Source organism: Nonomuraea candida, from assembly GCF_000725485.1.
Classification (GTDB): domain Bacteria; phylum Actinomycetota; class Actinomycetes; order Streptosporangiales; family Streptosporangiaceae; genus Nonomuraea; species Nonomuraea candida.
Window position 1 is genome coordinate 284,884 of sequence record NZ_JOAG01000003.1, and the last position, 102,134, is coordinate 387,017.

Sequence of the window (102,134 nt, forward strand, 5' to 3'; positions counted from 1 at the left end):
GATCGCTATCGCTACGCGACTGTGCCCTCCGGGTAGCGATCCTAGTGGACACCGCAACAACAGCGAACCCACCAGCGCGGGCTGATGACCACATTTGCTTTCGGGTATGTAGTTGTGCTTACATGAGCGTAGAAACTTTTCTACCGGTGCCTAGGGGTAACCCGAACACCACATCCTAAGGCCGCCTATGGGCGGCCTTAGCGCTATCTTGACCTAGTGCAGCTCTGCTACCTCGACGAGTCTGGTGGCTGCGAGTCCCCCGACATGAGCCTGACGGCCACCCCAGTCATGGTACTCCTGGGGTTGATCGTCAACAGTGCCTCGGTTCCCTCGCTGACCAGAGACTTCCTTGCCCTCAAGCGCAATCATTTCCCCGCAAGGTTCGCCTGCGGACATGCCCTTGATCACATCCTTGAAGAGATCAAGGGTAGTGAGATCCTACAGATGACCCGGAAGTCTTCGCGCAACCAGCGGCGCAAGGCGCATCGGTTCCGCCAAGACCTATTGGATCTTGTAGAAGCACACGATTGCCGGGTTGTAGGTCGAGTATGGATCAAGGAAGCTGGCAAGGGACTCAATCCATCGGCCAGCTACAGCTATGCCGTTCAAGACATAGCTCGCCACTTCAGTCAGTACCTCACATCTCGGGGCACCTTGGGTGTGTTGATCGCCGACGGTAGGGATCATGACACCAACCGTGGCGTTGCACATTCGATCTTCACCCAGAAGTGGCGAACGGGTGGTGACCCCTACACGCCTCTCAGCGAAGTGCCGCTGTTTTCGGCAAGCGACAATCACGCCGGACTCCAGATCGCCGATCTACTGGCAACTACCCTGGTATTCCCTATGGCAGCATGGGCATATTGCCCTCGGCGTCCTGGGAATCCTCATTCATCCGGGCTCTACGCCGACGTACAAGCAGACTTCGGTGCCCGACTCCGGAGTCTGCAGTATCGCTATCGCAACGAGACCGGGAAGTGGTGCGGAGGTCTCGTCGTCAGCGATCCTGTGTCCAAGAAGCCCGGCTCCCGACTTTTCGGATCTAAATAGCGCCGGCGGTGCTGGCCCGGACCGGCCCCCAGGCCGCAGCCGGGCCAGCAGACCGCCAACACGCTGCGAACCGCCGAAGGCGGATCGCCTTGATGCAGTAAAGAAACTCTGAGCCAGTTCCAGACACGCTCTCCGGCCGCCTAGATCACGAGGTCGATGCCGTTGTCGCTCAGTTCCTGCGGTGTCAGGTCCGCTTCGGGGTCGTCGGCGAGTTCGTGGTGGTAGCCGACCTCGTAGCGGTTGGCGGGGGCTTTGACCTCGGTGACCTCGATGGGGTGGCCGTTGGGGTGGGCCATGGTGCGGCGGATGATGAGGACGGCTTCGGCGTAGTCCATGCCGAGTGCGGTGCGTTCGTCTTCGTAGGCGATGCGGGCTGTGGTGAGGGTCATCCAGCGGACCGGACCGTGCTCGCGGATGAGGGACTGGTAGAAGAGGCCGGGGCGCTTGCGGTACTGGGCGTGGCGCTTGGCGTCGTCCCAGTCGGGGAGCGTGTCGGCGTTGGTGTAGGAGTTGATCTCCAGGCGGGCCGATGCGCCGTGGATGGCGGCGGTGTGGCCTCGATGCCACATGCTGCGGCGGTGGATGATCGGGTGGCCGGGCCGGACGCTGAGCGTGATCGCGATGTCGCGGCTGGCGGTGATCTTCTCACCGGTGAAAAGCGGGGCCTCTTGGTCGCGTTGTGCCAGGTTCCAGCCGAAGGCTTGCACGTCGGGGTGGTTGCTGGGGGCGGCGAAGTCGGGGCGGTCTCGGTCGGTGATGAGGATGGTGCGGCGTTCGGGCATGGGGCGGACGAAGGAGCCGCGTCCGCGCATGACGTAGGCCAGCCCTTCGGAGACGAGGGTGTCGATGGCCTTGCGGACGGTGGGGCGGGAGACGTCGTACTTGCGGACGAGTTCGGGTTCGCTGGGCAGCGCGCCGCCGGGGGGATAGCGGCCGTCCAGGATGGCGGCTCGTAGGTCGGTGGCGATGACGCGCCAGCGGGCGTCCTTGTCGTCGGTGGTGGTCTCCATGGTGTGCCTTCCTCGGTAAAGCTTTCAGGATTACTTGTACTACAGGTTGACCATCGTCCACCATGTCTGTCAACCTGTAGTACAAGTAGTCGAGCAAAGGAGGTGGTGCCCTATGAGCAAGGAGGAACAGCACGACGACCAGCAATCCGGCGCTGCATGGATGTCCGATCTCGTCCGCCTGGTCAACACACCCGGCTATGAGCGGTGGCGTTCCATGGTCGCAGCGACGGGCGGATGCGCCCATCCGGTGCACCTGGCCGGACAGTCCATGATCGTGGACGCGAGCACGGGCGAGGTCCTGCACGCCTACAGCACTGACCCAGAGCCCTCGGGACATCTCCTGGTCGCCTGCGGCAACCGCCGGGCCTCGGTGTGCCCGGCCTGCTCGCAGACCTACCAGGCCGACACCTTCCACCTGATCCGGGCAGGCCTGTCCGGCGGCAAAGGCGTACCCGAGACCGTCAGCGCGCACCCTCGGGCGTTCCTCACCCTGACCGCCCCTTCCTTCGGCCCTGTCCACTCCCACCGCGACGGCCGCGCCTGCCGCCCCCGCAAGCGCGACACCCGATGCGAGCACGGGCTACCGGCCGGCTGCCACGTCCGGCACCAACCCCACGACGAACGGCTCGGCCAACCCGTCTGCCCCGACTGCTACGACTATGTCGGCGCGGTGCTGTGGCAGGCTCACGCGGGCGCGCTGTGGCACCGGTTCACCCTGGCCATCCGCCAAGAGCTGGCCGCCCAGACCGGCATGAGCCGCCGCGCCTTCGCCCGGCACGTCAAGGTGTCCTTCGCCAAGGTCGCCGAGTACCAGCGACGCGGCCTGATCCACTTCCACGCCATCATCCGCCTCGACGGCCCCGCCGGACCGCAACAGCCACCACCCGACTGGGCCGATCACCACCTGCTCACCCAGGCCATCCCACCCGCCGTGCAGCAGGCCACCGTCACCACACCACCGAGCGATCTCGGCCGGTGGACGCTGACCTGGGGCGCGCAGCTCGACATCCGCCCGATTCTGGTCGATGCCAGCGCCGACGGGCTCAGCGAGCGAGCCGTCGCCTCCTACATCGCCAAGTACGCCACCAAGGGCGCCGAAGCCTCTGGCACCATCGATCACCGCCTGTCCTGCCGAGCCTGCGCCGGACGGGGACGGCTGAGCCTGATGGCCTCCTGCGGGCACTGCCACGGCACGGGCCTCAAACCGGGCCTGAGCCTGGATGCCTTGCCCGTCACCGACCACGCCCGGCGCATGATCCGCACGTGCTGGGACCCCGGCGCACGCCCTGAGTTCCGGGCGCTGCGGCTTCGCCCGTGGGCGCACATGCTCGGCTTCCGCGGCCACTTCTCCAGCAAGAGCCGCGCCTACTCGCTCAACCTCACCGACCTGCGCAACGCCCGCGCCGCCCACCGCGCGGCCGAAGCCCGCGAACGCCACGGCCTGCCCGCCCTCGACGACGCCACCACGCTCGTCCTGGGCCACTGGCGCTTCGCCGGAATCGGCTACACCCCAGGCGAAGCGATCATGGCCGAACACATCCGCCAGCGCGTCCAGACCGCCCGCAAGATCGCGGGAGAACGGGCGGCTGAATGACCCCACCCCTCCGCGCCCACGACCGGCGGCTCTACCGCGTCTGCGAGGCCATGCATCTGCTCAGCCTCAGCCGGAGCGTGATCTACGAACTTATTCGCTCGGGTCGGCTCCGCTCCGTCACTCAGGGGCGTACGCGCCTCATCCCCGCCTCAGCCATTGAGGACTACATCGCTCTACTCGAAAAGGAGGCTTCATGACCGAACGGCGCAGCCGGGGCGACGGCGGCCTGCACTGGGACGAGCAGCGGCAACGCTGGATCGCCTCGGTCACGGTCGGCTACACCCCGGCCGGCAAGCGCATCGTGAAGAAGGCCAGCGGCAAGACCAAGACCGAAGCCAAGGCCAAGCTCAAGGACATCATCCGCGACCACGAGGACGGCCTGGCCATCGCACCGACCAACTACACGGTGGCCGACGCCGTGCGTTACTGGCTGGAGCACGGCCTCGGCGCGAGGTCAGCCGCCACGGTGAAGATGTACAACACCTACGCCGACAAGCACGTCATTCCTGCCCTCGGGGCTCGCAAGCTGCGAGATCTCTCAGTGGAGGACGTCGACAAGTGGCTCGCGGGCAAGACCGGCGAGCTGGGCACGCGGTCGCTCAAGCTGATCCACGGCATCCTCAACCGGTCTGTCAAGAGCGCGATGCGTCGTGACAAGGTCAAGCGGAACGTCGTGGATCTCTGCGACATCCCGGAGGGGCGCGCCGGTCGTCCCTCCAAAGCTCTGATGCTGCCTCAGGCTCTCGCCGTACTCACGCAGGCGGAGAAGAGCGGCGAGCGCATGAGGGCCTACATCGTCCTCTCGCTGCTGATCGGCGCTCGTACGGAGGAACTGAGGGCGCTGCTCTGGTCTCACGTCGTTGCCTACGACGAGGCTCGGGCCGCATGGCTACCGGTAAGCCAGGTGGGCTGGGAGCACGACGAGTTCGCGATCTACGTCTGGCGATCCGTCCGTCAGAAGGGCGACACCAAGACGGTCAAGTCCCGCCGTTCGCTCAAGCTCCCCCGGCGTTGCGTGGACGCGCTGCGCCTCCTCAAGGAAGCCCAGGATGTCGCACAGGAGAAGGCGGGAGACCGATGGCAGGACACAGACCTCGTGTTCTGCACACGGACAGGAACGCCCGTCACGGCCCACAACGTACGACGCGACTTCCGCAAGGTCGTCGAGGCGGCCGGGCTCACCGGACGGGAGTGGTCACCTCGCGAACTACGGCACAGCTTTGTGTCCGTGCTGTCAGACTCCGGCGTCCCCATCGAGGACATCTCGCGCCTGGTCGGGCACTCCAACACGGTGGTCACCGAGACGGTCTACCGGCACCAGATCCGGCCCGTGATCATGCAAGGAGCTGCGGCGATGGACAAGATCTTCGGGAGTTAGTCCCTCACTTAGTCACTCAGACGCCGTTTCCAAGATCGAAAATCAGGTGTTTTCCCAGGTGGGCGGTACTGGGTTCGAACCAGTGACCCCTCGCTTGTAAGGCGAGTGCTCTACCGCTGAGCTAACCGCCCCTGATCGGCACTACACCTTACGACACCAACGGCCCCGATCGCACATCCATGGCCCAGCCGGGCCCCAGCTCAGGTCGGCCCGCCGCGCGCCAGCCCAGGAGGGCCGCGCCGAACATGCCGGCGTCCACCCCGAGCGCGGCCGGGACCAGCGGGGGTGCGTCGCGGAAGGCGAGGCGCTTGATCAGGCGCGTGCGGACCGGGTCGAAGAGCGCGGGGCCGGCTTCGGCCAGGCCGCCGCCCAGGACGATGACGGACGGGTCCAGCAGCAGCGTGTACGTCGCCAGCGCCAGCGACAGCGCCTCCACGGCCTCGTCCCAGACCTCGATGGCGATCGGGTCGTCCGAGGAGACGACCTGCTCCGCCTTGACGCCCTCCACGCCGGCGCGCTGGCTGTAGCGGCGCCCGACGGAGGCCGCCGACGCGTACGTCTCCAGGCAGCCGAACTGGCCGCAGGCGCACTGCTCGCCGTCGGGGAAGACCGGGGTGTGGCCGATCTCGCCGGCCCAGCCCGAGGAGCCGCCGTACGGTTCGCCGCGGATGATCGAGGCGCCGGCGATGCCCGTCCCGATGGGGAGGAAGAGGAAGTCCGAAACGCCACGGCCCGCCCCGAGGACGCTCTCCGCCAGGCCGCCCGTGCGTACGTCGTGCCCGAGGAGCACCGGGATGTCCAGGGTGGTGAAGCTCGTGGCGGGGACGTCGCGCCAGCCCAGGTTCGCCGCGTACACGGCCGAGGTCTCGGTCACCAGGCCCGGCACGGCCAGGCCGACGCCGGCCGGGGTGCCGTCGCCGACGGCGGCCAGGTGGCTGATGAAGTCGGAGATGGCCGTCACGACCGCCTCCGGGCCCTCCGCCCGGGGGGTCGGGCGCCGCTCGCTCAGCAGCACCGCGCCGGACTCGCTGACGAGGCCGCCCTTCATGGACGTGCCACCGACGTCGAGCGCGACAACGAACGAACTCATAGCGGACACGGAAGGAGACGATAGCGCAGCTCAGCGATCGCCCGGAAAGGGCCGTCCCGTCCCGGTCCCTTCGCTCCTGTTCCTTTTGCGAGAGTCTCCCTCTCGGCGAAGGCCCGTACGCGGCATAAGGCCCGTAGGCGGCATGAGCCCGCGAACGCCCGCACGGCCCCTCACAGCCCCCCGAAGCCCCCGTGAGGCCGCAGGGCGCCACGGACGTCACCCCCGCCCCCGATCGCCTCCCAGAGGCGTCTCAGGCGCGTCCCAGCACCCGGTTGAGCGCCGCCTCCACCTCGGCCGACAGGCCGGGCGGCGGGGCGACAGGGGCCGGGCCGAGGGTCTCGGGGGAGCGCGCCGCCATCCACACGGCTCCGCAGGAGCGGCACTCCACTTCCCCCAGCCGGCAGATGAGCGCCGTGGAGCCACAGGTCGAGCAGGAGTCGAGGTCGAGGTCGTGCAGCCGTTGACAGTCCGGGCAGATCAGCACCTGGGACTCGTTGCGCACGCCGCGCCGCCACGGGCTGGCGCCGCGCACCGGGTCCGTCTGCCTGGCCCCGCACCGGTAGCAGGGCATCCTTTCCTCCGTAAGTCACGAAGTCCGCGAAGTCACGAAATATCGGCGAGAGCCTTGACGTAGTCGGCGACGTCGCGAGCGGAGGAGATCGGATTGACCACCGACCACCGGATCACGCCCTCACCGTCGATGATGAAGGTCCCCCGCCGCGCCAGCCCCTTCGTCTCATCGAACACACCGTACGCCTGCGCGACCTGTCCGTGTGGCCAGAAATCGGAGAGCAGGCGAAACGTGTAACCCTCACGATCCGCCCACGCACGCTGCGTGAACACGGAATCTACGGAGACGGCGAGCAGCTGCGCCCCCTCGATCGGCCGATCGCGCAGGGCGGACAGCTCTCCTTGACAGATCCCGCTGAACGCCAGCGGGTAGAAGACCAGCACGACCTTCTCGCCCCGGAACCGAGACAGTCTCACCGGGGCGCCGTGCTGGTCCTGCAGCTCGAAATCCGGAGCCAGGGCGCCGACCTCGGCAGGATGCGCGTTCACAGTCATCATCCTGCCGCACGGCAGGCGCCGCCGGCTCTTACCGGCGGCCCTTCGGCGGAACGAGCCGGGTGCCGGACCAGTCGGGTGCGGCGGAGATGCTGCTGGTCTGCGAGAGACCGGCCGTGGTGGCATCCTCCCCGATGTCACTCGGCTCCACGTGGCCGTCGCGCCCTGCCTTGGGTGTCAGCAGCCAGATCTGGCCGCCGGCGGCGAGTGATCGCATGGCGCTGGTCAGAGCGTCGAAGAGATCCCCGTCGCCGTCGCGCCACCACAGCAGCACGACGTCGACGACGTCGTAACTGTCCTCGTCCAGCAGTTCGTTGCCGGTCAGGTCCTCGATGGACTCGCGAAGCTCGTCGTCGACGTCCTCGTCCCAACCGATCTCCTGCACCACCTGACCCGGCTTGAGGCCGAGTCGTTCGGCCAGGCCGCGCTCGCCCTGCGCCTGACCCGCGGTCGCGCTCACGTTTATCCCTCCTGCTTGAGTGGCCCCGCTTATGCGGTTTATCGCTTCGGCACAGTCCACACGCTGTGACCCTCAGTCGTCAACGGTCGCCACGGGTACGGCCGTAGTCGGCCAGAATCAATCAGACAAAAACGACAGGCGAACCTGGCGTTGCCGGTTGTCGACGTTCAGGTCCACGAGTGCCACCGACTGCCACGTGCCCAGCGCCATTCGCCCGCCCAGCACGGGGATCGTGGCGTACGGCGGGATCAGCGCGGGCATCACGTGCGACCTGCCGTGCCCCCGCGAACCGTGGGCATGACGCCAGCGGTCGTCGGCCGGCAGCAGGTCGCGCAGGGCGGCCAGCAGGTCGTCGTCGCTGCCCGAGCCCAGCTCCAGCAGCGCGACGCCGGCCGTCGCATGCGGCACGAAGATGTGCAGCAGCCCGTCTTCACCCTGAGCACGGACGAATTCGGCGCATTCGGCCGTGATGTCATGCACCGTCTCTCGTGAACCGGTGGTCACAGAGATGATTTCAGATCTCACGGGTAAATCCTACTGATGCACCACGACGGCGTCGGGGCCGGGAAAGACCAGCCCAGTGTGCCCGTCGTCGAACCGCACCACGTACGGAGGCCCGCCGTCCGCGCCCTGGACCTCCGTGATTACTCCGCTCCGGTCCCTTTCGCCAACGGTATTCCCGTGCACCAGGAGCCGGTCGCCAACCGTCGCATTCATACCTCTCACATTGGTACGCGGAAAGCCGAACGAAAAGAGTGATTCGCAATTTTTGCTCCCCCTAGAGGGGGAGGAAGATTGATGACCGAATCGTTACGCTCCGTGGGATGTGGCGTTTCGGTCTCCGGGGCAGGATGGCGGCCTCGTACGTGCTCGTCACCGCCACGGCGGTGCTCCTGGTCGAGGCCGTGATCGCGGCGTTCTACCTGGTCCCCAGGGCCGGCGCGGCCGACCTGGCGGCCGTGCTGCGCGAGCAGGCGGGCGACGACACCAAGATCCTGAGCCTGGAGGTGGCCAGGATCTCGGCCGACCGGCCCGCGCTCCCGCCCGGCGAGCTGCTGGCGGCCGTGGCGCGCGAGGCCGGGGCGCGGACGGTCGCGGGCGGCGCCAGGCCGCGCCAGGAGCCGGGCTTCGCCATGCTGGCGGTCCTGGTGGACGCAGGGGGCACGATCGTGGCCAGTTCGGCCCCCTCGATCTATCCGGTGGGCGGCACGCTCGACGTCCCGCTGCCGGCGGCACGACGGGCGCCCGTCCCCGAACCGGCGCCCCGCCCGCCGGACGCCCAAGAGCCGGACGCCCAAGAGCCGGACGCGCAGGAGCCGGACCCGCCGGAGCCGGACCCGCTGGAGCCGGGCCGGACGTTCGGGTCGGGCCGGACCAGGACGGGCCCGGCGACCTGGGCCTTCAGCCCGGTGCTGATCAAGGCGCCGGGCGGCGCGACGGGCTTCGCCACCCTCGGCCACGTCTACGTGCAGGCCCCCTCCGGCGCCGCTCCCCCGGCGCTCGCGGCCGCCGAGCTGCTGCCCTTCGTCGTGGCGGGCGGGCTGGCGCTGGGACTGGTGGTGCCGGTCGGGCTGGTGTTCGGGATGCTGAGCACGCGGGGGCTGACCGGCCGCGTACGCCGCCTGGCGGGCGTGACGACGGCGGTCGCGGCCGGTGACTTCCGGCCCCGGGTCGCCGTGCGCGGCTCCGACGAGGTGAGCACGCTGGAGCGCTCGGTCAACCTCATGGCCGACCGGCTCGGCGCGGCGGTGGCGGCGGCCCGGGCGAGCGCGCATGCCGAGGCCAGGCAGGCCGAGCGCGGCAGGATCGCCAGGGAGCTGCACGACTCCATCTCACAGGACCTGTTCTCGCTGAGCCTGCTGGCCGCGGGCATGCGCAGGGCCGCGCCCGGGAGCCTGCGCGAGCAGGCGGAGGCCATGGAGCGCACCGCCGCCCGCGCGATGCGCGAGATGCAGGCGCTGCTGCTGGAGCTGCGCCCGGTCGCGCTGGAGGACGCGGGCCTGCTGCCCGCGCTGCGCGAGCTCTGCCATGCCTACGAGGAGCGGCTCGGCATCGAGGTGCGCGCCGACCTGGACGAGACGGCGGCGCTGCCGCCGCCCGCCGAGCACGCGGTGCTGCGCCTGGTGCAGGAGGCCCTCGGGAACGCGGTCAAGCACGCCGATCCCGGCCGCGTCGAGGTACGCCTGAGCGGGCGCGACGGCACGGTCACCGTCTCGGTGACGGACGACGGCAAGGGTTTCGATCCGGCGCGGCCGGTGGGCCGGCACGGCATGGGGCTGAGGCTGATGCGCGAGCGGGTCACGGAGCTTGGCGGAAGCCTGGAGGTGCACAGCGATGCGAACGGGACCACGGTGACGGCGACAGTGACGGCGACAGTGACGGCGGCCGCGACAACGACGGGCGGGGCGGCGATGACGGCGGCGGCGCCGGGCGCGGACATCGGGGCGGCCGGGTCATGACGGTACGGGTGCTCATCGTGGACGACCACGAGGTCGTCAGGCAGGGCCTGCGCTTCGTCCTGGACCAGGAGGAGGGCGTGGAGGTCGTGGGCGAGAGCGGCGACGGCGAGGGCGCGCTGCGCGCCGTGCGGCGGCTGGCCCCCGACGTGATGCTGCTGGACCTGGTGATGCCCGGCCTGGACGGCCTGGGCGTGCTGGAGCGGCTGCCGCGGGGCGCGGGGCGGCCGGCGGTGATCGTGCTGAGCTCGTTCCAGGAGGACGACCGGGTGGTGGCGGCGATGCGGCTGGGCGCGTTGTCGTACCTGTCCAAGACCTCGGGCGTGGATCGGGTCGTCGGGGCGGTGCGGGCGGCGGCGCGCGGCGGCGGCGTGCTGGAGCCGGGGGTCGCCGCGCTGCTGCTGGGCCAGGTGCGCAGGGGCGGCAGGCCGCGCCCGCTCGACACGCTCACGCCGCGCGAGCGCGAGGTGCTGGGCGCGCTGGCGCGCGGGAGGTCGAACGCCGAGATCGCCAGGGGCCTGCGGATGGGCAGGGAGACGGTCAAGTCGCACGTCTCCAGCGTCCTGGCCAAGCTGGGCGTGGCCGACCGCACCCAGGCGGCCATCTACGCCCTCCAGCAGGGCCTGGTCCCGCTCGACGAGGCTCTCTGAGCGTACGGGCACGACGAGCCGCACCGCGGCCGGGGCGGGGCATCCGGGCACGCGGGCGCGGGCGCGCGCGGGCCCGCCTGCATGGGGCGGCGGGCGTGGCGGCTAGACTCGCCCGCCGCAAGTGAGAAGCCTCCCCGACGGGGGAGGTACGAGCTACGGAGGAGGCACCGCGGGAGGCGCAGGCATTCGAGCGAAATTTCGTTAGTTTTCCTGTCTTGTTAAATTGCTCCCGCGATGTAACCTTTGGTGGCGATTCGTCCTACCATCGGTGGTCTAGGCCAGCGCAGATGGCCCTGCCAGCAGGGACACTCTGGTTACTGGCTAGTAGAGATGCGTTTTCTACGGCTAGCGACCAGGATGGAAGGCGACCCAGACCAGACATCAGTCCATCTCGGAAGGCGAGACCCAGTGGCTTCCGGACGCCAGCGATTCTCGATCATCAGCGACGGCCTACCCAGCCAGCTGCCTGATGTCGACCCCAGCGAGACCAACGAGTGGCTCGAGTCTCTCGACAACGTCGTCAAGACCGAAGGCCGCACCAGAGCCCGCTACCTCATGCTGCGCATGCTGGAACGCGCACGCGAGCACCAGGTCGGCGTGCCGGGCCTGCGCAGCACCGACTACATCAACACGATCCCGCCGGAGCGCGAGCCCTGGTTCCCCGGTGACGAGCACGTCGAGCGCCGCATCCGCGCCTACATCCGCTGGAACGCGGCCATCATGGTGTCCCGGGCCAACGCCCGCACCAACGTGGGCGGCCACATCGCCACCTACGCCTCGGCCGCCTCGCTCTACGAGGTGGGCTTCAACCACTTCTTCCGGGGCAAGGACCACGGCGAGTCGGGCGACCAGGTCTTCTTCCAGGGCCACGCGGCCCCGGGCATCTACGCCCGCGCCTTCCTCGAAGGCCGGCTCAACGAGGCCCAGCTCGACGCCTTCCGCCAGGAGCTGTCGCACGGCTTCCACGGCCTGCCCTCCTACCCCCACCCGCGGCTCATGCCCGACTTCTGGGAGTTCCCGACGGTCTCCATGGGCCTGGGCCCGATCGGCGCGATCTACCAGGCGCGCTTCAACCGCTACCTGCTCAACCGCCAGATCAAGGACACCAGCCGCAGCCACGTGTGGGCCTTCCTCGGCGACGGCGAGATGGACGAGCCCGAGTCGCTCGGCGCGATCGGCGTGGCCGCCCGCGAGGAGCTCGACAACCTCACGTTCGTGATCAACTGCAACCTGCAGCGGCTCGACGGCCCGGTGCGCGGCAACGGCAAGATCATCCAGGAGCTGGAGTCCTACTTCCGCGGCGCCGGCTGGAACGTGATCAAGGTCGTCTGGGGCCGCGACTGGGACCCGCTGCTGGCGGCCGACGTCGACGGCGTGCTCGTCAACCAGATGAACACCACGCCCGACGGCCAGTTCCAGACCTACTCGGTCGAGTCCGGCGCCTACATCCGCGACAACTTCTTCGGCTCAGACCCGCGCCTGCGCAAGATGGTCGAGCACCTGACCGACGACGACATCCGCAAGCTGTCGCGCGGCGGCCACGACTACCGCAAGGTCTACGCGGCGTTCAAGGCGGCCCGCGAGCACGTCGGCCAGCCGACGGTGATCCTCGCCCAGACCATCAAGGGCTGGACCCTGGGCAAGGACTTCGAGGCGCGCAACGCCACCCACCAGATGAAGAAGCTCACCAAGGCCGAGCTGAAGGAGTTCCGCGACCGGCTCTACCTGCCGATCCCGGACTCGGCGCTGGAGGGCGACCTGCCCCCGTACTTCCACCCGGGCGAGAACGACCCCGAGATCCAGTACATGAAGGAGCGCCGCGCGGCGCTCGGCGGCGTGCTGCCCAAGCGCGTCGTGCGCGCCAAGCCGGTCAAGCTGCCCGGCGACGAGGTCTACAGCACCTTCCAGAAGGGCTCGGGCAAGCAGCAGGTGGCCACCACCATGGCCTTCGTCCGGCTGCTGAAGGACCTCATGCGCGACAAGGAGATCGGCCACCGGTTCGTGCCGATCATCCCCGACGAGGCCCGGACCTTCGGCCTGGACGCCATGTTCCCGACGGCCAAGATCTACTCGCCGCACGGGCAGACCTACGAGGCCGTGGACCGCGAGCTGCTGCTGTCGTACAAGGAGGCCGTGCAGGGGCAGATCCTGCACGAGGGCATCAGCGAGGCGGGCTCGATGGCCTCGACCATCGCCGCCGGCACCTCCTACGCCACGCACGGCGAGCACATGATCCCGATCTACATCTTCTACTCGATGTTCGGGTGGCAGCGCACCGGCGACCAGATGTGGCAGCTCGGCGACCAGATGGGCCGCGGCTTCCTGCTGGGCGCCACCGCGGGCCGCACCACGCTCAACGGCGAGGGCCTGCAGCACGAAGACGGCCACACGCCGCTGATCGCCTCGACCAACCCGGCCGCCGTCTCCTACGACCCGTCCTGGGCGTTCGAGGTGGCCCACATCGTCAAGGACGGCCTCAGGCGGATGTACGGCGACCAGCCGGAAGACGTCTTCTACTACCTGACCGTCTACAACGAGCCCTACCTGCAGCCGGCCCAGCCCGCGGACATCGACGTGCAGGGCCTGCTCAAGGGCCTGTACAAGTTCTCCGACGGGCCGCAGACGCAGGGCCCGAAGGCCAACATCCTGGCCTCCGGCGTGGCGGGCCCGTGGGCGGTCGAGGCGCAGCGGCTGCTGGCCGAGGACTGGGGCGTGTCGGCGGCCGTGTGGTCGGCGACGTCGTGGTCGGAGCTGCGGCGCGACGCGCTGGCGTGCGACGAGCACAACCTGCTCAACCCCGACGCCGAGCGCCGCGTCCCCTACGTGACCCAGGTGCTCTCCCAGGCACAGGGCCCGTTCGTGGGCGTCAGCGACTACATGAAGGCCGTCCAGGACCAGATCGCGCAGTGGGTGCCGGGTGACTGGTCCTCGCTGGGCACCGACGGGTTCGGCCTGTCCGACACCCGCTCGGCGCTGCGCCGCCACTTCCACGTCGACGCCGCCTCGATCACGCTGGCCGTGCTGACCAGCCTGGTCAAGCGGGGTGAGCTCGACGCCGAGGTGCTGCGCGAGGCCATCGCCCGCTACCACCTCAAGAACGGCGTCACCGAGGCTGGCGGAGCGGAGAGCAACGACACCCAATCCATGGGAGTCTGAGTCATCCAGCGGTCGGCGCTCCCGCGAAAGCTCTTTCGCGGGAGCGCCGTCATATCCGGCCGTCCGCACCGTTGGCCATGTGAGGCGGCACGTCAGGGAGGGGTGCGTGCCGCCTCACCCCCACGTGGTGCGGGGTCACGTATTGTGGGCACTACTTCCCCCTGAAGAGAAGTGAGGGGAAGTTTCGTCATGCGTCGCCTTATAGCCGCCACCCTGCTCCTGGCGGCCGCCGGATGCTCGGCAGCGCCCGCCGAGCCCGCCGCGCAGTCCACCGCCGACCCCGGCAAGATCGACTGGGGGCCCTGCACCGACCTCAAGCGCCCCGACGGCGCGCCACCGGCCCGCTCGGACGCCTCGGTGCGCTGCGGCAAGCTCGCGGTGCCCCTCGACTACACCAAGCCCGGCGGGGAGCAGATCGACCTGGCGCTGATCAAGCTGCCCGCCACCGGCGGCAAGGGCAAGCGGCTGGGCTCGGTGGTGTTCAACTTCGGCGGGCCGGGCGCCTCCGGCGTCGACACGCTCGACCAGGCCGCCAAGGCGCTCACCAAGCTGCGCGAGCGCTACGACCTGATCAGCTTCGACCCGCGCGGCGTCGAGCGCAGCTCGGGGGTGCGCTGCGGCGACGGCGCCGAGATGGACCGGTTCACCTCCCTCGACACGCTGCCGCCCGGCGACGAGACCGACCGGGAGGTGACGGCGGCCAACAAGCGCTTCGCCGCCCTCTGCCAGGAGAACTCCGGCAAGATCCTGCCCCACGTCGGCACCGCCAACGCCGCCCGCGACATGGACCGCATCCGCGAGGCCGTCGGCGACGCCAAGCTCAACTACGTCGGCATGTCCTACGGCACCCAGCTCGGCGGCGTCTATGCCACCCAGTTCCCCAAGAAGGTGGGCCGCATGGTGCTCGACGCGCCGCTGGACCCCACGGTCACGTTCGAGCAGCGCACGCTGGCGCAGACGCGCGGCTTCCAGAAGGCGTACGAGAGCTTCCTGCGCGCCTGCGTCAAGGAGGGCTGCGAGCTGGGCAAGGACCAGGGCAGCGCCAACCAGGCCGTCGAGACGCTGCTGAACCAGCTCGCCGCGCAGCCGCTCAACGTCGGCGGCCGCGAGCTGACCCAGGGCCTGGCCTCCACGGGCATGGCCGCGGCGCTCTACTCCGAGCTGACCTGGCCGTTCCTGGAGCAGGCGCTGAGCGAGGCGATCAAGGGCAAGGGCGAGGCGCTGCTCTACCTGGCCGACTCCTACACCGGGCGCAGCCCCGACGGCACCTACTCGACCCAGATGACCAGCTTCCCGGCCATCACCTGCGTGGACACCGCCGAGCGGCCCGACGAGGCCGCGCTGCGGCGCACCGAGGCGGCCGCGATGAAGATCTCGCCGCTGTTCGGCAGCGAGGGCTCGGGCGGGCTGTGCCGGGTCTGGCCGGTCAAGGGCAGCGACGAGGCCCGGCGGGTGAACGCCTCCGGCTCCGCGCCGATCCTGGTGGTGGGCGGCAAGGGCGACCCCGCCACGCCGTACGAGTGGGCGCCCAAGCTGACGGCCCAGCTCAAGACCGCGACGCTGGTGACGTACGAGGGCGAGGGGCACGGCGCCTACCTGTCGGGCAGCAAGTGCATCCAGGGGCTGGTGGACTCCTACCTCATCGACGGCAAGGTGCCGCAGAAGGGCACGAGCTGCCCGGCGGCCTAGGCTGGGCGGGGTGAGACACTACGACTCCCAGATCCACGACGAGACCCGGCGGCTGGCCGGCCTGTCCGGCGACCTGTCCGTCCCGGTGCCCACCTGCCCGGGATGGACGCTCGCCGAGCTGATCACCCACGTCGGGCAGACCCACCGGTGGGCGGTGCACGTGCTGCGCAACCGGGTGCAGGAGCCCATCTGGTCGCGGCAGGTGCCCAGCGGGCTGGCCGAGGGCGCCAGTGGCGACGCGGCCTGGCTGACGGCCGGGGCCGCCGAGCTGCTGGAGACCCTGCGCGTCACCGACCCGGACCTGCCGGTGTGGACGTGGGGCCCCGGCGGGCGGGCCGCCTGGTGGCCGCGCCGGATGCTCTTCGAGCTGGTGATCCACCGGGCCGACGCCGAGCTCGCGCTCGGCATCGACCCGGAGGTCCCGGCGGGGACCGCGATCGACGGGGTCGAGGAGTTTCTCGACAACCTGCCGTACGCCGCCTGGGTCACCCGCCGCCTGGCCGCTCTCGGCGCGGAGGGGGCCACGATCCACCTCCACGCGAGCGACGCCGACGGCGAGTGGACCATCACGCAGGGTCCCGCCGGGAAGATCGAGTGGGCGCGCGGTCACGCCAAGGGGGACGCCGCGGTGCGGGGGCCGGTGCGCGACCTGCTGCTCCTGCTCTACGGCCGCCGCTCCCCCGACGCGCTCACCGTGCACGGCGACCGCGCGCTCCTCGACCGCTGGCTGCCCGCCGCCGCCTTCTGACACCGCGCGGAGCGGCCCCGGACGCGCCGCCGCTCGGCGATCGGCGGCGTGTCCGGGGCCCCATGGGTGAGCCGCTCCCGGGACCAGCCCTCGGACGCGGCCCGCCCGCCTGCCGGGGTGTTGGCGGGGAAGGCGCAGCCCCCGGCTCGCGGACGGATCATCACCTGAGATCGTCATCTCCTCGTTCTCGAACAAGGCAACGATCTAACCCTTTGGCGACAACCCTATGTCGGTGTTTTCGATTGACTTTTCGAGCACTCAATCGAGCAGCGTGCCGTGCACGACCATCTCGGGCACGTCGGCGGCGAAGCCTTCGAGCGGCCGGTCAGGGCAGCGCTCGGCGGTGACCGTGGCCGAGGCGATGCGGTCGAGGCGGAAGACGCGCACGTCGTCGCGGAGCCGGCACCAGGCCACGAGATACCAGAAGCCGCCCCGCCCGCCCAGGAACACCCCCGGCTCCACGTCGCGCGAGGTCAGCGCGCCCTTGGCGTCGGCGTAGTCGAGCCTGAGCACCTTGCGGCGCAGCAGCGCCTCCTCGATGGCCCGCGAGATGCCCGCGCCGCCCAGCGGCTGGATCTCGCCGGCCGTGGGCTCCGGCGGGGGGACGAGCTGCACGCGCCGGGCCAGCTCTCTGGCCAGCTCGCCCTCGGGCCCCGGCATCGCGGCCACCACCTTGCGTAAGGCGCTGCGCGCCTGCCGCCCGAACGGCTGGTCGCCGGCCCGGCTGAGCGCCAGCGCGATGGCCACGGCCTCGGCCGGGGTGAAGTTGAGCGGGGGCAGCGACATCTTCTTGTCGATGGCGTAACCGCCCTTGCGGCCCGGCTCGGCGTAGATCGGCACACCCGACTCCTGCAGCGCCGTGATGTCACGCTCGATCGTGCGCACGCTCACCTCGAACCGCTCGGCGAGCTCGCGGGCGGAACGGCAGCGGGGCGCGATGGCGCGCAGGTCTTCGACGAGCGCGTAGAGCCGGTCGGTACGGTTCACAGCCGGAACGCTACGCCGCGCCACCGACAATCGCGGGCCGCGCGGCAGCCTCGCGACACTCACATAACCGCGCGGCCACAGGGGTCTCACGCCAGGGCCAGTGCCCCAGGCCACTCTCCCCGCCCCTTCCGGGGAGCGTACGCCGGCCCCGCGTTTCCCACCACGCGAACGACGGCCCCTTTTTCACCCGGCCCCTTTTCACCCGGCCCCTTTTCATCCGGCCCTTTCACCGCGCCTCGCCGCGCCCGGCCCTTTCACCGCGCCTCGCCGCGCCCGGCCCTTTCACCGCGCCTCCCCGCGCCCGGGCCCTCCCGGCCGGTCGGCACGGGCCGTCAGCCGGGCGAGCGGGTCCAGTCCAGCAGGCGCTCCAGCGGCCAGGTGTTGACCACGCGATCGGCCTCGATCCCGCACCGGGCCGCGCGCTCGCACCCGTACCGCTGCCAGTCGAGCTGTCCCGGCGCGTGCGCGTCGGAGTCGATCGAGAACACGCACCCCATCTCGTACGCCAGCCGCATCAGCCGCTTGGGCGGGTCGAGCCGGTCGGGCCGGGAGTTGATCTCGACCGCGACCCCGAACCGCCGGCACGCCTCGAAGACCAGCTCCGCCTCGAACTCCGACTCGGGCCGTTTGACCCCGCGCTTGCCGCCCGCCTGCACCACCCGCCCCGTGCAGTGGCCCAGCACGTCCACCAGGGGGTTGGCGATGGCGGTGACCATGCGGCGGGTCATGTCCTCGCTGCCCATGCGCAGCTTGGAGTGCACGCTGGCCACCACCACGTCCAGCCGCTCCAGCAGCTCGGGCTCCTGGTCGAGCGAGCCGTCGAGGTTGACGTCCACCTCGATGCCGGTCAGGATCCGGAACGGCGCCAGCCGCTCGTTCAGCTCGGCCACCACGCCGAGCTGCCGTTCCAGCCGCTCGGCCGACAGCCCCTTGGCCACCGTCAGGCGCGGCGAGTGGTCGGTCAGCGCCCAGTACTCATGCCCGAGCGCGATCGCCGCCTGAGCCATCTCCTCGATGGGCGAGCCGCCGTCGGACCAGTCGGAGTGGCTGTGCAGGTCGCCCTTGAGCGCGGCGCGCAGCTCGGCCGTCTCGGCGTCGAGCTCGACTCCGGCGGTTGCCCGCATTCTCCGCAAATACGTCGGAACCTGCCCAGCAAGGCTTTCGTTTATCACGAGTGCGGTGACCTTCCCGATTCCGGGAAGGCCACCGAGTGCGCCGCTGTCGGCCAGGTGAGCGAGCTCGCCGGGGGTCAGCTCGTCCACCACCGCGGCGGCGCGACGGAAGGCACGCACGCGGTACGTGGGCTCGCCCGCGCGCTCCAGCAGAAAGGCGATCTCGCGCAGGGCCTCGACCGGATCCATGTGTCCAGTCATACCCAAGCGACCCACAAGCATCGGGCACTACACATTGAACGGGGACAAGGGCCGCCGATAGGCTGATCGGCCCAGGAAAGCAGGAGTTTGATGGCAAATCCGTCGCAGGCGCCCACAGATCCGCCGCGCAAATCGTCCAAGGTCATCCCGTTGGTGGTCATCGGGGTCCTGTCCGTGATGGTCGTGGGTTACTGCGCCGCCGTGAGCGACGACGAAGAGGTCACCGCCGACTGTGTGCTGCTGGAGGACGAGGCCCAGCCCGGCTACGGCGACTTCACGCCGACGCCCGGCGCCTCCCCCACGCCCGGCACCACCACCTCGGCCCCTCCGGCGGACTCCTACCAGGTGGTGGACGACGACTACTGCGACGACGGCGACGGCAGCGGCTCGTCGAACCACTACTACTACGGCGGTTCGCGGGGGGCGTACGTCTGGTACTACGGCGGGCATCGGGTCGGCGACCGGGTCCGGGGCGGCACCACGCTGAAACCCTCCGACGTGCGCATCTCCAGCAGGGGCGGCAAGGAGATCCAGCGGGGCGGCTTCGGCCGGAGCTGGAGCGGCGGGAGCTGACGGATGCGCCGCGAGCACGCCACGCCCAGGGACGGCTGGGAGAAGACGATCGAGAGCCAGGGCCTGGCCTACCACCGTGCCGCCCACCCGGCCGGGCTGGAACGCCCGTACTGGGACGAGTCCGTCCACTACGTCTTCAGCCTCGACGAGGTCGAGGAGCTGGAGCGGCAGGTCGAGGAGCTGCACGAGATGTGCCTGGGGGCCGTCGAGCACGTGGTCTCCGCCGGGCGCTTCGCCGACTTCGCCATCCCCGAGTGGGCGTGGGAGGAGGTGGCGCGCTCGTGGGAGCGCCGCGACGGCCACCTGTACGCCCGCTTCGACCTGCGCTACGACGGCACGGGGCCGGCCAAGCTGCTGGAGTACAACGCCGACACGCCCACGTCGCTGCTGGAGACCTCGGTGGTGCAGTGGTTCTGGCTGCAGGACGTCTTCCCCGGCGACGACCAGTGGAACTCCGTGCACGAGCGGCTCATCGACCGCTGGCGCGAGCTGCGCCTGCCGCCCGGCCCCACCCACTTCTCCTTCACCAACGCCGACGAGACGGGCGAGGAGGCCATGACGGTGGCCTACCTCCAGGAGACCGCCGAGCAGGCGGGCCTGCAGACCGTGGCCATCGCCATGGAGGACATCGGCTGGGACGCGCTCAACCGGCGGTTCGTGGACGTCGAGGGGCACGTGATGCGCTCGGTGTTCAAGCTGTACCCGTGGGAGTGGATGCTGTCCGACGAGTTCGGCCGCCACGCCGTACGGCACGCCACGTGGATCGAGCCGCTGTGGAAGACTCTGCTGTCGAACAAGGCGCTGCTGGCCGTGTTGTGGGAGCTCAACCCGGGCCATCCCAACCTGCTGCCCGCCTACCTCGACGGCCCCCGCGACCTGACTTCCTACATCGCCAAGCCGCTGCTCGGCAGGGAGGGCGCCTCGATGCGCATCGTCACCCCCGAGGGCACGCAGGAGACGTCCGGCGGGTACGGCCGGGAGGGCTACGTCTTCCAGGGCTTCGAGGCCCTGCCCGTGTTCGAGGGGCAGCGGCCGGTGCTCGGCGCGTGGGTGGTCGCCGACGAGGCGGCCGGGCTGGGCATCAGGGAGACGACCGGCTACATCACCGACGACACCTCCTCCTTCGTCCCCCACCGCATCGGGAGCTGACCCGATGACCACCAGCCCTGATCTCGATGACCACCACCCCCGATCCCGGTGAGTCCTTCACCGGGATCGGCAACTACCACGACCTTTCGCAGAACGGACCCGAAGTGACCCTTCTCGAGACCCTCGCCCGTGGCGCGGGTGCCATCGCCGCCTACGCCGCCGTCGGCCTGATCCTGATGATCGTCGGCTTCTACGTGATCGACTGGGCCACTCCCGGCAAGCTGAGCGAGGTCATCCGCAGCGAGCGGAACCCGAACGCCACCCTGCTGGCCACCTCCGCCCTGGCCGCCGTCGGCCTGATCGTGGCCGCCTCCATCTGGGCCTCCGGCGGCCGGCTGGCGGAGGGCCTGGCGGGCACGGCGGTGTTCGGCCTGGTGGGCATCGTGGTGCAGACGGTGGCGATGCTGCTGTTCGACAAGATCGTCGGCATCTCCGTCCGCGATCTGGTCAAGGAGCGGGAGCTGCAGCCGGGCGCGCGGCTGCTGGCCGTCACCCACCTGGCGATCGGCCTGATCACGGCGGTCGCCGTCATCTAGCGCGCCGGCGTACGGTACAGGCGCGACATTCGGCGCGCGGGCGAACGGCACAGGCGCGAACCGCCGTTCCGGTCATCCGAAGGGACCTGGCACTCTAGGAGGCGTGACAGACCGGACCCGGGAGGACACCACCCGCAGGCTGGAGCGGGCCATGGGCGCGCTCGGCACGGCGGCCATGGCGCGCATGGACGAGCAGCTGCCGTGGTTCCGCGCGCTCAGCGCCGAGGACCGCTCGTGGGTGGGGCTCGTGGCCCAGGCCGGGATCGCCGCGTTCGTGGAGTGGTTCCAGCAGGCGGGCAGAGACACCCCCAGCATCGAGTTCTTCGGCACGGCGCCGCGCGAGCTCAAGCGCTCGATCTCGCTGCAGCAGACGGTCGACATCGTCAGGGTCGTGGTCGAGGTGGTCGAGGCCCAGGCCCACGAGCTGGCCGCGCCCGGCGGCGAGGACCAGCTCCAGCAGGCCATGCTGCGTTACACGCGCGACGTGGCCTTCGCCGCCGCCCACGTCTACGCCCGCGAGGCCGAGGCCAGGGGCTCGTGGGACGCCAGGCTGGAGGCCCTGATCGTCGACGCGCTCGTGCGCGGCGAGGTCGACGACGGCCTGCACTCCTGGGCCGCGGCGCTCGGCTGGACCTCCTCGCCCGTGGTCGTCATCGCCGGCCACGCCCCCGACGACGACCCGCGCGCGGTCATCGACGGGCTGCGGGAGAAGGGCCGCCGCATCGGCATGGACCTGCTGGCCGGCGTGCAGGCCGACCGGCTGATCGTGATCGTGGGCGGCGCGGGCAGCGTCAACGACGCCGCCAGGCAGGTCGTGGCGCGCTTCGGCGTGGGCCCGATCGTCATCGGCCCCGAGGTGCCCGACCTGCACGCCGCCGCCAGGTCGGCCAGGGCCGCGCTGGCCGGGCTGAAGGCCTCCTGCGGCTGGCCCGACGCGCCCAGGCCGGTGCACGCCGAGGACCTGCTGGCCGAGCGGGCGCTCGACGGCGACGCCGACGCCAGGGAACAGCTCATCGAGAACGTCTACCTCCCGCTCGCGGGCACGCCGCTGCTCGACACGCTGGCGACATACCTGGAGCAGGGCACCTCCCTGGAGGCGACGGCGCGGCTGCTGTTCGTGCATCCCAACACCGTGCGCTACCGGCTCAAGAAGATCACCGAACTGACCGGCTACCAGCCGACCGAGGGCAGGTCCGCCTTCACCCTCCAGGTGGGGCTGATCCTCGGCAGGCTCTCGGAGAGCGCCGAAACATGGCGGGCCCTAACGTAATGCCGGCGAAATCCCCACTGTAGGGTTCCTACAAATCACCCCGGACAAAGTTCGTACGGATCTCCATCCGCGTGTCGAAGTTCTACAGGGCAAGGTGGGTTTTGTGCTTGTACTCGTCGCTCCGGGCCAAGGTGCCCAAACTCCAGGCTTCCTGACTCCCTGGCTCGAACTGCCCGGGCTGGCCGACAGGCTGGGCGCGTGGTCGGAGATCGCCGGGATCGACCTGGTCGCCTACGGCACCACGGCCGGCGCCGACGAGATCCGCGACACCGCCGTCGCGCAGCCGCTGCTCGTGGCGGCCTCGCTGGCCGCCGCCGAGGCGCTCGGCGTCACCCCCGACGTGCTGGCGGGCCACAGCGTCGGCGAGTTCGCCGCCGCCGCGCTGGCCGGGGTGCTCACCCACGAGCAGGCCCTGCACCTGGTGCGCCACCGCGCCCAGGCGATGGCCAAGGCCGCCGCCGTCACCGAGACCGGCATGACCGCCGTGCTCGGCGGCGTCGAGGAGGACGTCCTGGCCGCCATCCAGAAGCACGGGCTGACCCCCGCCAACATCAACGGCGCCGGGCAGATCGTGGCGGGCGGCACGACGGAGCAGCTGGCCGCGTTCAAGGACGACGCGCCGGCCCGCGCCCGCCTCATCCCGCTCTCCGTGGCCGGGGCCTTCCACACGCACCACATGGCCCCCGCCGTCGAGAGCCTGCGCGAGGCCGCCCAGGCCATCACGCCCGGCGACCCGGCGATCACGCTGCTGTCCAACTCCGACGGCCAGGCGGTCACCACCGGCGCCGAGTTCCTCCGCCGGCTGGTCGACCAGGTCAGCAACCCCGTCAGGTGGGACGCCTGCATGGAGACCATGGCCGGCCTCGGCGTCACCAAGATGATCGAGCTGCTGCCCGGCGGCACGCTGACCGGCCTGGCCAGGCGGGGCCTGCGGGGCGTGCGGACCGTGGCGCTCAAGACACCCGACGACCTCGACGCGGCCAGGGAGCTGATCAAGTGAGGATCCCCGACATCGCCCCCGGTGCCAGGGTGCTGGCCCTCGGCCACTACCAGCCGGCCAACATCGTCACCAACGACGACCTGGCCAAGACCATGGACACCAACGACGAGTGGATCCAGTCCAGGGTCGGCATCAAGGAGCGCCGGGTGGCCTCGGCCGAGGAGTCGGTCGAGGACATGGCCGCCATCGCCGGCGGCAAGGCGCTGGCCGCCAGCGGCCTGTCCCCCGACGACGTCGACCTGGTCATCGTGGCCACCTGCACGCTGGAGACCCAGATCCCCAACGCCTCCGCCGTGGTGGCGCACCGGCTGGGCATCACGTCGCCCGGCGCGTTCGACGTCAACGCCGCCTGCGCCGGGTTCTGCTACGCGCTCGGCACCGCCAGCGCCGCCGTACGCGGCGGGTCGGCCAGGAACGTGCTGGTCATCGGCGCGGAGAAGCTGTCGCAGTGGGTGGACTGGACCGACAGGTCCACCGCCGTGATCTTCGCCGACGGCGCCGGCGCCGCGGTCGTCGGCCCGTCCGAGACGCCCGGCATCGGCCCCGTGGTGTGGGGCAGCGCCGGCGACAAGGCCGAGGCGATCTCCATCAAGGACCGCACCGACCACCTCTACCAGGAGGGCCAGACGGTCTTCCGCTGGGCCACCACCGCGCTGCACCCGGTGGCGCTCGAAGCCTGCTCCCGCGCCGGCGTCGACCCGTCCGAGCTGGCGGCGTTCGTGCCCCACCAGGCCAACCTGCGCATCATCGAGGCGATCGCCCGTAAGCTGGGTGCCGACAAGGCCGTGATCGCCCGTGACATCGTCAACGCGGGCAACACCTCGGCCGCCTCGATCCCGCTGGCGCTCTCGCGCATGCTGGAGCGCGGCGAGGTCCGTTCCGGCGGGCTCGCGCTGGTGCTCGGCTTCGGCGCGGGCCTGACCTACGCGGGCCAAGTGATCGAGATCCCCTGAGCGCACCGTCGCGACGCGGCTCCCCCTGCGGGGACCGGCCGCAGGATCGCGGTCGCTCGTCCAAGCTTGTGCGGCACCGTCCGCGCAGAACCCAGAAAACCAAAGGAGAACTAGCGACATGGCTGCCACCGAGCAGGACATCCTCGAGGGCCTCGGCAAGATCATCAACGAGATCACCGGCATTCCGGCCTCCGAGGTGACCCCCGAGAAGAGCTTCGTGGACGACCTCGACATCGACTCCCTGTCCATGGTCGAGATCGCCGTGGCCGCCCAGGACGAGTTCGGCGTCGAGATCCCCGACGACCAGCTCAAGAACCTGAAGACGGTCAAGGACGTCCTCACCTTCATCCAGAACTGATCCGCAACACCCCTCTTGACCAGTAAGGAGCGCGAAACGTGAGTGCGAACCGGGTACGTGTCGTCGTCACCGGGCTTGGCGCGACGACGCCCGTCGGTGGAGACGTCACCTCGACCTGGACGGCGCTCCTCGCCGGTCAGTCGGGCGTCAATACGCTGACCACGGACTGGATCGACTCCGTCCCCGTGAAGTTCGCGGGGACGGCCGCGGTCGATCCCGCCGAGGTGCTGCCGCGGCCCGAGGCCCGCCGCCTCGACCGCAGTGAGCAGTTCGCCCTGGTGGCCGCCAGGGAGGCCTGGAAGGACGCCGGCACCCCCGAGGTGGCGCCCGAGCGGCTCGGCGTCGTGGTCTCCAGCGGCATCGGCGGCATCTCGACCACCCTCAGCGCCTACGACACGTGGAAGGAGCGCGGCTGGAACCGGCTGTCGCCCTTCACCGTGCCGATGCTCATGCCCAACGGCCCGGCCGCCTGGATCGGGCTCGACCTGGGCGCCCAGGCGGGCGTGCACGCCACGGTGTCGGCCTGCGCGTCCGGCGCCGAGGCCATCGGCTACGCGATGGACATGATCAGGGCCGGCCGCGCCGACGTGGTCGTCGCCGGCGGCACCGAGGCCGCCATCCACGGACTCAACATCGCCGCCTTCGCCGCGGCGCGGGCGATGTCGCAGCGCAACGACGACCCTCAGGCCGCCTCCCGCCCGTGGGACCGCGACCGTGACGGGTTCGTGCTCGGCGAGGGCGCCGGCATCGTCGTGCTGGAGTCCGAGGAGCACGCCAGGGCGCGGGGCGCGCGCGTCTACGCCTACTGCGCGGGCATCGGCTACTCCGCCGACGCGCACCACATCACGCAGCCCGAGCCCGAGGGCCGGGGCCAGATCATGGCGATGACGCAGGCGCTCACCGACGCCGACATCACCGGGCTCGACGTCAAGCACGTCAACGCGCACGCCACGTCCACCCCTTCCGGCGACGTGGGCGAGGTGCAGGCGGTGGCCAAGGCCATCGGCACCCACCCGCTGGTGACCTCGACCAAGTCCATGACCGGGCACCTGCTCGGCGGCGCGGGCGGCATCGAGTCCGTCTTCACGATCAAGGCGCTGCAGGAGCGGATCGTCCCCCGGACCATCAACCTCGACAACATCGACGACGGCATCGAGGTGGACCTCGTCTACGGCGAGAACCGCGCCCTGCCGGAAGGCGACATCGCCGCGGTCAACAACTCGTTCGGATTCGGTGGCCACAACGTGACCGTCGTGTTTAAGGGGGCTTAAATGACGGTGATCGACAATCGGGTGGTGAGTGCCGGCTCCGATCAGGAGCCCGCCGATCCCCGCGACCCAGTCGTCCGCATGACCGCGCTGCTCGACGAGGGCTCGCTGCGGCTGATCACCTCTCAGGACAACAGCGGCGTCCTGGCCGCGATGGGGCGCGTCGAGGGCGTGCCCGTCGTCACCTTCTGCAGCGACGGCCGCTCCCAGGGCGGCGCGATGGGCAGCGAGGGCTGCGAGCACATCGTGCACGCCTACGACGTGGCCGTCCGTGAGCGGGTGCCGATCATCGGCATCTGGCACTCCGGCGGCGCGCGCATCCCCGAGGGCGTGGAGTCCCTGCACGGCGTGGGCCGCGTCTTCGCCGCCATGACCAAGGCGTCGGGCGTCGTGCCGCAGATCTCCGTGGTCGTCGGCCCCGCCGCGGGCGGCGCCGCCTACGGTCCCGCGCTCACCGACCTCGTCATCCTGGCCGACTCCGGCCGCATCTTCGTCACCGGTCCCGACGTCGTCCGCAGCGTCACCGGCGAAGACGTCGACAGCGCGACCCTGGGCGGCACCGAGGCGCACAGCAAGCGCAGCGGCGTCGCGCACATCGTGACGAAGACCGAGACCGACGCGTTCGTCAAGGCGCGCCAGCTCGCCACGCTCCTCGGCCACCAGGGCCGGGTGCGCACGGGCGACCTCGAAGAGGTCGACTTCTCCACGCTGCTGCCCGACTCCCCGCGCCGCGCCTACGACGTCAAGCCGCTGGTCAACGGCGTGCTCGACGAGCCGGGTCTCGAACTGCACCCCAAGTGGGCGCCCAACATCGTCACCTCGCTCGGCCGCGTGGGCGGCCGGACGGTCGGCGTGATCGCCAACAATCCGATGCGGCTCGGCGGCTGCCTCGATGCCACGTCCGCCGAGAAGGCCGCCCGGTTCGTCCGCATGTGCGATGCCTTCGGCGTGCCGCTGGTCGTCCTCGTGGACGTGCCCGGCTACCTGCCGGGCGTCGGGCAGGAGCACGACGGCGTGGTCCGGCGCGGCGCCAAGCTGCTGCACGCCTTCGCCGAGGCGTCGGTGCCGCGCATCACGCTGGTCACCCGCAAGGCGATCGGCGGCGCGTACATCGCGATGAACTCCCGCGCGCTCGGCGCCACCAAGGTGTTCGCCTGGCCGACCGCCGAGGTGGCGGTCATGGGCTCGGTGGCCGCGGTGCGCATCCTCAAGCGGCGCGACCTGGCCGCGGCCCCCGAGGAGGAGCGGGCCGACCTGGAGCGGCGGCTGGCCGACGAGCACGAGAAGCTCGTCGGCGGGCTGACCAGGGCGCAGGAGCTGGGGGTCATCGACGAAGTGATCAAGCCCGGCGAGACCCGTGGCGCGATCGCCAAGGTCCTGTCGCAGGCCACCCCCGCCCGGGGCGCCCACGGCAACATCCCGCTGTAACCACCGCTCGACGCGCGAGGCCCCGTACCGGTTTCTTCCGGTACGGGGCCTTTCGCGTACGAACGGGAGGGCGGCGAGCCGCGGGTGGCGGACGGCGGCCGGCCACACCGCCGGCAGGCCGCGGGGCGCACCGCCGGGAGGCGTGCGGCGGGCTGCCGGGAGGCGTGCGGCGGGAGGCGGGCGGCGGGCTGGGGGCGGGCGGCCGTGCGGGCGCGGCGCCGCCGCGCCACCGGGCTCCGTGCGGTTCGTCCGGCGGGGCGGCGTCAGACGGCCGCGTGCAGCCACCTCACCGGCGCGCCGTCGCCGGCGTACCTGAACGGCTCCAGCTCCTCGTCCCACGGCCGGCCGAGCAGCTTGTCCAGCTCGTCCTCCAGCACGCACCGCCCCTGGGCGGCCATCATCATCACCGCGCGCAGCCGGTCTTCGGGGATCATGATGTCGCCGTTGGCGCCGATGACCGCCGTGAAGGCGCCGAGCGTCGGCGTGTAGGCATGCCGGGAACCGTCCACGCCCGGTGAGGCGTCCTCGGTGATCTCGAATCTCAGGCGCTGCCAGCCCATCAGCGAAGAGGCGATGGCCGCCGCGATGCCCGCGCGGCCCTCCCACTCCGCCTGCGCGCGCACGACGTTGGGCGCCGCGGGTTGCGGAGTCCACGTCAGGTCTACGGGCACGCCAAGGACACCCGCGACTGCCCATTCAATGTGTGGGCACAGCGCGGGCTGAGCCGAGTGGACGTAAAGGACGCCACGAGCAGACACCGGACCTCCCGTTTCGGTACGAGGTGCGCCTTCCCCAACGGCCTCGCCACGGGATGATCACAAGTGACTAGGGAGAGACTACCGTCGGTCGCAATCCGACACCAGAGGGGGGCCATACCAAGTTGGTGCGGGAGTGGCGGGTGACAGTTCCTGCAACGCGGAAACATACCCGCGCATGGACATCCAATCAGTCGGTGAGGCGTTCATCCGCCCAGGTCAGGTGCTGACCGACCGCACCGCGCTGGCCGCCGCGTCGCGCTGGACGCAAGCGGTCTCCGAGGCCGACGGCGTCTGCGTCATCCACCTGTCCCCCGGCGCCGACCCCTGCGAGGTCACCGCGCGACTGCGCGACCAGGGCCTGCGGGCCTCGCCGAACCACCTGCTGCGCGGCCAGCCGCTGTTCTTCGGCGGCCCCGCGTCCAGGCCCTTCCCCGTCCCGCGGATCGCCCACAAGCCCGCCCGGTCCCGCTCCGGCGTGGTCGTGGGCCTGCTCGACACCGGCGTGGCCAAGCATCCGTGGTGGTCGGGCAGCGACTGGTACTCCCGGCTCGGCCCCGGGGAGGCCGACGCCGCCGAGGGCTCGCAGGCGGGCCACGGGACGTTCATCGCGGGTCTGCTGGCGCGGCGCGCCCCGGGCGTGTCGCTGCGCGTGCGCCGGGTGCTCGACGGCGACGGCATCGGCGACGAGGCGGCCGTCGTACGCGCCCTCTACCGCCTGCGCGACAACCCCCCGCAGGTGCTCAACCTCTCCTTCGGCTGCCACACCTTCGACGACCGGCCGCCGCCCCTGCTGTCCGACGCCATCGCGGCGCTGAGCGAGACGGTCACGGTGGCGGCGGCCGGCAACACCGCCTCCGACCGGCCGTTCTGGCCCGCCGCGCTGCCCTGCGTGGTCGGCGTCGCGGCGGTGGACGCGAGCCAGCAGCGCAGGGCGGCCTACTCCGGCCACGGCACCTGGGTCGACGCGTGCGCCAGAGGCGACTGGCTGGCCAGCAGCTATCTCGACACCGGCGAGTTCGGCGGATACGCCGTGTGGAGCGGCACGTCGTTCGCCACCGCGCTGGTGGCCGGGGCCATCGCCGACGCGGCCAGGCACGAGCCCGCCACAGAGTGGATCAAGCGGCTCCTTGACTCCGAGGAGACCCCGCAAATTCCCGATCTGGGGGTTCTCTTCCCGGCGAGTCTGTAGAGTTTACGCTCAGTCCCCGGACAATCACGAGGAGACATGATCGCTCCTCGTGCCGCACGGAAGGAGGCCGTCCATGCGTGACCCAGCGGAGCTGCTCACCGCCGCCGCCGACGGCGACCGGTCGGCCTGGGACGAGCTCGAGTCGAGGTTCGGGCCGCGCATGTGGGCCGTGGCCCGCGCGTGCGGCCTGAGCACCGCGGACGCCGCCGACGCCGTCCAGGGCGCCTGGCTGCGCCTGCTGCAGCACTTCGGCAGCATCAGAGACCCGTCCGCGGTGGGAGGCTGGCTCGTGACCACCGTGCGCCGCGAGGCCCTGCTGATCCACCGCAAGGAGTCGGCGGGCCTCTCCCTGGCGCAGGTCCCGGAAGAGCCCGACCCGGCGGCCGCCGTCCTGGAGGCCGACGGCCGGCGCCGGCTCTGGGAGACGGTCTCCGGCCTGCACGAGCCCTGCCGCACGCTCATCCGGCTGATCGCCAGCGATCTCGGCAACCAGCAGATGGCCGCGCGGCTCGGCATGCCCTCGGGCAGCATCGGCCCGACCAAGGCGCGCTGCCTGGAAAAACTGCGCACTCTGATCTCACTACAGGAGACGGCGCAATGATCAACGACGAATACTTCCTGGCGGCCCTCCGGCTGGCCTCCGGGAACGACCCGATCCCGATACAGGTGTCCGCCTCCGCGCGTGACGCCTACCGGCTCCGCATCCCGCAGGCGGTGACCGCCGCCCGCACGGAGTCGGCCGCGATCCGGAGCGTGCGCGAAGACGACAGCTCGCACCTGGTGCGCTTCGTCGCGGCCGGCCTCACCTTCGACCTGGAGGTGACGGAGGGCGACGGCCTCATCGACGTCGCCGGCCACATCTCCCCCTATCCGGGAGAGGGCGCCCTCGTCGATGTGAGATCCCCGCACATGACCCTTACCCGGCGCATCGCCCACACCGGTCATTTCGTCGCCACCGGCCTGCCTCCGGGCTGGCTGAGCGTGGTGTGCCACCGTCCCGGCCACGCACCCATCCAGACCACCTGGGTGCGCATCCGCCCTTGAGCGGCCCATGACCCGGCCGGGAGCGCGCGCCCTTCTCCCGGCCGACCTCCGAGCGGGGCGGCGATGAGCGCGACATTCTTTCGAGTGGGGCGGCCATGAGTGCGGCATCGGGCGGGCGGCGTCCGACCGGCGACCCGCGGCAGCTCGTCCGGGCGGCCGAGGCCGCGCTGGCGCGTGCCCTGGTCGCCCCCGACGACGCGATCCGGGTCGGCCGCGCCATCCTCGACGCGGCCCGCCGCGCCGGCTGCTTCGAGGCGGAGGCGATGGCGCTCAGGGCGCTGGGGCTGGCCGCCCGGGAGCTGGGCGACCTCGACAGCGCCGAGGAGCACCTCCGCGCGGCCATCGCCGTACGCCAGGCGCCCGCCGAGCGCATCGCCCAGGCGCGTCTGTCCCTCGTCACCGTGCGCACCGAGCGCGGCCACCCCCTGCAGGCGCTGCGGGTGGCCGCCCTGGCCTGGGCCTACCTCTCCCCGCTCGACCGCGCCAAGCTCGACACCCAGCGCGCGGTCGCGCTGGCCCGCCTCGGCCGCCACCAGGAGGCCGTCGCCTCCTCCGACCGGGCGCTGCGCACCCTCGTGACCGCTCCCGGCACGCTCGACAACCGCAGGTTCCTGGCCGGCGGGCTGCTCAACCGCGGCCTCGTTCACTCCTACCGGGGCGACTGGGACGCCGCCATGCGCGACCTCACCGCCTGCCTGGAGATCTCCCGGTGCTCCGGGCTCTGGCACCTGGCCTGCCTGTCCGCCGCCAACCTGCCCTTCCTCGCGGTACGCCGGGGCGACATCGCCGGCGCGTTCCGCCACTACCACGAGGCCGAGGACACCCTGTTCGGCTATCCCGAGCGGCTGGCGACCATGCGGGCCGACTTCGCCGGGGCGCTGCTGGACGCGCACCTGCCGGGCGAGGCCAGGGCCATGCTGAGCCTGGCCGTGCCGGAGCTGGAGACGTCCGAGGCGAACGGCGCGCTGGCCGAGGCCCGGCTGAAGCTGGCCCAGGTGGAGCTGCTGACCGGCGACCCGTACGAGGCCATGCGGGTGGCGGAGCGGGCCTCGTACGAGCTGGGGGCGCAGGAGCGGCGCTCGTGGCTGCCGCTGGCCAGGGAGGTCGTGCTGCGCTCGCGGCTGGCGATCGGCCCCGTCACGCCCGAGCTGGTCGCCGAGCTGGTCGAGTGCGCCGACGAGCTGGAGGACGGGTTCACCGAGGCGGCGGGGGCGGCGGCGCTGCGGCTGACGGCGGCCGAGGCGGCGCTCGCCGTCGACGACCACCTGACCGCCTCGGCGCAGCTGGCCCGGCTCACCCGGCACGCCGAGCGGCGCGAGCGATGGATGCCCGCGGGCACCCGGCTGACCTCGCTGTCCTCCGAGCCGCAGGCCAGGCAGTTCGCGCAGGCGTCGCAGATCCCGCCGCCGGTGCGCCAGCACGCGCTGGCCCTGCGGGCGGCGCTGCAGGAGGACGTCGCGGGGGCGTTCCGCGCGGTGCGCGACGGGCTGGCGGAGGTGAGCGGCCGGGTCGACGTGTTCGAGGACCCGGCGCTGCGCGCCCACGCGGCCAGGTCAGGTGAGCGGCTGGCGGCGTTCGGGCTGGAGCTGGCCGTCCGCGACGGGCGCCCGGGAGAAGTGTTCGAGTGGGCGGAGCGGTGGCGCGCCGTGGCGGCCCCCGCGCACGCCTGCTCCCTGGTGGAGGCCGACCGGGTACGCGCCGAGCTGGGCGGCCGGGCCCTGATCGAATACGTCGCCGACCGGGACTGCCTGCTGGCCGTGCTGCTCAGCGAGGAGCGGCTGGTGCTGCGGCGGCTGGGCGGCCTGCGGCAGGTCAAGGAGGCGATCGTCCGCCTGCGGTACGCGCTGCGCCGCCGCGGCCGCCAGAGCGAGATCGACGAGGCCGCCGCGGAGCTCGACCGGCTGGTCCTGCTGCCCCTGGCCGCCGACCTGGGCGACCGGCCCCTGGTCGCCGTGCCCGTGGGCGCGCTGCACACGCTGCCGTGGGGAGCGCTGCCGCGCCTGCGCGAGCGGCCGGTCAGCGTGGCGGCCAGCGCGGCCGGGTGGCTGCGGGCCCGCAAGGCGCGCCGCCCGCGCTCCGGCGGCGGCCGGCCCTCGGTGGTGGCGGTGGCCGGGCCCGGGCTGTCGCACGCGCACGCGGAGGTGGCGCACGTGGTGGCCTGCCATCCCGGCGGGCGGCAGGTGCCGGGGCGCGTCGCGGCCGTGCTGGAGGCGCTCGGCCAGTCGGACGTCGTCCACGTGGCCGCGCACGGGACGTTCCACGCGCGCAGCCCGCTGGTGTCGGGGATCACGCTGGAGGACGGCTCCCTGATGGCCTACGACCTGCTGGAGGTGCCCCGGTCGGCCGGGCTGGTGGTGTTGTCGGCGTGCAACTCGGGGATGTCGCGCACCCCGATGGAGGGCGCGCCGCTGGGGTTGCCGGGGACGTTCCTGGCCAAGGGGTCGGCCTGCGTGATCGCCGGGATGGTGCCGGTGGAGGACGACGCGGCCAAGGCGGTGATGAGCGCCTTCCACGAGCTCGTCGTGGCCGGCCGGCCGCCGGACGCGGCGCTGGCGTGCGCGGCGGCCAAGACCGGCGAGCTCGGGTTCACCTGCTTCGGCGCGGGCGAGGAGCCTCTGTACTGAGCCCCTCGGACGAGGAACCTCCGGGCCGGGCTCGCGCTCTTGCCACCGCGCCGGGCTCGCGCTCTTGCCCGCCGCGGCGGAGGTCAGGGATCGTGGAGGGTGATCGGCCCTTGGTCCGGCGTGGCCGGTCAGCCGGTGGCGACGGGGCGGGCGGGGTCGGAGACCCAGTCGGACCAGGAGCCGACGTACAGGGCCGCGGGCAGGCCCGCCACCTCCATGGCCAGCACCTCGTGCGCGGCCGTCACCCCCGAGCCGCAGTATGCGCCCGCCCCGGCCTCTTCCCGCACGCCCAGTCCCGAGAAGCGGGCCCGGAGCGCCTCGGGGTCGAGGAACCTGCCGTCGGGGCCGAGGTTCTCCGTCGTGGGCGCGCTGACCGCGCCCGGGATGTGCCCGGCCACCGGGTCGATCGGCTCCACCTCGCCGCGGTAGCGCTCCCCGGCCCGGGCGTCGAGCAGCACGCCGCCGCGTTGCGCCAGCGCCGCCGCCTCCTCGGCCGTCAGCGCCGGCATCCCGCCGGGGCGGGCGGTGAAGTCGCCCTCCACGGGCTGCGGGGTCTCCTTCGTGGTGGGCATCCCGGCCGCGATCCAGGCGGGCAGGCCGCCGTCGAGGACGCGTACGTCCTGGTGGCCGAAGTACCGCAGCGTCCACCACGCCCGGGCGGCCGCGGTGGCGCCGGCGTCGTCGTAGACGACCACCGGGCGGCCCTCGAAGACGCCCAGGCGGCGCATCGCGCGCTGGAACGCGGCCGCGTCGGGCAGCGGATGCCGCCCGCCCCGGCCGGGAGGGGCCGCGAGGTCGGCGTCGAGGTCACAGAAGACGGCGCCCTCGATGTGGCCCTCGCGGTAGGACTCGATCCCGGGCGGGCCGCCGAGCCGCCAACGCACGTCGAGCACCGTCGCGCCGCCGAGCGCGGCGAGTCCGGCAGGGGTGATCAGCGGGCTGGTCACGAACGTACCTCCAGGAGCGGGACGTGCTGCTCGGCCGCCGTCAGCGAGCCGTGGTAGCCGGTGAAGAGCGCCTCGATCTTGTGCTTGGTGGGCGCGGTGATGGCCAGATCGGTGTACGGCACGGCCACGACGTCGCCGACGCGTCCGAGCCACTCGTCGCGTACGCGGGGGCCGAACCAGCCCGACTCCACCGCCTCCTGCCGGGACACCACCCACGCCTTGCCGCGCAGGGTCTCGCGCCACGCCTCCAGCACCTGCCCCGCCGCGCCCGGCTCGGTGTAGACGTGCCGGGCCCTGGCCTCCCCGCCGAGCAGCGCCACCCCCTCCACCAGTTCGGGGACGCTCTCCGCGTCGATCTTCTCGGTGGCGTTGATCATGCCGTGGTCGGCGGTGACGTAGAGGGCGGAGCCCGGCGGCAGGCCCTCGGCGATGCGCCGGGCCATGTCGTCGACGACGGCGAGCTGCCGCAGCCACTCCTCGCTCCCCCAGCCCACCATGTGGCCGGCGGCGTCGAGGTCGCCGTAGTAGACGGTGACGTGCGTGCGCGGCCGCTCGCGCAGGGCCTGGTGCACGCGGACGATCCGGTCGTCCACGGTGTCGGCGGCCAGGTAGCGCACGCCCCGGTAGACGGCCCTGGTCAGCCCCGTGCCCTCGAACTCGGCGGGCGCCACGTAGACGGGCTCGACCCCGGCCGCGACGGCGCGCTGGTAGACGGTCTCGGCGGGCTGCCACTCGTCGGGGTCCATGACCAGGCCGTCGGGCAGGCGCCAGCGCAGGCAGTTGAACAGGTGGCCCGTGCCGGGCACGGCCAGCATCAGGCCCACCATGCCGTGCTCGCCCGGCGTCAGGCCGGTGCCCAGCGTGCACAGGCTCGTGACGGTGGTGGCGGGGAAGCCGGCCGTGAGAGTCCTGCCGGCCAGACCGGACAGGAAGGGGGCGGCCTCGGGGTGGGCGCGCAGCAGCTCGGCGCCCAGGCCGTCCACGAGGAACAGGCAGACGCGGTCGGCCGGCTCCAGGGCCAGCGTGTTGGGCTCGCGCAGGCCCAGGGCGGCCAGCAGCGACCCGGGCAGATCCGCCAGCGACCCACCGCCGTATCCCGGCACCAGCATGCCTGCCAGTGTAGCCCGCCGACGATCTCCACCACCGGCCCCGGCGCTGAATCGGTACGGAACCCCGCACCGGATCGAAACGGGGCCCGACAGGAACGGAACCGGCCGACGCGGTGACGGGCGGCCGAGGCGGTGACGGGCGGCCGAGGCGGTGACGGGCGGCCGAGGCGGTGACGGGCGACCCGTGGCTGAGCGGGGTAGGCCGGGGCGGGGCTCGGTGGGGCGGCGTGGGCCGAGCGGCGGGTAGGGCCGGACGGGCTCGGCGGGAGGCGTGGGCCGGCCGGGCGGAACGGGGTTCGGCGGAAGGGCTGGTGGGGCGGATCGGGAGGCGGTGACCGTTTTGGCGGTGGGGCGATGGGGTTTGCGGGCGTGGCAGGGGGCGGTCGCGTCGGGGGATGCGACCGGGTGAGGGAGGTGGTGGTCAGGCGGTGGCGCGGGCGGTGGCCTCCGAGAGGGCCTTGGCGAAGGCGAGGACGTGGGTGACCGCCTCGGGACCGTCGGCCGCCTCGCTGACCCGCAGCGAGAGGTCGTCGGCCGTGATGGCACCCGTGTAACCGTGGTCGGCCTCGCAGTTCTCGTCGCCGCACGTCGCCGGCTCCAGGTCGACGTGGGAGATGGCACCCCAGCCGATCGTGAGCGTCACCTCCGTGGGAGGGACGCCTGGGACGTAGGAGGCGGGGTCGGGCACCACGCGGGTGACGGCGACGGACTGCACGCGGCTGAGCCGCACGGCCTCGGTGGTGGTGGAGGCGTGGGACGCCGAGACGCCTTCCACCGCCGGATGCTCGTCGGTGTGACAGACCAGCAGCCGCGTCGCCGACAGCACCAGGACGGTGACGTGGCGGCGGACCTCCATCGCGGGATCGAAGGTCGCCTCGTGATGGACCACGAACGCGGTCACGGCCTCCTTGCCCAGCGCGGATTCGACCGCATCGGTGACGAGGTCGGGGTAGTAGCCGCTGCGCTCGATCGCTTCACGCAGGCCCGCGGCTGAGACTCGGGTTTCCCTCATGGCTCCATCCTGCCAGGACCGGGCAGTACACTCACCCGCCCGATATAACGCTCTATAACGTCTTATACCTGCGCATCAGTGGGCACTTCACCCACTCCATTCGCTGAGGGCGAATCAGCGGCGGGCATCAGAGCACACCACGGGTCCCGACCCCTGGCGCCGCCGGGGACCGGAACCGGGGTTGTCCCGGTGACAGCAGGGGGACCGGGACCGACGCCGCTTCGATGTCGGCAGGGAGACCGGGCCGACGCCGCCTCGATGGCAGCAGGGGGACCGAGGCCGCCCACCACCGCTGGGCGGCCCGCGACGGAACGGCCGGCACGGGGCGCCGCCCAGTGGCAGCAGGGTCAGGAGAGGCGGCGGGGGCCGACGTCGAGGCGAGGGCCCGCAGGGGTGCGCAGGATGGCGCGGGCGCCGAGGATCATGACGTCGGACTCGCCCACGAGCACCTGGTCCAGGTCGAGGCGGGCCAGCTCGGGCAGGTCGTGGGCCAGCCGCCCGACGCGTACGAGGAGATCCTCCAGGGCGTCCACGGCCACGGGCGGGTAGCCGTACTGGCCGAACAGCAGGGGCGCGGCGCGTACGGACCGGACCAGGGCGGCGGCGTCGTCGCCGGTCAGCGGAGCCAGCCGGAAGCCCTGGTCGAGCAGGAGGCGCGCGGTCACCTCGCCCAGCCCGAACGACACGACGGGCCCGAACGCCGGGTCCTCGACCACGCCCACCACGGTCGGCACGGCCGGCTGCGGCGCCATGCGCTGCACGGCCAGCTCGACCTGGTCGCCGAACTGCTCGGCGAACTCGGTGTACGCGTGGCGCACCGTCTCCGGCCCCGTCAGCCCGAGCCGCACCGTCCCCGCCCGGCGCGAGGCCCCGGGGTCGGCCACCTTGACCACGGCCGGCCAGCCGAGACGCCCGGCGGCGGCCACCGCCTCGTCGGCCGAGCGCACCACCTCGGCGGGCCAGACGGTCAGGCCGTAGCAGGACAGCAGCTCGGCGGCGTCGATCTCGACGGGCGGACCGGCCTGCGCGAACCCGGGCGCCGGGGCTCCCGAGCCGGGAACGGCCGCCCGCGCCCGCTCACTCCCACCGCCGGGGACCGCCGCCCGCGCCTGCTCACTCCCGCCACCGGGCACCGCCGCCCGCGCCCGCTCACTCCCACCGCCGGGGACCGCCGCCCGCGCCTGCTCGCTCCCGCCACCGGAGACCGTCGCCCGCGCCTCCTCGCCCGGGCCGACCGAGAGCGCAGCGCGTGCCAGCTCCCTCGCGCGGGCGGTGTCGACGTCCTCCAGCTCGTGCGGCGGCGTCGCCGGCTGCGCCCGCCAGGTGGCGTAGCGCACCACGTGGGCCAGGGCGCGCACGGCCTCCTCGGGCGCGGCGTAGGACGGGATGGAGCCCCGCGCCGGCCCCGCGCCGGGGGTCTCCACGCGCAGGGACGGATGCATGCCCAGATGCCCCCGGAACGTCGCCAGCACCGGCTTGCCGGCGTCTTTCGACACCCGCAGCAGCTCGGCGGCCACCTCGTCGGTCCTGCCGGGGATCGGCGGCATGTAGATCACCACGGCCGCGTCGACGTCGGGCGAGGCCAGCTCTCCCGCCAGGGCCGGGCCGTATTCGGCGGCGCCGGCGGCCGGGCCCAGGTTGACCGGGGCGCGCGGCTCCAGGCCGGCGGCGACGCAGGCGTCGGCGGCCAGCAGGCCGAGCGCGTCGGAGTTGGTCACGAGCGCGACCCGCGGGCCCGCGGGCAGCGGCTGGTAGGCCAGGAGCTGCCCGACGTCGAAGAGCTGGATGAGGTCGTCGACGCGGATGAGGCCGGCCTGTTCGAACAGCGAGCTGATCGCCGAGTCGGGCAGGCGCAGCTCCTCCGCCGAGTGCCCGGTCGGGGTGCCGCCGCTCTTGACCACGACGACGGGCTTGCTGCGGGCGATGCGCCTGGCCAGGCGGGTGAACTTGCGCGGGTTTCCGAGCGACTCCAGGTAGAGGAGGATCACCTCGGTGGAGTCGTCCTCCTCCCAGTACTGCAGCAGGTCGTTGCCCGACACGTCGGCCCTGTTGCCCGCCGAGACGAACGACGAGATGCCCATGCCGCGCTGCGCCACCCGCTGCAGCAGCGCGGTGCCCAGCGCGCCGGACTGGCTGAAGAAGCCCACCTTGCCCCTGCCGGGCACGGTGGCGGCGAGGGTGGCGTTGAGCTTGACGGCCGGGTCGGTGTTGGCGATGCCCAGGCAGTTGGGGCCGACGACGCGCAGGCCGTAGGAGCGGGAGATGCGGGCCAGCTCGTCCTGCCTGGCGCGGCCCTGCGCGCCGGTCTCGCCGAACCCGGAGGAGACCACGATCAGGCCGTGCACGCCCTTCTCCGCGCACTCCTTGACGACGTCGAGCACGCCCTCGGCCGGCACGGCGACGACGGCGAGGTCGACCTCGCCGTCGATGGCCCCCACGCTCGGGTAGGCCCGCACGCCCGCCACCGCCCGCACCTCGCGGTGCACGGGGTAGACGGGCCCGGTGAAGTCGGCGGCCAGCAGGTTGCGCAGGACGGTCTGGCCCACGCCGCCCGGCTCGCGCGAGGCGCCGATGACGGCGACGGAGCCCGGGGTCAGCAGCCTGGCGATGGAGCGGGACTCGGCCCGGTGCTCGCGCGCGGCCGTGACCTCGGCGGAGGTGTCGGTGGGGGTGAGGTCGAGCGTCATGCGTACGACGCCGTCCTCGAACTGGCTCTGGGCCGTGTAGCCGGCCTCCCGCAGCAGCTTGGTCATGCGCATGTTGGCGGGCAGCACGTCGGCGACGAAGCGCTCGATGCCGCGCTCGCGGGCGGTGGCCGCCAGGTGCTCCAGCAGCACCGAGGCCACTCCCCTGCCCTGGTGGGCGTCCTCGACGAGGAAGGCCACCTCGGCCTCGCCGGGGCCGGTGCGGTCGTAGCGGATCACGGCCACCATCTCGGCGCCGATGGTGGCGATCAGCGCGACGCGGCTGACGTAGTCGACGTTGGTGAACCGCTCGACTTCCTTGTCGGACAGCCGGGGCCGGGGGCCGAAGAAGCGGAAGTAGATCGACTCGTCGGACAGCCTGGAGTAGAAGGAACGGAGGCGGTCCGCGTCGGCCGGCCTGATAGGCCGGACGTGAGCGGTGCCGCCGTCGGCCAGGACCACGTCGGCTTCCCAATGGGCCGGATATTGTGCCTCCACAGCATCGAGCGTAAACCCGCATCCCATATGCCAAGACCAGGGGCCCTGTTGGACAACGCTTGTGCATCGACTGCAACCCCTTGTCGGGGGTACGCCCCACGGGCAGCCCGGAAGCTGTTAGTTTTGCGGTGGCGTTTCAGCCGTGGCCAGGCTCGATCTGAAGGCAGCAAGGTGGTGACATCATGACGCGGGTCGTCGTGGTGGGCGATCTCATGACCGACGCGGTCGCTCGCGCCCGTTATGCGCTCGCCCGGGCGAGCGACACCCCGGCGATCGTGACCATGCACGGCGGCGGCTCGGGGGCGAACATCTCGTCCTGGCTGGCCGTCGAGGGCGCCGAGGTGGCCTTCATCGGCCGCAGGGGCGCCGACATCACCGGGCGAAACCGCGACATGGAGCTGATGGGCTACGGCGTCGACGCCCGCCTCGTCATGGACCCCGAGCGGCCGACCGGCACCTGCGTGGTGCTGGTCACCCACAAGGGCGAGCGCACCATGCTCTCCGACCCCGGCGCCAACGCCGCGCTGTCCCCCGAGGACCTGCCGCGCGACCTGTTCGTCTCGGGCGCGCACCTGCATCTGTCGGGCTACACGCTGATCAACGAGGGTTCGCGCGACGCCGGTCTCGCGGCGCTCGACATGGCCAGGCGCGCCGGCATGTCGATCTCGGTCGACTGCGCGTCCTCGGCGCCGCTGGAGCGCACCGGCGCCGAGCCGTTCCTCGAGTGGACCAACGGCGCCAAGCTGCTGTTCGCCAACATCGACCAGGCCAAGGTGCTGACCGGCCGCGACGAGGCCGAGGCCGCGGCCAAGGTGCTCACCGCGTGGTTCCCGCAGGTCGTGATCAAGATGAACGCCGAGGGCGCGTTGTGGTACAGCAACGGCCGCCCCGACCCCGTGCGGGTGGCCGCCGAGCCCGTCGACAAGATCGTCGATGGCACGGGCGCGGGCGACGCGTTCTGCGCCGGCTTCCTGCCGGGCTGGCTGGAGGGCAAGCCCCCGGCCGAGGCACTGTCCGCGGGCTGCCGGCTGGCCGCCAAGGCCATCATGCACCTGGGCGCGCGCCCGCCGTTCTAGGCCGATTCACCCGTTCTCGGCGCCCGCCGTTCCAGGCCGGTTCACCCGTGTCGCCGGCGCCAGGGCGGAAGATCTTCTTGGCGGTGGCAGGCAGGGGCCACCCGGCGTGCGGCCCGCCGCTGAGCGCCGCCGCACGCCCCGCGTTCCCCAGACGTCTCAGCTCGTGACGGCCAGGGCCAGCGGCAGGACGGCGGGGGCGCCCGCGTGGCGGATCTGGGCGGCGGCGAGCGTCATCGTCCAGCCGGTGTCCACCCGGTCGTCCACCAGCAGCACGGGCCCGCCGCACTGGGCGATCGCCGCTCCCAGGTCCTTCGGCATGGCCAGGGTGGCCCTGATCGCCTGCACCCGCTTGGCGCTGTTGAACTGCTTGCCGGGCGATCCGGCCCGGTAGCCCAGCTCGCCCAGGTAGGTCAGCCGCCCGACCTGGGCCAGCCGCTCGGCGAACCCGTGCACCAGCTTGGGCCGCGACGCCGACGGCACGCCGACCACCGCGACCGGCCGCTCGCGCCACTCCCAGGCGGCCAGGACCTTGACCACGGCCCCGAACACATCGTCGGGGAGCGGCCCGTCGTCGCCGGCGAACAGCTCGCGCAGGCGGTTGCCCCACCCGATGTCGGTCAGCCGCCCGAGCGCCCGGCCCGGCTCGGCGCCCAGCTCGGGCTTGATCCGCCCGGACAGGTCGGGCATGCCGGTCGGCCACTGCTTGCGGGCCTCGATCTCGACGCCCGGCCTGGCCAGCCGCTCGCGGGCGCTCTCGACGGCCTGCGCGCCGATCTCCGGGGAGCGGTGCCGGCCCGTGCAGTTGTCGCAGCGCCCGCACGGCGTGGCGGTCTCGTCGTCGAGATGCCGGCGCAGGAACTGCTCGCGGCACTCGGTCGTGGTCTGGTAGGCGAGCATGGCCTCCTGCTCGGCCCGGCGCTCGGCGGCGATGCGGGCGTAGCGCTCGGTGTCGTACGCCCACGGCTCCCCCGTGGCCTCCCACCCGCCCTTGACCCGGCGGACCGCGCCGTCGACGTCGAGGACCTTGAGCATCATCTCCAGCCGGCTGCGGCTCAGGTCGACGGCCGTCTCCAGGGCGGGCGTGGACATGACGCCGCGCTCCTCCAGCGTCTGGAGCGTGGCCCGCACGACGCTCTCGGGCGGGAAGGCGAGCGAGGCGAAGTAGGCCCAGATGTCGCGGTCTTCCGTGCCGGGCAGCAGGATCACCTCGGCCCGCTCGACGCCGCGCCCGGCCCTGCCGACCTGCTGGTAGTAGGCGACCGGCGACTGCGGCGCGCCCACGTGCACCACGAACCCCAGGTCGGGCTTGTCGAAGCCCATGCCGAGCGCGCTCGTGGCCACCAGCGCCTTGATCTTGTTGGTGAGCAGCGCCTCCTCCGCCGCCAGCCGCTCGGCCGGCTCGGTCTGCCCGGAGTAGGCGGCCACCTCCAGCCCCTGCTCGCGCAGGTAGCCGGCGATCTCGTGGGCGGCGGCCACGGTGAGGGTGTAGACGATGCCGGAGCCGGGCAGCTCGCGCAGCGTCTGCGCCAGCCAGGCCAGCCGCTGCTCGGCCGAGGGCAGGCGCACGACGCTCAGGTGCAGGCTCTCGCGCTCCAGCGGCCCGCGCAGGACCAGCGTGTCGTCGCCCTCGGCCCGCAGCTCGGCGGGCAGGCGCAGCTGCTCGGCCACATCGCGGGTGACGCGGGCGTTGGCGGTGGCGGTGGTGGCCAGCACGGGGATGCCCGGCGGCAGGTCCGCGAAGAGCGTGGACAGCCTGCGATAGTCGGGCCTGAAGTCGTGGCCCCAGTCGGAGATGCAGTGGGCCTCGTCCACGACCACGAGCCCGGCGCTCTCGGCCAGCTCGGGCAGGACGTTGTCGCGGAAGTCGGGGTTGTTGAGCCGCTCGGGGCTGACCAGCAGCACGTCGACCATGCCCTCGGCGACCTGGCCGTAGATCTCCTCCCACGCCTCGGGGTTGGCGGAGTTGATCGTGACGGCCCTGATGCCGGCCCGCTCGGCGGCGGCGATCTGGTTGCGCATGAGCGCCAGCAGCGGCGAGACGATGACCGTGGGGCCTTCGCCGAGCTCGCGCAGGAGCGCGGTGGCCACGAAGTAGACGGCCGACTTGCCCCATCCGGTGCGCTGCACGACGAGCACCCTGCGGCGGTCGAGGACCAGCGCCTCGATGGCGGCCCACTGGTCGTCGCGCAGCACGGCGTGCTCGCCCGCCAGCGCCCGCAGGCGCTCCTCGGCCTCTTCGCGCAGCATCTCGGCATCGGGGGCATCAATCATGTTCCCTTGTTACCAGCTCCGGCCGACGGACCGCGCCCGGTGCGGCCCATATCGCGGGCCCATTCTCCGGAACTGAGGGATTCGATGGCACGTTGGACCAGACATACCACCGATCGCCGCCCGCAGGAGGGCTGATGACGGGGCTGGCCAGCGCGCCGGTAGCCCCGACGGCGTACGTGCGCCGCCGGGAGGACAACGCAGTCGTCTCATTACGTACCGTGTTCAGAGTGCTCCTGGTCACCGTGGTCCTGGCCACGGCCGGCTGCGCGGGCACCGATGTCAAGGCGTCATACCATCCGGCCTTCCTGCCGGTGAAGATCGAATGGGCCGACGGCAAGGTCCAGCTCGCGGGAGAGGCCTCTCTCGTCACCCCGATCGGGATCTTCTCCATCGGGGCCGAGTACGCCCTGCCCGACAAGGAGGCCGACGCCCTCTACGTCATCATCCGCGACGCCCGCGGAAGCGCCGGCAACCCGCAGATCGCCGGGTTCGACCACATCTACAAGGTCAAGAGCGGCACGGGGCAGTTCACGGCCGTGGTCAACGGCACGGCCATGATCCAGGTCGTCGACCGGCAGGTGCTCATCGACGTGACGGACGGCAGCGTCCAGAGCATCGAGTTCAAGGGCGCGCAACCCGTCGTCCAGGAGCGCGCCTCGACGATCGGCGACCGCTGGCAGGCGTACTGGGACGGCTCCTTCTACTCGCCCATGGCGCTGTCGCGGTGGGCCTACGACGACTCCACCATGACGAGCTGGTTCGGCCTGGGCTTCCTGTGGTTCCTGGTCCGCCTGGCGGTGGCGATCGTCCTGGGCCTGGTCGATCTGCTGCTCACCGTCGGCTGCACGCTGGCGGCGGTCGCCTTCGTGATCTTCGGCCCCACGGGCCGCAACATCGCCTACGGCGTGGAGGCCCTCGCGGTCCTGTTCTTCACCTGGATGGCCTGGGCGTACTTCAAGCTGTGAGGGTCATTTGTCGGCGTGTTCGGGGAAGGCGTTGATCGTGACGCGGTGCATGCGGCGGCGTTCGGTGTAGTCGGCGACCGCGTAGTGCTGGGTCGGGCGGTTGTCCCAGAACGCCAGCGTGCCGGGCCGCCAGCGCAGCCGGACCTGGAACTCCGGCGAGCGGATGTGGTCGATCAGGTACGGCAGCAGCGCCTCGTTCTCCCGGTCGTTCAGCCCGACGAGGCGGGTGGTGGAGGCGCGGTTGACGAAGAGCGCCTTGCGGCCCGTCTCGGCGTGCACGCGCACCACCGGCCGCTCGATCGGCGGCCACTTGGCCTGGATCTCGGCCAGGTCGAACGGGTGGCCCTTGGCGATCGCCTTCTTCATCGACATCGTGATGTCGTGCACGGCGGTCAGCTCGTCGCACAGCCGCTGGATGGGCGGCGAGAGCGTCTCGTACGCCAGGTACGTGTTGGCCCAGCACGTGTCCCCGCCCACGCTGGGCAGTTGCACGCAGCGCAGCAGCGAGCCCATGGGCGGCGTCGGCTCGAAGGTGTTGTCGCTGTGCCATTCGTCCCCGCCCTCCCCTTTGGGGGAGGTCTGGTCGAGCACGTGAATGGGGCTGGAGGCGTCCTTCTTGAAGGCGGGGTGGTTGAGCGTGCCGAAGTTCAGGGCGAACTGCAGGTGCTGCTCGTCGTCGATGGGCTGGTCGCGGAAGAACAGCACCAGGTGTTCCAGCCACCCCGCCCGCAGGGTCGCGACCTCTTCCTGCGACAGCGGCTTGCGCAGGTCGACCCCGGTGACCTCGGCGCCGATGTGCTTGGTCACGGGATGGAACTCGATCATGACTCCTCCGGGAGATCAGGCGGGTACCCCTCGAACCAGAACGTACGACCAAGCAATTGCTTGGTCAAGGCCCCGGCGCGGCTCATCGAACACACCTGCGATATCGAGTAAGATCTGGACTTCGGCATCGACGAGGAGGTGCCTTCGACGGCGTCGCCGTCTTCGCCCGCCCGGGCGTGGGCGGCATCATGGATACGCCACGGGAGACCCGGCTCGTGCCATCATCTCCAGGGGCGAACACGTAGGAAGCCACACCACTCGCGTTGCCGAACGCGCTTCTGGCCGTCACCGAGTCGCGGCGAGGGCAGGTTACGTCGACGCCCCGCACGCCGATCTGACGCTTCCCCAGCGGGCTGACGGCTACGGTTACAGCACGAGAACAGAAGGAGGAAGCGCTTCCCCTCGGCGCGACGGCCGAGGCAGCCGCGCAGCACAAGATGGCCCGACGCACGAGTGCACCCCCGCCCGAGGACTTCGAGGAGCGGATCGTCGACATCGACGTGTCCGCCGAGATGCGAGCGAGCTATCTCGAATACGCGTACTCGGTGATCTACCAGCGTGCCCTGCCCGACGCGCGCGACGGCCTCAAGCCTGTGCAGCGGCGCATCCTCTACTCGATGAGCGAGATGGGCCTGCGCCCCGACCGCGGGCACGTCAAGTCCTCGCGCGTCGTCGGCGACGTCATGGGCAAGCTCCACCCCCACGGCGACAGCGCCATCTACGACGCGCTGGTCCGCCTGGCGCAGCCGTTCTCCATGCGGCTGCCGCTGGTCGACGGCCACGGCAACTTCGGCTCGCCCGACGACCTGCCGGCCGCCATGCGATACACCGAGGCCAGGCTGGCCCCGGCGGCCATGCTCATGGTCGAGTCGCTCGACGAGGACACCGTCGACTTCAAGCCCAACTACGACGGCCAGGAGACCGAGCCCACGGTCATGCCGTCGGCCTTCCCCAACCTGCTGGTCAACGGCACCAGCGGCATCGCGGTCGGCATGGCCACCAACATGGCGCCGCACAACCTCGGCGAGGTCGTGGCCGCCGCCCGCCACCTGATCAAGAAGCCCGACGCGACGCTCGACGACCTGATGAGGTTCGTGCCCGGCCCCGACCTGCCGACGGGCGGCACGATCATCGGGCTGCAGGGCGTGCGCGACGCCTACGAGAGCGGGCGCGGCACGTTCCGGATGCGGGCCAAGTGCGAGATCGAGCAGATCACGCCGCGGCGCAAGGGCATCGTCGTCACCGAGCTGCCGTACAACGTGGGGCCCGAGCGCGTGGTCACCAAGATCAAAGAGCTGGTGACCAGCAAGAAGCTGCAGGGCATCGCCGACCTCAAGGACCTCACCGACCGCCACAAGGGCCTGCGGCTGGTCATCGAGATCAAGAACGGCTTCATCCCCGAGGCCGTGCTGGAGGAGCTCTACCGGCTGACGCCGATGGAGGAGTCCTTCGGCATCAACAACGTCGCCCTCGTCGACGGCGAGCCGCGCACCCTCGGGCTGCGGGAGCTGCTGCAGGTCTACGTCGACCACCGGATCGAGGTCGTGCGCCGCAGGTCCGAATACCGCCGCCGGCGGCGCGAGGAGCGCCTGCACCTGGTCGACGGCCTGATCATCGCGCTACTCAACATCGACGAGGTCATCCAGGTCATCCGCGCCAGCGACGACTCGTCCCACGCGCGCACGCGGCTGATGGAGGTCTTCGACCTGACCGACATCCAGGCCGCCTACATCCTCGACACGCCGCTGCGCCGCCTGACCCGCTACGACAAGCTGGAGCTCGACCAGGAGAAGGAGACGCTGAGCGAGGAGATCGCCAAGCTGACCGAGATCCTGTCCTCCGAGGCGAAGCTGCGTCAGGTGGTCTCGGGCGAGCTGGCCGACGTGGCCAAGAAATACGGCACGCCGCGCCGCACGGTGCTGCTGGAGTCCAGCGGCCAGCCGCGCACCCCGGTGGTGGACCTCCAGGTGGCCGACGATCCCTGCCTGGCGCTGCTGTCCTCGACCGGGCTGCTGGCGCGCACCTCCGACGCCACGCCGCTGCCGGGCGAGGGCGAGCGGGCGGCGCACGACGTGCTGCTCAGCGTGGCCCGCACCTCCGTACGCGGCGAGGTCGGCGTCATCACCTCGCTGGGCCGGCTGCTCCGCGTCCAGGTCGTCGACCTGCCGACGCTGCCGCCCTCGGCCAACCCGCCGTCCTTGTCGGGCGGCCACCCCGTGTCCGAATACGTGTCGCTGCAGCCCGACGAGAAGGTGGTCGGCCTCGGCTCCCTCGACCCCGACGGCCCCGGCCTGGCGCTGGGCACCGCGCAGGGCGTGGTCAAACGGGTGGTGCCCGACTATCCGGCCAACCGTGACGACTTCGAGGTGATCACCCTGAAGGACGGCGACACGGTGGTGGGCGCGGTCGAGCTGGAGTCGGAGTCGCACGACCTGGTGTTCATCTCCTCCGACGCCCAGCTCCTGCGCTACTCCGCCGCACTCGTACGCCCCCAGGGCCGTCCCGCGGGCGGCATGACCGGCATCCGGCTCGACGACGGGGCCAGGGTGATCTGGTTCGGCGCGGTGGACCCCGAGCGGCCCGCGCAGGTGGTCACCGTGGCCGGCTCCTCCACGGCGCTGCCGGGCACGCAGGTGGGCGGCGGCAAGGTCTCCGACTACGCCGAGTTCCCCGCCAAGGGGCGCGCGACGGGCGGCGTCCGGGCCCAGCGGTTCCTGAAGGGCGAGGACGAGCTGCTGCTGGCCTGGGCCGGTCCGGCGCCGGCCAAGGCGGTCTCGGCGGTGGGCAAGCCGGTGCCGCTGCCCGAGGAGATCGGGCGCAGGGACGGGTCGGGCGTGCGCCTGACGCACACGATCGGCGCCGTCGGCGGCGCCCTGGGCTCCGGGCCGCAGCCCACCGCGAATGACAGGGCGCCGGCCGGCGACGAGGCCGCGGACGAATAACGGCGGTCACCCCGGCAGGCGACCGCTGGAGGCTGTGTCCCGGCCGGGACGGCTGCGGGGGCTGACCCGGGTCACGCCGGGGTCAGCCCCCTTCATCCCGGCCGGCGGCAGTCCCCATCGTCCGGCCGGGGCGTCTTACGGGCGCACCAGGCAGAACGGGTGGCCCGCCGGGTCGAGGAACACCCGGAAGTCGTCGTCCTCGCTCGGCTGGTGCTCGTGCTTGACCGCGCCGATCTTGATCACCTCCCGCTCGCCCTCGTCCAGGTCGGCCACGGCCAGGTCGAGGTGGAGCTGCTGGGGATGTTCCGGGTCGGGCCACCGCGGCGGCCGGAAGTCGGGGGCGAGCTGGAAGGCCAGCCGCTTGGGTGAGCCGCCGTCGCTGACCACCACCCAGCCGTCCTCGACCGAGGTGATCGGCCAGCCGAGGAGCTGGGAGTAGAACTCCGCCAGGGCTTGAGGATCTGGGCAATCAAGCACGATGGTCTCGAACTCGGCGATTCCGGCCATCAGTTTTCCGCCTCTCTCACGCGACAATGGATGCCATGGCTGCCAATTCGTTCATGGTTCCGCTCGGCACTCCCGCGCCCCCGTTCGACCTGACCGCCATCAACGGCGGCAGCGTCTCGCTCGACGACCTCAAGGACTCTCCCGCCACGCTCGTGGTGTTCCTGTCGAACCACTGCCCCTACGTACGCCACATCGAAGCCGGGCTCGGCACCCTGGCCAAGGACTACGGCGCGCGGGTGTCGATCGTCGCCATCTGCAGCAACGACAGCGTGAACTACCCCGACGACGACCCCACACACCTCGCCGAACAGGCGCGCAGGGCGGGGTTCACGTTCCCGTACCTGCTGGACGACACGCAGGAGGTGGCCAAGGCGTACCGGGCGGCCTGCACGCCGGACCTCTTCCTGTACGACGCCCAGCTCCGGCTCGTCTACCGGGGCGAGTTCGACGGCGCCAGGCCGGGCAACAACGTGCCGGTGACCGGCGCGTCCGTACGCGCAGCCATCGACGCGCTGCTGGAGGGGGAGCCGGTGCCGCGGGAGCAGCATCCGGCGCTCGGCTGCGGCATCAAGTGGAAGCCGGGCAACGAACCCGCCCCCTGACCGCCGGGCAGGGAACCCACCCTCCGATCGCACGGGCGACGAACCCATCCCCTACCGCCGGGCAAGGAACCCGCCTCCTGACCACCGCCCCACCCGATCAGCCGTCCGGGCACCCCGAATCCCGGCGGCTTCCGGCCGTTTCCGGCGGCTTCCGGCGGCTTCCGGCGGCTTCCGGCGGCGTGGACCAAGGCTGGCGCCGCCGGGCCCGGGGGCGGCGGTGGGCTCGGGTGGCGGTGGGCTCGGGTGGCGGTGGGCTCAGGTGGCGGTGGGCTCAGGTGGCGGCGGTGGAGTCGGTGGCAGGGGTGGCGGCGGCGATGGCGGCCGGCAGGGCGAGCAGCAGCTCGTGCGGCTCGCCCCCTTCCCAGTGCCGGATCAGCTTGGTGCCCGCCTCCCCCGGGTCGAACTGCTCGCATCCGAGCGGGCCGAAGCAGCCGGCCTGGTCGAGCATGAGGATGAGCGGATCGTCCTCGGGGAGGCCGGCCGCGTACGCGGCGGTGTCGAGGAGGGCCAGGGCGCACTTGGCGTTGCGGCCGTCGTCCCTGGACTCCACGCGATCAAGACGGCGCCGGGCCTGGGCGCGGAGATACACGGCGAGCGATTCGGACCTACTCACGACAACCTTCTTGGATCACGTACACAGGGCTACGACATCATCACCCAAGGTGAACGGTTTTCGTGGGAGGTTTGCCAACTCCAGCCTGTCGCCACCCCGCACTCTTGAGATCTGGGGCATGAGGAATCATTTGTGCCATGAGTGAGTTCGACGACCTGTACGCCGCCAACGCGAAGTTCGCCGAGACCTTCGGCAACTCCGGCCTCACCGGCCGCGCAGCCCGCGGGCTCGCCGTCGTGACCTGCATGGATTCCCGGATCGACCCGCTGGGGCTGCTCGGGCTGAAGCCCGGCGACGCCAAGATCCTGCGCAACGCCGGCGCGCGGGTGACCGACGACGTGCTCCGTACGCTGGTGCTGGCCGTCGTCCTGCTGGGGGTGGAGCGGGTGCTGGTCATGCCGCACACGGACTGCGGGATGGCGAAGGTGTCGGACGCGGACGTGCACGTGCTTGCCGCCGAACGTGGCGTGGACACGCGCAGCCTGGAGTTCCACACGGTGCCGGACCAGGAGGAGGCGCTCAAGCACGACCTGACCCGCATCAGGACGTTCCCCTTCCTGCCGCAGGGGATGCCGGTGGCCGGCGCGATCTACGACGTCCACACGGGCCGCCTGGCCCCCACCGCGTACTGACCCGAGGACCCGCAGGCGACCCGGGCCGCCCGCCTCCGGCCGGGTCGCCTCACCAGCCCCCGACCAGCCCCCGGCCAGCCCCCGGCCAGCCCCCGGCCAGCCCCCGGCCAGGCCCTTGCCCGCGGCCACCTCCGACCGGCTTTCCCGGCCTGGCCGTTCCCATGGGCACCGAGCCGCGCGCCCTGAGACGCCCTCAGAGGCGGGAAAGGGTCGCGAGGGGTGTCGTGGGACCCCAGGGGACAGCCGCAGCCTCCCAGGGGCCCCAGAAGGCCCCTGTGACCGCCAGGCGCGGCGGAACCCCGGCCCCGGGCGATCACCACCGGGCCGCAGGCGCATGGAAGGCCCTATCGGCGAGGGTGGCCGGTGCCGTTTCAGAGCAGCACCGACCCCGGTAGCGCCCTGCGCGGCCCGGTCCCGCGCGTAAACCGGCCCCAGGTGGAGCCGATCACCGCGGCACGAACCCGCGCGAAACCAGCCCCGGCCCCAGCCGGTCAGGCACGGGAACGATCCCGCACGGACCGGTCAGGCACGGAGACACCCGAGCCCATCAGGCGAGGAACCGCCCCTCGCCGGAGCCGGCGAGCCGCCGAGCCGATCCCGCGCGGGACCGGCCGGACGACGAGCCGGCCCCGGGCGGAGGCGGTCAGGCGTCGATGTGGTCGCGGTCCACCTCGGCCGCGCTGTTGACGATGAACTCCCGTCGCGGCGCGACCTCGCTGCCCATCAGCAGGTTGAAGATCCCGTCGGCCGCCTCGGCGTCCTCGATGCGCACCCGGCGCAGGATGCGGTGGCGCGGGTCCATCGTCGTCTCGGCGAGCTGGTCGGCGTCCATCTCGCCCAGACCCTTGTAGCGCTGCACCGGGTCCTTCCAGCGCTTGCCCCGCCGCTCCAGGTCGCGCAGCACCTTCTGCAGCTCCGCGTCGGAGTAGCAGTAGATGTACTTGTCCTTGCCCCGGCCGGGGTTGCTGAGCTCGATGCGGTGCAGCGGCGGCACGGCGGCGAAGACGCGCCCGGCCTCCACCATGGGCCGCATGTAGCGGTGGAAGAGGGTCAGCAGCAGGCAGCGGATGTGGGCGCCGTCCACGTCGGCGTCGGCCATGAGGATGACCTTGCCGTAGCGGGCGGCCTCGATGTCGAACGAGCGGCCGGAGCCGGCGCCGACGACCTGGATGATCGCGGCGCACTCGGCGTTCTTGAGCATGTCGCTCACGGACGCCTTCTGCACGTTGAGGATCTTGCCGCGGATCGGCAGCAGGGCCTGGAACTCCGAGTCGCGCGCCAGCTTGGCGGTGCCCAGCGCGGAGTCTCCCTCGACGATGAACAGCTCGCTGCGGTCGACGGCGTCACTGCGGCAGTCGACCAGCTTGGCCGGCAGCGCGGAGCTCTCCAGCGCGCTCTTGCGGCGCTGGTTGTCGCGGTGCTCGCGGGCCGCGATGCGGGCCTTCGCGGCGGCGACGATCTTCTCCAGCACCGCCCGCAGCGGCTGCTTGTAGCCGCGCGGCGGGTTGGCGAACAGCTCCTTGAGCTCGCGCGAGACCACGTGGGAGACGATGCGGGTGGCCGCGGAGGTGCCGAGCACCTCCTTGGTCTGCCCCTCGAACTGCGGCTCGGGCACCCTGACCGTCACGACGCCGGTGAGGCCCTCGGAGATGTCGTCCTTGGTGACGGGGTCGTCGCCGTTCTTCAGCAGGCGGGTCTCGCGCAGCAGCTCGTTGATCGTGCGGACGAGGCCGCGCTCGAACCCGCTCACGTGCGTGCCGCCCTTGGGCGTGGCGATCACGTTGACGAACGAGCGCACGGTGGACTCGTAGCCCTTGCCCCACCGGATCGCCACGTCGACGCTGAGCTCGCGCTGCACCTCGGTGGGCGTCATGTGGCCCTGGTCGTCGAGGACCGGCACGGTCTCGTGGAAGTGGCCGACGCCCTGGAGTCGCAGCACGTCGCAGACGGGCTCGTCGCGGGCGAGGAACTCGGTGAACTCGGAGATGCCGCCCTCGAAGCGGAACTCCTCCTCCACGCGCTCCTCGTGCCGGCTGTCGTAGACGGCCAGGGTCAGGCCGGGCACCAGGAACGCGGTCTGCCGCAGGCGCACGTGGATCTCGTCGAGCGAGACCTCGGCGTCGGGCAGGAAGATCTGCTTGTCGGCCCAGAAGCGCACGCGGGTGCCGGTCGGGTTTCTGGGCTGCTTGGCGCCGACGCGCAGGCCGGACTTCTTCTTGAACTTGGCCGTCGGCCCCTCGCCGTCGAAGACGCCGGGGACGCCGCGGCGGAAGCTGATCTCGTGTACGAGGCCGTCGCGGTCGACCTCCACGTCGACGCGCGCCGACAGGGCGTTGACCACGGAGGCGCCCACGCCGTGCAGGCCGCCGGAGGCGCCGTAGGAGCCGCCGCCGAACTTGCCGCCCGCGTGGAGCTTGGTGTAGACGAGCTCGACGCCCGCCAGCCCCGACTTGGGCTCGATGTCGACCGGGATGCCCCGGCCGTTGTCGCGCACCTCGATGGACCCGTCGGGGTAGAGCTCGACCTCGATCCGGTCGCAGTGCCCCGCCAGCGCCTCGTCCACGCCGTTGTCGACGATCTCCCAGAGGCAGTGCATGAGGCCGCGACTGTCGGTGGACCCGATGTACATGCCCGGGCGTTTGCGAACTGCCTCGAGGCCCTCAAGCACCGACAGGTGACGAGCCGTGTAACCCGCCTCCACTAGCGTCACTCCAGCTCCCCTGGTCTAGGCATCGAACACGTGTGCGTAGCCTACCGTTCTTCCCGGAGGCGCGCGTACAAGCTTGCCATGGCGGCACGTTTGCCGTTACCAACCGGCTGATCGTCATTACTTGGGGACACATTCCGCTCTGGGCGTAGAGAGCCGGCGGTTGGGAAGCTCCAGGTCCGGTTAGATGTTGTTCCAAGTGACTGACGCCAGATCCTCGCTTCGGCGGGGGTGACCCGAAAGGCGATACGTGACTGGAGCTCTCGCCCCCGTTAAGCCGCTGACGGCCCTCGACCGCTGCGACCGCTGCGGTGCCCAGGCCTACATTCGCGCGACCCTGCCCGTGGGTGGGGAGTTGCTGTTCTGCGCCCACCATGGGCGTCAGCACATCGCAGCGTTGCGCGAAAAGGGCGCCGACATCCTGGACGAGTCGGCTCGCCTCAGCGAAACCCCTTCCATTGCCCCCAACGACGAGCGCTGACCGGCGCTGGTCGTGATGAGATAACCACATATTGCACGATCAGAACGGCGACCCCGGACTCCCCGGGGTCGCCGTTCTGCGTTCACCCCCACCCCTCCGGGCCGCCGTCCTGCGTTCACCCTCGCCCTCCGGGCCGCCGTCCTGCGTTCACCCTCGCCCTCCGGGCCGCCGTCCTGCGTTCACCCCCACCCCTCCGGGCCGCCGTCCTGTGCCCGTCTTCATCCCTCCGCCCAGGGGTGGATCCGAGCCCGAGATCCCGCGGCTTTCCTCCGTTCAACCCGCCCCGGATGAGCGGGAATCCGATTCTGCGAGCTCCCACTTGGGCGATTCCCCCCTCATCAGCCCCAGACCAGGACAACTCCCCCTCCCGATCCGTCACCCCACCGACGCGACCGCGTTCGCGGCGACGGGCGCGACGGGCCGGCAACCTGCGCCACTGGGGCCATTGCCGCCGACTGAAGTCATCGAAGTCGCCGAAGTCGCCGGACTCGCCGGCGGGTCCGGACAGGGCGTGGACCAGGGCGCTGGCCAGGGCGAATAGGGTAAGGGGCTGTGTTGATCCTGTTGCCGCCGTCCGAAGGCAAGGCGTCGCAGGGCAGCGGTCCCCCTGTGGGCGAGCTGTCCTTCCCCGTCCTCGACAAGTCCCGCAAGCGGGTGCTGAACGCGCTCGTCCGGGCGTCCAAGCGCCGCGACGCGCTCGACGTGCTGGGCCTGACGCCGGGGCTGGCGGGTGAGCTGGCCAAGAACGTGGCACTGAAGACCGCCCCCACACTTCCCGCCGCCGAGCTCTACACCGGCGTGCTCTACGACAACCTGGGCCTGGACACCTTGGACGAGGAGTCGAGGAAGCGGGCGGAGGAGTCGTTGCTGATCTTCTCGGGCCTGTGGGGTGTGGTGAAGATCACAGACTGGATCCCGCCGTACCGGCTCTCGATGGGCGTCAATCTCCAGCCGCTCGGCGGGCTGGCCGCGTTCTGGCGCCCGCAGATCAGCAAAGAGCTGGACCGGGTGCCGGGGCTGGTGGTGGATCTGCGTTCGGCGACGTACGCGGGGGCCTGGCAGCCGGGCGAGCGCTCGGTGACAGTACGCGTCTTCAGGGACGGCAAGGTCGTCAGCCACATGGCCAAGGCGACCCGGGGCGAGATCGCCCGCGCCCTGCTCAGGCAGGACACGGCACCTTCCGCCCCCGACGAACTGGCCAAGATCCTCGACACCCTCGGCTACACCGTCACCCTGACCGAACCACCCCGCCCCACCCGCCCCTGGACCCTGGACGTCCACGTCACCGACCCCACCTGACCCCGATCCGGCACCCGCCCGTGCCAGGCGCCCCGTGCCGCGATCCACATCGCCACCCTGTGCCCGATGCCCACGAAAACCAGGCGCCCGGCAGCCGCGCCCCTGGACGTCGGGCCTCCGGACGCAGGGACCCCGGAAACGTCTCACGCCCCGCCGGTGAGTAACCGGCGGGGCGTGGAGACGTGCGTGGTGCGGCCAGGGCCCTCGCGGGAGGGCCCAGGGCCTCGGCCCGGGTCAGTCCAGGTAGTCGCGCAGGACCTGGGACCGGGACGGGTGGCGCAGCTTGGACATGGTCTTCGACTCGATCTGGCGGATGCGCTCACGGGTGACCCCGTAAACCTTGCCGATCTCGTCGAGGGTCTTCGGCTGACCGTCGGTGAGCCCGAAGCGCATCGACACGACGCCCGCCTCCCGCTCCGACAACGTGTCGAGAACGGAGTGCAACTGCTCCTGCAGCAGCGTGAAGCTGACGGCGTCGGCCGGGACGATGGCCTCGGAGTCCTCGATGAGGTCGCCGAACTCGCTGTCGCCCTCCTCACCCAGCGGGGTGTGGAGGGAAATGGGCTCGCGGCCGTATTTCTGGACCTCGACGACCTTCTCGGGCGTCATGTCCAGCTCGCGGGCCAGCTCTTCCGGCGTGGGCTCGCGACCCAGGTCCTGCAGCATCTGCCGCTGGACGCGGGCCAGCTTGTTGATCACTTCGACCATGTGGACCGGGATGCGGATGGTCCGCGCCTGGTCGGCCATGGCACGCGTGATCGCCTGCCGGATCCACCACGTGGCGTAGGTGGAGAACTTGTAGCCCTTGGTGTAGTCGAACTTCTCGACGGCCCTGATCAGGCCCAGGTTGCCTTCCTGGATCAGGTCGAGGAAGAGCATGCCGCGCCCGGTGTAGCGCTTGGCCAGCGAGACCACGAGCCGGAGGTTGGCCTCCAGCAGGTGGTTCTTGGCGCGGCGGCCGTCCTCGGCGATCCACTCCAGCTCGGCCTTGACGTCGACCGGCAGGCCGTCGGCCTCGCCGCCGCCGAGCTGCTCCTCGGCGAACAGGCCGGCCTCGATGCGCTTGGCCAGCTCGACCTCCTGCTCGGCGTTGAGCAGGGGGACCTTGCCGATCTGCTTGAGGTAGTCCTTCACCGGGTCGGCGGTGGCGCCGGCGGCGGCGACCTGCGCCACGGGCGCGTCGTCGTCGTCGTCGGAGAGGATGAGGACCTCGTCCTCGCTCTTCTCCACCGCCGCGACGTCGGCGGCCTTGGGCTCGTCGTCGGAGTCGGCGTCGTCGTCGGAGTCGCCCTCGGCGTCGGCATCGTCCTCGGCGACGATGTCGTCGTCGACGTCGATGTCCTCGAGGTCCTCCAGCACCACGTCGCCGTCGAGCTCGAGGTCCTCGTCGTCGTCCGTCTCGCCCCGCGGGGCCTCGGGCGCCTTCGGCTTGGTCTCGGCAGGCCCAGCGTTCTTCTGCTCGGCCTTCTTGGCGGCGGCGGGAGCCGCGGCCTTCTTCGCCGCCGGGGCGGCCTTCTTGGCAGGGGCCGCCTTCTTGGCGGCCGGCTCGGCTTCAGCGGTGCCCACGACCGCGGTCACGGTCTCGGGCTGCTGCTCTTTGGCGGCCGCCGCCGTCTTGGTCTTGACGGGGGCGGCGGTGCGGCGCTTTGCTGGACCACGAGACTTCTTCGGCGCAGCCGAATCCGCGGCGGTCACCACCACGGTCACGCCCTCTTTGCTGAGGTTCCGCAAGAACGCGGCGGCGTGCGACATGGGGATGTCCGCCTCCTCGAAGGCCTGACGGACATCCTCAGACTCGAGGAAACCCTGCGAGCGCCCACGCTCGAGCAGTCGCTGAATGACGGGCTCGTTCAGCTCTTGTGGCTTCGAGCGAGTCGAACTTGCAGGCGACACGAACACCTCTCGAACGAACGCGTGGCGACAATGGACCCAGATGCCCGCTGGGGGGCTGTTGCCTCTCTCGGAGATCGGTGAGGCCGTGCGGACCGCGACGGACCTGCACAGCATTGTGGCACGACCCCGCACTCCATACGGCCACCTCCCGGCGGTTGACCTCCACCCTAGGCCGACCCAGACAGTAGTGCGTACGTAAGCGGGGCACTGATACCCGAAAGCAACCGTTATGACTGTTTCATTCAGTCACTCTTCGTGGCTGGTGGGACGTGAATTGCGAGCGCGGTAACGTCATCATCCTGTTCATATCCAGACAACATCCGGTCAACCAGGAAGTCCAGCAGCATATGCGGACTGCTCACCACCTCTGGCGGCGCTTCGGTCACAACACTGCAAAGCTCTGCCAGCCCGGCGTCGAGCCCCCGCTTCCTGTTCTCCACGAGCCCGTCGGAGTAGAGCACGGCGGTATGGCCGGGCGGCACCACGAACCGGAACTGCCTGCGACTGGTCGGCCAGCCTAGCGGAGTGCCCGGCTCGGCGTCGCACAGGATCGCCGTGCCCTGCGGAGAGACCAGGACGGGCGGCGGGTGCCCGGCCAGGGCCAGCGTGCCCTCGCCGGTGACCGGCTCGACCACCATGTACGCCAGCGTCGTGACCTGCTCCTCCTCTTCCGTGGCCTCGAAGACCCGGTCGAGCCCGGTGAGCACGGCCGCGGGCGGCGGGTTGGTCAGCGCCAGCGCCCGCATGGCGTTGCGGATGCGCCCCATGCCGGCCGCGGCCTTGACGCCCTTGCCCATGACGTCGCCGACGACCGCCGCGACGCGGCCGTCCTGCAGCACGAACGCGTCGTACCAGTCGCCGCCGACCTGCACGTGGCGGCTGCCCGAGCGGAAGCGCTGGGCCAGCACCAGGCCCTTGACCACCGGCAGGCGGTCGGGCAGCAGGCTGCGCTGCAGCGTCTCTGCGGTGCGGTGCTCGCGCTCGAACAGCGTGGCCCGCTCCACCGCCAGCGCGCACTGGCCGGCCAGCGCCTCCAGGAAGACGCCGTCCTCCTGGGAGATCTTCTGCGGGCGGGTGAAGGAGAACCGCAGCGCGCCCAGGGCGCGGCCGGCGGCCAGCAGCGGCAGACCCACCCAGGCCCGCTCGTCGCCGTGGGCCAGGAACCCGGCCAGCACCTCCTCGTCGCCGCCGGCCTCCAGGAGCTGGGCCTTCAGCGACTCGGGCGACTCGGCGAAGACCGGCCGGCGGCTGTTGACCGCCATGGTCATCACGTTGGAGTGGGACAGCGGGATCTCGTCGCCGGTGGCGCCGGACGCCTCCAGGATGCCCTCGCCGTTGATCAGCTTGAGCGCGGCGCGGTCGGTGTCGAGCAGCGCGACCGCCGAGCGGTCGGCGGCCAGGGCGGTACGGCCCACGTCGATGATGACCTGCACCACCTGCTCGACCGTCAGCGCCTCGGCGAGCATGGCCGTGGCGCCCTGCAGCCGGGCCGTGCGCAGGGCGGCGGCGCCGAGCTAGTCGGTCAGCCTGCCGCGCATCTCCTCGGCCTCGCGCTGCGGCGTGACGTCGGTGTTGGCGCCGACCCACTCGACCACCCTGCCGTGGCGGATGATCGGCACGGCGCGCACCTCGAAGTGGCGGTAACCGCTGGCGCGGGTGCGCACGCGGTAGTTCCACTCGAACATGGTGCGGCCGCGCAGGGCCTCGCGCCAGGCCTCCTCGGTCTGCTGGCGCTCCTCGGGGTGCACGACCTCCAGCCAGCCGTTGGCGAGGTATTCCTCCAGGCCCTGGCCGGTGATGGCGCGCCACTGCGGGGCGTCCTCGATCACCGCGCCGGTGGGCGAGGTGATCCAGACGAGCTGGGACTGCGCCTCGACCAGCGAGCGGTAGCGCTCCTCGCTGCGGCGCAGCGCCTCCTCGGTCTGGCGGCTCTCGGTCACGTCGAGCCCGACCAGCGCGATCGCGCGCAGCTCGCCCTGGTCGTCGTGGACCGGCGAGAACGACAGCGACCAGTGCCTGGTGTCGCCCTCCGCCGACCGCACCCGCACGCGGCCCTCGGTGACGGGCGCGTCGGTCTCGATGACGGCCTGCACGGCATGGGTGATGATCTGGCTGAGGTCGGCGGCGAGCACCTCGACGGGCGCCCTGCCGACCATGCGCTCCGCGGGCACGTTGACGACGTCGCTGAACACGTCGTTGACCCGCTGGATGCGGCTGTCGGCGTCGAAGAACGCGAAGGCGAACTCCGCCTCCGACAACATGCCCTTGAAGAGGGCGGAGTCTGAGATGTCCACATCCGACTCCCGGGGACGGGGAACGGAGGTCTCGGCGCTCATGGTCCGCACCTCCGTCGCGTGCCAGGGTCTCCCACGCGGCACATCTCCATAACTGTGTATCGGCGTAGCGCAGCTCCGGGCGACCGGATTCTGCAGTACATCATCGACGATGGGCATGTACGGACGGAAGCCCCCGCCGCGGCCCTGTCGCCTCTAGGGTCTACGCATCCTGTCAAAGTCGCTCCACATTGCGCAGCAAGATCAGGTTACAGCGCCAGATCTCCGGGGCGGATGCCGCCGGGTCTCCGGGCCCCTATGGGGCCTTCGCCGCGCGCTTGGCCTCCTGCTTGGCGGCGCGCACGCGGGCCAGGCTGTCGGCGTCGACCACGTCGGCGACCGACCGTCGCGACCCCTCCTCGCCGTAGGGTCCGGCTGCCTCACGCCAGCCTGACGGCTGGACCCCCAGTTGCTTGCCCAGCAATGCCAAAAAGATCTGGGCCTTCTGCTTGCCGTATCCCGGCAGGGCCATGAGTCGTTTCAACAAGTCTTTGCCGTCGGCGGCGTCGGCCCAGATCTTCTCGGGCCTGCCGTCATAGTGTTCGACGAGATAGGCCGCGAGCTGCTGGACGCGGGCGGCCATAGACTTGGGATAGCGGTGCACGGCCGGCTTCTCCGCCAGCAGCGCGGTGAACGCCTCGGGATCATAGGAGGCGATCTCCTCGGCGGTGAGGTCGTGCCCCAGCCGCTGGGAGATCGTGTAGGGCCCCGTGAACGCCCACTCCATGGGGATCTGCTGGTCGAGCAGCATGCCGACGAGCAGGGCGAGCGGGCTGCGGCCGAGGAGCTCGTCTGCCTCGCTCCGCTGGGCGAGCTGGATGCGCATGGAGACAGCTTCGCATGAAAGCTCGTCCGGTGAAGTGAACACAGGCGTCGTGGGGCCTTGACACGAGCCCGAGAAAAGGTGAAATGAGAGCGCAAGTCGCCCTGCAGCCATTCCTGGGGGTTTGCCCCTGGGTCTCCAGAGGAATCTCACTCCTATGCTCGCTCTGGCCACACGGTTCCTGCGGGAGCCGGTCAGTCTCAGGCTGGCCGAAGAGTTCCTGACCGTTCCCGTGGACACGATCGATCGCTGCGTAGCCGACGTGTGCGCGTGCGCGCACCACCTGGGCATCTCAGCCACTCCTGAGATCGTGGAGCGCATCGCTCGCGAGCACCTGCTCGCGATCGTGAACTCCGCGCCGCCTCCCCGGAGCATCCGCTAGCGCATTCGCGGCCCGAGGGCCGGCCGAGCACGGACCACGTCATCGTGCCCGGCGAAAGCGCCGTCCCCGATAACATCGGGGTCACCAGGCCGAGTTCTACGCACCGTTTACGCCTGGAATACGAGAGAGTGAGGGTGTGCGCCGACACCGACGAGATCCCCGGGAGAGCACCCCGCCAGACGACGTGTTCAAGGAGATGGTGCAGGCGGCTCGCGAGCTGCTGGCCGTACGCACCCCGCTCGACGCGGAGCTGATGGTCTCCGACATGATCGGCGCCTGGTGGGGCAGACGGGTCAGGGGCGGCGACGTCGAGCAGGTGCTCGGTGAGGGTCTGGTCGACTACGCGGCCAAGGCCGGCACGCCGGCCTCCCTGACGCTGCTCATCTGCCTGGCCTACCTGGGCACCGCCCGCCAGGGCGCCAAGGCCGAGGGCGCGGCGCTGGCGATGATGGAGTCGGGCGTGGCCAGGCCGGGCTGGGCCGACCGGGTGGGCGCGGTCAAGCCGGCCGGCTGCTACGTCTCCCGCGACGCCTACGGCGACCAGGACACGGTGATCTGCACCTTCGACTACCGCTGGAACGACAGCAGGCACCCCGTCGACCGGCACGCGCTGGTCATGGTGGTCGACTACAACATGAGCGGCATGGCGCGCGACGCCTGGGTCTCCTCGCAGGTCGACAAGCTGCTGGAGCAGGCCAGGGCCGAGGCGGCGGGCAACCCGCTGCTGCTGTTCGAGGAGATCCAGCCCGAGCAGGCCAGGGCGCTGCTGGAGTCGGCGATGAAGGCCACGGGCGAGCCGAAGACGCCGCCGCCGGTGAGCGACAGCTACAGCGCCTACCACGCCTTCGCGCGGGCCCGGCTCAAGGCGCTGCCCCCGGGGCGCAAGCGGCCGGCGCCGCTGCACATCGAGGCCCCGTACAGCAGGGAGCGGCGGGCCATGCTGGCGGCGGAGTTCCTGGCCTCCGACGCGGCCGAGCACCTGTCCGACCCGTCGGCGGCCTCCCGCTGCGCCGACCACATCATCGACTACGGGTGCGAGCAGGACTTCAACCGGCCGCTGCGCATCAGCCCGACCAAGTGCGAGACGTTCCTGCTCGACTGGCTGCCGCGCAAGGTGATGCTGAGCGTGGCCGAGCAGGAGGCGATGCCGCACGTGCTGTCGGCGTGGGTGCGCTTCGCGGCCCGCCGCACCGGGCTGCCCGAGCAGGGGCTCAAGGCCACGCTCGACGCGGTGTGGGAGGCGATCGGGAAGTTCCCCGAGGCCTACCGCGACCCGACCTCGTTCGGGCTCGACCGGCCGCTGCTGGAGCGGCTGCTGCCCGACGGCGACCTGTCGGCGCTGGCCAGGCGGGCCTTCGCCTTCCCCTATCTGCAGGGCACGCACAACGGGATCGAGCTCGACCGGCTCAACCCGGCCGACCCCGCCGACCGGCGCACGTTGCTCGAGATCGACCACGGCGGCGCGATCGACCAGGAGCACCTGGCCTGGCACGAGGAGATCGCGACGAGGCTGTGGGACGGCGATCCGCCGCAGCTCTGGGAGGCCGCGCAGCGCCTGCTCGACCTGGGGCACGACCGTCACGACGTGCTGCACGTGCTGATCGAGATCGCCGAGCGGATCGGCGGCGATCCCGAGGAGCTGGCGGCGGCGCTCGACGACATCGCCGACATTCCCGACGAGTTCTAGCCACGGGCCGCCCTGGAGCCCCGGCCGGCAGGGCCACGCAGCCGTTATTCGTCGCGCCGGGGCGGCCGCAACCGCCATGATGGTGCCATGGCGATCGACCTCAACGCGGACCTCGGCGAGGGTTTCGGCATCTGGCGGCTCGGCGACGACCTCGCCCTGCTCGACATCGTCACCAGCGCCAACGTGGCCTGCGGGTTCCACGCGGGCGACCCGGTGACGATCAGGCGCACGTGCGCGGCGGCCGTCGACCGCGGCGTGACGATCGGGGCCCAGGTGTCCTACCGCGACCTGGCCCACTTCGGGCGCAGGGAGATGGACGTCGAGCCGGAGGAGCTGTGCGCCGAGGTGCTCTACCAGCTCGCGGCCGTCGACGGCATCGCCAGGGCGATGGGCGGGCGGGTGTCCTACGTCAAGCCGCACGGCGCGCTCTACAACCGGATCTGCCGCGACGAGGCGCAGGCGGCGGCCGTGATCGACGCGGTGGCCGACTACGACCCCGCGCTGCCGGTGCTCACGCTGCCGGGCTCGGTGGTGCACAAGGTGGCGGCGGCGGAGGGGGTGCCGACGGTGAGCGAGGCGTTCGCCGACCGGGCCTACACGCCGGCGGGCACGCTGGTGCCGCGCCGCGAGCCGGGCGCGGTCATCCACGACCCCGCCGTGGTGTCCGCGCGGGCGCGCCAGATGGCCGTGGACGGCTCTGTGACGGCCGCTGACGGCAGTTCCGTGCCGATTTCCGCCCGTTCCATCTGCGTGCACGGCGACACCCCTGACGCGGTCGGTCTGGCGCGCGGGGTGCGCGACACGCTGCTGGCGGCCGGAGTGGTCCTCCAGGCGTTCGCGTGATCAGGACGGCGGGAGAGCACGGGCTGCTCGTGGAGACCGGCTCGCTGGAGCTGTCGCACCGGCTGGACGCGGCGCTGCGGGCGCGCCGGCCCGAGGGGGTCGTGGAGATCGTGCCGGGGCCGGAGACGGTGCTGGTGGTGGCTCCGGGGGCGGATCGGGGCCGGTTGCGGGCCCGGCTGGAGGAGGCGGTGCTGCGGGAGCGCGACCGGGCCGCGGCGGGGGCGGACGACGACCGTCCCGTGGTGACGATTCCCGTGGTCTATGACGGAGCCGATCTCGATTCCGTGGCGGAGCTGGCGGGGATCTCCGTGGCGGAGGTGGTCGCGCGGCACTGCGGGCGGGAGCTGGTGGTGGGGTGGCTGGGGTTCGCCCCCGGGTTCGCCTATCTCACCGGGCTGGATCCGGTGCTGGAGCTGCCCCGGCTGGACACGCCGCGCACGTCGGTGCCGGCGGGGTCGGTGGCGGTGGCGGGGCCCTACTCCGCGGTCTACCCGGCGGCCTCGCCCGGCGGATGGCGGCTGATCGGGCGCACGGCGATGCGGGTGTGGGACGTGGCGGGCGACCCGCCCGCGCTGTTCCGGCCGGGGATGCGCGTGCGGTTCGAGGCGGCATGATCGAGGTGCTCGCGCCGGGGCCGTACGCGTCGGTCCAGGACCTGGGCAGGCCCGGCTACGCCCACCTGGGGGTGCCCCGGTCCGGAGCGGCCGACGCGCCGAGCCTGCGGCTGGCCAACCGGCTGGTCGGCAACGCCGAGACGCTGGCGGGCATCGAGCTGACGCTCGGGCGGGCGCGGCTGCGCTTCCTCGACGCGGCGTGGGTGGCGCTGGCGGGGGCGCCGCTGGCGGGCGCGGACATGGGGGCGCCGTTCCGGGTGCCGGCGGGCGGTGAGCTGCGGCTGGGCGCGCCCGTGTGGGGGCTGCGCACCTACCTGGCCGTGCGCGGCGGGATCGCGGTCGAGCCGGTGCTCGGCAGCAGGTCCACCGACTCGCTGTCGGGCCTGGGGCCCGAGCCGCTGCGGGCGGGCGCGCTGCTGCCGGTCGGCCCGCCGGAGGGCGAGATCTCCGTCGACCTGGCGCCGCCGCCCCCGCCGCGCGCGGCCGTGCTGCGCGTGCTGCCGGGGCCGCGTGACGACTGGTTCGTGCCGGAGGCGCCGGCGGAGCTGTGCGGGCGGCCGTACACCGTGACGCCCGACAGCAACCGCGTCGGCGTGCGCCTGCGGGGGCCCGGGCTGGCCCGGGCCAAGGAGGGCGAGCTGCCCAGCGAGGGCATGGTCGCCGGGGCGGTGCAGGTGCCGCCGAGCGGGCAGCCCATCGTCTTCCTCGCCGACCATCCCCCGACCGGCGGCTACCCGGTGATCGCCGTGGTGCGGGAGGCGGATCTGCCGGTCGTCGCGCAGCTCAGGCCGGGCGACGAGGTACGGTTCACCGCCCGGCCCGCGATCTGACCTCGCCTCACAGCTCGACCCGGCCGGTGACGCAGGTGATCACGTTTCCGCCGGCCCAGACGTCCTCCCCGGAGCCGAGGGAGACGTGCACGCGGCCCTCCCGGCCGAGCACGGTGCCCTGCGCGGCCACGTACGGGGCCCGGGCGCGGCCCGTGCGCAGCAGCCACTGGGCCAGCGCGGCGTTGAGGCTGCCCGTGACGGGGTCCTCCACGGTGGCGCTCTGGGAGGGGAAGAACGCCCGCACCTCGAACGCGCACGGCGCCCCCTCCGGGTACGGCCCCGCCACGCCCACGTCGTGCGGCACCGTCCCGGGGCGCAGTGCGAGCACCGCCTCGGCGTCGGCCAGCAGCAGCCCGACCCAGCCGGGGCCGTTGTCGGCCCACTCGGCGTCCACGACGTCCTCCCGCGTGATCCCGAGCGAGGCGACGATCCGGTCCAGGAGCTCCTCCTCCACCGGGCCGGAGCGGATCAGGGGCGGCGCCTCGAAGGCCAGGCCGTCGTCCGTGGCGGCGACGCGTACCAGGCCGGCCCCGCATTCCTGGACGATGAGGCCCGGCGTGCGCGGCTCGCCCCCGGACTCCAGCCAGGCGTGGCAGGAGCCCAGCGTGGGGTGCCCGGCGAAGGGCAGCTCGGCGTCGGGGGTGAAGATCCGTACGCGGTAGTCGGCCTCGGGCGTGGTGGGCGGCAGCAGGAAGGTGGTCTCGGACAGGTTCGTCCACCTGGCGAAGCGCTGCATCTCCGCCGTGTCCAGCCCGTCGCCGTCCACCACCACGGCGAGCGGGTTGCCCCGGTAGGGGGCCGCGGCGAACACGTCGACCTGGGTGAATCTGCGCAACATAGCTGCGAGTCTCCCAGACGGGTCTTTCCCGGTGCGGACGCCGCCCCCAGACTGGACGGTGTGGCGGACTTTGACGTGGTGGTCCTGGGCTCCGGACCCGGTGGGCAGAAGGCCGCGATCGCGGCGGCGAAACTCGGCAGGCGCGTCGCCCTGGTCGAGAAACGGAACATGATCGGCGGCGTCTGCATCAACACGGGCACGATCCCCTCCAAGACCCTGCGCGAGGCCGTCCTCTACCTCACGGGCCTCAACCAGCGCGAGCTGTACGGCGCCAGCTACCGCGTCAAGGACGAGATCACGGTCGCCGACCTCGGGATGCGCACCCAGCACGTGATCGGCCGCGAGATCCAGGTGATCCGCAGCCAGCTCGCCCGCAACCGCGTGACGGTGCTGCTGGGCACCGGCCGGTTCCTGGACGAGCACACGATCGGGATCACCGGCGAGGAGGAGAGGAAGGTCACCGCCGAGAAGATCGTGATCGCCACGGGCACCTCCCCGGCCCGGCCCGGCAGCGTCGAGTTCGACGACCGGACGGTGATCGACTCCGACGCCATCCTGCACCTCGACCGGATCCCCGAGACGATGGTCGTGGTGGGCGCGGGGGTGATCGGCATCGAGTACGCCTCCATGTTCGCCGCGCTCGGCACCAAGGTGACGGTGGTCGAGCGGCGCGAGCGCATGCTGGAGTTCTGCGACCTGGAGATCGTCGAGGCGCTCAAGTACCACCTGCGCGACCTGGCGGTGACCTTCCGGTTCGGCGAGAGCGTGGCGGCCGTCGAGCGCCGCCCGCGCGGCGCGCTGACCCTGCTGGAGAGCGGCAAGAAGATCCCCGCCGACTGCGTCATGTACTCCGCGGGCCGCCACGGCAAGACCGCCGAGCTGTGCCTGGAGGCCGCCGGCCTGGCCGCCGACGACCGGGGGCGGATCAAGGTGGACGAGAACTACGCCACCGAGGTGCCGCACATCTACGCCGTGGGCGACGTGATCGGCTTCCCCGCGCTCGCGGCCACGTCGATGGAGCAGGGGCGGCTGGCCGCCCAGCACGCGTGCGGCGAGCCGGCCGGCGACCTGAACGAGCTGCCGCCCATCGGCATCTACACCATCCCCGAGATCAGCTTCGTCGGGAAGTCGGAGGACGAGCTGACCCGGGAGAAGGTGCCGTTCGAGGTGGGCGTCTCGCGCTACCGGGAGCTGGCCAGGGGGCAGATCATCGGCGACTCGTACGGGATGCTCAAGCTGCTGGTCTCCTCCGAGGACCGGCGGCTGCTGGGCGTGCACGTGTTCGGCACCCAGGCCACCGAGCTGGTGCACATCGGGCAGACGGTCATGGGGTGCGGGGGGACGGTCGACTACCTGGTCAACGCGGTGTTCAACTATCCGACGCTGGCGGAGTCGTACAAGGTGGCGGCGCTGGACGCGACGAACAAGATGCGGACGGTGGCCCGGCTCACCGCGGAGATGTGAGCCGGGCCCCGCCCGTCACGACAGGGTCCACTTCTGGTCGGCGCCGCCATGCGGACTCCGCGCTCGGCCGTGCCGCCAGGATGTTCAGCGGGCGAAGCTGATCTCCACCCTGCGGTTCTTGGCCCGGCCCTGGGGATTGTCGCCCCCGTCGGGCAGCGCGTTGGGCGCGACCGGGTCGGCCTCGCCGTGGCCGGCGACGGTGAACGTGACGCCGGTGACGAGCTTGCCCAGCGCGGTGTGCACGGCCCGCGCCCGCCGCTGCGACAGCTCCAGGTTGTAGGAGTCGGAGCCCTTGTCGTCGGTGTAGCCGTCGATCCTGACCTCCTTGCCCGCCGCCTCCGCCTTCAGCGCCTCGGCCGCCTGACGGAGCCGGCTCTCGGCCTTGCCGGTCAGCGTGGCCTTGTCGAAGGCGAACAGCACGTCGGCGGCGAAGGTGATCGTGCGCTGCCTGCCGCTCGTCTCGTTGGTGACCGACTCGTCGAGGCTGGCGATGCGCTCGCCGATGTCCAGCACCTTGCCGGTGATGTCGACGACCGGCGCGGTGACCGGCGTCTGTCCCTCCAGCGGTGGCTGGGTCGGCGTCGCCGCGAGCAGCCCGGCCAGCGCCGCCGCGCTAAGAGATCGGTACATCGGCCAGCGTCCCCACGTTCGGGATGTGCACGTCCACGGAGGTGACGTCGGCCGGCGGGGCGGCGAACGTGGCCGAGAACACCGCGGTGTCGTCCTGCTTCAGGAACAGCGACTCGATGCGGCTGCACACGCACTTGCCCTCGCTGTCCAGGGCCACGAGGTGCTTCTTGGCGTTCTTGACGTCCACCAGGAAGACGCCGTCGACGGTGGGGTTCTGCGAGGGCACCGCGGCGAAGGCGTTGTGCACCTGCCAGCCGAGACCGCCGCCCTCCTTGGTCACCGTGGCGGTGAAGGTGAGGTTGACGAAGCGTTCCCTGCGGACGAGCTGGGTGACGTCGATCCGGAACCCGTGGCCGTCGAGGGTGCCCTTCCTGCCGGCCAGCACCTTGTCCGGCGGGAGGGTGGACGACGGCGCGGCGCTCGGCGGGGCGCTGGTCGCCGGTGCGGTCGCCGACTTGGCGACCGGTTGCGACTGGGACGGGGCCTCCCGGGGAGACGGGGCCGGCCCGGGGAGCTGGCACCCCGCGGCCAACGCGGCGAGGATCACGAGAGTCAGAGCCTTCGTCAGCGTCATGGGTCGTGGAGTGTAGCCGCGTATCGGGACAACTTCCGCTGATCCCGCGAATCAAGCGCTCAGCGTCAATCGGCCGGAGTCAGTCGGCGCTCGTGCGGCGGGTCCTGGCCGCCGGCTTCTTGCGCCCCGCCACCAGGGTGTCCCCCGGCGAGGGTGCCGGCTTCCCGCCGCGGCCCGGCTCCCCCGCCTGCTCGCGGACCCGCGGATGCGGGGCGGTGTCCTCGATGCTCTCCGCGCTCTCCCCGCTCTCTGCCTTCCCGCCGTCGCCGGAGTCCGCGGGGGCGACGGGGGTGACAGGAGTGACGGGGGTGGCGGGCGCGCCGGGGCTTGCGGCCGGGCCCGAGTCGGCGGGGTGCGGCGGGTCGGCGGGGTGCGGCGGGTCGGCGGGGCGGGCCGGTGCGGGGCGGGCCGGCGCCTCCGGGTCCCCAGCAGCAGGGAGGCGGCGGCGAGCAGGACGAGCTCGTTGACGGTGATGGGGTTGAGCGGCGGCGCCACCAGGAAGACCGCCAGCGCCTCGGCGAACAGCACGAGGCCGGTCACGGAGACCGCGAGCCCGGCGATGAGCAGCGCGCCGCCGATGAGCTCGGCGAGCATGGTGACCGTGGCCCAGGCGCCGGGCGCGGGCGCGCCCTGCGCCAGGAACTTCGCCCCCGTGGTGATCAGTCCGTCTTCCAGCTTGGCCCAGCCGTTGGCGAAGAAGATACCGCCCACCCCGAGGCGGGCGACTAAAGCGGCAAGATCACGCAGGACCTGTTTCACGGTAAATGTCTGCCCTGATCGGGACATGGCACACCTCAATCACGGCTGAGCAGCACGGCCACGGCGACCGCGGTCAGGCCGAGCAGGACGACGCTCACGACGACGGTCGTGTGCAGGGCGTTGACGAAGGCCCATCGGGCGGCGTCGAGCAGCGCGCCGCCCGCGCCGCCGCCCACCTCGTCGGCCACGTGCGCGGCGGCGGCCAGCGACTGCCTGGCCTGGTCCATGCCGCCCGCCGGCACGCCGGGCACGGCGGGCAGGCCGGGCGCGTAGACGATCGTGGTGATCGTGCCGAGCACGGCCACGCCCAGCCCGGCGCCCAGCTCGTACGCGGTCTCCTCGATGGCCGCGGCCCCGCCCGCCTGGGACTCGGGGGCGGCCGACATGATCGTGTCGGAGGCGGCCAGCAGCGCGACCTGCACCCCGAACCCGATGCCCACGAAGCACACCGCCAGCATCACCGGGTGTCCCTCGACGCCCCAGGTCAGCGTGGGGGTCAGGGCGAGCGCGACGAGCCCGAGGCCGCCGCTCATCGTGGCCCGCATGCCGATCCTGGGCAGGATGTGGGCGGCCGCCAGCCCGCCGACGATGGCGGAGACGACCAGGGGCAGCATGCGCAGCGCCGCGCGCACGGGGCTGTCGCCGAGCACGAGCTGCAGGTACTGGGCGAGCATGAGCTGCAGCCCCACCAGCGCGAACACGCCGAGCAGCACGCCGACGACCCCGGTGGTGAACTCGCGCCGGCGGAAGAGCCCGATCTGGAGGAACGGCGTGCGCAGCCGGGGCTGCCGCCGGACGAACAGCACCAGCAGCGCCACCCCGCCCAGGAACGTCGCGATCGACGCCCACAGCGGCATCAGGCTGCCCGAGCCCGCCTCCTTCAGCCCGAACGCCACCGCCAGGATGCCGGCCACCGACAACACCGCGCTGGCGGCGTCCCACGGGCGGTCGCGGCGCCCGCGCGACTCCGGCAGCAGCCGCCGGGCGGCGGGCAGCAGCACCAGCAGGATCGGCACGTTGACGAGGAACACCGCGCCCCACCACCAGCCGACGAGCACGCCGCCGACGAGCGGCCCGACGGCCGCGCCGGCCGCCGCGACCGCGCTCCAGACGCCCAGCGCGACGGCCCGCTCGCGCCTGTCGGTGAAGACCTGGCGGATGAGCGAGAGCGTGGCCGGCATGATCATCGCGCCGCCCACGCCGAGCAGCGCCCTGGCCAGGATCAGGGTCAGCGGGGTCGGGGCGAACGCCGCCCCGGCCGAGGCCAGGCCGAACAGCACGAAGCCCCACAGGACCAGCCGTTTGCGGCCGTACCTGTCGCCGAGGGCGCCGAACATGATCAGCAGCGGCGCGACCACCAGCGAGTAGATGTCGATGATCCACAGCAGTTGCACCGCGGAGGGTTCGAGCGCGGCCGTGAGCGCGGGCACCGCGATGTGCAGGACGGTGGCGTCGACCGTGATCAGCAGCAGGCTCAGGCAGAGCAGCACGAGAATGTGCCAGCGGTGGTGCCGGGGGTCCCGGTCGGCGGTGCGTACGAGGGGCGCGGCCTGCGTGACGGTCATGGGCCTCCTTGCAGGCCGATCCGTTCCACAGGGCCCGCGTGCTTGCTAGAGACAGGCGGCGGAGGCGCGGCGCGGCGCTCGAATGCCTCCCGAGCTGGGCCGCCCGGCTCCGGCGCTCCGGCTTGCGTGGCAGCTTAGGCCATGCCAGGGACTTGTCATAGCGGTATCGGTTGATCCACGGTCACCGCGTACCTCTCTAGCGAGATACAGCCATATGTCGGGATCTATCCATCAAGCGCCGGCCAGCCGATCACGAGACCCGCGGGACCGGACGTACGAGGCGTCACCCCGGGCCGGCTCGGACGTCCTGCGCGTCACCCCCGGACAGGTGCTCGCCGGCGAGTTCCCCATCCGTCCCCGCCGCCACCGGCACGCGCGGCGGGGTTGCCCGCGGGTGACATTCCCCTGCCCGGCACCGGGGCCTCGGCCCGGGAGCGCGGCGGCCTGCCGCCCCGATCCCGGGCCCCGGCGGCAGGGGATGCGGCGGTCGCGAGAGCGGGCCGCCGGAGGAGGCGCCGGCGGCCCGCGACGCGCCGGCCGCCGACGCGGTGCGCGGGGCGGGGCCGCGTGCCGGGCCGCAGGCTATGTCGCGCACTCGGGACGCCCGCGCCGCGCCCGGCGATCGCGCTGCCTGGCACATTCCCGCCACGTCCGGCCGGCCGTGCCCGTAGTCGCTTCCCCGCGGGGGCCGGATCACCGACGGCATACCGCCCATCTGGCGCGAACCGCCGCAAGGTGCCGCTGGCCTGCGGCATCCCGCGATCACCGTCGCCCGGCGCTCCCCGCAGGCGCTCCCCGGCCCCCCGATCCGGGCGGCGGATCGCCCTTTTCGTGACCTCCACCCAGCGTGTCAGGACCGCCCAACCGTCGGTCCGGTGCGGTATAACCGGGGGCGGACCGGGGAGGCGTGATGCGTGAGTCCGACAGGGCCCAGACCGCGGGGCGGGCCGCGGCGCGGGATCTGTTCGAGAAGGTTCGGCTGCGTTATTTCCAGATCCCCCCGGCCGTGCGCCGGGTGCTCTACGCGGTCGTGCTGGTGGCCACCATGGGCGTCGGCGCGGCGCTCGGGTGGGACCTGCTCAAGACCTTTCCCCTCGTGCTCCTGCTGCTCGCCTTCGTGGCGCTGACCATGCGCTTCCCGCGCGCCGCCGCCACCGCGCTGGTCGTGGCGGGCTGGGCGGCGCTGGCGCTGCCGGTGTTCGGCACGCTGTTCCCGCCGGGCGCGGGCACCCTGCACCTGATGATCGCGCTGGCGCTGCCCGTCGCCGCCGCCGCCCATCTCATCCGCTGGGTGACGCCGTGGGTGAGCACGCTGCTGGCGCTGGTTCCCGCCGGGCTGCTCGCCGCCGCGCTCTCCCCCGTCTCCGACGGCACGGCCGTCTGGGCCGCCTACGCCGCCGCCGCGGCCGTCCTGGTGCACCGTTTCGTGCTCGCGCGCAAGGCCCGCGCCGAGAGCGCCGCCGCCGAGGAGCAGCAGGTGCGCGTCAGGGTCCGCGAGGGCAGGCCCGAGGCCCCCCACGACAAGCAGGGCGCGCCGCCGCAGATCTCCGTCGAGGACGCGCTCGCCGAGCTGGAGAGCATGATCGGCCTGAGCCCCGTCAAGGAGCAGGTGCGCTCGATCGCCGCCTCCATCGAGGCCTCCCGGCTGCGGGCCGAGGCGGGCTACACCCCCGAGCGGCCCACCAGGCACTTCGTCTTCGTCGGCCCGCCCGGCACCGGCAAGACCAGCGTGGCCCGCGCGCTGGCCAAGATCTTCTACGCGTTCGGCCTGCTGGAGACCCCTTACGTGGTCGAGGCGCAGCGGGCCGACCTGGTGGGCGAGTTCCTGGGCGCGACCGCGATCAAGACCAACGAGCTGGTGGACCGGGCGCTGGGCGGCGTGCTCTTCATCGACGAGGCGTACGGGCTGGTCAACTCCTCCGACGGGCAGCCCGACCGGTTCGGCGCGGAGGCCGTGCAGACCCTGCTCAAACGGGCCGAGGACGACCGCGACCGGCTGATCATCATCCTGGCCGGCTACGAGCAGGAGATGGGCTCGTTCCTGTCCAGCAACCCCGGCCTGGCCAGCAGGTTCGCCACCAGGGTGCGCTTCCCCGGCTACTCCCCCGCCGAGCTGGTGGAGGTCACCGAGCTGCTGCAGCGGCGCCGGGGCGACACGATGGGCGAGGAGACCAAGCGGGTGCTGCTCGGCCTCTACGACGACGTGCACCGGCGCGGGCTGCTCGACGAGCTGGGCAACGCCCGGTTCGCGCGCAGCCTGGTCGAGGCCGCCGCCCAGGCCCGCGACGTGCGCGTGGTGGGCCACGGCGGCACCCCGACGACGCAGGACCTCGTCACCACGACCACGCCCGACGTGACCAAGGCGTTCGACGAGCTGACCGCCCGCTTCCGCGGCTACGTCGCCACGCCCACGCTGGAGGAGGCGCTGGCCGACCTCGATCGGATGGCCGGGCTGGCCCCGGTCAAGAAGCAGGTGCACGCGATCGCGGCCCAGCTCCAGGTGGCCAGGATGCGCCAGGAGCGCGGGCTGCCCACGCCGCAGCAGATGCGCCACTTCGTCTTCGTCGGCCCGCCGGGCACCGGCAAGACCACCGTGGCCAGGGTGCTGGGCCGCATCTTCGCCGCGCTCGGCCTGCTGGCCAGGCCCGACGTGGTCGAGGCGCACCGGGCCGACCTGGTCGGCCAGCACCTCGGCGCGACCGCGATCAAGACCAACGAGCTGGTGGACCGGGCGCTGGGCGGCGTGCTCTTCATCGACGAGGCCTACAGCCTGGTCAACCCGGGCTACCAGGGCGGCGACGCGTTCGGCGCGGAGGCCGTGCAGACCCTGCTCAAGCGGGCCGAGGACGACCGCGACCGGCTCGTCATCGTGCTGGCCGGCTACGAGCGCGAGATGGACGCCTTCCTGGCCACCAACCCCGGCCTGTCCAGCCGCTTCAACCAGCGGGTGGCCTTCCCCAGCTACTCGCCCCGCGAGCTGGCGCAGATCGCGGTGCTGCTGGCGCAGAAGTCGGGCGACCGGTTCGACGACGAGGCGCTGCGACGGCTCGACGAGGTCTTCACCTGGGTCTGCGAGGACCGGCTGATCGACGGGCTGGGCAACGGCCGCTTCGCCAGGTCGCTGTTCGAGCGGGCCGCCATGCGCCGCGACGTGCGGCTGGCCGCCCACGCGGCGCGCGGCGGCTCGGCCAGCTCGGCCGACCTGACCACGATCACCAGCGAAGACGTGCGCACCGCCGTGGACGAACTTCCCGGACCTTGACCTGATCGGCAGGTTCGCTGCGCCGAGACGCGCACATGGTGTAGCTATATGGCTACGATAAGCCACGTCCAGTGGCTCGTCGGGCGTGCACCTGGCGCGTAGGAGGGGGAGCGATGGCGGGGTTCCTGGCCCGCAGGCTGCTCAACTACGTCGTGCTCGTGATCGTGGCCGCCAGCCTCGCCTACATGCTGGCGGCCATGGCGCTCGACCCCCGCTCCAACTACGCCGACCGCACCCCCAAGCCTCCGCCCGCCGTGGTCGACGCCCAGCTCACCGCGCTCAACCTCAACGACAAGACGCCGCTGCTGCAGCGCTACGCCGTCTGGGCGGGCGGCGTGCTGCGCGGCGACCTCGGCATGACCGTGGCGGGCTCGCCGGTCGGCGAGGACATCAAGCGGCGCATGGGCGTCACGTTCCGGCTGGTCATCCTGGGGCTGCTCTTCGGCAGCCTGCTCGGGGTGCTGACGGGGGCGCTGGCGGCGGTGCGGCAGTACGGCTGGTTCGACCGGCTGTCCACCGGGCTGTCGTTCCTGGTGCTCGCGGTGCCCGTGGTCGTGCTGGCCAACATGCTGATCCTGCTGGCGGGCTGGGCCAACGAGCACCTGTTCGGCCGGCAGGTGCTGCTGGTCAGCGGCGAATACAGCGCGGGCCTCGACGCCGGCCTGTGGGCCCAGGTGGTCGACCGGCTGCAACACCTGATCCTGCCGACGGTCTCGCTGTCGGTCGGGCTGATCGCGGTCTTCAGCCGCTACCAGCGCAACATGATGCTCGACGTGCTGGGCGCCGACTTCGTCCGCACGGCCAGGGCCAAGGGGCTCAGCAAGCGCCGGGCGCTGACCCGCCACGCGCTGCGCACCGCGATGATCCCGGTGGTGACCTACTTCGCGTTCACGTTCGGCGCGCTGCTGACCGGGGCCACGTTCACCGAGAAGATCTTCGGCTGGCACGGGCTGGGCGAGCAGCTCATCAACTCGATCTTCGGCAACGACGTCAACACCGTCGCGGCCATCTCCCTGCTGGCCGCCGTCGCGGTGCTGTGCGCGGCGCTGGCCGCCGACCTGCTGCACGCCGCGCTCGACCCGAGGGTGCGGTCCTGATGACGCTGTCGGAGGAGGAGCTGGCCGAGGAGCTCACCGAGGGCCCGCCGCCCGCCGTGCCGTCCAGGGCGCGGGTGGTCGCCGGGCGCTTCTTCCGCTCCGCGCAGGGGCGCGTCGGCTTCACGGTGCTCGCGCTGATGTTCCTGCTGGCGTTCGCGGGGCCGCTGTTCAGCCCGTGGACCTACACCGACAAGGACTTCACCGCGTTCATGCAGCCGCCGTCCGCGCGCCACTGGTTCGGAACGCTCCAAACGGGCTCCGACGTGTTCGCGGTGACGCTGCGCGGCATGCAGAAGTCGCTGGTCGTGGGGTTGCTGGCGGCGCTGGTGTCCACGGCGCTGGCGGCGGTCGTGGGGGCGTTCGCGGGCTACTTCCTGGGATGGACCGACCGGGCGCTGAGCTGGGTGACCGACCTGCTGCTCGTGCTGCCGGCCTTCCTCATCCTGGCGATCCTGTCGCCGCTGTTCGGGCCGGGGCAGTGGCCGCTGTTCGTGGTCATGCTGGCGCTGTTCCTGTGGATGGTCACCTCGAAGATCGTGCGCGGCATGACGGTCTCGCTGAAGGAGCGCGAGTTCATCCAGGCCGCCCGCTACATGGGCGTGCCGCCGGTGCGCATCATCTTCCGCCACGTGCTGCCCAACCTGTCGTCGCTGCTGATCGTCGACGCCACCCTCAACGTCAGCTCCGCGATCCTCACCGAGACCTCGCTGTCATACTTCGGGTTCGGCATCCAGCCGCCCGACGTGTCGTTCGGGACGCTCATCGCCGACGGCTCCAAGACCGCCATCTACGCGCCGTGGACGTTCTGGTTCGTGGCCGGGCTGCTGGTGGTGACGGTGCTGGCGGTCAACCTCGTCGGCGACGCGCTGCGCGACGCCTTCGACCCGTCCTCCTCGCGGAAGGGGCCGCGATGAACCCGGGCCTGCCGGAAGGGGCCGCGCCCGGCCCGGTCCTGGAGGTCAGCGACCTTCACGTCTCCTTCGGCGGCGTACGCGCCGTGCGGGGGGTGAGCTACTCCGTACGCCCCGGCGAGGTCCTCGGCATCGTGGGCGAGTCCGGCTCGGGCAAGTCGGTCACCACCGCCGCCGTGATGGGGCTGCTGCCGCCGGGGGCGCGCGTCACCGGCTCGGTGCGCCTGCACGGCAAGGAGCTGATCGGCGCCCCCGAGCGGGTGCTCAACTCCTTCCGCGGCAAGTCCGTGTCGATGGTCTTCCAGGACCCGCTGTCGGCGCTGACGCCGGTCTACCGGGTGGGCGACCAGATCGCCGAGGCCGTGCGCGTGCACCAGCGCGTCAGCAAGGAGACGGCCCTGGTCAAGGCGCTCGAACTGCTCGAACTCGTGGGCATCCCGCGCCCGGCCGAGCGGGCGCTGGCCTTCCCCCACGAGTTCTCCGGCGGCATGCGGCAGCGCGTGGTGATCGCGATGGCCATCGCCAACGACCCCGACGTGATCATCTGCGACGAGCCGACCACGGCGCTCGACGTCACCATCCAGGCTCAGGTGCTGGAGGTGCTCAAGCGGGCGCAGGCCAAGACGGGCGCGGCGATCATCATGATCACGCACGATCTCGGCGTGGTGGCCGGGTTCGCCGACCGCGTGCTCGTCATGTACGCCGGCCGGCCCGTCGAGGTGGGCGGCGTGGACGACATCTACTACCGGGCGCGCATGCCGTACACCGTGGGCCTGCTCGGCTCGGTGCCGCGCGTCGACCGGGGCGGGCGGCAGCCGCTGACGCCCATCGAGGGCAATCCGCCCTCGCCGGCCGCGCTGCCGCCCGGATGCCCGTTCGCGCCGCGCTGCCCGATGCGGATCGAGGCGTGCGACGAGCGGGAGCCGCCACTGTTCGAGGTGGGCGACGGGCACCGGGCCGCCTGCGTCCGGTGGCAGGAGGTGCGTCCCGGCCCGCCCGCGCCACCCGGCGGCGGGCCCGGGCCGCTGCGGGTGCGCGGCGCGCGCACCGTGCTGGCGGTGCGCCACCTGGTCAAGGACTATCCCCTGGTCAAGGGCGCGGTGTTCAAGCGCAGGGTCGGCACGGTGCAGGCGGTCGCCGGGGTCAGCTTCGACCTGCGGCAGGGCGAGACGCTGGGGCTGGTCGGCGAGTCCGGCAGCGGCAAGACCACCACGCTGACGCAGATCCTCGAGCTGACCCCGCCGCAGGAGGGCGACATCGTCGTGCTCGGGCACGACATCGCCAGGCTGAGCCGGGCCGAGCGCGCCGAGATCAGGCGCGACATGCAGGTCGTCTTCCAGGACCCGCTCGCCTCGCTCGACCCGCGCATGACCGTGCACGACATCCTGGCCGAGCCGCTGCGCACGCACGGCCGGCGCGACCCCGGGCGGCGCGTCGCCGAGCTGCTCGCCCTGGTCGGCCTCGACCCCTCCCACGCCGCCCGCTACCCGCAGGACTTCTCCGGCGGGCAGCGCCAGCGCATCGGCATCGCCAGGGCGCTGGCGCTGGAGCCCCGGCTGCTGGTGCTGGACGAGCCGGTCTCCGCGCTGGACGTGTCGATCCAGGCCGGGGTGATCAACCTGCTCGACTCGCTCAAGGCCAGGCTCGGCCTGTCCTACCTGTTCGTGGCGCACGACCTGGGCGTGGTGCGGTACATCGCCGACCGGGTGGCGGTGATGTACCTCGGCAGGATCGCCGAGATCGGGCACGTGGAGGCGGTCTACGACCGTCCGGCGCATCCGTACACCCAGGCTCTGCTGTCGGCGATCCCGCTGCCCGACCCGGTCCGCGAGCGTTCACGCGAGCGCATCCTGCTCGAAGGCGACCTGCCCAGCCCGGCCAACCCTCCGACGGGCTGCCGATTCCGCACCAGATGTCCCAAGTTCCGCCACGAACTCACCGACGGGGAGCGCGGGCTCTGCGTCCGGATCGAGCCCGAGGTGCGACCGCTGGGCGCCGACCAGGGTGCGGCCTGCCATTACGCAGACAAGCGCGAAGTCGTGTAGACCTCGCTCGATCCAGGAGGAATTCCGCTCGATGAAAGCATCACGTCTGGTCATGGCCGTCACCGTGTCGGGCTCGCTGCTGCTGGCGGGCTGTGGCGCGGACCGGGGCAGCGGGCCGGGGGGCCAGGACAGCGGCGGTGACGAGCGTACGATCAAGGCCTACGACATCAACCCGCAGCCGCGCGCGAACGTCAAGGACGGCGGGACGCTGCGCTGGGGCATCAACGAGTTCCCCACCCAGTGGAACCGGAACCACGTCGACGGCAACCTGGCGATGGCCGCCGTGATCAGCAACGCGCTGCTGCCCTCGCCGTTCACCTCCGACGAGAAGGCCGAGATCTCGGTGAACCGCGACTACGTGCTCGACGCGCGGGTGACCGAGCAGCGGCCCCGGCAGGTGGTGACGTACACGCTGAACCCGAAGGCCAGGTGGTCCGACGGCAAGCCGATCACGTGGGTCGACTACCAGGCGCAGTGGCAGGCGCTCAGCGGGCGCGAGCCCGACTTCCACATCGTCTCCTCCACCGGTTACCAGGACATCGAGAAGGTGGCGCGGGGCAAGGACGACCACGAGGTGGTGGTGACCTTCCGCAGGCCGTTCGGCGACTGGCAGGCGTTGTTCGGGCCGCTGCTGCCGGCCGCGACCAACCGCGACGCGCAGGCGTTCAACACCGCGTGGGTCAACAAGATCCCGGTGACGGCGGGGCCGTTCAGGTTCGGGGGGTTCGACCAGACGGCCAAGACGATCACGCTGGTGCGCGACGACACGTGGTGGGGCGACCGGGCCAAGCTGGACAAGATCATTTATCGGGCGTCCGAGCAGGACTCGCTGATCGGCGCGTTCAGCAACGGCGAGCTCGACGTGATCGACGTCGGGTCCTCCGCGCCCGCCTACGCGCGCGCCCGGACCACGACGGACGCCGAGGTGCGCCAGGCCGCCGGCCCCGACTTCCGGCACATCACCTTCAACGGCTCCAGCGAGCTGCTCAAGGACCGCAACGTGCGCCAGGCCATCCAGCTCGGCATCAACCGCCAGGCCATCGCCCAGTCCGACCTGCAAGGGCTGGACTGGCCGATCACGCTGCTCAACAACCACTTCTTCATGAACACGCAGGAGGGCTACCAGGACAACGCCGGGGCCCTCGGCGCCTACAACCCCGACAAGGCCAGGCGGATGCTGGACGCCGCCGGGTGGCGGACGAGCGGCTCGGTCAGGCAGAAGAACGGCAAGGTCCTCGACCTGAGGTTCGTGGTGCCGTCCGGGGTGCAGGTCAGCAAGGCGGAGGGCGAGCTGGTGCAGAGCATGCTCGCCCAGATCGGCGTCAAGGTCACCATCAAGGCGGTGCCCAGCGACGACTTCTTCACCAAATACGTCATCCCCGGCAACTTCGACCTCACCCCGTTCGCCTACATCGGCACGCCGTTCCCGGTGTCCAGCAGTTACGGGATCTACGCCAACGCGACCGGCGGGCAGAGCTGGAACGCCAACTTCGGCCGCACCGGGTCGCCGGCCATCGACCAGGCCATGAGCCGGGCCGCGCAGAGCCTCGACCCCGTGCGGGCGCGCGCCGCCACCAACGCGGCCGACCGGCTCATCTGGCAGGAGGTGAACGTGCTCCCGCTCTACCAGCGGCCGCAGATGGTGGCGGTGCGCCGGACGCTGGCGAACGTGGGCGCGCGCGGCTTCTTCGACCTGCGCTACCAGGACATCGGCTTCACCGGCTGAACGACCGCCCCGCCCCCCGCCACGCTGGACCTGTCGGGGCCGCCGTGTACAAAGGGGGGGTGACGACGAAGCTCTCCTGGTCCCAGATCCTCTCCTGGCGGTTGCGCCGGCAGTTCGTCAGCGCGGCCGACGGCGGCGGCGCGGTGGCCGTGGCGCGGCGGTTGTGCGGGGTGCAGGCCCAGGTCGCCTCCTCGGCGCGGCTCGCGGTGGCGGTCAGGAGCGCCAGGCCCGACCCCGGGGAGATCGACCGGGCCCTGTGGGCCGAGCGCACGCTGGTCAAAACCTGGATCATGCGCGGCACCCTCCACCTGCTCCCCGCCGACCAGCTCGCCGACCACTGCGCCGCGCTCGGCACGCTGCGCTTCTGGGAGAAGGGCTCCTGGCAGCGCGGCCACGGGGTCACCGCCGCCGAGATCGCGGCGATCGTCGAGGCCGTGCCCGCCGCGCTCGGCGACCGCGTCCTGACCAGGGAGGAGCTGGTCGACGCCGTGGTGGCGGAGACGGGCGACGCCCACCTGCGCGAGGCGCTCACGTCCGGCTGGGGCGCGCTGCTCAAGCCGCTGAGCCGTCTGGGCGAGCTGTGCTACGGGCCGCCGCGCGAGGGCAGGGTCACCTTCACCACGCCGCGCGCCTGGCTGCCCGGCTGGCCCGGCTCGCTCCCGCCGCAGGAGGAGGCCGGGGTGCGGGTGGTCCGGGCCTTCCTGGGCGCCCACGGGCCCGCCACGCCGCAGATGCTCGACACCTGGCTGTTCGGCGGCGTGGCCAGGAAGGCCGTGCTGAAGGAATGGTTCGCCGCGCTCGCGCCGGAGCTGACGGAGGTCGAGACCGACGACGGCAGCGTGCTCCTGGCGCTGACCGAGCACCTCGACGATCTCGCGGCCGGCCCGCCCTCGACCGGGGTTCACCTGCTGCCCGGCTTCGACCAGTACATTCTGGGCGCGCCGCGCGGCCTGACCCCGCTGCTCCCGGCCGAGCTGAAGGCCAAGGTGAGCCGGCAGGCCGGGTGGATCTCCCCCGTGGTCGTCCATGAGGGGCGGGTGGCGGGGGTGTGGGAGGCCAAGGGCGGCAAGGTCACGCTCGACCTCGCCGAGCCGGTGCCCCGGGGGCCGCTCGACGCGGCGGTCGGCCGCATGCGCGAGTTGCTCGCCGCCTTCAGCGGATGACCTGCGGGCACGCTTGACCGGCCGGGGGCGGATCCTCCGCCGCCCTCAGAGCGGGCGCCCGGGCCGGGCCCGAGAGCGGGTCAGGCCGAGGTGCCGGCCATCACGCGGTCGACGATGCCCTTGGTGCCCTCCTCGCGGGCGCAGTGGGCGCAGCAGTACCAGTGCTCGCCCGACTGCACGCCGTGTCCGATGACCTTGGTCCCGCAGTGCTCGCAGATCGGCGCCATCGCCTCGATCGCGCACTGGAAGCAGTCGAAGGTGTGCACCGCTCCCTGCGCGTGCACCTCGAACGCCATGTCGTAGTCGTTGCCGCAGGTCTCGCAGACAGCCATGGTGATCCCCTTTGCAGTCGATCCGCCGGGGGGATACCCGGTTCCGTGGTCCCCTTTCCCCAAACGACCGCCATATTCCGGCCGCACCCTCCCGTCACCCTCGTGCCACGGCGAACCGGGCCAGCAGCGGCAGGCCGAGGAGCCCGAGCGCGGCCAGCGCGACGGGCAGCCCGAACAGGTCGCTCAGCCCGGCCACGAGCAGCGGGCTCACCACGAACCCCGTGTAGGAGATGGTGGACACGCCCCACACCGTCGTCCCGCTGGAGTCGTCGGCCGCCGCGCGGCTGAGCAGGGCCGGCACCAGCGGGCCGAGCGCCAGCCCGGCCAGGGCGAACCCGGCCAGCGAGACCGGCACCTGCGCGGCGGGCGGGGCCAGCACCTCCGCGCCCAGCCCCGCCAGCGCGCTGCCGGCCCCGCCGCCCGCCCCGGCCACCAGGTACAACGTCCTGAGTGAGGTCCTGGGCAGCGCCTGCACGACCAGCCGCCCGGCCGTCAGCGCCGCCATGTAGACCGCGGGCGCGGCGCCGGCGACCAGCGGGGTGGCGCCCCGGTGCTCCTCCAGCAGCAGGACCGACCACTGCTCGACCGAGTTCTCGATGACCAGGGCGCAGCCGGCCAGCAGGCCCAGCAGGATCACGCCGCCCCACGGCCGTCGCCGCTCGCCCCCCGGCTCCTCGCCGGGCCGTCCCCGGCCCAGGGGCAGGGCCAGCAGGGTCAGCGACGTGGCCGCCGTGACGGCGGCGATGACGAGGAGCACCGGAGCGACGCCGAGACCGTACGAGCGGGCCAGGCCGGTCAGCGGGGCCGCGACGATGACCGCGACGGGAAAGGCGGCGTGCACCGGCTGGAAGAGGCGGCGGCCGGTCTCGCGCTCGGCGCGCCCGGTGGCCAGGTTCAGCGTGATCTCCAGCGCGCCGCTGCCGGCGCCGACCAGCAGCAGCGCCAGCGCGAGCTGCCAGGCGGTGCCGGCCGCCCCGATCGCGGCCACGCTGAGCGCGAACAGGGCCATGGCCGCCATCAGCGCGGGCCGCTCCCGTCCCCTGGCCAGCCGCCCGGCCAGCGCCATCGCGGGCAGCGCGCCCACCGGGACGGCGCTCAGCGCCAGCCCCAGCGCCCCGGCCGAGAGGGCCAGCTCCGCCTTGACGGCGGGCAGCAGGGCCGACCACGAGCCCCAGAAGACAGCCCAGGCGGCGCAGACCGCGATCAGCGGCATTTACCAGCACTCCTTGAGTTTTCGGTCAGATTCCAGTAAAGATCAGCTTTGCTCTTGATCCCCCTCGGAAGGAAGCTCGTGCTCACCCGTACGGTCATCGCGGCCGCCTTGGTCGCCGCCGGAATCGCCGCCACCCCGTCCGCCGCGTACGCCGCCTCGGCCGCGTACACCCCCGAGCGCGTCTGCGGGAAGGGCTTCCACCGGGTCAAGGACGGTCACCGTGCGATGACCACGCGCGACGGGGCGGTGTTCGGGCACGTCTACCTGATGTACAGCAAGCGCAGCGGCAAGAACTGCGTGGCCGCGATCAAGACAGCCTACGCGGGCGCCCGCACGACCACCGGCGCCTACCTCCAGGTGCGTGGCGGCGGCCGGAGCGAGGACGTGCAGAAATACCGCTACTACGCTGAGACCGGGCACATCCGGGGCGCGTGGAAGTGCGTCAGGTACGAAGGCTGGACCCGCGACCCCGACAACCGCGTCACGGCGTGGGGCGGCCGCAAGACCTGGGGCAACTGCGCCGGCTGATCGAGGGGTAGACGCCTGATCGGGGGTAGGGGTCCCGGTACGGCCGGATCGGCTCGGGTGAAACTTCTCGCCGGAGCTGTCACATCGAAGCGGGCTGTCCCGTCCTCTGGGTGCGTAAGACGAAACCACGGAGGTTCTCATGACCCAGCGGATCAACATCGCCCAGCACGTCCCCGACGTCTACCGCCATTTCCTGGCCGTGGAGCAGCTGCTGCACGACAGCGAGCTGCCCACCGCGACCATCGAGCTGGTCAAGCTGCGTGCCAGCCAGATCAACGGCTGCGGTTTCTGCGTGGACATGCACAGCCGTGACATGAAGAAGGCCGGTGAGAGCGACGAGCGGCTGTGGTCGGTGGTGGCCTGGCGTGAGGCGACGGTCTACACGCCGGCCGAGCGGGCCGCGCTGGCCCTGACGGAGGAGGCCACCAGGCTGGCCGACCGGGAGGCCGTGCCGGACGCGGTGTGGCAGGAGGCGGCCGAGCACTACACGGACAAGCAGCTCGCGCTGCTCGTCGCGGCGATCGCGATGATCAACGCCTGGAACCGGATCGGTGTCACCACGAGGCTCACGCCGGGGAGGTGAGTTTCCGGGGGTCGTGGAGGGCGACGCCGGGGAGGTGAGTCTTCGGCCCGTCGCCCGACTGACACCGGGCGCGCCCTGGGCGGTCGCGGGAGCACCGCCGGCCGGGCGTGGTTCCAGCCCGGCGCCGGGAGCGGCCGCGGGGGACGTGAGCCTGGCCGGCCGTGGCGCAGCGGCACCGGTCGTGAAGAGCGACTTTTACCCTGTGGAGAAATACATTGAGGGATCGGGCCCGGCCCGATTAGGTTGGCGCGCATGGCAGGCGGTGAACGCCCGCCATGCGGACGCCGAACGAGCGCGGCGCACGAATTCGCCGAAACTCGTGAGACGTCGCGAGTTGTCGAGCGAAGGAGAAGCAGACGCGCTCGGAAGGGGGTCGTCATGAAACGCGTCAGAGTCACCAAGCCGGTCAAGCGGCGCATCCAGCAGGTCGAGCTGGATCTGCGGTCGCCCTCCGGTCGCAGACTTCCCTATTGACCTGCTCCTTACACCGAGCTTACGGGGGCATCTGTAGATAACATAGGTAACAGGATTATCACGGGGGGCTCACGATGAAGAGGCTTGTGGTGGTGCCGCCACATGTTGCCAGGCACAAGATCCGCGACATCCGTTCGGCCGATCGCCGCCACAAGCCCCCCGCCGACCCCAAGGTGATCGACCTGCGGGCCTACACGGGCAGGAACGTGATCCGCTTTCCCGGCGGGCCCACCCCGGCGGCCTGAGATCCGGGCCGCCCCCGAACCGGAGTTCCGGTGACCGGGCAGGGGTGGCCCCGGTGACCGGGCAAGGTGGGCTCGCGTAACGGCGGGTCCGCGGTGACGGGTCAGAGGCCGTTTCCTGGAGGGCCGTCAGCCGGAGTACGGCGGGTGGAAGGCCCCGGCTGTGCCGTAAGAGAAGGAGAAAGCGCAGCCCTCACCCATACAGGCGCTTGGCGTACGTCTCGCCGTAGTAGCTTTCGAGCTCTTCGAGGCTCTCTTCCACCTTCTGCACGTCCTTGACCAGCTGCGCGTGCGACGGCAGGCCGTCCGGGCCCCAGTTGTCGGGCTTCCACAGCGACGAGCGCAGGAACGCCTTGGCGCAGTGGAAGAAGATCTGCTCGATCTCCACGACGAGCGCCAGACGCGGGCGGTGCCCCTTGACGATCATCTCGTCGAAGAACGGCGCCTCGCGCACCAGCCGGGCCCGCCCGTTGATGCGCAGGGTCTCGTTCCGGGTGGGGATCAGAAAGATCAGCCCAACGTGCGGGTTCTTCAGGATGTTGAGGAACCCGTCCGCCCGCCGGTTCCCCGGGCGGTCCGGAATCGCGATCGTGGTGTCGTCGATGACGTGGACGAAGCCGGCCGGGTCGCCCTTCGGTGACACGTCACAGTTGCCGGCGTCGTCCGAAGTGGCGATGAGGCAGAACGGCGAGGCCGCCAGCCACTGACGGTCACGCTCGTGCAGCCGCACGCGATCCTTGCTCGCGGCCCTCGGCATGACCTCGCCGAGCAGCTCGCGCAGCTCGGTCTCCGACTCGATCTCGGCCCAGCTCATGGTGCTTCTCCCTTCAGGGGTTACCTGGTGATTTTGTCAGGGAATCGAGCCGAGCGTCCGATGCGGCGTCCGAAGGACGAGACCGCCCTGGTCACCGGGGGCCACACAGGCCACCCCCGCGCGGCGCGCGGGTTCCGCCCTCGCCACCGGACGCGCGCGTGAGGTGCGACCCCGCATCACCAGGGTGAGGTGTGACGCCGCATCACCAGCGGCGCGCCTCAGCCATGGCGCCGAGGTAGGCGTCGCGTTCCAGGGCGAACCGGTGCGGGTCCATCCCCTGCCGCTCGGCCCGCAGGTGCAGCAGGGTCAGCTCGGTCGCCGCCTGCTGATAGTCGCTCATGGCCTGCCCCAGCCCCGCCCCCCTGGCCCACTTGCGGGCGGCCTTGCGCGCGGGCAGCGTGGTGAGCATGCGCAGGTCGGCGTCGGAGACCAGCCCGGTGGGGGCGTAGGCGGACAGGTAGTAGCCCATCTTCGCCACCAGGTGGCGGCGCTCGGCGACGGTCACGGCGATGATCATCACCAGCGCCGCCATGATCACCAGATACGCGCTCCCCAGCCACGCCAGCGAGCCCGTGGTCGCGGCGCCGTTCCAGAGGCCGTGCAGGAAGACCGCGGCCAGGTAGCCGAGCGGGATCGCGGCGTACCTGGCGGCGGTGCGGCGGGTGAGCGCGTACGCGACGCCGAGGCCGATCATGGAGGTGTAGATCGGATGGCCGAGCGGGTCGATCAGCCCGCGGATCACGAAGAGCTGGACCACCGCCCCGGCGCCGTCCTCGCCGAACGCGAGCAGGTAGTAGCCGACGTTCTCCACAGCGGCGAAGCCGAGGCCGGCCATGGAGGCGTACACCACGCCGTCGGTGAGGCCGTCGATCTCGGTCCGGCGGCGCAGGAGCAGCAGCAGGGCCGAGCCCTTGAGCGCCTCCTCGACCACCGGCGCCAGGACGACGACACCGATGTTCTGGACGGCGGCGGTGCCGTATCCCGCCCTGGCGAACAGCTGCTGGCCGGCGACCGTCAGCGCGATGCCGGCCACGACGGCCAGGCCCGCGCCCCACGCGAAGGCGAAGGCGAGGTTGAGCTTCGGCTCGGGCTCGATCCTGTCGAGCGACAGGACGGCCGCGAGCAGCACCGGCAGAGGCGCCACGGCCAGCAGCGCCGACAGGCCGAACCCGACGGGGCCGCCCGCCCTCAGCATGACGGCCAGCACGATCAGGGCGACGATGCCGGAGACGACCAGTCCGATCAGCAGGGCCTTGCTGGGACGCTGGGCGAGCAACGGAGCAGTCATGGTGGTGCCTCTCTTCCCGTTGGCTTCGCCCACTATGCGCCCGGGCGACTACAAGCGCTTAACGGCCACTTGCCTCGCGGTAATACGGATCCGCCACGACGGACTCACCGTCCGTGTACGAATACACCTCCCGGCCGGAAATGAACACCCTCAGCGCCCGGCTCATGACGTCCAGCGGGTCTCCGGACCAGATCACGACGTCGCCGTCGAGCCCCGGCCGCAGCGCGCCGACCCGGTCGTCGAGGCCCATGATGCGGGCCGGGTTCACGGTGATGGAGCGCAGCGCCGCGTCCCGGTCCAGCCCTTCCTTGACCGCCAGCGTGGCCTGGTGCACCAGGAAGTGGATGGGCACGACGGGGTGGTCCGTGGTGATCGCCAGCTCGACGCCCGCCCTGGCCAGGATGCCGGGGTTGCGCAGCGAGCGCTGCCGCAGCTCGACCTTCGACCTGCTGGTGAACAGCGGGCCGATGATGACCGGCACGTTCCGTTCGGCGAGGGTGTCGGCCAGCAGGTGCCCCTCGGTGCCGTGGTTGATCACCAGGCGGTAGCCGAACTCGCCGGCCAGCCGGAGCGCGGTGGCGATGTCGTCGGCCCGGTGGGTGTGCTGGCACCAGGGCAGCTCTCCGTCCAGGACGCGGACGAGGATCTCCAGCGTGCCGTCACGGTCGAACGGCTTGCCCTCCTCCTCGGCGGCGGCCCTGCGCGCCTTGTAGTCCTGAGCCTTCATGAACGCGTCACGGATCACCGCGGCCACGCCCTGCCGGGTGGAGGGCAGCTTCTTCTGGTCGCCATAGACGCGCTTGGGGTTCTCGCCGAGCGCGCTCTTGACGCTCACCGGCTCCTTGAGCAGCATCTCGTCCACGGACCTGCCCCAGCACTTGATCGCGACCGTCTGGCCGCCGATCGGGTTGCCGGAGCCCGGCTTGATCACCGCGGTCGTGACCCCGCCGGACAGCGCGTCGCCGAAGGCCAGGTCGGCCGGGTTGATGGCATCGAGCGCGCGCAGCCGCGCGCCGTTGGGGTCGGTCATCTCGTTGGTGTCCTGGCCGGCCCAGCCCTCGGCCTCCTCGTACACGCCGAGGTGGCCGTGGGCCTCCACGAACCCGGGCAGCACCCACCCGCCGGCGGCGTCCACGACGGTGGTCCCCTCGGGCACGGCCACGTCCCGGCCGACCGCGACGATCTTCCCGTCCTGGATGAGGACGGTTCCGCCGTCGATGGGGTCGCCATCGACCGGCACGACATATCCGCTGGTAATCGCAATATTCATGACTCGTAACCTATCGAAGTGGGTAGGGGGCCCGGATGCTCGCAGAACTGTACAGACGATGGCTGCTCGAACTCTGGAACGGCGACTTCGAGCTGGCGTACGAACTGGTCACCCCCGACTTCACCGGCCACTGGCCGGGCATGGACGTCTCGGGGCCCGACGGGCTGATCGAGGCGCTCCGGCAGGGGCACGAGCCGTTCGGGGACGTCAAGGTGACGCTGGACGTGGGGCCGATCGTGGACGGTGACCTGGTGTCGGCGAGGTGGACGTTCGGCGGGGCGTACCGGGGCGGGATTCCGGGCGCGACGGCGGCGGAGGGCACGCGGGTCGCGTTCAGCGGACACGACATCCTGCGGGCCCGGGACGGGAGGTTCGCCGAGTACTGGGTGATCTCGGACGTCCAGACGTTCGGCAAGGCCCTCGGTATAGGGTGATTTACGCCGAAATTTCGTACGAGGGTGGTGCATGTCGGAGAATTACGGGCCTGACGCTGACCCCGGTCCCCAGTCGCTGAGCGATGAGGACCTGTCGGCCCTGCTGGCCGGGCAGCGCTTCGGCGCCCTGGCCACCCTCAAGGGCAACGGCCACCCGCACCTGTCCACCGTCACCTACACCTGGGACCCCCGGCAGCGCGTGGTGCGCGTCTCGACCGTGGCCGACCGGCTCAAGGTGCGCCAGCTCCAGAAGGACCCGCGCTGCTCGCTGTACGTGGCCGGCGACGACTTCCGCTCCTTCGCCGTGGCCGAAGGCGAGGCGGAGCTGTCGCCGGTGAGCACCGAGCCGGGGGACGAGGTGGGCAGGGAACTGCTGTCCATGCTGCCGGCGTCCATCGACCCGGCCGCCGAACAGGCCTTCCTGCGGCAGATGGTGACGGACCGGCGCCTGGTGATCAGGCTGAGGGTGTCACGCCTGTACGGAACCACCCTGCCCCTCGCCTGACTCGCCCGGCTTCGCCGTCGGTCATCGAACAGCGCGGGGTCACGCGGATAACGTGGCGGCCATGGACATCACCATTCACACGACGTCCCTCCCGCACGACGACCCGGACGCCGCCCTGGCCTTCTACCGCGACAAGCTCGGCTTCGAGGTGCGCAGCGACGTCGGGCAGGGCAAGATGCGCTGGATCGTGGTCGGCCCTCCCGGCCAGCCGGAAACGTCCATCCTCCTGGCGCCACCCGCCGCCGACCCCGGGATCACCGAGGATGAACGCCGTACCATCACCGAGATGATGGCCAAGGGCACCTACGGCTGGATCCTGCTGGCCACCCGTGACCTCGACGACGCCTTCGAGCAGTTGCGCGCCCGCGACGCCGAGGTCGTCCAGGAGCCGACCGAGCAGCCGTACGGTGTGCGTGACTGCGCCTTCCGCGACCCCGCCGGGAACCTGATCCGCATCCAGGAGGTCCCCTGAACCCCCGCCCCCGACCCGGAACCCGGCGGCGGCCGGCGCCATGACCATCCACCGCCCACCGCCGCCACCCGCCCGCATCCGGCACATACGCCATCGTCGCCAGGTGCCCTCAGGCGTACGCTGATGAGATCATCGCCTTGAGGCCGACGCCGGATCGCCTCCGCGGGCGCTCTCCGACCCCACCGGCGCACACACCCGCCGCCCGGCCCGCCTCGCCAGGTGCTCAGGCGCTCGCCGACCTCGATGAAGGAGTTCTCATGTGTCACCCCGCATGGGGGCGCGCACTCACCGCCGCGCGGCGCCTGAACGATTTCACGCAACTGCGGCGCGTCCGTGACCGCATCGACCGGGAGTACGCGCGGCCCCTGGACCTCGAACCCCTCGCCCGCGACCTGAACCTCTCGCCCGAGCAGCTCAGCCACAAGTTCCACCTCGCCTTCGGGCAGTCTCCGTACGACTACGTGATGACGCGGCGCGTCGACCGCGCGATGCTCCTGCTGCGCCGTGGCGACCTCAGCGTGCCCGAGGTCTGCGCAACGGTCGGCTGCACGTCACTGAACGCCTTCAGCACGCGCTTCACCGAACGGGCCGGCATCCCACCCACCGCCTACCAGCGCCGCACGGCGACGACGATGCCGACCGGCACGGCGCCGAGAAAGCCGATCAGGCGCCAAGAAGCCCCGGCGCCCGAGCCCCGACCGGCACAGCGCTCAGAGCCCTCCGCGAAGTCGTCGTGATTCCCCCGCCGCCCAGGGGCGTGACGGCGACCGCCCCTCACACGTGTTCCATCACGATCACCCCCGTGGTGTCCGGCACGAGGGCGGTGAAGAGGTGCGGCGCGTCGCCCGGATAGGCCAGGTAGTCGCCGGGCGCCAGCTCGACCGGCTCGTCCACCGGCCCCGCCAGCGCCCGCCCCGCGCCGATCACCAGGTGCTCGACGGTGCCTGGCATGTGAGGCTCCGACCGCCGGGACTCGCCCGGTTGCGCCTCGATCCTGTAGAGATCGCGGCGCGCCCCTGGCGGGCTTGACGCCAGCAGCGTCGCGGTGTAGCTGGCCTGGCCGGAGTGCGCGGCCGGCCCTTCCCCCGCCCGGATCAGGCGTACGGCCGGGCGAGGCGGATCGACCAGCCGGCTGAACGGCACGCCGAGCGCGACGCCGAGCGCCCATAGCGTCTCCAGACTCGGGTTGCCGGTGCCGGATTCGAGCTGGGACAGCGTGGACTTGGCCAGGCCCGAGCGTTTCGCGAGCTCCGTCAGCGAAAGGCCGGCACGGTCACGCTCGCGCCTGATCGCCGCCGCTATCCGCTCGAAGGGAGGTTTGCCGTCGGTCACCGTTCGCTCCACAAGTTGTTCCGTTCGATTTGACGAACACCCGTTCGCGGTTCATTATAACGGCCAAACGTTCCGATTCAGCGAACAGGGGCAGCCTCATGCACGACCCGAACCGGCGAGTGGCCCGTCAGAGCCCGCGCGCCACCGCACCGGACCCGTCACGGCGCATGCAGAGCAGAGGCGCCCGCCGCGTCTCCCTGACAGGCGCGCCGGTCACTGCCGCCGGACGGCCAAGGGAGACGCACACACCTTTGCGCTCCACCCGTCGGCGAACGGAGCCACGCGCGCCCTCCCCCATCACCCCACGGCGAACGGACGCGCGCTCCCGAATCACCCCACGACGAACGGACGCGCCCTTCCCCATCACCCCACGGCGAACAGAGACGACAGCGTTCACCGCGCCGACGAGCACGGACAGAGCGGCCACGGCAGTGGCGACACCCACCAGGACCAGAGGCAAGGAGGCGGCAATGCCGAACCCGACGACGAGCGCCGAGGGAGCGGAGGCGGCCGAGGCGGCGCGCACGCGGGCTTCCGCACACACCCCCACCGTCCGCCAACCGGCCACCCGGCAGGACATGAGACATCTCGGCATCCTCGCGCACAGCACCGAAGGGGCGGCCCTCAGCTTCCTGTCCTTCTGCCAGGAGGGCTTCCGCCGCCTCGGCGAGCACGACCACCCGGACGTGACCCTCGACTACATCCCCTTCGGCCGCAGCATGCCCGCCTGGGACGCCGGCGACCACGACGCCGTCCGCAAGACCCTCGCCGTGAGCGTGGAGCGGCTGGCCCGCGCGGGCGCGGAGTTCTTCATCTGCCCCGACAACACCGCCCACCTCGCCCTCGGCCGGCCGGGCCCCGACCTCGCCCTGCCCGGCCTGCACATCGCGGAGGTGGTCGCCGACCAGGCCGTGCGGGACGGCCGCACACGCGTCGGGGTGCTCGGCACCTCCTACACCATGGAGGGCCCGGTCTACCCGCGCGCGCTCGGCTCCCGCGGGATCGCCGCGGTGGCGCCGGACCAGGAAGACCGCCGGGTGGTCAACGAGATCATCTTCACCGAGCTGGTCAACGGGGTGTTCAGCGCCGGCTCACGTGCCGCGTACGTCGAGGTCATCGAACGCCTGGCCGCCCGGGGCTGCGACGCCGTGGCCCTCGTCTGCACGGAGATCCCCCTGCTGATCAGGCCCGAGGACTCACCCCTGCCCACTCTCGACTCCACCCGCCTCCTGTCCACCGCCGCCTTTGACGTGGCGACCGGCCTGCGGCCGTTCCCCACCTGGCGAGGCGGCCCGCCCGCTCTCTCCTGAGCGCACGGCAGGCGCGTCACGACGCGCGGCCCGCCCACTCTCCCCTGGGCGCATGGCCGGTGCGGCACGGCGCGCGGCCGATCATTCGCCCACCGATCACGGAACCGCCGGCCCGGCCAGCATCCGGCCCTTGCAACTTCGTGGGGACCGGCTTACGATCCGGCTAATTGTTAGGAAACTTTCTTTATTGAAAGGTCCTCGACGTGCGCCGATTAGCCCCCCTCGTCATCGCCGTCCTCGTGAGCACCGTCCTGTGCTCGCTGCCCGCGCAGGCGGCAAGCCGCCTCATCGCCACGTTCTCCCTGTCCGGCACCACGGGCACCTTCGTGGTGAGCAACCCGGGCACGACCGCCGTCACCGGGTGGTCGCTCGTCTTCGAACTGCCCGCCGGGGTCACCGCCTCCACCCCCCACCATGCCACCATCAGGCAGAACGGCACCAAGGTGACCCTCACCCCCGCCTTCTACATCAATACCGTCCAGGCAGGCAGGAGCACCGAACCGTACAGTCCCCGGGTCACGCTCAGTTCCCCGGTCCAGCCGGTGAGCTGCCTGATCGACGGGGCTAACTGCGACGGCAGCGGCGGCGACCCGCCCGCCAAGCCGCCGGTCAGCGCCACATACGACGTCACCGGGACCTCGGCCAAGTTCGTGGTGGCCAACAACGGCACGGCTCCGCTCAACGGCTGGACGATCGTCTTCGACCTGCCGGCCGGCGTCACGGCGGGCAACGCGCAGCACGGCTCGCTCAGCCAGAGCGGCCGTGCGGTGACGTTGACGCCGGCGCACTACAACACGACCGTGAACGCGGGGGCAACCACCGAGCCCTACAGCCCCTCCTTCACGCTCAGCACCGCCAACGCCGAGCCGACGAGCTGCCGGATCAACGACGTCAACTGCGACGGCAGCCCTGACGCGCCTCCGGGCGCGCCGGGCGACCTGCGCTCCCCCGCCAGAACCACGAAGACCGTCACGCTGGCCTGGAATGCGGCCACGCCGGGCAGCCTGCCGATCGTCGGGTACGAGGTCTACAACGGCTCCTCACCGGCCGCCTCGGTGACCGGCACCACGGCCACGGTGTCGGGGTTGACGCCGTCGACCGCGTACACGTTCACCGTCAAGGCCAAAGACCGCAAGGGCACGTTGTCACCCGCGTCCTCGCCCCTGACGGTCACCACCCGCGACCCGGCCGACGACACGCAGCCGCCGACCGCGCCCGGCGACCTGCGCAGCACCGCGAAGACGTCGTCCAGCGTCACGCTGGCGTGGACGGCATCCTCCGACAACTCCGGCATAGCCAGCTACGACCTCTATAACGGCTCTTCAGTCGCCACCACCGTCACCGGCACCACGGCGGTCGTGTCCGGCCTGTCGCCTTCGACCGAATATTCGTTCACCGTGAAAGCACGCGACCTGTACGACAACGTCTCACCGGCCGGCGCGGCCGTGAAGGTGACCACGGCGGACATCGTCGAGACCGGCTACGCCCGCATCGGATATTTCGTGCAATGGGGCATCTACGGCCGCCAGTACTTCGTCCGCAACCTCGACACCACCGGCGCGGCGGCCAAGCTCACCCACATCAACTACGCCTTCGCCAACATCGACCCGCAGAACCTCACCTGCCTGCAAGGCGTCACGAAGGGCACCAGCCCCGACCCGCAGGACCCCAACCAGGGCGACGGGGCCGGCGACGCCGAGGCCGACTACGGCCGGCCGTTCAGCGCCGCGCAGTCGGTGGACGGCGTGGCCGACACGGGATGGGAGAAGCTGCGCGGCAACTTCAACCAGCTCAAGAAGCTCAAGGCCAAGCATCCGCACCTGAAGGTGCTGATCTCGCTGGGCGGCTGGACCTACTCCAAGTACTTCTCCGACGTGGCGGCCACGGACGCGGCGCGCAAGAAGTTCGTGGCGTCGTGCATCGACATCTACATCAAGGGCAACCTGCCCGCCTACAACGGCGCGGGCGGCCCGGGCACGGCGGCGGGCATCTTCGACGGCATCGACCTGGACTGGGAGTGGCCGGGCGCCGAGGGACACCCGGGCAACCACGTCAGCCCGGCCGACAAGGCGAACAACACGCTGCTGATCGCCGAGTTCCGCCGCCAGCTCGACGCGCTGACGGAGACCACCGGCAAGCGCTACCAGCTCACGGCGTTCACCCCCGCCGACCCGGCCAAGATCGAGGCCGGCTGGGACCTTCCCCAAGTCAACAGATATCTCGACATCTTCAACGTTCAGGGCTACGACTTCCACGGCGCGGGCAGCGACAACTCCTGGGAGCCGAACCGTACCGGCCACCAGGGCAACCTCTATCTCGACAAGGACAGCCCGTACAACCCGGACTTCAGCGTCGAGCGGGCCGTGGACGTCTACCTCCAGGCCGGCGTGCACCCTCGCAAGATCACCATCGGCCTGGCGTACTACGGCCGCGGCTGGCAGCAGGTCACCGACGGCGGCGCGTACGGCGAATGGCAAGCAGCGAACGGAGCCGCACCGGGCCAGTTCCAGGAGGAGGCCGGCACCCGCGGCTACAGCAACCTGCTGGCCATGGTCCCCGGCTGCACGGTCAGGCACGACGAGCAGGCGGTGGCCACCTACTGCTACACCGGTAACGGCGGGCAGTGGTGGACGTTCGACGACGCCTGGTCGATCGGCAAGAAGACGGCCTGGCTGCGCAGCAAGGGCTTACTCGGGGCGATGATCTGGGAGATGTCCGGCGACACCGGCACCTTGACCAACGCCCTCGACGCCGGCCTCCGCTGACCCCGACCACCGAGGGCCGCCACAACCCCAACGGAATCCCGACCACCGAGGCCGTGCCCCAGGCCCGAGCCCCGGTGAACCCAACACCGAGGCCGTCCCAGCCCCCGCTGACCCCCGGGAGCTGTGACGGCCTCAGCCTGCCGACAACCCCCGGAAACCGAGACAGCCCTGCCCTGCCGCAGCCCCCCAGGAGCGGAGACAGCCCAACCTGCCGGCGATCCTCAGGAGCCGAGCAGCCCAGCCGGCCGGCGACCTCCGGGAACCGAGCAGCCCAGCCTGCCGGCGACCTCCGGGAACCGAGACAGCCCTGCCCTGCCGCAGACCCCAGGAGCCGAGACAGCTCCAGCCAGCCGGTGGGGGTCTGCGTGTCGAATGCTCACCCGTGCGGCACCGTCGAGTTACTCTGCCCTCAACTTCAAGTCACAAGGTCTTGTCACCGTCGAGTCGTTGCCTCTCCCCACCAGAGGAGATCCATGTCCAGACGACTCGCCGCCCTCATCGCGACCGCCTCCGCCATCCTCGCCCTCCTCACCACTCCCGCCGAAGCCGCCACCGTCATCAACGTCGCCCACCGGGGCGCCTCCGCCTACGCTCCCGAGAACACGATCGCCGCCTTCGAGCTGGCCGCCTCCCAGGGCGCCGACATGTTCGAGCTCGACGTCCAGGAGACCAAGGACCACGAGCTGATCCTGATGCACGACACGACGCTGGCGCGTACCACTGACGTCGAGCAGGTCTTCCCCGGCCTGGCCCCGTGGAACGTCGGCGACCTCACGCTCGCGCAGGTTCGCGAGCTCGACGCCGGTTCGTGGTGGTCCGGCGAGTACGACGGCGAGGGCGTGCCCACGCTGGGCGAGGCGCTGCGCGCGATGAGCGGGTCCGGGCTGGGCCTGCTGCTGGAGGTCAAGGCGCCGCACCTGTACCCCGGGATCGAGACCCGGATCGCCGCCGAGTTGCGCCGCCATTCCTCCTGGCTCGCGCCGGGCCGGCTGGTGGTGCAGTCGTTCGACTGGGGGTGGGCGCGGAAGTTCGACCGCGTGCTGCCGCAGGTGCCGATCGGGCTGCTCGGCACGCCTTCGACCGGGGAGCTGCCGCAGTTGTCGAAGTTCGCCGACCAGATCAACCCGCCGTACGGCACGCTCACGGCCTCGTACGTCCGCCGCGTGCACTCCCTCGGCATGAAGGTCCTCACCTGGACCGTGAACGACTCGGACATCATGCGCCGCCTGCTCACGTACCGGGTGGACGGCATCATCACCAACAAACCCGACGTACTAAACGACGTGCTCAGCTCCTGAAACCCGGCGGGCCAAGCGAGGTGCTCAGTTCCTGAAACTCGACCTGCTAAGCGACCTGCTCAGCACCTGAGACCCGCGCGGCGAGCACGGCCAGCCGGATCCGGTTGGGTGCGCCGGTCTTGCGCATCAGGCTCGCCACATAGGTCTTGACCGTCGAAACTCCCAGGTACATTCGCTCGGCGATCTCCCGGTTCGACAGCCCCGCGCCGACCATGGCCAGCACCTCACGCTCGCGCGGGCTCAACTCGGACAGTCCCGGCGCCGGGTCGGTACGGGGCTCGCGCGCGCGTACGGCCTGCTCGACCAACCGCCTCAGCACCGCCTGCCCGAAGGGAGGCTCGCCCCCCGCGGCCCGGTGCAGTGCGGCGAGCAGGTCGGCCGGCGGGGAGTCCTTCACCAGGAACCCGAACGCGCCCGCGGCCAGCGCCGGATACAGATGATCGTCGTCGTCGAACGTGGTCAGCACCACGACCTTGCTGGACGGGCGGGCCGCCATGATGCGCTCGGTCGCGGTGATGCCGTCGACGCCCGGCATCCTCAGGTCCATGAGGATCACATCGGGCAGCGACTCGGCGGCCATCCGCACCGCCTCCCGCCCGTCCCCGGCCTCACCGACCACCTCGATCCCGGGGTCGGACTCGCAGAGCATGCGCAGCCCCACGCGGACGAGCTTCTGATCGTCAGCCAGCAACACCCGGATCACGAGGACACCTCCTGAGCCACCGCAGCTCCCTGGTGATCACCTGACATTCCTGCAGCGCCCCGGACACCGGGTATCCCCGAAACCGAAACACCCTCGTCGCCCGGCATCCCCGAAACACCTTCGCCACCCGGCATCCCTGCACCTCCCACGTCACCCGTCACCTCCGCAGCACCATCACAGCCGCTCGGCCCAGCCGCAGCGCCTTCGCCACGCGGCATCCCTGTACCTCCCATGTCACCCATCACCCCCGCAGCACCATCACAGCCGCTCGGCCCAGCCGCAACGCCGTCCCGCCTGCCCGAGCCGGCCACAGCGCCGTCGTGTCCGGCCAGCGGGGTCAGGGCGGTGTTTGTTCTGACCGGTTCCGCGGTGTCGGACGCGAGGGCCCGTTCTGGGGTGGCGCCTCCCGGAGGGAGTTCGGCGTACAACCGCCAGCCCTGCCCGGACGGCGGCGGGCCCGCTTCGAAACGGCCGCCGAACAGCTCGACCCGCTCGGCCATCCCGATCAGGCCATGCCCGAGCGCCGCGGACGCGCCGGCCGCGCCGCCCGCAGCCGGCCGATGGTCGTCGGCGGCGGTGGTTCCGCCATCGTCCACGATCTCCAGCCGCACCACGTCATCCGCCGCGACCTGCACCGACACCCGTACCTCAGCCCTCTCCCCCGCATGCTTGGCCGCGTTCGCCAGCCCTTCCTGCACCAGCCGCAGCACGGTCAGCCCGCGCACCGCGTCCAGGTCGGTCACCGCCGGGTCGATCGACGCCTCCACGGTGAGCCCGGTGGCGCGGACGCGGGCCATGGCCTCCTCCAGCGCCGTCGGCAGCGCCGCCCGATCGACCAGCGAGAAGAACGGCCCCCCGCCCACCTGCGCCGGATCGCGGAGCACCGCCACCAGCCGCCGCAGGTCCACCAGGGCCGCGCTGCCCGAGGCGTGCAGGTCGTCGAGCACCTGGGTCACCCGGGGGTCGGTGGCGGAGTCGGGCAGTACGTGCCGGGCGACCCCCACCCGCAACACCATGGACGACACGTGATGCGCCACGAGGTCGTGCAGTTCGCGGGCGATCGCCGTGCGCTCGGCGGCCCGCGCGGCGAGGGTGTCGGCGCGGCGCCGGCGTTCCTCGGCGTCGGCCCGCTCGCGCGCCTGGCGGGCGTTCTCGCTGATCAGCCGTACGTACGCGCCCAGCAGCAGCGGCACCCCCAGCAGGATGGACAGCCGGTAGAGGGTCGGCAGGACCTCGGCGGCAGGCGCCGACATGGCATGCAAAGTCAGGAAGAACGCCGACACGCCCGCCCCGTACGCCACCCGCCGCCCCCGCCCTCGCAGCGCCAGCTCGAACAGCGCCACCGCCACCATCGCCTTGAGCGGCACCCCCATGGTGGTACGCGCGACGTCACCCACCACGATCAGCGCCGACAGGGTGGCGGTCGCGGCCAGCGGCAGGCGGGCGCCGGCCAGGCAGACGCCCAGCCCGGCCAGCACCAGCGCCCAGTCCACGGCGCCGTCCGGCCGGTGCAGCAGAAGCAGGTCGCCCAGGGCCAGGACCGACAGACCCACGAGGCGCGCGGCGGCAGCCTGGTCGTCGAAGGCACGTTCCGTCCAGCAGGTGATCACATACCCGATGCTAGGCAGCCCGCCGACCGCTGTGGCTCCCCCAACTGGCCGGTACGGCTCCACCAGGTGGCCGCTGAAGTCGTCGAGAGGGATGCCGCGGGCACTGTCGTCGTCGGCGGAGCCGGGCCGGCAGACGGAAGTGACTGCCCTCATGCGCCGGAAGCGCCACCCTCAGCCTCCGGCAACAGGACCCGGCGCCTTCCTGAACCCGGCCGCCGTCGAAGCACGGAACCCACAGCTCTCGGAGACCATCGTCAGGCGGTGGGTCCCACCGGCGCCGTCCGCGGCCGGGCGCGGTCCCATGCCTGCCACCAGGCCCACCAGAACACCACCGCGTACCCGGCGAACAGGAACACCATCCCCGCGACCAGGGCCTGTTCCGGCAGCGCGGTCGCGACCCACAGGTAGTCGATCACGGCGACGTAGTCACGTTCGGCCCAGTGCCACACCACGTACACGATGAGCTGCAGCACCGGGCTCACCACGTACGCGGTCGCGGCGAGCGTCGCGAGCAGCCGGGCGTCGCCGCGCCGCGCCGCCAGCAGCCCGATGGCCGTCCACGCCACCACCTGCGTGGCGGCCACGCCGGAGACGGCGACCAGGACGTTCCCCCAGGGGTCCTGGGTGTGCCTGTTGTAGTCGATGCAACAGTCCAGCCCGACGATCATCTCGTCGTTGCCGATCAGCCACGCGACGGCCACCATGGCCAGCCGGTGGACCCCGTACAGCAGCGCACCGAACACCAGGGCCCGCACCGCGATTCGCCTCATGCCCGCGAGCATGACCGATCGGGGCGAGGTGATCCATCGTGCTGTCCGCTAGTGGACACGCTCATGAAGCCGGCCATCCCGCGCCGCCGCGCGGCCGGGTCAGTACAGCCAGATGGCGTTGCGGCGGTGCCGTGCGGGGAGGACGTCGAGATCATCGATCGCCTCGGCGGCGCGAGGGCCATCGGTTGGGGCGTTGACCGTCCGGCGGACGGCTCCGAGCCTGAGCCGCAGACGTTGGCGTGCCCGGCGCTCTTCGATGTCCGCCCACTCGGACACCGACCGGTCGCGCGGATCGGACCTGGCCCAGGAGTAGACCTCGACCTTGTGGCGGAGGAGCTGCGGACGTGGCCGGTGACCGGCCCGCCGTGCCTGCCGCAGGGATGCGGCGCTGTAACGGAGATCGACCACCGTCACCGATCGCCAAGGGCTTCCCCTGCCGAGAAGCGGACGGCCGAGGTGATGGGCAGTGCGGGACATGAGGCACCTGAGGCGTGGCAGCGCGCCGAGCCGATGGCCGCCCGGGGCCGCCATGAAGCCCGGACCGGTTCGGGGTGATGCAGGAGGGTGGTGAGGCGACTCGCCTCACCACCCCCTTGATCACCGCTATCCGTCAGCAGCCGGCGCAGAGTGCCGCCGCCGCGAGCTGGCCCGGAACGGCTAGCTGCAGCCGCTGGTCGAGCCGCAGCCCTCGCAGACGTAGCAGCTGCCGGCCGGGCGCATCTTCGTGCCGCAGGTCATGCAGAGCGGCGCGTCGGCCGTGAAGCGCTGGTGGCTCTCCAGCGTCAGCTCCTTGACCGCCGGCTGCTCCGCCTCCTTCGGCTGGGCCGCCTCGATGGGCGCCGACTGGGCCAGCGCCTCCCGGTCGACCGTCTCCTGCAGGGCCGCCGGGTCCTCGCCGCGCTGCTGCGCCGCCCGCTCGGCCGCCGAGAAGATCCCCAGCGCCGCCCGCTCCTCGTAGGGCAGGTGGTCCAGGGCCAGGCGGCGGAAGATGTAGTCCATCACCGACGTGGCCATCCGGATGTCGGGGTCGTCGGTCATGCCGGCCGGCTCGAAGCGCATGTTGACGAACTTGCTCATGTACGTCTCCAGCGGCACGCCGTACTGGAGCCCGATGGAGATCGCCACCGAGAACGCGTCCATGACGCCCGCCAGCGTCGAGCCCTGCTTGGACATCTTGAGGAAGACCTCGCCGAGCCCGTCGTCGGGGTAGGACGAGGCGGTCATGTAGCCCTTGGCGCCGCCCACGGTGAAGCGGGTGGTGGTGCTCGGCCGCTGGTTGGGCATGCGCCGCCGGGTCGGCCGGTTGACCTCGATGACCTTGACCTCGGGCTCCGTGGCCTCGCTCTCCTTGGCCTCCTGCTTCTTGGAGCCGTCGCCGGCCGACAGCGGCTGGCCCACCTTGCAGTTGTCGCGGTAGACGGCCAGCGCCTTGAGGCCGAGCTTCCAGCCCTCCATGTAGACCTGCTCGATGTCGTCGATCGTGGCCGACTCGGGCAGGTTGACCGTCTTGGAGATGGCCCCGGACAGGAACGGCTGCGTGGCCGCCATCATGCGCACGTGGCCCATCGGCGCGATCGCGCGCTCGCCCATCGCGCAGTCGAACACCTCGTAGTGCTCCTGGCGCAGGCCGGGGGCGTCGACGACGTGGCCGTGCTCGGCGATGTACTCGACGATGGCCTCGATCTGCTCCTGCTGGTAGCCGAGCTGCTTGAGCGCGCGCGGGATCGTCTGGTTGACGATCTGCATGGAGCCGCCGCCGACGAGCTTCTTGAACTTGACCAGCGCCAGGTCCGGCTCGATGCCGGTCGTGTCGCAGTCCATCATGAGGCCGATCGTGCCCGTGGGGGCCAGGAGGCTGGCCTGGGCGTTGCGGTAGCCGTTCTTCTCGCCCAGCTTCAGGCACTCCGCCCACTGGCGCGACGCCTCGGCGTGGATCTTGGCGTCCATGGAGCCGATCGTGCGCAGGTCGTCGTTGGCCGCGGCGTGCTTGCGCATGACCCGCTTGTGCGGCTCGGCGTTGCGGGCATAGCCGTCGTACGGGCCCACGACCCCGGCCAGCTCGGCGCTGCGCCGGTAGGACACACCGGTCATCAGGGACGTGATCGCCCCCGCGACCGCCCGGCCGCCGTCGGAGTCGTAGGCGTGGCCCGTGGCCATGAGCAGCGCGCCCAGGTTGGCGTAGCCGATGCCGAGCTGCCGGTAGGCGCGGGTCGTCTCGCCGATCTTCTCCGTCGGGAAGTCGGCGAAGGTGATCGAGATGTCCATCGCGGTGATGATCAGCTCGGTCAGCTTGACGAAGTCGGCGACGTTGAAGGTGTTGTCGTCCTTCAGGAACTTCAGCAGGTTGATGCTGGCCAGGTTGCAGGAGGAGTTGTCGAGGTGGACGTACTCGCTGCACGGGTTGCTGGCCGTGATCCGCCCCGTCTCCGGGGTGGTGTGCCAGTCGTTGATCGTGTCGTCGTACTGCACGCCGGGGTCGGCGCACTCCCACGCGGCCTTGGCCATCTTGCGGAACAGGTCCTTGGCGTCGACCTTCTCGATGACCTCGCCCGTCAGGCGGGCGCGCAGCCCGAACTCGCCGCCCTTCTCCACCGCGCGCATGAACTCGTCGGAGACGCGGACGGAGTTGTTGGCGTTCTGGTACTGGACGGAGACGATGTCCTTGCCGCCCAGGTCCATGTCGAACCCGGCGTCACGCAGCGCGCGGATCTTGTCCTCTTCGCGCGCCTTGGTCTCGATGAACTCCTCGATGTCGGGGTGGTCGACGTCGAGCACGACCATCTTGGCCGCCCGCCGGGTCGCCCCGCCCGACTTGATCGTCCCCGCGCTCGCGTCGGCGCCGCGCATGAAGGAGACCGGCCCGCTGGCCGTGCCGCCGCTGGACAGCAGCTCCTTCGACGAACGGATCCTGGACAGGTTGACCCCCGACCCGGAACCGCCCTTGAAGATCACGCCCTCTTCCTTGTACCACTCCAGGATCGACTCCATCTGGTCGTCCACGGAGAGGATGAAGCACGCGCTCACCTGCTGCGGCGACTTGGTGCCCACGTTGAACCACACCGGCGAGTTGAACGCGAACACCTGGTGCGCCAGCGCGTGCTTCAGCTCGTGGTCGAAGATCTCGGCGTCCTCGTCGCTGGCGAAATAGCCGTGCTCGATCCCCGTCTTGGTGTAGACGCCGACCACCCGGTCGATCAACTGCTTCAGGCTCCACTCACGCTGCGGGGTGCCCACGGCGCCGCGGAAGTATTTGGTGGTCACGATGTTGGCCGCGTTGACCGACCAGAACTCGGGGAACTCGACGCCCCGCTGCTCAAAGTTGACCGACCCGTCGCGCCAGTTCGTCATGACGACGTCGCGGCGCTCCCACTGGATCTCGTCATACGGATGCACACCGGGCTTAGTGAAGATCCGCTTCATCTTCAGTCCCTTACGCGGACGCTTGCCCCCACGTGCCACTGAACCGCTGGCCGTCTCCGTCATGACTCCCCCTTCTCCGCCTTCAACTGTTTGATCTCGGCCTCGAAGTCCGCCAGGCTCTCGAAACCGCGATATACCGATGCGAACCGCAGGTAGGCGACCTCGTCCAGCTCCCGCAGCGGGCCCAGGATGGCCAGCCCGACCTCGTTGGAGGGGATCTCGGCCGCGCCCTTCGCCCTGATGGCCTCCTCCACCCGCTGCCCGAGCTGCGCCAGCGAATCCTCGCTGACCGGCCGGCCCTGGCACGCGCGCCGCACGCCCGCGACGACCTTGTCCCGTGAGAACGGTTCGGTCACCCCGCTGCGCTTGCTCACCATGAGCAGTACGGTCTCCTGCGTGGTGAACCTGCGCCCGCACTCGGGACAGGTGCGACGGCGCCGGATGGCCGCACCGTCGTCCGTGGAGCGACTGTCGATGACCCTGGTGTCAGGGTGGCGACAGAACGGACAGTGCACGCTTTCGCCTCCAAGAACCTGTGGCCACCACACGCGCCCATACCGCCCTGACGGGACGCTCGCGCACACTCCATGGCAATCCATGGAGCGGTCACGGAAACACAAGGTGTGGTGAACTACATCGGTGTAACTACTAGATGTTGTGGTCCAACCGTAGAAGCGAGCGACCATGAACGCAAGTTGAGACGTGCTCTCCTGCCGAAGTCGCTGATCAGCCTGCCCCTTCCCACCGGTCCCCGGCGTGTCGCCGCGAATCGCTGATCTTCTCGCAGGTAGAAGCGTCACATCGGTTGTGTACGAGCTCGCTCGTGAACAAACCTCACAAAGGTACCCGAGGACACAGCCACCCCTCCTCGCCCCTTCCATGACGCCCCCTGCGCCACCGGGCACGGCACCAGGAGCGTGACCGAATTCACCCGGCGAGCCGACACCGGACCAACCCGAGGAGGCCGTCCTTTTCCGGACGCCCCTGCCGCCTGGAGACCCTGGGGTCCGGATGAGGAGTCGCTCCAGTGAGGCGGGAGACGCCACACCGAAGCGCGGCTGGCCCCAGAGAGGTCGTCCCCGCCCCTCGGAGGAGACGCACCGTGAGACACCCAATCCCCGCGGGAACGTTCCGATCCGGTGGAGGAAGGCCGCACAGAAACGCCCGGCCCAAGGGCGGGCAACCCGGCCCCTGGAGGAGGGGGCCCCGGGTCACGTCCACGGACGTGGTGTATGAATCGGTCTTCGAGTGATCCTGTTTCTGCAGGTTAAGCGGTAAGTGTCTGCGGGAGTGGGTTCGGGGTCGG

The 102,134-nt window shown here is 71.5% G+C and carries 89 protein-coding genes, 1 tRNA gene and 1 pseudogene; 51 read left to right on the forward strand and 40 right to left on the reverse strand.

Going from position 1 to position 102,134, the window contains the following annotated elements; genetic code table 11:
- Positions 1–216: 216 nt before the first annotated feature.
- Positions 217–1,050, forward strand: a complete 834-nt coding sequence (locus tag IO39_RS52135; RefSeq protein ID WP_084772059.1) for a DUF3800 domain-containing protein — start codon at positions 217–219, stop codon at positions 1,048–1,050.
- Between the two features lie 140 nt (positions 1,051–1,190).
- Here the strand turns inward: IO39_RS52135 and IO39_RS50130 are convergent, their stop codons facing one another.
- Positions 1,191–2,060 carry a GntR family transcriptional regulator gene (locus IO39_RS50130; protein ID WP_052422311.1) on the reverse strand — a complete coding sequence of 290 codons (870 nt, stop codon included), beginning with the start codon at positions 2,058–2,060 and terminating at the stop codon, positions 1,191–1,193.
- A gap of 112 nt (positions 2,061–2,172) precedes the next feature.
- Here IO39_RS50130 and IO39_RS01310 point away from each other — a divergent pair, with 112 nt between their 5' ends.
- The 3 genes from IO39_RS01310 to IO39_RS01320 are packed head-to-tail and all read left to right on the forward strand — an operon-like array spanning position 2,173 to position 5,032.
- Positions 2,173–3,654: a replication initiator gene (locus tag IO39_RS01310; protein ID WP_043614413.1), complete on the forward strand. Its 1,482-nt coding sequence runs from the start codon at positions 2,173–2,175 to the stop codon at positions 3,652–3,654.
- Positions 3,651–3,851 carry a helix-turn-helix domain-containing protein gene (locus IO39_RS01315; RefSeq protein ID WP_043614416.1) on the forward strand — a complete coding sequence of 67 codons (201 nt, stop codon included), beginning with the start codon at positions 3,651–3,653 and terminating at the stop codon, positions 3,849–3,851. Before IO39_RS01310 ends, IO39_RS01315 begins: the two co-directional genes overlap by 4 nt.
- Positions 3,848–5,032, forward strand: a complete 1,185-nt coding sequence (locus tag IO39_RS01320; protein ID WP_043614419.1) for a site-specific integrase — start codon at positions 3,848–3,850, stop codon at positions 5,030–5,032. The genes IO39_RS01315 and IO39_RS01320 overlap by 4 nt, the downstream gene beginning before the upstream one ends.
- 59 nt (positions 5,033–5,091) lie before the next feature.
- On the opposite strand, the gene IO39_RS01325 is transcribed toward IO39_RS01320, so the two are convergent.
- The 7 genes from IO39_RS01325 to IO39_RS01355 all read right to left on the reverse strand — a co-directional run bounded on the left by IO39_RS01325 (position 5,092) and on the right by IO39_RS01355 (position 8,364).
- Positions 5,092–5,163, reverse strand: a tRNA-Val gene (locus IO39_RS01325).
- Positions 5,164–5,180: 17 nt separating this feature from the next.
- Entirely contained in the window at positions 5,181–6,122 is a 942-nt protein-coding gene (locus IO39_RS01330) for an ROK family protein (RefSeq protein WP_043614422.1), read from the reverse strand.
- 250 nt (positions 6,123–6,372) lie between these two features.
- Complete coding sequence (locus IO39_RS01335; protein WP_043614425.1) at positions 6,373–6,693, reverse strand: hypothetical protein; 321 nt, start codon at positions 6,691–6,693, stop codon at positions 6,373–6,375.
- Positions 6,694–6,725: 32 nt separating this feature from the next.
- Positions 6,726–7,187, reverse strand: coding sequence for a peroxiredoxin (locus IO39_RS01340; protein WP_043614428.1), 462 nt, complete (start codon positions 7,185–7,187; stop codon positions 6,726–6,728).
- A 31-nt stretch (positions 7,188–7,218) separates the two neighbouring features.
- Positions 7,219–7,647 (reverse strand): DUF3052 domain-containing protein, encoded by a 429-nt coding sequence (locus IO39_RS01345; protein WP_043614431.1) that lies wholly within the window; start codon positions 7,645–7,647, stop codon positions 7,219–7,221.
- Positions 7,648–7,764: 117 nt separating this feature from the next.
- Positions 7,765–8,172, reverse strand: a complete 408-nt coding sequence (locus IO39_RS01350; protein ID WP_043614434.1) for a secondary thiamine-phosphate synthase enzyme YjbQ — start codon at positions 8,170–8,172, stop codon at positions 7,765–7,767.
- Positions 8,173–8,181: 9 nt separating this feature from the next.
- Positions 8,182–8,364, reverse strand: a complete 183-nt coding sequence (locus IO39_RS01355) for a DUF1918 domain-containing protein (RefSeq protein WP_043614437.1) — start codon at positions 8,362–8,364, stop codon at positions 8,182–8,184.
- A gap of 107 nt (positions 8,365–8,471) precedes the next feature.
- Here IO39_RS01355 and IO39_RS50135 point away from each other — a divergent pair, with 107 nt between their 5' ends.
- From IO39_RS50135 to IO39_RS01380, 5 genes are all read left to right on the forward strand, one after another.
- On the forward strand, positions 8,472–10,106 hold the full coding sequence (locus IO39_RS50135) for a sensor histidine kinase (protein WP_052422313.1): 1,635 nt from the start codon (positions 8,472–8,474) through the stop codon (positions 10,104–10,106).
- The gene (locus IO39_RS01365; protein ID WP_043614440.1) at positions 10,103–10,753 is read left to right on the forward strand and encodes a response regulator; all 651 of its coding nucleotides are present in this window, start codon (positions 10,103–10,105) and stop codon (positions 10,751–10,753) included. The genes IO39_RS50135 and IO39_RS01365 overlap by 4 nt, the downstream gene beginning before the upstream one ends.
- Before the next feature lie 408 nt (positions 10,754–11,161).
- Positions 11,162–13,909, forward strand: a complete 2,748-nt coding sequence (aceE, locus tag IO39_RS01370) for a pyruvate dehydrogenase (acetyl-transferring), homodimeric type (RefSeq protein WP_043614443.1) — start codon at positions 11,162–11,164, stop codon at positions 13,907–13,909.
- 189 nt (positions 13,910–14,098) lie between these two features.
- Positions 14,099–15,598, forward strand: a complete 1,500-nt coding sequence (locus IO39_RS01375) for an alpha/beta hydrolase (RefSeq protein ID WP_043614447.1) — start codon at positions 14,099–14,101, stop codon at positions 15,596–15,598.
- A 10-nt stretch (positions 15,599–15,608) separates the two neighbouring features.
- On the forward strand, positions 15,609–16,346 hold the full coding sequence (locus tag IO39_RS01380) for a maleylpyruvate isomerase family mycothiol-dependent enzyme (RefSeq protein ID WP_052422314.1): 738 nt from the start codon (positions 15,609–15,611) through the stop codon (positions 16,344–16,346).
- A gap of 258 nt (positions 16,347–16,604) precedes the next feature.
- Here the strand turns inward: IO39_RS01380 and IO39_RS01385 are convergent, their stop codons facing one another.
- Complete coding sequence (locus IO39_RS01385; protein ID WP_043614451.1) at positions 16,605–17,333, reverse strand: helix-turn-helix transcriptional regulator; 729 nt, start codon at positions 17,331–17,333, stop codon at positions 16,605–16,607.
- Positions 17,334–17,665: 332 nt separating this feature from the next.
- The gene (locus tag IO39_RS01390) at positions 17,666–18,694 is read right to left on the reverse strand and encodes a PHP domain-containing protein (protein ID WP_043614455.1); all 1,029 of its coding nucleotides are present in this window, start codon (positions 18,692–18,694) and stop codon (positions 17,666–17,668) included.
- Between the two features lie 102 nt (positions 18,695–18,796).
- On the opposite strand from IO39_RS01390, the gene IO39_RS50140 reads away from it, so the two are divergent.
- From IO39_RS50140 to IO39_RS01435, 9 genes are all read left to right on the forward strand, one after another.
- A complete protein-coding gene (locus IO39_RS50140; RefSeq protein ID WP_157547787.1) occupies positions 18,797–19,279 on the forward strand; it encodes a hypothetical protein in 483 nt (160 codons plus the stop codon).
- Between the two features lie 3 nt (positions 19,280–19,282).
- Entirely contained in the window at positions 19,283–20,428 is a 1,146-nt protein-coding gene (locus IO39_RS01400; protein WP_043614456.1) for a glutathionylspermidine synthase family protein, read from the forward strand.
- A gap of 26 nt (positions 20,429–20,454) precedes the next feature.
- Positions 20,455–20,964: a DUF350 domain-containing protein gene (locus IO39_RS01405; protein WP_245641759.1), complete on the forward strand. Its 510-nt coding sequence runs from the start codon at positions 20,455–20,457 to the stop codon at positions 20,962–20,964.
- A gap of 151 nt (positions 20,965–21,115) precedes the next feature.
- Complete coding sequence (locus tag IO39_RS01410) at positions 21,116–22,234, forward strand: PucR family transcriptional regulator (protein ID WP_052422334.1); 1,119 nt, start codon at positions 21,116–21,118, stop codon at positions 22,232–22,234.
- 103 nt (positions 22,235–22,337) lie between these two features.
- Positions 22,338–23,234 carry an ACP S-malonyltransferase gene (locus IO39_RS01415; RefSeq protein WP_043614460.1) on the forward strand — a complete coding sequence of 299 codons (897 nt, stop codon included), beginning with the start codon at positions 22,338–22,340 and terminating at the stop codon, positions 23,232–23,234.
- The gene (locus tag IO39_RS01420) at positions 23,231–24,187 is read left to right on the forward strand and encodes a beta-ketoacyl-ACP synthase III (RefSeq protein WP_043614462.1); all 957 of its coding nucleotides are present in this window, start codon (positions 23,231–23,233) and stop codon (positions 24,185–24,187) included. The genes IO39_RS01415 and IO39_RS01420 overlap by 4 nt, the downstream gene beginning before the upstream one ends.
- Before the next feature lie 118 nt (positions 24,188–24,305).
- Positions 24,306–24,545 (forward strand): acyl carrier protein, encoded by a 240-nt coding sequence (locus tag IO39_RS01425; RefSeq protein WP_043614464.1) that lies wholly within the window; start codon positions 24,306–24,308, stop codon positions 24,543–24,545.
- 38 nt (positions 24,546–24,583) lie between these two features.
- A complete protein-coding gene (gene fabF, locus IO39_RS01430) occupies positions 24,584–25,816 on the forward strand; it encodes a beta-ketoacyl-ACP synthase II (RefSeq protein WP_043614467.1) in 1,233 nt (410 codons plus the stop codon).
- Entirely contained in the window at positions 25,817–27,241 is a 1,425-nt protein-coding gene (locus IO39_RS01435; protein WP_052422316.1) for an acyl-CoA carboxylase subunit beta, read from the forward strand.
- 263 nt (positions 27,242–27,504) lie between these two features.
- Here the strand turns inward: IO39_RS01435 and IO39_RS01440 are convergent, their stop codons facing one another.
- Complete coding sequence (locus IO39_RS01440) at positions 27,505–27,999, reverse strand: DUF3145 domain-containing protein (RefSeq protein ID WP_043614470.1); 495 nt, start codon at positions 27,997–27,999, stop codon at positions 27,505–27,507.
- A 175-nt stretch (positions 28,000–28,174) separates the two neighbouring features.
- Here IO39_RS01440 and IO39_RS01445 point away from each other — a divergent pair, with 175 nt between their 5' ends.
- The 4 genes from IO39_RS01445 (at position 28,175) to IO39_RS01460 (ending at position 32,856) form a co-directional block, all read left to right on the forward strand.
- Positions 28,175–29,188 (forward strand): S8 family peptidase, encoded by a 1,014-nt coding sequence (locus IO39_RS01445; protein WP_043614474.1) that lies wholly within the window; start codon positions 28,175–28,177, stop codon positions 29,186–29,188.
- A gap of 73 nt (positions 29,189–29,261) precedes the next feature.
- Positions 29,262–29,789, forward strand: a complete 528-nt coding sequence (locus IO39_RS01450) for an RNA polymerase sigma factor (protein ID WP_043614477.1) — start codon at positions 29,262–29,264, stop codon at positions 29,787–29,789.
- Positions 29,786–30,232, forward strand: a complete 447-nt coding sequence (locus IO39_RS01455) for a hypothetical protein (protein WP_043614480.1) — start codon at positions 29,786–29,788, stop codon at positions 30,230–30,232. Before IO39_RS01450 ends, IO39_RS01455 begins: the two co-directional genes overlap by 4 nt.
- 95 nt (positions 30,233–30,327) lie before the next feature.
- On the forward strand, positions 30,328–32,856 hold the full coding sequence (locus tag IO39_RS01460; RefSeq protein WP_043614484.1) for a CHAT domain-containing protein: 2,529 nt from the start codon (positions 30,328–30,330) through the stop codon (positions 32,854–32,856).
- Between the two features lie 128 nt (positions 32,857–32,984).
- Here IO39_RS01460 and IO39_RS01465 read toward each other — a convergent pair whose 3' ends face one another.
- The 4 genes from IO39_RS01465 to IO39_RS01480 all read right to left on the reverse strand — a co-directional run bounded on the left by IO39_RS01465 (position 32,985) and on the right by IO39_RS01480 (position 39,133).
- Positions 32,985–33,803: a sulfurtransferase gene (locus IO39_RS01465; protein ID WP_043614486.1), complete on the reverse strand. Its 819-nt coding sequence runs from the start codon at positions 33,801–33,803 to the stop codon at positions 32,985–32,987.
- Positions 33,800–34,912 carry an alkaline phosphatase family protein gene (locus tag IO39_RS01470; RefSeq protein WP_043614489.1) on the reverse strand — a complete coding sequence of 371 codons (1,113 nt, stop codon included), beginning with the start codon at positions 34,910–34,912 and terminating at the stop codon, positions 33,800–33,802. Before IO39_RS01470 ends, IO39_RS01465 begins: the two co-directional genes overlap by 4 nt.
- A gap of 421 nt (positions 34,913–35,333) precedes the next feature.
- Positions 35,334–35,924: a DUF5998 family protein gene (locus IO39_RS01475; RefSeq protein WP_052422317.1), complete on the reverse strand. Its 591-nt coding sequence runs from the start codon at positions 35,922–35,924 to the stop codon at positions 35,334–35,336.
- A 347-nt stretch (positions 35,925–36,271) separates the two neighbouring features.
- A complete protein-coding gene (locus IO39_RS01480) occupies positions 36,272–39,133 on the reverse strand; it encodes a bifunctional acetate--CoA ligase family protein/GNAT family N-acetyltransferase (protein ID WP_052422318.1) in 2,862 nt (953 codons plus the stop codon).
- A gap of 155 nt (positions 39,134–39,288) precedes the next feature.
- Between IO39_RS01480 and IO39_RS01485 the strand changes: the two genes are divergently transcribed.
- Positions 39,289–40,182 carry a carbohydrate kinase family protein gene (locus tag IO39_RS01485; protein ID WP_043614494.1) on the forward strand — a complete coding sequence of 298 codons (894 nt, stop codon included), beginning with the start codon at positions 39,289–39,291 and terminating at the stop codon, positions 40,180–40,182.
- Positions 40,183–40,338: 156 nt separating this feature from the next.
- On the opposite strand, the gene IO39_RS01490 is transcribed toward IO39_RS01485, so the two are convergent.
- Positions 40,339–42,453: a RecQ family ATP-dependent DNA helicase gene (locus IO39_RS01490; protein ID WP_245641760.1), complete on the reverse strand. Its 2,115-nt coding sequence runs from the start codon at positions 42,451–42,453 to the stop codon at positions 40,339–40,341.
- Between the two features lie 218 nt (positions 42,454–42,671).
- Here IO39_RS01490 and IO39_RS01495 point away from each other — a divergent pair, with 218 nt between their 5' ends.
- The gene (locus IO39_RS01495) at positions 42,672–43,418 is read left to right on the forward strand and encodes a hypothetical protein (RefSeq protein ID WP_157547789.1); all 747 of its coding nucleotides are present in this window, start codon (positions 42,672–42,674) and stop codon (positions 43,416–43,418) included.
- Positions 43,419–43,421: 3 nt separating this feature from the next.
- On the opposite strand, the gene IO39_RS01500 is transcribed toward IO39_RS01495, so the two are convergent.
- Entirely contained in the window at positions 43,422–44,243 is an 822-nt protein-coding gene (locus tag IO39_RS01500; protein ID WP_043614503.1) for a TauD/TfdA dioxygenase family protein, read from the reverse strand.
- A gap of 437 nt (positions 44,244–44,680) precedes the next feature.
- Here IO39_RS01500 and IO39_RS01505 point away from each other — a divergent pair, with 437 nt between their 5' ends.
- On the forward strand, positions 44,681–47,185 hold the full coding sequence (locus IO39_RS01505) for a DNA gyrase/topoisomerase IV subunit A (protein ID WP_043614506.1): 2,505 nt from the start codon (positions 44,681–44,683) through the stop codon (positions 47,183–47,185).
- 135 nt (positions 47,186–47,320) lie between these two features.
- On the opposite strand, the gene IO39_RS01510 is transcribed toward IO39_RS01505, so the two are convergent.
- On the reverse strand, positions 47,321–47,692 hold the full coding sequence (locus IO39_RS01510; RefSeq protein ID WP_043614509.1) for a VOC family protein: 372 nt from the start codon (positions 47,690–47,692) through the stop codon (positions 47,321–47,323).
- 35 nt (positions 47,693–47,727) lie between these two features.
- Here IO39_RS01510 and IO39_RS01515 point away from each other — a divergent pair, with 35 nt between their 5' ends.
- Entirely contained in the window at positions 47,728–48,294 is a 567-nt protein-coding gene (locus IO39_RS01515; RefSeq protein WP_043614512.1) for a thioredoxin family protein, read from the forward strand.
- 271 nt (positions 48,295–48,565) lie between these two features.
- Here IO39_RS01515 and IO39_RS01520 read toward each other — a convergent pair whose 3' ends face one another.
- A complete protein-coding gene (locus IO39_RS01520) occupies positions 48,566–48,907 on the reverse strand; it encodes a hypothetical protein (RefSeq protein ID WP_052422319.1) in 342 nt (113 codons plus the stop codon).
- A gap of 137 nt (positions 48,908–49,044) precedes the next feature.
- Between IO39_RS01520 and IO39_RS01525 the strand changes: the two genes are divergently transcribed.
- Entirely contained in the window at positions 49,045–49,539 is a 495-nt protein-coding gene (locus IO39_RS01525; RefSeq protein WP_043614514.1) for a beta-class carbonic anhydrase, read from the forward strand.
- 643 nt (positions 49,540–50,182) lie between these two features.
- Here IO39_RS01525 and IO39_RS01530 read toward each other — a convergent pair.
- On the reverse strand, positions 50,183–52,249 hold the full coding sequence (locus IO39_RS01530) for a DNA gyrase/topoisomerase IV subunit B (protein ID WP_043614517.1): 2,067 nt from the start codon (positions 52,247–52,249) through the stop codon (positions 50,183–50,185).
- A 247-nt stretch (positions 52,250–52,496) separates the two neighbouring features.
- Between IO39_RS01530 and IO39_RS01535 the strand changes: the two genes are divergently transcribed.
- Both IO39_RS01535 and IO39_RS01540 read left to right on the forward strand, forming a co-directional pair.
- A complete protein-coding gene (locus IO39_RS01535) occupies positions 52,497–52,727 on the forward strand; it encodes a DUF7455 domain-containing protein (protein ID WP_043614520.1) in 231 nt (76 codons plus the stop codon).
- A gap of 552 nt (positions 52,728–53,279) precedes the next feature.
- Positions 53,280–54,026 (forward strand): YaaA family protein, encoded by a 747-nt coding sequence (locus tag IO39_RS01540; RefSeq protein ID WP_043614524.1) that lies wholly within the window; start codon positions 53,280–53,282, stop codon positions 54,024–54,026.
- Positions 54,027–54,260: 234 nt separating this feature from the next.
- Here IO39_RS01540 and IO39_RS01545 read toward each other — a convergent pair whose 3' ends face one another.
- The 3 genes and pseudogenes from IO39_RS01545 to IO39_RS01555 form a co-directional block, all read right to left on the reverse strand.
- Positions 54,261–55,919 carry an RNA polymerase sigma factor gene (locus tag IO39_RS01545; protein ID WP_084772096.1) on the reverse strand — a complete coding sequence of 553 codons (1,659 nt, stop codon included), beginning with the start codon at positions 55,917–55,919 and terminating at the stop codon, positions 54,261–54,263.
- A 242-nt stretch (positions 55,920–56,161) separates the two neighbouring features.
- A pseudogene (locus tag IO39_RS01550) lies at positions 56,162–58,255 on the reverse strand (SpoIIE family protein phosphatase).
- A gap of 253 nt (positions 58,256–58,508) precedes the next feature.
- The gene (locus IO39_RS01555; protein WP_043614529.1) at positions 58,509–59,078 is read right to left on the reverse strand and encodes an HhH-GPD-type base excision DNA repair protein; all 570 of its coding nucleotides are present in this window, start codon (positions 59,076–59,078) and stop codon (positions 58,509–58,511) included.
- A gap of 154 nt (positions 59,079–59,232) precedes the next feature.
- Between IO39_RS01555 and IO39_RS01560 the strand changes: the two genes are divergently transcribed.
- From IO39_RS01560 to IO39_RS01580, 5 genes are all read left to right on the forward strand, one after another.
- On the forward strand, positions 59,233–59,457 hold the full coding sequence (locus IO39_RS01560) for a hypothetical protein (protein ID WP_043614532.1): 225 nt from the start codon (positions 59,233–59,235) through the stop codon (positions 59,455–59,457).
- 196 nt (positions 59,458–59,653) lie between these two features.
- Positions 59,654–61,144: a hypothetical protein gene (locus IO39_RS01565; RefSeq protein ID WP_043614834.1), complete on the forward strand. Its 1,491-nt coding sequence runs from the start codon at positions 59,654–59,656 to the stop codon at positions 61,142–61,144.
- A gap of 87 nt (positions 61,145–61,231) precedes the next feature.
- Positions 61,232–61,987, forward strand: a complete 756-nt coding sequence (locus IO39_RS01570; RefSeq protein WP_043614535.1) for a LamB/YcsF family protein — start codon at positions 61,232–61,234, stop codon at positions 61,985–61,987.
- Positions 61,984–62,601 (forward strand): 5-oxoprolinase subunit B family protein, encoded by a 618-nt coding sequence (locus IO39_RS01575; protein WP_043614538.1) that lies wholly within the window; start codon positions 61,984–61,986, stop codon positions 62,599–62,601. Before IO39_RS01570 ends, IO39_RS01575 begins: the two co-directional genes overlap by 4 nt.
- Complete coding sequence (locus tag IO39_RS01580; RefSeq protein WP_043614541.1) at positions 62,598–63,431, forward strand: 5-oxoprolinase subunit C family protein; 834 nt, start codon at positions 62,598–62,600, stop codon at positions 63,429–63,431. Before IO39_RS01575 ends, IO39_RS01580 begins: the two co-directional genes overlap by 4 nt.
- Before the next feature lie 7 nt (positions 63,432–63,438).
- On the opposite strand, the gene IO39_RS01585 is transcribed toward IO39_RS01580, so the two are convergent.
- Positions 63,439–64,269: a PhzF family phenazine biosynthesis protein gene (locus IO39_RS01585; protein ID WP_043614543.1), complete on the reverse strand. Its 831-nt coding sequence runs from the start codon at positions 64,267–64,269 to the stop codon at positions 63,439–63,441.
- Between the two features lie 60 nt (positions 64,270–64,329).
- On the opposite strand from IO39_RS01585, the gene sthA reads away from it, so the two are divergent.
- Positions 64,330–65,733, forward strand: a complete 1,404-nt coding sequence (gene sthA / locus IO39_RS01590) for a Si-specific NAD(P)(+) transhydrogenase (RefSeq protein WP_043614546.1) — start codon at positions 64,330–64,332, stop codon at positions 65,731–65,733.
- Between the two features lie 84 nt (positions 65,734–65,817).
- On the opposite strand, the gene IO39_RS01595 is transcribed toward sthA, so the two are convergent.
- Genes IO39_RS01595 through IO39_RS01615 form a run of 4 tightly spaced genes read right to left on the reverse strand, consistent with a single transcriptional unit; the run spans position 65,818 to position 69,261 of the window.
- On the reverse strand, positions 65,818–66,363 hold the full coding sequence (locus IO39_RS01595; RefSeq protein WP_043614549.1) for an OmpA family protein: 546 nt from the start codon (positions 66,361–66,363) through the stop codon (positions 65,818–65,820).
- Positions 66,347–66,937, reverse strand: coding sequence for a hypothetical protein (locus IO39_RS01600; protein ID WP_157547791.1), 591 nt, complete (start codon positions 66,935–66,937; stop codon positions 66,347–66,349). The genes IO39_RS01595 and IO39_RS01600 overlap by 17 nt, the downstream gene beginning before the upstream one ends.
- 51 nt (positions 66,938–66,988) lie before the next feature.
- The gene (locus IO39_RS52140; protein ID WP_169789007.1) at positions 66,989–67,696 is read right to left on the reverse strand and encodes a DoxX family protein; all 708 of its coding nucleotides are present in this window, start codon (positions 67,694–67,696) and stop codon (positions 66,989–66,991) included.
- Positions 67,697–67,731: 35 nt separating this feature from the next.
- Positions 67,732–69,261, reverse strand: a complete 1,530-nt coding sequence (locus IO39_RS01615) for an MFS transporter (RefSeq protein ID WP_052422321.1) — start codon at positions 69,259–69,261, stop codon at positions 67,732–67,734.
- Between the two features lie 910 nt (positions 69,262–70,171).
- Between IO39_RS01615 and IO39_RS01620 the strand changes: the two genes are divergently transcribed.
- The 6 genes from IO39_RS01620 to IO39_RS01645 all read left to right on the forward strand — a co-directional run bounded on the left by IO39_RS01620 (position 70,172) and on the right by IO39_RS01645 (position 79,465).
- Positions 70,172–72,523, forward strand: coding sequence for an AAA family ATPase (locus tag IO39_RS01620; protein WP_043614558.1), 2,352 nt, complete (start codon positions 70,172–70,174; stop codon positions 72,521–72,523).
- 113 nt (positions 72,524–72,636) lie between these two features.
- Positions 72,637–73,620 (forward strand): ABC transporter permease, encoded by a 984-nt coding sequence (locus tag IO39_RS01625; RefSeq protein ID WP_043614561.1) that lies wholly within the window; start codon positions 72,637–72,639, stop codon positions 73,618–73,620.
- Complete coding sequence (locus IO39_RS01630; RefSeq protein ID WP_043614564.1) at positions 73,620–74,534, forward strand: ABC transporter permease; 915 nt, start codon at positions 73,620–73,622, stop codon at positions 74,532–74,534. Before IO39_RS01625 ends, IO39_RS01630 begins: the two co-directional genes overlap by 1 nt.
- The gene (locus IO39_RS01635) at positions 74,531–76,576 is read left to right on the forward strand and encodes a dipeptide ABC transporter ATP-binding protein (RefSeq protein ID WP_043614567.1); all 2,046 of its coding nucleotides are present in this window, start codon (positions 74,531–74,533) and stop codon (positions 76,574–76,576) included. The genes IO39_RS01630 and IO39_RS01635 overlap by 4 nt, the downstream gene beginning before the upstream one ends.
- 31 nt (positions 76,577–76,607) lie before the next feature.
- Positions 76,608–78,302, forward strand: coding sequence for an ABC transporter family substrate-binding protein (locus IO39_RS01640; protein WP_043614570.1), 1,695 nt, complete (start codon positions 76,608–76,610; stop codon positions 78,300–78,302).
- Positions 78,303–78,361: 59 nt separating this feature from the next.
- Positions 78,362–79,465 carry a winged helix DNA-binding domain-containing protein gene (locus IO39_RS01645; RefSeq protein WP_043614573.1) on the forward strand — a complete coding sequence of 368 codons (1,104 nt, stop codon included), beginning with the start codon at positions 78,362–78,364 and terminating at the stop codon, positions 79,463–79,465.
- Between the two features lie 80 nt (positions 79,466–79,545).
- Here the strand turns inward: IO39_RS01645 and IO39_RS01650 are convergent, their stop codons facing one another.
- Positions 79,546–79,797, reverse strand: a complete 252-nt coding sequence (locus IO39_RS01650; RefSeq protein ID WP_043614577.1) for a metallothionein — start codon at positions 79,795–79,797, stop codon at positions 79,546–79,548.
- Positions 79,798–79,891: 94 nt separating this feature from the next.
- Positions 79,892–81,010, reverse strand: coding sequence for an MFS transporter (locus IO39_RS01655; protein WP_052422322.1), 1,119 nt, complete (start codon positions 81,008–81,010; stop codon positions 79,892–79,894).
- Between the two features lie 78 nt (positions 81,011–81,088).
- Here IO39_RS01655 and IO39_RS01660 point away from each other — a divergent pair, with 78 nt between their 5' ends.
- From IO39_RS01660 to IO39_RS54050, 3 genes are all read left to right on the forward strand, one after another.
- A complete protein-coding gene (locus IO39_RS01660) occupies positions 81,089–81,538 on the forward strand; it encodes a hypothetical protein (RefSeq protein ID WP_043614580.1) in 450 nt (149 codons plus the stop codon).
- Between the two features lie 139 nt (positions 81,539–81,677).
- Positions 81,678–82,121, forward strand: a complete 444-nt coding sequence (locus IO39_RS01665; RefSeq protein WP_043614583.1) for a carboxymuconolactone decarboxylase family protein — start codon at positions 81,678–81,680, stop codon at positions 82,119–82,121.
- A gap of 548 nt (positions 82,122–82,669) precedes the next feature.
- Positions 82,670–82,840 carry a hypothetical protein gene (locus IO39_RS54050; protein ID WP_157547795.1) on the forward strand — a complete coding sequence of 57 codons (171 nt, stop codon included), beginning with the start codon at positions 82,670–82,672 and terminating at the stop codon, positions 82,838–82,840.
- A gap of 190 nt (positions 82,841–83,030) precedes the next feature.
- Here the strand turns inward: IO39_RS54050 and IO39_RS01670 are convergent, their stop codons facing one another.
- The 3 genes from IO39_RS01670 to IO39_RS01680 all read right to left on the reverse strand — a co-directional run bounded on the left by IO39_RS01670 (position 83,031) and on the right by IO39_RS01680 (position 86,209).
- Positions 83,031–83,651, reverse strand: coding sequence for a pyridoxamine 5'-phosphate oxidase family protein (locus IO39_RS01670; RefSeq protein ID WP_043614586.1), 621 nt, complete (start codon positions 83,649–83,651; stop codon positions 83,031–83,033).
- Between the two features lie 202 nt (positions 83,652–83,853).
- Positions 83,854–84,939 carry a PrsW family intramembrane metalloprotease gene (locus IO39_RS01675; protein ID WP_084772067.1) on the reverse strand — a complete coding sequence of 362 codons (1,086 nt, stop codon included), beginning with the start codon at positions 84,937–84,939 and terminating at the stop codon, positions 83,854–83,856.
- A 58-nt stretch (positions 84,940–84,997) separates the two neighbouring features.
- Entirely contained in the window at positions 84,998–86,209 is a 1,212-nt protein-coding gene (locus IO39_RS01680; protein WP_043614588.1) for an amidohydrolase, read from the reverse strand.
- A 35-nt stretch (positions 86,210–86,244) separates the two neighbouring features.
- Between IO39_RS01680 and IO39_RS01685 the strand changes: the two genes are divergently transcribed.
- The 4 genes from IO39_RS01685 to IO39_RS01700 all read left to right on the forward strand — a co-directional run bounded on the left by IO39_RS01685 (position 86,245) and on the right by IO39_RS01700 (position 88,357).
- Positions 86,245–86,643 carry an ester cyclase gene (locus IO39_RS01685; protein ID WP_043614591.1) on the forward strand — a complete coding sequence of 133 codons (399 nt, stop codon included), beginning with the start codon at positions 86,245–86,247 and terminating at the stop codon, positions 86,641–86,643.
- A gap of 31 nt (positions 86,644–86,674) precedes the next feature.
- Complete coding sequence (locus tag IO39_RS01690) at positions 86,675–87,148, forward strand: TIGR03618 family F420-dependent PPOX class oxidoreductase (protein ID WP_043614593.1); 474 nt, start codon at positions 86,675–86,677, stop codon at positions 87,146–87,148.
- 61 nt (positions 87,149–87,209) lie between these two features.
- Positions 87,210–87,620 carry a VOC family protein gene (locus tag IO39_RS01695; RefSeq protein WP_043614596.1) on the forward strand — a complete coding sequence of 137 codons (411 nt, stop codon included), beginning with the start codon at positions 87,210–87,212 and terminating at the stop codon, positions 87,618–87,620.
- A 257-nt stretch (positions 87,621–87,877) separates the two neighbouring features.
- Entirely contained in the window at positions 87,878–88,357 is a 480-nt protein-coding gene (locus IO39_RS01700; protein WP_084772070.1) for a helix-turn-helix domain-containing protein, read from the forward strand.
- A 37-nt stretch (positions 88,358–88,394) separates the two neighbouring features.
- On the opposite strand, the gene IO39_RS01705 is transcribed toward IO39_RS01700, so the two are convergent.
- Positions 88,395–88,952, reverse strand: a complete 558-nt coding sequence (locus IO39_RS01705) for a helix-turn-helix domain-containing protein (protein ID WP_043614600.1) — start codon at positions 88,950–88,952, stop codon at positions 88,395–88,397.
- A 470-nt stretch (positions 88,953–89,422) separates the two neighbouring features.
- Between IO39_RS01705 and IO39_RS01710 the strand changes: the two genes are divergently transcribed.
- The 3 genes from IO39_RS01710 (at position 89,423) to IO39_RS01720 (ending at position 94,325) form a co-directional block, all read left to right on the forward strand.
- Positions 89,423–90,262: an aspartate/glutamate racemase family protein gene (locus IO39_RS01710; RefSeq protein ID WP_245641761.1), complete on the forward strand. Its 840-nt coding sequence runs from the start codon at positions 89,423–89,425 to the stop codon at positions 90,260–90,262.
- Between the two features lie 203 nt (positions 90,263–90,465).
- Entirely contained in the window at positions 90,466–93,027 is a 2,562-nt protein-coding gene (locus tag IO39_RS01715; RefSeq protein WP_043614603.1) for a glycosyl hydrolase family 18 protein, read from the forward strand.
- A gap of 473 nt (positions 93,028–93,500) precedes the next feature.
- Positions 93,501–94,325 carry a glycerophosphodiester phosphodiesterase gene (locus tag IO39_RS01720; RefSeq protein WP_043614605.1) on the forward strand — a complete coding sequence of 275 codons (825 nt, stop codon included), beginning with the start codon at positions 93,501–93,503 and terminating at the stop codon, positions 94,323–94,325.
- Between the two features lie 46 nt (positions 94,326–94,371).
- Here IO39_RS01720 and IO39_RS01725 read toward each other — a convergent pair whose 3' ends face one another.
- The 6 genes from IO39_RS01725 to nrdR form a co-directional block, all read right to left on the reverse strand.
- Complete coding sequence (locus IO39_RS01725; RefSeq protein WP_043614608.1) at positions 94,372–95,028, reverse strand: response regulator; 657 nt, start codon at positions 95,026–95,028, stop codon at positions 94,372–94,374.
- Positions 95,025–96,791, reverse strand: coding sequence for a sensor histidine kinase (locus IO39_RS01730; protein ID WP_063765194.1), 1,767 nt, complete (start codon positions 96,789–96,791; stop codon positions 95,025–95,027). Before IO39_RS01730 ends, IO39_RS01725 begins: the two co-directional genes overlap by 4 nt.
- A 101-nt stretch (positions 96,792–96,892) precedes the next feature.
- A complete protein-coding gene (locus IO39_RS01735) occupies positions 96,893–97,408 on the reverse strand; it encodes a hypothetical protein (protein WP_157547796.1) in 516 nt (171 codons plus the stop codon).
- A 99-nt stretch (positions 97,409–97,507) separates the two neighbouring features.
- Positions 97,508–97,822: a hypothetical protein gene (locus tag IO39_RS01740; protein WP_043614614.1), complete on the reverse strand. Its 315-nt coding sequence runs from the start codon at positions 97,820–97,822 to the stop codon at positions 97,508–97,510.
- 243 nt (positions 97,823–98,065) lie between these two features.
- Positions 98,066–100,891 (reverse strand): vitamin B12-dependent ribonucleotide reductase, encoded by a 2,826-nt coding sequence (locus tag IO39_RS01745; RefSeq protein WP_043614616.1) that lies wholly within the window; start codon positions 100,889–100,891, stop codon positions 98,066–98,068.
- Positions 100,888–101,343 carry a transcriptional regulator NrdR gene (gene nrdR, locus IO39_RS01750; protein ID WP_043614619.1) on the reverse strand — a complete coding sequence of 152 codons (456 nt, stop codon included), beginning with the start codon at positions 101,341–101,343 and terminating at the stop codon, positions 100,888–100,890. Before nrdR ends, IO39_RS01745 begins: the two co-directional genes overlap by 4 nt.
- Between the last annotated feature and the right edge of the window lie 791 nt (positions 101,344–102,134).

What these genes read in the sequence shown, in the direction of transcription:
- IO39_RS01680 (WP_043614588.1), bottom strand. Translation starts at nt 86,209, where the DNA reads ATGAATATTGCGATTACCAGCGGATATGTCGTGCCGGTCGATGGCGAC.
- IO39_RS01410 (WP_052422334.1), top strand. Translation starts at nt 21,116, where the DNA reads ATGGGCGCGCTCGGCACGGCGGCCATGGCGCGCATGGACGAGCAGCTG.
- IO39_RS01515 (WP_043614512.1), top strand. Translation starts at nt 47,728, where the DNA reads ATGGCTGCCAATTCGTTCATGGTTCCGCTCGGCACTCCCGCGCCCCCG.
- IO39_RS01585 (WP_043614543.1), bottom strand. Translation starts at nt 64,269, where the DNA reads ATGTTGCGCAGATTCACCCAGGTCGACGTGTTCGCCGCGGCCCCCTAC.
- IO39_RS01425 (WP_043614464.1), top strand. Translation starts at nt 24,306, where the DNA reads ATGGCTGCCACCGAGCAGGACATCCTCGAGGGCCTCGGCAAGATCATC.
- IO39_RS01595 (WP_043614549.1), bottom strand. Translation starts at nt 66,363, where the DNA reads ATGTACCGATCTCTTAGCGCGGCGGCGCTGGCCGGGCTGCTCGCGGCG.
- IO39_RS01685 (WP_043614591.1), top strand. Translation starts at nt 86,245, where the DNA reads ATGCTCGCAGAACTGTACAGACGATGGCTGCTCGAACTCTGGAACGGC.
- IO39_RS01560 (WP_043614532.1), top strand. Translation starts at nt 59,233, where the DNA reads ATGCTCGCTCTGGCCACACGGTTCCTGCGGGAGCCGGTCAGTCTCAGG.
- IO39_RS01700 (WP_084772070.1), top strand. Translation starts at nt 87,878, where the DNA reads ATGTGTCACCCCGCATGGGGGCGCGCACTCACCGCCGCGCGGCGCCTG.
- IO39_RS01710 (WP_245641761.1), top strand. Translation starts at nt 89,423, where the DNA reads ATGCCGAACCCGACGACGAGCGCCGAGGGAGCGGAGGCGGCCGAGGCG.
- IO39_RS01480 (WP_052422318.1), bottom strand. Translation starts at nt 39,133, where the DNA reads ATGGGATGCGGGTTTACGCTCGATGCTGTGGAGGCACAATATCCGGCC.
- IO39_RS01730 (WP_063765194.1), bottom strand. Translation starts at nt 96,791, where the DNA reads ATGAGGGCAGTCACTTCCGTCTGCCGGCCCGGCTCCGCCGACGACGAC.
- IO39_RS01675 (WP_084772067.1), bottom strand. Translation starts at nt 84,939, where the DNA reads ATGACTGCTCCGTTGCTCGCCCAGCGTCCCAGCAAGGCCCTGCTGATC.
- IO39_RS01320 (WP_043614419.1), top strand. Translation starts at nt 3,848, where the DNA reads ATGACCGAACGGCGCAGCCGGGGCGACGGCGGCCTGCACTGGGACGAG.
- IO39_RS01445 (WP_043614474.1), top strand. Translation starts at nt 28,175, where the DNA reads ATGGACATCCAATCAGTCGGTGAGGCGTTCATCCGCCCAGGTCAGGTG.
- IO39_RS01400 (WP_043614456.1), top strand. Translation starts at nt 19,283, where the DNA reads ATGCGCCGCGAGCACGCCACGCCCAGGGACGGCTGGGAGAAGACGATC.
- IO39_RS01565 (WP_043614834.1), top strand. Translation starts at nt 59,654, where the DNA reads ATGGTGCAGGCGGCTCGCGAGCTGCTGGCCGTACGCACCCCGCTCGAC.
- IO39_RS01450 (WP_043614477.1), top strand. Translation starts at nt 29,262, where the DNA reads ATGCGTGACCCAGCGGAGCTGCTCACCGCCGCCGCCGACGGCGACCGG.
- IO39_RS01485 (WP_043614494.1), top strand. Translation starts at nt 39,289, where the DNA reads ATGACGCGGGTCGTCGTGGTGGGCGATCTCATGACCGACGCGGTCGCT.
- IO39_RS01525 (WP_043614514.1), top strand. Translation starts at nt 49,045, where the DNA reads ATGAGTGAGTTCGACGACCTGTACGCCGCCAACGCGAAGTTCGCCGAG.
- IO39_RS01745 (WP_043614616.1), bottom strand. Translation starts at nt 100,891, where the DNA reads ATGACGGAGACGGCCAGCGGTTCAGTGGCACGTGGGGGCAAGCGTCCG.
- IO39_RS01510 (WP_043614509.1), bottom strand. Translation starts at nt 47,692, where the DNA reads ATGGCCGGAATCGCCGAGTTCGAGACCATCGTGCTTGATTGCCCAGAT.
- IO39_RS01570 (WP_043614535.1), top strand. Translation starts at nt 61,232, where the DNA reads ATGGCGATCGACCTCAACGCGGACCTCGGCGAGGGTTTCGGCATCTGG.
- IO39_RS01405 (WP_245641759.1), top strand. Translation starts at nt 20,455, where the DNA reads ATGACCACCACCCCCGATCCCGGTGAGTCCTTCACCGGGATCGGCAAC.
- IO39_RS01315 (WP_043614416.1), top strand. Translation starts at nt 3,651, where the DNA reads ATGACCCCACCCCTCCGCGCCCACGACCGGCGGCTCTACCGCGTCTGC.
- IO39_RS50135 (WP_052422313.1), top strand. Translation starts at nt 8,472, where the DNA reads ATGTGGCGTTTCGGTCTCCGGGGCAGGATGGCGGCCTCGTACGTGCTC.
- IO39_RS01435 (WP_052422316.1), top strand. Translation starts at nt 25,817, where the DNA reads ATGACGGTGATCGACAATCGGGTGGTGAGTGCCGGCTCCGATCAGGAG.
- IO39_RS01695 (WP_043614596.1), top strand. Translation starts at nt 87,210, where the DNA reads ATGGACATCACCATTCACACGACGTCCCTCCCGCACGACGACCCGGAC.
- IO39_RS01720 (WP_043614605.1), top strand. Translation starts at nt 93,501, where the DNA reads ATGTCCAGACGACTCGCCGCCCTCATCGCGACCGCCTCCGCCATCCTC.
- IO39_RS01310 (WP_043614413.1), top strand. Translation starts at nt 2,173, where the DNA reads ATGAGCAAGGAGGAACAGCACGACGACCAGCAATCCGGCGCTGCATGG.
- IO39_RS01600 (WP_157547791.1), bottom strand. Translation starts at nt 66,937, where the DNA reads ATGACGCTGACGAAGGCTCTGACTCTCGTGATCCTCGCCGCGTTGGCC.
- IO39_RS01475 (WP_052422317.1), bottom strand. Translation starts at nt 35,924, where the DNA reads ATGAGGGAAACCCGAGTCTCAGCCGCGGGCCTGCGTGAAGCGATCGAG.
- IO39_RS01625 (WP_043614561.1), top strand. Translation starts at nt 72,637, where the DNA reads ATGGCGGGGTTCCTGGCCCGCAGGCTGCTCAACTACGTCGTGCTCGTG.
- IO39_RS01505 (WP_043614506.1), top strand. Translation starts at nt 44,681, where the DNA reads ATGGCCCGACGCACGAGTGCACCCCCGCCCGAGGACTTCGAGGAGCGG.
- IO39_RS01460 (WP_043614484.1), top strand. Translation starts at nt 30,328, where the DNA reads ATGAGTGCGGCATCGGGCGGGCGGCGTCCGACCGGCGACCCGCGGCAG.
- IO39_RS01375 (WP_043614447.1), top strand. Translation starts at nt 14,099, where the DNA reads ATGCGTCGCCTTATAGCCGCCACCCTGCTCCTGGCGGCCGCCGGATGC.
- IO39_RS01630 (WP_043614564.1), top strand. Translation starts at nt 73,620, where the DNA reads ATGACGCTGTCGGAGGAGGAGCTGGCCGAGGAGCTCACCGAGGGCCCG.
- IO39_RS01335 (WP_043614425.1), bottom strand. Translation starts at nt 6,693, where the DNA reads ATGCCCTGCTACCGGTGCGGGGCCAGGCAGACGGACCCGGTGCGCGGC.
- IO39_RS01470 (WP_043614489.1), bottom strand. Translation starts at nt 34,912, where the DNA reads ATGCTGGTGCCGGGATACGGCGGTGGGTCGCTGGCGGATCTGCCCGGG.
- IO39_RS01665 (WP_043614583.1), top strand. Translation starts at nt 81,678, where the DNA reads ATGACCCAGCGGATCAACATCGCCCAGCACGTCCCCGACGTCTACCGC.
- IO39_RS01555 (WP_043614529.1), bottom strand. Translation starts at nt 59,078, where the DNA reads ATGCGCATCCAGCTCGCCCAGCGGAGCGAGGCAGACGAGCTCCTCGGC.
- IO39_RS01490 (WP_245641760.1), bottom strand. Translation starts at nt 42,453, where the DNA reads ATGATTGATGCCCCCGATGCCGAGATGCTGCGCGAAGAGGCCGAGGAG.
- IO39_RS01365 (WP_043614440.1), top strand. Translation starts at nt 10,103, where the DNA reads ATGACGGTACGGGTGCTCATCGTGGACGACCACGAGGTCGTCAGGCAG.
- IO39_RS01640 (WP_043614570.1), top strand. Translation starts at nt 76,608, where the DNA reads ATGAAAGCATCACGTCTGGTCATGGCCGTCACCGTGTCGGGCTCGCTG.
- IO39_RS01655 (WP_052422322.1), bottom strand. Translation starts at nt 81,010, where the DNA reads ATGCCGCTGATCGCGGTCTGCGCCGCCTGGGCTGTCTTCTGGGGCTCG.
- IO39_RS01580 (WP_043614541.1), top strand. Translation starts at nt 62,598, where the DNA reads ATGATCGAGGTGCTCGCGCCGGGGCCGTACGCGTCGGTCCAGGACCTG.
- IO39_RS50140 (WP_157547787.1), top strand. Translation starts at nt 18,797, where the DNA reads ATGGCAAATCCGTCGCAGGCGCCCACAGATCCGCCGCGCAAATCGTCC.
- IO39_RS01620 (WP_043614558.1), top strand. Translation starts at nt 70,172, where the DNA reads ATGCGTGAGTCCGACAGGGCCCAGACCGCGGGGCGGGCCGCGGCGCGG.
- IO39_RS50130 (WP_052422311.1), bottom strand. Translation starts at nt 2,060, where the DNA reads ATGGAGACCACCACCGACGACAAGGACGCCCGCTGGCGCGTCATCGCC.
- IO39_RS01635 (WP_043614567.1), top strand. Translation starts at nt 74,531, where the DNA reads ATGAACCCGGGCCTGCCGGAAGGGGCCGCGCCCGGCCCGGTCCTGGAG.
- IO39_RS01735 (WP_157547796.1), bottom strand. Translation starts at nt 97,408, where the DNA reads ATGAGGCGAATCGCGGTGCGGGCCCTGGTGTTCGGTGCGCTGCTGTAC.
- IO39_RS01355 (WP_043614437.1), bottom strand. Translation starts at nt 8,364, where the DNA reads ATGAATGCGACGGTTGGCGACCGGCTCCTGGTGCACGGGAATACCGTT.
- IO39_RS01390 (WP_043614455.1), bottom strand. Translation starts at nt 18,694, where the DNA reads ATGGATCCGGTCGAGGCCCTGCGCGAGATCGCCTTTCTGCTGGAGCGC.
- IO39_RS01330 (WP_043614422.1), bottom strand. Translation starts at nt 6,122, where the DNA reads ATGAGTTCGTTCGTTGTCGCGCTCGACGTCGGTGGCACGTCCATGAAG.
- IO39_RS01690 (WP_043614593.1), top strand. Translation starts at nt 86,675, where the DNA reads ATGTCGGAGAATTACGGGCCTGACGCTGACCCCGGTCCCCAGTCGCTG.
- IO39_RS01650 (WP_043614577.1), bottom strand. Translation starts at nt 79,797, where the DNA reads ATGGCTGTCTGCGAGACCTGCGGCAACGACTACGACATGGCGTTCGAG.
- IO39_RS01670 (WP_043614586.1), bottom strand. Translation starts at nt 83,651, where the DNA reads ATGAGCTGGGCCGAGATCGAGTCGGAGACCGAGCTGCGCGAGCTGCTC.
- IO39_RS01500 (WP_043614503.1), bottom strand. Translation starts at nt 44,243, where the DNA reads ATGATCGAGTTCCATCCCGTGACCAAGCACATCGGCGCCGAGGTCACC.
- IO39_RS54050 (WP_157547795.1), top strand. Translation starts at nt 82,670, where the DNA reads ATGAAGAGGCTTGTGGTGGTGCCGCCACATGTTGCCAGGCACAAGATC.
- IO39_RS01615 (WP_052422321.1), bottom strand. Translation starts at nt 69,261, where the DNA reads ATGACCGTCACGCAGGCCGCGCCCCTCGTACGCACCGCCGACCGGGAC.
- IO39_RS01455 (WP_043614480.1), top strand. Translation starts at nt 29,786, where the DNA reads ATGATCAACGACGAATACTTCCTGGCGGCCCTCCGGCTGGCCTCCGGG.
- IO39_RS01340 (WP_043614428.1), bottom strand. Translation starts at nt 7,187, where the DNA reads ATGACTGTGAACGCGCATCCTGCCGAGGTCGGCGCCCTGGCTCCGGAT.